The organism is Nocardioides sp. InS609-2, from assembly GCF_023208195.1.
Classification (GTDB): domain Bacteria; phylum Actinomycetota; class Actinomycetes; order Propionibacteriales; family Nocardioidaceae; genus Nocardioides.
The window spans coordinates 170190-282875 of the sequence record NZ_CP060034.1 but is presented as its reverse complement, the minus strand read 5'-3'; the positions used below and the strand labels follow the sequence as shown (position 1 = coordinate 282875).

At 67.6% G+C, this 112686-nt stretch carries 111 protein-coding genes, 11 tRNA genes and 2 pseudogenes (2 of these 124 running past the window's edge); 55 read left to right on the top strand and 69 right to left on the bottom strand.

The genetic code is table 11. The annotated features are described in order from the left end of the window. The 3 genes from H4Q84_RS01550 to H4Q84_RS01540 form a co-directional block, all read left to right on the top strand. Positions 1-314: the final stretch of an NAD(P)/FAD-dependent oxidoreductase gene (locus H4Q84_RS01550; RefSeq protein ID WP_248581662.1), read on the top strand. 616 nt of this gene lie to the left of the window's left edge; 314 of the gene's 930 nt are visible here — the last part of the coding sequence; its start codon lies beyond the left edge, outside the window; the stop codon is at positions 312-314. Positions 315-526: 212 nt separating this feature from the next. Then, positions 527-1192, top strand: a complete 666-nt coding sequence (locus H4Q84_RS01545; RefSeq protein WP_248581661.1) for a Crp/Fnr family transcriptional regulator — start codon at positions 527-529, stop codon at positions 1190-1192. Next, positions 1189-1386 carry a hypothetical protein gene (locus H4Q84_RS01540; protein ID WP_248581660.1) on the top strand — a complete coding sequence of 66 codons (198 nt, stop codon included), beginning with the start codon at positions 1189-1191 and terminating at the stop codon, positions 1384-1386. The genes H4Q84_RS01545 and H4Q84_RS01540 overlap by 4 nt, the downstream gene beginning before the upstream one ends. A gap of 112 nt (positions 1387-1498) precedes the next feature. Here the strand turns inward: H4Q84_RS01540 and H4Q84_RS01535 are convergent, their stop codons facing one another. Next, positions 1499-2908, bottom strand: a complete 1410-nt coding sequence (locus tag H4Q84_RS01535; protein ID WP_248579429.1) for an IS1380 family transposase — start codon at positions 2906-2908, stop codon at positions 1499-1501. A gap of 215 nt (positions 2909-3123) precedes the next feature. Here H4Q84_RS01535 and H4Q84_RS01530 point away from each other — a divergent pair, with 215 nt between their 5' ends. The 6 genes from H4Q84_RS01530 to H4Q84_RS01505 all read left to right on the top strand — a co-directional run bounded on the left by H4Q84_RS01530 (position 3124) and on the right by H4Q84_RS01505 (position 7904). Then, positions 3124-3405, top strand: coding sequence for a hypothetical protein (locus tag H4Q84_RS01530; RefSeq protein WP_248581659.1), 282 nt, complete (start codon positions 3124-3126; stop codon positions 3403-3405). 104 nt (positions 3406-3509) lie between these two features. After that, positions 3510-4799, top strand: a complete 1290-nt coding sequence (locus H4Q84_RS01525; RefSeq protein ID WP_248581658.1) for a bifunctional alpha/beta hydrolase/OsmC family protein — start codon at positions 3510-3512, stop codon at positions 4797-4799. A 351-nt stretch (positions 4800-5150) separates the two neighbouring features. Then, positions 5151-6095: a hypothetical protein gene (locus H4Q84_RS01520; protein WP_248581657.1), complete on the top strand. Its 945-nt coding sequence runs from the start codon at positions 5151-5153 to the stop codon at positions 6093-6095. Further along, the gene (locus H4Q84_RS01515; protein ID WP_248581656.1) at positions 6092-6403 is read left to right on the top strand and encodes a hypothetical protein; all 312 of its coding nucleotides are present in this window, start codon (positions 6092-6094) and stop codon (positions 6401-6403) included. Before H4Q84_RS01520 ends, H4Q84_RS01515 begins: the two co-directional genes overlap by 4 nt. Next, entirely contained in the window at positions 6400-6759 is a 360-nt protein-coding gene (locus H4Q84_RS01510) for a DsrE family protein (RefSeq protein ID WP_248581655.1), read from the top strand. The genes H4Q84_RS01515 and H4Q84_RS01510 overlap by 4 nt, the downstream gene beginning before the upstream one ends. 11 nt (positions 6760-6770) lie before the next feature. Beyond that, positions 6771-7904: a radical SAM protein gene (locus tag H4Q84_RS01505; RefSeq protein ID WP_248581654.1), complete on the top strand. Its 1134-nt coding sequence runs from the start codon at positions 6771-6773 to the stop codon at positions 7902-7904. A gap of 245 nt (positions 7905-8149) precedes the next feature. Here the strand turns inward: H4Q84_RS01505 and H4Q84_RS01500 are convergent, their stop codons facing one another. From H4Q84_RS01500 to H4Q84_RS01485, 4 genes are read right to left on the bottom strand one after another with little or no spacing between them, the layout of a single operon-like run. Beyond that, positions 8150-9316, bottom strand: a complete 1167-nt coding sequence (locus tag H4Q84_RS01500) for an ABC transporter ATP-binding protein (RefSeq protein ID WP_248581653.1) — start codon at positions 9314-9316, stop codon at positions 8150-8152. Further along, positions 9313-10131: an ABC transporter permease subunit gene (locus H4Q84_RS01495; RefSeq protein WP_248581652.1), complete on the bottom strand. Its 819-nt coding sequence runs from the start codon at positions 10129-10131 to the stop codon at positions 9313-9315. The genes H4Q84_RS01500 and H4Q84_RS01495 overlap by 4 nt, the downstream gene beginning before the upstream one ends. Next, on the bottom strand, positions 10128-11003 hold the full coding sequence (locus H4Q84_RS01490) for an ABC transporter permease subunit (RefSeq protein WP_248581651.1): 876 nt from the start codon (positions 11001-11003) through the stop codon (positions 10128-10130). Before H4Q84_RS01490 ends, H4Q84_RS01495 begins: the two co-directional genes overlap by 4 nt. Then, positions 11000-12238 carry an ABC transporter substrate-binding protein gene (locus H4Q84_RS01485; protein ID WP_248581650.1) on the bottom strand — a complete coding sequence of 413 codons (1239 nt, stop codon included), beginning with the start codon at positions 12236-12238 and terminating at the stop codon, positions 11000-11002. Before H4Q84_RS01485 ends, H4Q84_RS01490 begins: the two co-directional genes overlap by 4 nt. Positions 12239-12340: 102 nt before the next feature. Here H4Q84_RS01485 and H4Q84_RS01480 point away from each other — a divergent pair, with 102 nt between their 5' ends. After that, positions 12341-13006, top strand: a complete 666-nt coding sequence (locus H4Q84_RS01480; protein ID WP_248581649.1) for a TVP38/TMEM64 family protein — start codon at positions 12341-12343, stop codon at positions 13004-13006. A gap of 31 nt (positions 13007-13037) precedes the next feature. Continuing rightward, positions 13038-13640: a CDP-alcohol phosphatidyltransferase family protein gene (locus tag H4Q84_RS01475; protein WP_248581648.1), complete on the top strand. Its 603-nt coding sequence runs from the start codon at positions 13038-13040 to the stop codon at positions 13638-13640. 55 nt (positions 13641-13695) lie between these two features. Here the strand turns inward: H4Q84_RS01475 and H4Q84_RS01470 are convergent, their stop codons facing one another. The 3 genes from H4Q84_RS01470 to H4Q84_RS01460 are packed head-to-tail and all read right to left on the bottom strand — an operon-like array spanning position 13696 to position 15952. After that, positions 13696-15174, bottom strand: a complete 1479-nt coding sequence (locus tag H4Q84_RS01470) for an FAD-dependent oxidoreductase (RefSeq protein WP_248581647.1) — start codon at positions 15172-15174, stop codon at positions 13696-13698. Next, a complete protein-coding gene (locus H4Q84_RS01465; protein ID WP_248581646.1) occupies positions 15171-15449 on the bottom strand; it encodes a zf-HC2 domain-containing protein in 279 nt (92 codons plus the stop codon). Before H4Q84_RS01465 ends, H4Q84_RS01470 begins: the two co-directional genes overlap by 4 nt. Further along, positions 15446-15952, bottom strand: a complete 507-nt coding sequence (locus H4Q84_RS01460; protein ID WP_248581645.1) for a sigma-70 family RNA polymerase sigma factor — start codon at positions 15950-15952, stop codon at positions 15446-15448. Before H4Q84_RS01460 ends, H4Q84_RS01465 begins: the two co-directional genes overlap by 4 nt. A gap of 200 nt (positions 15953-16152) precedes the next feature. On the opposite strand from H4Q84_RS01460, the gene H4Q84_RS01455 reads away from it, so the two are divergent. The 4 genes from H4Q84_RS01455 (at position 16153) to H4Q84_RS01440 (ending at position 19442) form a co-directional block, all read left to right on the top strand. Next, positions 16153-16773 (top strand): methyltransferase domain-containing protein, encoded by a 621-nt coding sequence (locus H4Q84_RS01455; protein WP_248581644.1) that lies wholly within the window; start codon positions 16153-16155, stop codon positions 16771-16773. A 124-nt stretch (positions 16774-16897) separates the two neighbouring features. Next, entirely contained in the window at positions 16898-17209 is a 312-nt protein-coding gene (locus H4Q84_RS01450; RefSeq protein WP_248581643.1) for a hypothetical protein, read from the top strand. 86 nt (positions 17210-17295) lie between these two features. Then, entirely contained in the window at positions 17296-18285 is a 990-nt protein-coding gene (locus tag H4Q84_RS01445; protein ID WP_248581642.1) for a DUF427 domain-containing protein, read from the top strand. A gap of 179 nt (positions 18286-18464) precedes the next feature. Then, a complete protein-coding gene (locus H4Q84_RS01440) occupies positions 18465-19442 on the top strand; it encodes a YeeE/YedE thiosulfate transporter family protein (RefSeq protein WP_248581641.1) in 978 nt (325 codons plus the stop codon). Positions 19443-19474: 32 nt separating this feature from the next. Here H4Q84_RS01440 and H4Q84_RS01435 read toward each other — a convergent pair whose 3' ends face one another. Continuing rightward, a complete protein-coding gene (locus tag H4Q84_RS01435; protein ID WP_248581640.1) occupies positions 19475-20551 on the bottom strand; it encodes an FAD-dependent oxidoreductase in 1077 nt (358 codons plus the stop codon). 469 nt (positions 20552-21020) lie between these two features. Between H4Q84_RS01435 and H4Q84_RS01430 the strand changes: the two genes are divergently transcribed. From H4Q84_RS01430 to H4Q84_RS01415, 4 genes are all read left to right on the top strand, one after another. Beyond that, positions 21021-21203: a hypothetical protein gene (locus tag H4Q84_RS01430; RefSeq protein ID WP_248581639.1), complete on the top strand. Its 183-nt coding sequence runs from the start codon at positions 21021-21023 to the stop codon at positions 21201-21203. Between the two features lie 100 nt (positions 21204-21303). Then, entirely contained in the window at positions 21304-21756 is a 453-nt protein-coding gene (locus H4Q84_RS01425; RefSeq protein ID WP_248581638.1) for a lactococcin 972 family bacteriocin, read from the top strand. A 67-nt stretch (positions 21757-21823) separates the two neighbouring features. Next, the gene (locus H4Q84_RS01420; protein ID WP_248581637.1) at positions 21824-22435 is read left to right on the top strand and encodes a hypothetical protein; all 612 of its coding nucleotides are present in this window, start codon (positions 21824-21826) and stop codon (positions 22433-22435) included. Between the two features lie 342 nt (positions 22436-22777). Beyond that, complete coding sequence (locus tag H4Q84_RS01415; protein WP_248581636.1) at positions 22778-23035, top strand: hypothetical protein; 258 nt, start codon at positions 22778-22780, stop codon at positions 23033-23035. Between the two features lie 106 nt (positions 23036-23141). Here the strand turns inward: H4Q84_RS01415 and H4Q84_RS01410 are convergent, their stop codons facing one another. After that, complete coding sequence (locus H4Q84_RS01410) at positions 23142-23489, bottom strand: hypothetical protein (RefSeq protein WP_248581635.1); 348 nt, start codon at positions 23487-23489, stop codon at positions 23142-23144. A gap of 8 nt (positions 23490-23497) precedes the next feature. Here H4Q84_RS01410 and H4Q84_RS01405 point away from each other — a divergent pair, with 8 nt between their 5' ends. The 5 genes and pseudogenes from H4Q84_RS01405 (at position 23498) to H4Q84_RS01385 (ending at position 28278) form a co-directional block, all read left to right on the top strand. Beyond that, the gene (locus H4Q84_RS01405) at positions 23498-23785 is read left to right on the top strand and encodes an ATP-binding protein (RefSeq protein WP_248581634.1); all 288 of its coding nucleotides are present in this window, start codon (positions 23498-23500) and stop codon (positions 23783-23785) included. 75 nt (positions 23786-23860) lie between these two features. Further along, positions 23861-24515 (top strand): annotated as a pseudogene (locus tag H4Q84_RS01400) (response regulator transcription factor). Positions 24516-24923: 408 nt separating this feature from the next. Next, on the top strand, positions 24924-26333 hold the full coding sequence (locus H4Q84_RS01395; RefSeq protein ID WP_248579429.1) for an IS1380 family transposase: 1410 nt from the start codon (positions 24924-24926) through the stop codon (positions 26331-26333). Positions 26334-26566: 233 nt separating this feature from the next. Beyond that, a complete protein-coding gene (locus H4Q84_RS01390; RefSeq protein ID WP_248581633.1) occupies positions 26567-27466 on the top strand; it encodes an ATP-binding cassette domain-containing protein in 900 nt (299 codons plus the stop codon). After that, positions 27463-28278 (top strand): ABC transporter permease subunit, encoded by an 816-nt coding sequence (locus tag H4Q84_RS01385; RefSeq protein WP_248581632.1) that lies wholly within the window; start codon positions 27463-27465, stop codon positions 28276-28278. The genes H4Q84_RS01390 and H4Q84_RS01385 overlap by 4 nt, the downstream gene beginning before the upstream one ends. A gap of 559 nt (positions 28279-28837) precedes the next feature. On the opposite strand, the gene H4Q84_RS01380 is transcribed toward H4Q84_RS01385, so the two are convergent. Next, positions 28838-29494, bottom strand: a complete 657-nt coding sequence (locus tag H4Q84_RS01380; protein WP_248581631.1) for a response regulator transcription factor — start codon at positions 29492-29494, stop codon at positions 28838-28840. Next, the gene (locus H4Q84_RS01375; RefSeq protein ID WP_248581630.1) at positions 29491-30636 is read right to left on the bottom strand and encodes a histidine kinase; all 1146 of its coding nucleotides are present in this window, start codon (positions 30634-30636) and stop codon (positions 29491-29493) included. Before H4Q84_RS01375 ends, H4Q84_RS01380 begins: the two co-directional genes overlap by 4 nt. A gap of 173 nt (positions 30637-30809) precedes the next feature. Between H4Q84_RS01375 and H4Q84_RS01370 the strand changes: the two genes are divergently transcribed. From H4Q84_RS01370 to H4Q84_RS01340, 5 genes are all read left to right on the top strand, one after another. Beyond that, on the top strand, positions 30810-31472 hold the full coding sequence (locus H4Q84_RS01370) for a hypothetical protein (RefSeq protein ID WP_248581629.1): 663 nt from the start codon (positions 30810-30812) through the stop codon (positions 31470-31472). A gap of 33 nt (positions 31473-31505) precedes the next feature. Then, positions 31506-33005, top strand: a complete 1500-nt coding sequence (locus tag H4Q84_RS01365; RefSeq protein ID WP_248581628.1) for a DUF4389 domain-containing protein — start codon at positions 31506-31508, stop codon at positions 33003-33005. A 2-nt stretch (positions 33006-33007) separates the two neighbouring features. Then, the gene (locus H4Q84_RS01360; protein ID WP_248581627.1) at positions 33008-33178 is read left to right on the top strand and encodes a hypothetical protein; all 171 of its coding nucleotides are present in this window, start codon (positions 33008-33010) and stop codon (positions 33176-33178) included. 1403 nt (positions 33179-34581) lie between these two features. Continuing rightward, complete coding sequence (locus H4Q84_RS01345; protein ID WP_282580336.1) at positions 34582-34899, top strand: HNH endonuclease; 318 nt, start codon at positions 34582-34584, stop codon at positions 34897-34899. A gap of 259 nt (positions 34900-35158) precedes the next feature. Then, entirely contained in the window at positions 35159-35383 is a 225-nt protein-coding gene (locus H4Q84_RS01340) for a hypothetical protein (protein ID WP_248581625.1), read from the top strand. A 309-nt stretch (positions 35384-35692) separates the two neighbouring features. Here the strand turns inward: H4Q84_RS01340 and H4Q84_RS01335 are convergent, their stop codons facing one another. Next, the gene (locus tag H4Q84_RS01335; protein ID WP_248583585.1) at positions 35693-37111 is read right to left on the bottom strand and encodes an IS1380 family transposase; all 1419 of its coding nucleotides are present in this window, start codon (positions 37109-37111) and stop codon (positions 35693-35695) included. Between the two features lie 290 nt (positions 37112-37401). Between H4Q84_RS01335 and H4Q84_RS01330 the strand changes: the two genes are divergently transcribed. Together H4Q84_RS01330 and H4Q84_RS01325 are read left to right on the top strand one after the other, a co-directional pair. After that, entirely contained in the window at positions 37402-37695 is a 294-nt protein-coding gene (locus H4Q84_RS01330) for a helix-turn-helix domain-containing protein (RefSeq protein WP_248581624.1), read from the top strand. Between the two features lie 115 nt (positions 37696-37810). After that, positions 37811-38908, top strand: coding sequence for a site-specific integrase (locus H4Q84_RS01325; RefSeq protein WP_248581623.1), 1098 nt, complete (start codon positions 37811-37813; stop codon positions 38906-38908). A gap of 263 nt (positions 38909-39171) precedes the next feature. Here H4Q84_RS01325 and H4Q84_RS01320 read toward each other — a convergent pair whose 3' ends face one another. The 9 genes from H4Q84_RS01320 to H4Q84_RS01280 all read right to left on the bottom strand — a co-directional run bounded on the left by H4Q84_RS01320 (position 39172) and on the right by H4Q84_RS01280 (position 51640). Further along, positions 39172-42909 (bottom strand): ATP-dependent RecD-like DNA helicase, encoded by a 3738-nt coding sequence (locus H4Q84_RS01320; RefSeq protein ID WP_248581622.1) that lies wholly within the window; start codon positions 42907-42909, stop codon positions 39172-39174. A gap of 70 nt (positions 42910-42979) precedes the next feature. Further along, on the bottom strand, positions 42980-43738 hold the full coding sequence (locus H4Q84_RS01315) for a hypothetical protein (RefSeq protein ID WP_248581621.1): 759 nt from the start codon (positions 43736-43738) through the stop codon (positions 42980-42982). Next, entirely contained in the window at positions 43738-44694 is a 957-nt protein-coding gene (locus H4Q84_RS01310) for a hypothetical protein (protein WP_248581620.1), read from the bottom strand. Before H4Q84_RS01310 ends, H4Q84_RS01315 begins: the two co-directional genes overlap by 1 nt. After that, positions 44658-46469 carry a site-specific DNA-methyltransferase gene (locus H4Q84_RS01305; protein ID WP_248581619.1) on the bottom strand — a complete coding sequence of 604 codons (1812 nt, stop codon included), beginning with the start codon at positions 46467-46469 and terminating at the stop codon, positions 44658-44660. Before H4Q84_RS01305 ends, H4Q84_RS01310 begins: the two co-directional genes overlap by 37 nt. Continuing rightward, the gene (locus H4Q84_RS01300; RefSeq protein ID WP_248581618.1) at positions 46469-49597 is read right to left on the bottom strand and encodes a DEAD/DEAH box helicase family protein; all 3129 of its coding nucleotides are present in this window, start codon (positions 49595-49597) and stop codon (positions 46469-46471) included. The genes H4Q84_RS01305 and H4Q84_RS01300 overlap by 1 nt, the downstream gene beginning before the upstream one ends. 101 nt (positions 49598-49698) lie before the next feature. Continuing rightward, positions 49699-49929 carry a hypothetical protein gene (locus H4Q84_RS01295; protein ID WP_248581617.1) on the bottom strand — a complete coding sequence of 77 codons (231 nt, stop codon included), beginning with the start codon at positions 49927-49929 and terminating at the stop codon, positions 49699-49701. Positions 49930-50003: 74 nt separating this feature from the next. Continuing rightward, positions 50004-50183 (bottom strand): helix-turn-helix domain-containing protein, encoded by a 180-nt coding sequence (locus tag H4Q84_RS01290; protein ID WP_248581616.1) that lies wholly within the window; start codon positions 50181-50183, stop codon positions 50004-50006. A gap of 820 nt (positions 50184-51003) precedes the next feature. Further along, positions 51004-51345, bottom strand: a complete 342-nt coding sequence (locus H4Q84_RS01285) for a DUF86 domain-containing protein (protein ID WP_248581615.1) — start codon at positions 51343-51345, stop codon at positions 51004-51006. Further along, positions 51335-51640 carry a nucleotidyltransferase domain-containing protein gene (locus tag H4Q84_RS01280; protein ID WP_248581614.1) on the bottom strand — a complete coding sequence of 102 codons (306 nt, stop codon included), beginning with the start codon at positions 51638-51640 and terminating at the stop codon, positions 51335-51337. Before H4Q84_RS01280 ends, H4Q84_RS01285 begins: the two co-directional genes overlap by 11 nt. Positions 51641-51772: 132 nt before the next feature. On the opposite strand from H4Q84_RS01280, the gene H4Q84_RS01275 reads away from it, so the two are divergent. Then, on the top strand, positions 51773-52921 hold the full coding sequence (locus tag H4Q84_RS01275; RefSeq protein WP_248581613.1) for a site-specific integrase: 1149 nt from the start codon (positions 51773-51775) through the stop codon (positions 52919-52921). Positions 52922-53091: 170 nt separating this feature from the next. After that, positions 53092-54462, top strand: a pseudogene (locus tag H4Q84_RS01270) (IS1380 family transposase); the annotation flags it as partial. Positions 54463-54798: 336 nt separating this feature from the next. Here the strand turns inward: H4Q84_RS01270 and H4Q84_RS01265 are convergent. Continuing rightward, entirely contained in the window at positions 54799-55329 is a 531-nt protein-coding gene (locus H4Q84_RS01265) for a hypothetical protein (protein ID WP_248581612.1), read from the bottom strand. Positions 55330-55579: 250 nt separating this feature from the next. On the opposite strand from H4Q84_RS01265, the gene H4Q84_RS01260 reads away from it, so the two are divergent. Then, entirely contained in the window at positions 55580-56677 is a 1098-nt protein-coding gene (locus H4Q84_RS01260; RefSeq protein ID WP_248579407.1) for an IS630 family transposase, read from the top strand. Here the strand turns inward: H4Q84_RS01260 and H4Q84_RS01255 are convergent. From H4Q84_RS01255 to H4Q84_RS01240, 4 genes are all read right to left on the bottom strand, one after another. Further along, a complete protein-coding gene (locus H4Q84_RS01255; protein ID WP_248581611.1) occupies positions 56674-58452 on the bottom strand; it encodes an ATP-dependent helicase in 1779 nt (592 codons plus the stop codon). The two genes, H4Q84_RS01260 and H4Q84_RS01255, sit on opposite strands and share 4 nt — an antisense overlap. Before the next feature lie 153 nt (positions 58453-58605). After that, positions 58606-58854 carry a hypothetical protein gene (locus tag H4Q84_RS01250; RefSeq protein ID WP_248581610.1) on the bottom strand — a complete coding sequence of 83 codons (249 nt, stop codon included), beginning with the start codon at positions 58852-58854 and terminating at the stop codon, positions 58606-58608. 178 nt (positions 58855-59032) lie between these two features. Further along, positions 59033-60451 (bottom strand): IS1380 family transposase, encoded by a 1419-nt coding sequence (locus H4Q84_RS01245; RefSeq protein WP_248583584.1) that lies wholly within the window; start codon positions 60449-60451, stop codon positions 59033-59035. A gap of 72 nt (positions 60452-60523) precedes the next feature. After that, positions 60524-61174 (bottom strand): AAA family ATPase, encoded by a 651-nt coding sequence (locus H4Q84_RS01240; protein ID WP_248581609.1) that lies wholly within the window; start codon positions 61172-61174, stop codon positions 60524-60526. A 110-nt stretch (positions 61175-61284) separates the two neighbouring features. On the opposite strand from H4Q84_RS01240, the gene H4Q84_RS01235 reads away from it, so the two are divergent. Beyond that, positions 61285-62703: an IS1380 family transposase gene (locus tag H4Q84_RS01235; RefSeq protein ID WP_248583584.1), complete on the top strand. Its 1419-nt coding sequence runs from the start codon at positions 61285-61287 to the stop codon at positions 62701-62703. Between the two features lie 151 nt (positions 62704-62854). Here H4Q84_RS01235 and H4Q84_RS01230 read toward each other — a convergent pair whose 3' ends face one another. Both H4Q84_RS01230 and H4Q84_RS01225 read right to left on the bottom strand, forming a co-directional pair. Next, complete coding sequence (locus tag H4Q84_RS01230; protein WP_248581608.1) at positions 62855-63952, bottom strand: IS630 family transposase; 1098 nt, start codon at positions 63950-63952, stop codon at positions 62855-62857. Continuing rightward, positions 63915-64628: an AAA family ATPase gene (locus H4Q84_RS01225; protein WP_248581607.1), complete on the bottom strand. Its 714-nt coding sequence runs from the start codon at positions 64626-64628 to the stop codon at positions 63915-63917. The genes H4Q84_RS01230 and H4Q84_RS01225 overlap by 38 nt, the downstream gene beginning before the upstream one ends. A gap of 812 nt (positions 64629-65440) precedes the next feature. Here H4Q84_RS01225 and H4Q84_RS01220 point away from each other — a divergent pair. The 5 genes from H4Q84_RS01220 to H4Q84_RS01200 all read left to right on the top strand — a co-directional run bounded on the left by H4Q84_RS01220 (position 65441) and on the right by H4Q84_RS01200 (position 70354). Next, entirely contained in the window at positions 65441-67219 is a 1779-nt protein-coding gene (locus tag H4Q84_RS01220; RefSeq protein WP_248581606.1) for an FtsK/SpoIIIE domain-containing protein, read from the top strand. Positions 67220-67421: 202 nt separating this feature from the next. Then, positions 67422-68384 (top strand): DNA methyltransferase, encoded by a 963-nt coding sequence (locus H4Q84_RS01215; protein WP_248581605.1) that lies wholly within the window; start codon positions 67422-67424, stop codon positions 68382-68384. Next, positions 68381-69229, top strand: coding sequence for a hypothetical protein (locus H4Q84_RS01210; RefSeq protein WP_248581604.1), 849 nt, complete (start codon positions 68381-68383; stop codon positions 69227-69229). Before H4Q84_RS01215 ends, H4Q84_RS01210 begins: the two co-directional genes overlap by 4 nt. 269 nt (positions 69230-69498) lie before the next feature. Continuing rightward, positions 69499-69720 (top strand): hypothetical protein, encoded by a 222-nt coding sequence (locus H4Q84_RS01205; protein WP_248581603.1) that lies wholly within the window; start codon positions 69499-69501, stop codon positions 69718-69720. Positions 69721-69742: 22 nt separating this feature from the next. Continuing rightward, positions 69743-70354, top strand: a complete 612-nt coding sequence (locus H4Q84_RS01200) for a hypothetical protein (protein ID WP_248581602.1) — start codon at positions 69743-69745, stop codon at positions 70352-70354. A gap of 58 nt (positions 70355-70412) precedes the next feature. On the opposite strand, the gene H4Q84_RS01195 is transcribed toward H4Q84_RS01200, so the two are convergent. The 13 genes from H4Q84_RS01195 to H4Q84_RS01135 all read right to left on the bottom strand — a co-directional run bounded on the left by H4Q84_RS01195 (position 70413) and on the right by H4Q84_RS01135 (position 82030). Next, positions 70413-70817: a hypothetical protein gene (locus H4Q84_RS01195; protein ID WP_248581601.1), complete on the bottom strand. Its 405-nt coding sequence runs from the start codon at positions 70815-70817 to the stop codon at positions 70413-70415. An 84-nt stretch (positions 70818-70901) separates the two neighbouring features. Next, positions 70902-71234, bottom strand: coding sequence for a hypothetical protein (locus H4Q84_RS01190; RefSeq protein ID WP_248581600.1), 333 nt, complete (start codon positions 71232-71234; stop codon positions 70902-70904). Positions 71235-71237: 3 nt separating this feature from the next. Continuing rightward, positions 71238-71474: a peptide chain release factor-like protein gene (locus tag H4Q84_RS01185; protein ID WP_248581599.1), complete on the bottom strand. Its 237-nt coding sequence runs from the start codon at positions 71472-71474 to the stop codon at positions 71238-71240. Between the two features lie 89 nt (positions 71475-71563). Further along, positions 71564-72127 (bottom strand): C39 family peptidase, encoded by a 564-nt coding sequence (locus tag H4Q84_RS01180; protein ID WP_248581598.1) that lies wholly within the window; start codon positions 72125-72127, stop codon positions 71564-71566. Positions 72128-72223: 96 nt separating this feature from the next. Then, the gene (locus H4Q84_RS01175; RefSeq protein WP_248581597.1) at positions 72224-73279 is read right to left on the bottom strand and encodes a GNAT family N-acetyltransferase; all 1056 of its coding nucleotides are present in this window, start codon (positions 73277-73279) and stop codon (positions 72224-72226) included. Between the two features lie 45 nt (positions 73280-73324). Beyond that, on the bottom strand, positions 73325-74524 hold the full coding sequence (locus tag H4Q84_RS01170) for an MFS transporter (RefSeq protein WP_248581596.1): 1200 nt from the start codon (positions 74522-74524) through the stop codon (positions 73325-73327). A gap of 82 nt (positions 74525-74606) precedes the next feature. Beyond that, positions 74607-75815: an ATP-grasp domain-containing protein gene (locus H4Q84_RS01165; RefSeq protein ID WP_248581595.1), complete on the bottom strand. Its 1209-nt coding sequence runs from the start codon at positions 75813-75815 to the stop codon at positions 74607-74609. 53 nt (positions 75816-75868) lie between these two features. Continuing rightward, positions 75869-76750 carry a PhzF family phenazine biosynthesis protein gene (locus H4Q84_RS01160; RefSeq protein WP_248581594.1) on the bottom strand — a complete coding sequence of 294 codons (882 nt, stop codon included), beginning with the start codon at positions 76748-76750 and terminating at the stop codon, positions 75869-75871. Beyond that, positions 76747-79413 (bottom strand): AMP-binding protein, encoded by a 2667-nt coding sequence (locus H4Q84_RS01155; protein WP_248581593.1) that lies wholly within the window; start codon positions 79411-79413, stop codon positions 76747-76749. The genes H4Q84_RS01160 and H4Q84_RS01155 overlap by 4 nt, the downstream gene beginning before the upstream one ends. Positions 79414-79575: 162 nt before the next feature. After that, complete coding sequence (locus tag H4Q84_RS01150; protein WP_248581592.1) at positions 79576-80535, bottom strand: phytanoyl-CoA dioxygenase family protein; 960 nt, start codon at positions 80533-80535, stop codon at positions 79576-79578. A 333-nt stretch (positions 80536-80868) separates the two neighbouring features. Continuing rightward, positions 80869-81102, bottom strand: a complete 234-nt coding sequence (locus H4Q84_RS01145; protein ID WP_248581591.1) for a hypothetical protein — start codon at positions 81100-81102, stop codon at positions 80869-80871. Next, positions 81099-81653 (bottom strand): hypothetical protein, encoded by a 555-nt coding sequence (locus H4Q84_RS01140; RefSeq protein ID WP_248581590.1) that lies wholly within the window; start codon positions 81651-81653, stop codon positions 81099-81101. Before H4Q84_RS01140 ends, H4Q84_RS01145 begins: the two co-directional genes overlap by 4 nt. 8 nt (positions 81654-81661) lie before the next feature. Then, a complete protein-coding gene (locus H4Q84_RS01135; protein ID WP_248581589.1) occupies positions 81662-82030 on the bottom strand; it encodes a hypothetical protein in 369 nt (122 codons plus the stop codon). 70 nt (positions 82031-82100) lie between these two features. On the opposite strand from H4Q84_RS01135, the gene H4Q84_RS01130 reads away from it, so the two are divergent. Next, positions 82101-82370: a hypothetical protein gene (locus H4Q84_RS01130; RefSeq protein WP_248581588.1), complete on the top strand. Its 270-nt coding sequence runs from the start codon at positions 82101-82103 to the stop codon at positions 82368-82370. 205 nt (positions 82371-82575) lie between these two features. Here the strand turns inward: H4Q84_RS01130 and H4Q84_RS01125 are convergent, their stop codons facing one another. From H4Q84_RS01125 to H4Q84_RS01055, 15 genes are all read right to left on the bottom strand, one after another. Continuing rightward, positions 82576-83742, bottom strand: a complete 1167-nt coding sequence (locus tag H4Q84_RS01125) for an RtcB family protein (protein ID WP_349238415.1) — start codon at positions 83740-83742, stop codon at positions 82576-82578. A gap of 193 nt (positions 83743-83935) precedes the next feature. Then, positions 83936-84008: transfer RNA gene (locus H4Q84_RS01120), tRNA-Thr, on the bottom strand. A 26-nt stretch (positions 84009-84034) separates the two neighbouring features. Then, positions 84035-84110 (bottom strand) — tRNA-His (locus tag H4Q84_RS01115). A gap of 31 nt (positions 84111-84141) precedes the next feature. After that, positions 84142-84214 (bottom strand) — tRNA-Arg (locus H4Q84_RS01110). A 63-nt stretch (positions 84215-84277) separates the two neighbouring features. Further along, the gene (locus H4Q84_RS01105) at positions 84278-84781 is read right to left on the bottom strand and encodes an NADAR family protein (RefSeq protein ID WP_248581586.1); all 504 of its coding nucleotides are present in this window, start codon (positions 84779-84781) and stop codon (positions 84278-84280) included. Positions 84782-84821: 40 nt separating this feature from the next. After that, positions 84822-84894, bottom strand: a tRNA-Lys gene (locus H4Q84_RS01100). Positions 84895-84987: 93 nt separating this feature from the next. After that, on the bottom strand, positions 84988-85410 hold the full coding sequence (locus tag H4Q84_RS01095) for an HNH endonuclease (RefSeq protein ID WP_248581585.1): 423 nt from the start codon (positions 85408-85410) through the stop codon (positions 84988-84990). Positions 85411-85681: 271 nt separating this feature from the next. Next, positions 85682-85754: transfer RNA gene (locus tag H4Q84_RS01090), tRNA-Gln, on the bottom strand. A 19-nt stretch (positions 85755-85773) separates the two neighbouring features. Then, positions 85774-85846 (bottom strand) — tRNA-Asn (locus H4Q84_RS01085). A 225-nt stretch (positions 85847-86071) separates the two neighbouring features. Further along, positions 86072-86144, bottom strand: a tRNA-Pro gene (locus tag H4Q84_RS01080). A gap of 15 nt (positions 86145-86159) precedes the next feature. Beyond that, positions 86160-86241: transfer RNA gene (locus tag H4Q84_RS01075), tRNA-Leu, on the bottom strand. 16 nt (positions 86242-86257) lie between these two features. Beyond that, positions 86258-86330: transfer RNA gene (locus H4Q84_RS01070), tRNA-Ala, on the bottom strand. 90 nt (positions 86331-86420) lie between these two features. Then, on the bottom strand, positions 86421-87035 hold the full coding sequence (locus H4Q84_RS01065; protein WP_248581584.1) for a 3'-5' exonuclease: 615 nt from the start codon (positions 87033-87035) through the stop codon (positions 86421-86423). Between the two features lie 105 nt (positions 87036-87140). Next, positions 87141-87215 (bottom strand) — tRNA-Asp (locus H4Q84_RS01060). Between the two features lie 301 nt (positions 87216-87516). Beyond that, positions 87517-87589: transfer RNA gene (locus H4Q84_RS01055), tRNA-Trp, on the bottom strand. A gap of 679 nt (positions 87590-88268) precedes the next feature. Between H4Q84_RS01055 and H4Q84_RS01050 the strand changes: the two genes are divergently transcribed. Beyond that, positions 88269-89153 carry a patatin-like phospholipase family protein gene (locus H4Q84_RS01050; protein ID WP_248581583.1) on the top strand — a complete coding sequence of 295 codons (885 nt, stop codon included), beginning with the start codon at positions 88269-88271 and terminating at the stop codon, positions 89151-89153. On the opposite strand, the gene H4Q84_RS01045 is transcribed toward H4Q84_RS01050, so the two are convergent. Continuing rightward, positions 89096-89818, bottom strand: coding sequence for a hypothetical protein (locus tag H4Q84_RS01045; RefSeq protein ID WP_248581582.1), 723 nt, complete (start codon positions 89816-89818; stop codon positions 89096-89098). The genes H4Q84_RS01050 and H4Q84_RS01045 overlap by 58 nt on opposite strands. 68 nt (positions 89819-89886) lie before the next feature. Here H4Q84_RS01045 and H4Q84_RS01040 point away from each other — a divergent pair, with 68 nt between their 5' ends. The 4 genes from H4Q84_RS01040 to H4Q84_RS01025 all read left to right on the top strand — a co-directional run bounded on the left by H4Q84_RS01040 (position 89887) and on the right by H4Q84_RS01025 (position 95270). Then, on the top strand, positions 89887-90630 hold the full coding sequence (locus tag H4Q84_RS01040; RefSeq protein ID WP_248581581.1) for a hypothetical protein: 744 nt from the start codon (positions 89887-89889) through the stop codon (positions 90628-90630). Positions 90631-90635: 5 nt separating this feature from the next. Continuing rightward, entirely contained in the window at positions 90636-91361 is a 726-nt protein-coding gene (locus H4Q84_RS01035; RefSeq protein ID WP_248581580.1) for a hypothetical protein, read from the top strand. An 89-nt stretch (positions 91362-91450) separates the two neighbouring features. Next, positions 91451-93634: a hypothetical protein gene (locus H4Q84_RS01030; protein ID WP_248581579.1), complete on the top strand. Its 2184-nt coding sequence runs from the start codon at positions 91451-91453 to the stop codon at positions 93632-93634. A gap of 79 nt (positions 93635-93713) precedes the next feature. Beyond that, the gene (locus H4Q84_RS01025; protein ID WP_248581578.1) at positions 93714-95270 is read left to right on the top strand and encodes a hypothetical protein; all 1557 of its coding nucleotides are present in this window, start codon (positions 93714-93716) and stop codon (positions 95268-95270) included. On the opposite strand, the gene H4Q84_RS01020 is transcribed toward H4Q84_RS01025, so the two are convergent. From H4Q84_RS01020 to H4Q84_RS00975, 10 genes are all read right to left on the bottom strand, one after another. After that, on the bottom strand, positions 95253-95456 hold the full coding sequence (locus H4Q84_RS01020) for a hypothetical protein (RefSeq protein ID WP_248581577.1): 204 nt from the start codon (positions 95454-95456) through the stop codon (positions 95253-95255). The two genes, H4Q84_RS01025 and H4Q84_RS01020, sit on opposite strands and share 18 nt — an antisense overlap. A 70-nt stretch (positions 95457-95526) precedes the next feature. Next, complete coding sequence (locus tag H4Q84_RS01015; protein ID WP_248581576.1) at positions 95527-96048, bottom strand: hypothetical protein; 522 nt, start codon at positions 96046-96048, stop codon at positions 95527-95529. Positions 96049-96130: 82 nt separating this feature from the next. Further along, positions 96131-96868: a hypothetical protein gene (locus tag H4Q84_RS01010; protein WP_248581575.1), complete on the bottom strand. Its 738-nt coding sequence runs from the start codon at positions 96866-96868 to the stop codon at positions 96131-96133. 23 nt (positions 96869-96891) lie between these two features. Continuing rightward, positions 96892-97440 (bottom strand): hypothetical protein, encoded by a 549-nt coding sequence (locus tag H4Q84_RS01005; protein ID WP_248581574.1) that lies wholly within the window; start codon positions 97438-97440, stop codon positions 96892-96894. A 50-nt stretch (positions 97441-97490) separates the two neighbouring features. Continuing rightward, entirely contained in the window at positions 97491-97808 is a 318-nt protein-coding gene (locus H4Q84_RS01000; RefSeq protein WP_248581573.1) for a hypothetical protein, read from the bottom strand. Further along, a complete protein-coding gene (locus tag H4Q84_RS00995; protein WP_248581572.1) occupies positions 97805-98812 on the bottom strand; it encodes a ParB/RepB/Spo0J family partition protein in 1008 nt (335 codons plus the stop codon). Before H4Q84_RS00995 ends, H4Q84_RS01000 begins: the two co-directional genes overlap by 4 nt. A gap of 59 nt (positions 98813-98871) precedes the next feature. Then, positions 98872-99309 (bottom strand): hypothetical protein, encoded by a 438-nt coding sequence (locus H4Q84_RS23310; protein WP_349238414.1) that lies wholly within the window; start codon positions 99307-99309, stop codon positions 98872-98874. A gap of 392 nt (positions 99310-99701) precedes the next feature. Next, positions 99702-100262, bottom strand: a complete 561-nt coding sequence (locus tag H4Q84_RS00985; protein ID WP_248581571.1) for a hypothetical protein — start codon at positions 100260-100262, stop codon at positions 99702-99704. Beyond that, positions 100259-100507: a hypothetical protein gene (locus H4Q84_RS00980; RefSeq protein ID WP_248581570.1), complete on the bottom strand. Its 249-nt coding sequence runs from the start codon at positions 100505-100507 to the stop codon at positions 100259-100261. Before H4Q84_RS00980 ends, H4Q84_RS00985 begins: the two co-directional genes overlap by 4 nt. Positions 100508-100595: 88 nt before the next feature. After that, positions 100596-101579, bottom strand: coding sequence for a DNA cytosine methyltransferase (locus tag H4Q84_RS00975; RefSeq protein ID WP_282580298.1), 984 nt, complete (start codon positions 101577-101579; stop codon positions 100596-100598). Positions 101580-101730: 151 nt separating this feature from the next. On the opposite strand from H4Q84_RS00975, the gene H4Q84_RS00970 reads away from it, so the two are divergent. From H4Q84_RS00970 to H4Q84_RS00960, 3 genes are all read left to right on the top strand, one after another. Continuing rightward, on the top strand, positions 101731-102135 hold the full coding sequence (locus H4Q84_RS00970; protein WP_248581568.1) for a hypothetical protein: 405 nt from the start codon (positions 101731-101733) through the stop codon (positions 102133-102135). Positions 102136-102313: 178 nt separating this feature from the next. After that, a complete protein-coding gene (locus tag H4Q84_RS00965; protein WP_248581567.1) occupies positions 102314-103669 on the top strand; it encodes a hypothetical protein in 1356 nt (451 codons plus the stop codon). A 121-nt stretch (positions 103670-103790) separates the two neighbouring features. Continuing rightward, positions 103791-104096 (top strand): hypothetical protein, encoded by a 306-nt coding sequence (locus H4Q84_RS00960; protein ID WP_248581566.1) that lies wholly within the window; start codon positions 103791-103793, stop codon positions 104094-104096. On the opposite strand, the gene H4Q84_RS00955 is transcribed toward H4Q84_RS00960, so the two are convergent. After that, positions 104093-105421 (bottom strand): Fic family protein, encoded by a 1329-nt coding sequence (locus tag H4Q84_RS00955; RefSeq protein WP_248581565.1) that lies wholly within the window; start codon positions 105419-105421, stop codon positions 104093-104095. The two genes, H4Q84_RS00960 and H4Q84_RS00955, sit on opposite strands and share 4 nt — an antisense overlap. A gap of 156 nt (positions 105422-105577) precedes the next feature. Here H4Q84_RS00955 and H4Q84_RS00950 point away from each other — a divergent pair, with 156 nt between their 5' ends. The 6 genes from H4Q84_RS00950 to H4Q84_RS00925 form a co-directional block, all read left to right on the top strand. Further along, positions 105578-105772, top strand: coding sequence for a hypothetical protein (locus H4Q84_RS00950; RefSeq protein WP_248581564.1), 195 nt, complete (start codon positions 105578-105580; stop codon positions 105770-105772). After that, positions 105772-106461 (top strand): nuclease-related domain-containing protein, encoded by a 690-nt coding sequence (locus H4Q84_RS00945; protein WP_248581563.1) that lies wholly within the window; start codon positions 105772-105774, stop codon positions 106459-106461. Before H4Q84_RS00950 ends, H4Q84_RS00945 begins: the two co-directional genes overlap by 1 nt. A gap of 61 nt (positions 106462-106522) precedes the next feature. Next, positions 106523-111028 (top strand): FtsK/SpoIIIE domain-containing protein, encoded by a 4506-nt coding sequence (locus H4Q84_RS00940; protein WP_248581562.1) that lies wholly within the window; start codon positions 106523-106525, stop codon positions 111026-111028. A 17-nt stretch (positions 111029-111045) separates the two neighbouring features. Continuing rightward, positions 111046-111768: a hypothetical protein gene (locus tag H4Q84_RS00935; protein ID WP_248581561.1), complete on the top strand. Its 723-nt coding sequence runs from the start codon at positions 111046-111048 to the stop codon at positions 111766-111768. Positions 111769-111778: 10 nt separating this feature from the next. After that, a complete protein-coding gene (locus H4Q84_RS00930) occupies positions 111779-112336 on the top strand; it encodes a sigma-70 family RNA polymerase sigma factor (protein WP_248581560.1) in 558 nt (185 codons plus the stop codon). Positions 112337-112410: 74 nt separating this feature from the next. Next, on the top strand, positions 112411-112686 hold the 5' portion of the coding sequence (locus H4Q84_RS00925) for a hypothetical protein (RefSeq protein WP_248581559.1). It continues 180 nt past the right edge of the window; 276 of the gene's 456 nt are visible here — the first part of the coding sequence; its start codon is at positions 112411-112413; its stop codon lies beyond the right edge, outside the window.

Genomic DNA, 112686 nt, shown 5'->3' with positions numbered 1-112686 from the left:
AGGCTCGCGAACGCGGACTAGCGGTCCGAACCGGCCTGGCACAGGTGCCGTCCTCGGCACGAGGCTGGATCCACAAGGCAGGCAACGACGGCCTGATCAAGCTCGTCGTCGACGCCGACACCGGCCTGCTGGTCGGCGCCACCTCGGCCGGGCCCACCGGCGGCGAGGTCCTCGGCGCCCTTGCGGTGGCCGTTCACGGCCGAGTCCCTGTCGAGCGGCTGCGGCACATGATCTACGCCTATCCCACCTTTCACCGCGGCATCGAGGACGCCCTACGCGACCTCGACGAGCACGCCGGATCGGAATCGGGATGACGACGCGTGGTGCCGGCCACACTGGCGAATCTCCAGCGGCGGCCGATGCCGTCGCCGGCCAGCCGGACTCGGACCCGGACCCCTCGACGTACTGTCTGGTGGGACGACTTGACGATCTTGAACCCTTCGGCGCTCGGCCGTGGGCACCCGGACGTCGTGAGGAGCTGGCCGACGTGGAACGTCGCGCACACGGGTCCGAGGACCCCTGGTGTATGTCCGAGGTCGACATCTTCGCCGACCTCAACGACCGGGAGATGGCGACCATCGCCGCGGCCGCACCGATGCGACAGTTCACCCCTGGCGAGCTGCTCTACTCCCCACCCCAGCCCATGGAGACGCTGTTCATCCTCAAGCAGGGGAGAGTCCGCATCTTCCGCGTTTCCCCCGACGGGCGCGCCCTCACCACGGCGATCCTCACGCCCGGGACCATCTTCGGCGAGATGCTCCTACTCGGGCAGCAGATGCACGACAACTTCGCCGAGGCTCTCGACAAGGTCACGGTCTGCGTCATGACCAGGTCCGACGTACAACGCTTCCTGCTCTCCGACGCACGGATCGCCGCACGCATTTCCGAGATCCTCGGCAACCGGGTCTCCCAACTCGAACGCAGGCTCTCCGACACCGTCTTCAAGAGCGTCCCACAGCGCGTCGCCACCACGCTGTGCCTGCTCGCCGACCAAGAGCCTCGCCGCCTCTTGGGACGGGGGATCCAGATCCACCTCACCCACGAACAGGTAGCCGCACTGGCTGGCACCTCGCGCGAGACCACCACGAAGATCCTCAACGAGTACGCCGTTCAGGGACTGATCCAGCTGGGCCGTGGGCGGGTCACCGTCCTGGACCTGCTCCGGCTGACGAAGGAGACGGGCGAGTCGTGACGTTCCTTTCTTCACTCCCGGACAACGCGAAGCTTCTCGACGTGTTCCGGGCCTACCCCGACACCGCCTTTCCGCTTCTGGACTACCACGAGGCGCTGATGCGTGGGCCGTCACCGTTGAGCATCGCCGAGCGCGAGCTGATCGCGGCCTACGTGTCGGGACTTAACCTCGATCCACCGATGGGCAGGGGCTGAGCGTCCGCGGTCGCTGAGGCGGGGTCTTCGAGTGTGTGGGCGTGGCCGACCGTCTGGCCTCGCTGCCAGGTTGTTCCGGGTTGGTCGTTGTGCCGGTGTCGGCTGGGGGTGGTCAGGTCGTCGGTGCCGGTGTTGGTCCGCAGGCCCGGTTGAACAGTTCGCTCCAGGCTGTCTCACAGGGCCATCCGGTCGGGAGGTGCAGCGTCACTCTTCGTGCCGAGGACGCGACCCGGGCGGGCACGGCGATCAGCTTGCGGCGGATGGTCGCGGTGGTGGCTTTGGCGAGTCCCGGGCCGGTGATGGTCGCGGCTGCTCTGGTCAGGTTGAACGCTATGACGGCCAGCACGAGCCAGGCGGCGTTCGCTGCGAACTTTCCCGATGGCAGATGCGCGAGGGCGGAGCCCTTGAGGTCGGAGTGGACCTGTTCGATGATCGCGTGGCCGCGGTGGGTCTTGTCCGCGGCCACCGTGCCGGCCACGGCCGGGTCTGTGGTGGTGAAGAAGGCGTGGAAGCGCCAGGTGTCGAACAACGTCTCCTGACCATTCTTGGCGGACGTGTTGAGGTCGGGGATCCGGCGGACCACGAGCCGTCCGGTGACTTGGTCGGCTTTCTTCTTGGAAGTGAACGCGGTGAACGGAATCTCGGCGACCTCGGCGCGGGAGACCCACGTGTTGGTGGGTTCATCGAAGACGGCGTCGGTGTACTCGATGGTGGTCCAGGCATCGTCACCGATGGTGGCGATCGCCGCCTTGACCTTGGGATCCATTCGCACGGTGACCGAGATGTCGGCGCCACCGCGCAACGCCGCGTTGACCACCTCGGCGCCGTAGAACGCGGAGTCGGCTCGCAGCATCGGGCGCAGATCGGACTTGGCGGGCAGTTTGCTGGTGGTCTTCAACGCGTCGGCGACCAGGCGTTTCGCGCCCCGCGGTGAACCACATGATCCCTTCCGGAGCCGGTGGGCCACGATCACCGGCGCGGACTGGCTCGTGGACACGACAGCGAGCAGCGCGTTGAGCCCACGCACGCCGGAGTAGCCGTAGCCAGAGCCCTGCTTGGCGTGCCCGTGGACCTCGACGATGGTGTCGTCGATGTCGATCATCACCCGCTCGCTGGTGTCAGGTGAGGTCACGATCAGCGGTGCCTGCTCGGCCAGCCCGGCCAAGAACCTCGAGGCGACAGCGTCGAGCTGGCGGACGTGGCCGAAGCTGAACGTGCGCAGGAACGAACCCAGCGTCGAGGGCGCGTAGGCGTTCGTGAACACCCGGCCCATCCCGCCGTGACGGAGCAGCGCCATGTCATCGATGCTGTCCGCGCCGGCGACCATCCCGGCGACCAGCGAGGACACCTTCAACCCCGCGTTCGCGCCCTTGTCGGTCGGCACAGTGAGGTGGGCTTGGGCCAGTTCCTGGAGTCCCGCGGATCGGGCCAGCGCGAGGACCGGGACCAGCCCGGCCGACGACACGAGATTGGGATCATCGAACACTGCCGACGTGGCACGGGGCGTGTGGCAAAGTTGCATCTACGAGATGCCCTTCGTCTTGGTGAGAATTGGGACCCTGAAGAAGTCCGATTTTCCCAGCACGTAAGGGCATTCTCACTTCACGACGCGCTCACAACCTCAAGCTCATCGGTGGATCGAGGCTTAATGCCTGCGACTACTGCTACGGGGTTCATCAGGTCACCGCTGAGCGATTTGGCATCGACGAAGCGACCCTGGCCGGCCTGCTGGCGGACGTGTCGACCGCTGAGGTCGACGACCGCATGCAGCCACTGCTCGGCTACATCGGCAAGCTCACATGCGACCCGAGCAAGGTCTCCCCTGCCGACGCATGCGCGGTCCTGACCGCCGGCTGGGACGAGCGCGCCCTGCACGACGCGGTGTCGGTCTGCGCCCTGTTCAACTTCATGAACCGATTCGTCAACGGCCTCGGCATCACCGCGGACGACGACTACTCGGACACGTCTGGAACCCGGCTCGCCGACCACGGGTACGCCGGCCTGAAGAAGCTGATGTAGCACCCTCGGCGCGCCCCTCCAGCGGCGCTGGAATCCGCCGCCGCATTCACCGGGTTCCCCTCTCAGCCGCAGGATTCTCCCGTGGCTGAGAGGAAGATCGACGTATGCGCAGTGAGAAGGTCACCTTTCCGGGCTCAGGCGGCACCCAACTGGCGGGGCGGCTGGACCTGCCGGATGCTCGACCGCAGGCGTTCGCGCTCTTTGCGCACTGCTTCACGTGCAGCAAGGACGTGCTTGCCGCGTCGAGGATCGCGCAAGCGCTGACCGGGCACGGCATCGCGGTGCTCCGCTTCGACTTCACCGGTCTCGGCGGGTCCGACGGCGACTTCGCCAACACCAACTTCACGTCCAACGTCGCCGACCTGGTCAACGCGGCGGACTACCTGCGCAACACCCACACGCCCCCCACGATCCTGGTCGGGCACTCCCTCGGCGGCGCCGCCGTCCTCGCAGCCGCCGAAGACATTCCCGAGGCCCGCGCCGTCGCCACCATCGGTGCACCCGCCGGCACCGAGCACCTGATGCACCTACTCGGTGAGAGTCGCCACGAGATCGAGGAATCCGGCGAGGCCGAGATCTGCCTGGCCGCTCGCCCCTTCCGGATCCGCAAGCAGTTCCTCGAGGACATCTCCAACCAACCCCAGGTGGATCGGATCCGCCGGCTGGGCGCCGCGCTGCTGGTGATGCACTCGCCCTCCGACGAGACGGTGGGCATCGACAACGCCCGCATCATCTTCGACACGGCCCGCCACCCCAAGTCGTTCGTCTCCCTCGACGGCGCCGACCACCTGCTCATGCGGGTCGCCGACGCCCGCTTCGCTGCCTCGATGCTGGCGTCCTGGGCGAGCAGATATCTCGACGAGGGCGCCGTGCCGTCCCCCGAGTCAACGGACTCCTCCGCCAAGGCCGAGATCGAGCAGGGGGTGGTCGTCGTGTCCGAGAACGGTCGCGGCCCGTACGGCCAACGCATCACGGCCGGCCGACACCAGCTGAGCGCCGACGAACCAACTCCGGTCGGCCACGACACCGGCCCCACGCCGTACGACCTGCTGCTCGCCGGACTCGGCGCCTGCACCTCGATGACCCTGCGCATGTACGCGACCCGCAAGCAGTGGCCCCTGGAGAGCGTCACCGTCACATTGCGCCACGCCCGGATCCACGCCAAAGACTGCGAGGACTGCGCGACCGACTCCGGCCAGCTCGACCGCATCGATCGGGTGATCCAGCTGAGTGGGGCCCTGGACGCCGAACAGCGCCGGCGACTTCTCGAGATCGCGGACCGATGCCCCGTGCACCGGACCCTGCACTCCGAGGTCAACGTGCGCACCACCCTGGCGTCGGACGACACGCTCCCGGTCGTAGCCGAAGTCCCGACGCCTGGGGCGTCGGCATGACCTCGCTCCCGATCGGCGCGCACGCCCTGCTGTCGGATCGGCACTCCGCCGCCCTGGTCACCGCCGCAGCGAGTTACGTCAACGACGTCGGTCTGCTGGCCGAGAAGGTCGATTCGACCACCGGCGAGCTGCTGGCAACTGCGCCCAGGCCTTCAGCCACATCGGCCTGGTCAACGCGACTTGGGCACTCGACCAGGCCTCCCGCTCCGATGCGATCCGGGGGTGTGAGCCGTGGACTGGACCGTCTACTGGTTCATGCTTGACTGTAAGCCAGGCCACAGACTGCAGCACCTCCATCGCGGTGTGGTGGAAGTCCAGGTCCGCGCACCGCGCGAAAGACGTTGAGACAGGATGATGGTGAAGCAGGCGGCGCAAGCGGGGCTCCGGTGGCTCGTGGGCCCTGCGGTCGACAAGGTTCCCCACGGGCACGCGCGTGCGGCTGCTGCTCTGCGGATGCTGCTCGGCTTGATGTGGCTGTACAACGTTTCATGGAAGCGAGCTCCCGACTTCGGCCAGGACGCGGGCAACGGGCTGTTCAAGGTCACCAGCTACGCCGTCAGCCACCCCGTGCTGCCGCCGTACAGCTGGATCGTCGAGCACCTCGTCCTTCCCCACTTCCAGATCTTCGGATGGGTCGTGCTCGCCGCTGAGACCGCCCTGGCGGTCCTGCTCCTGACCGGCACTTGGGTGCGGGCGGCCGCGACCCTCGGGATCGCCCAGTCCGTTGCCATCGCGCTCTCGGTCGCCTACGCACCCGCCGAGTGGCCGTGGTCCTACTGGTTGATGATCGGCGCCCACGTCGTGATCCTGTTCAGCTCCGCCGGCCGGGTGCTCTCCGTGGATGCCCTGCGCGCAGGCCTGTCCCGAGGCACCACGCTGCTGCGGGTGTGGGGCGCGCTCACGGTGCTCGTCGGTCTGGTCACGGTCGTGGGGTCCTTCGACGACCCGTTGGCGTCCCGTGGGTATGTCGTCGGCTCCAGCGACCCGTCGGTGAGCCTGGGCTCCTACAACGTGCTGGGCGGCCTGGTCCTCCTGCTCACCGGCACCCTCCTGCTCGCCGGGCAGCGGATGGACGCCGTCGCCGGCCGTCGGCTGACGTTGACCGCTGCGGTCCTCGCGTCGCTCGCGGCCCTGTCGCTCTACGTCCAGCTGGGCTTCAGCGACCCGGTGCTCGGCGGGTCCGCGACCTCGGCGGCCTACCTGCTCTGCCTCGCTGCCGTGGCGCTCGCGGCCGCCGCACCGACGACCACAGTGCCCGGCGCCCGGCGTGCCTCGACGCCATCGGAGGCAACGTGAGCATCGAGGTGGTCGACGGCGGCGATCGCGGTTGCGGAGAGCTGTTGCTGGTGCTCGCCGCCCGGAGCCGCACCCTGGCTCCCGCCAGCACGGTCCGCCTCCTGGCCACCGACCCGGCGGCGCCCATCGACCTCCCGGCCTGGTGCCACCTGACCGGCCACACCTACCTCGGACAGGGCCTCGACACCGAGGGTCGTCCCTACTACGACCTCCGGCTCTCGGACGTCGCGCGCAGCACCGAGCACGCACAACCGTGGCGCCTCGATCCCGAGCCGCGCGGGAACCACCACCGAGAGGAACACCCATGAACGGGCTTGTCATCAACCTCACCCACTCCGTCGACGACGTCGACCGCACCAGCGTCGCGATCGTCGTCGCGGGCGCCTCCGTCGCGTCCTCCCAGAAGACGACGGTCTTCCTGTCGTCCGAGGGCACCCGGCTGGCAGCCAAGGGGGTGGCCGAGACACTGCACGAGGAAGGCTTCGCGCCCATGTCGGAGCTGGTCGACAGCTACATCGAGGCCGGCGGGACCTTCCTGGTCTGCAGCCCGTGTGCCAAGAAGCGCGGAATCGGCGAGGACGACCTCATCGAGGGCGCCTCCATCGTGGGCGGAGCCACCCTCGTGGCGTTGCTGGCCGACGGCGCCTCGTCGCTCTCCTTCTGAGACGACCGCCGATGCCGGAGCTCACCGCATCCCCGTCCCCGGGCGCTCCCACCGTGCCGGTCGCGCTGGAGTACGACGGCGGCGACATGGACTGCGGGAGCGGTCTGCTGCTCGCCATCACCTCGCGCATGCGACGCATCGACCAGGGCGAGGTGCTGCTCCTGCACACCCGGGAGCGCTCCGTGCTCGCCGACCTGCCCGCGTGGGCCCGCCTGGCTGGCCACGACCTGATCGCGGTCGTCGACGACGCAGCCGACACGGCACCTGGTCCCTGGCGGCTCTGGATCAAGCGAGGCCGCACGGTCACCGGAGCGCCCGACCGCTCCGCCGCCGCAGACGTCGAGTACTCCTCCGGAGCGCCCGCACCCGTGGGCACCCGCCTGTGGCTGTACTCCAACTTCCACTGCAACCTGGCCTGCACCTACTGCTGCGCAGCGTCCTCACCGCGTGCCGAGCCTCGCCTGATGTCGGTCGAGACCGCGGCGAGCGCTGCTGAGCAGTTCGCCCAGCAGGGCGGCCGGGAGCTGCTCGTCACCGGCGGTGAACCCTTCCTCCATCCCGACCTGGGCGAGCTCGTGGCCCGGACCGCGGAGCACGTGCCGGTCACCCTGCTGACCAATGCGATGGTCTACGCACGGGGTCGGCGCCGCGAGGCCCTAGAGTCCTTCGACCGCGACCGGGTGACGCTCCAGATCAGCCTGGACTCCGCAGGCCCGGAGCTGCACGACCGGCAGCGTGGCGCCGGGTCGCACCGCCGCGCCCTGGAGGGCATCCAGCTGGCCAGGGAGCTCGGCTTCCGGGTCCGGGTGGCGACGACTTACCTGCCCGAGGACGCCCCCGCTGCCGGAGATCTCCACGGCACCTTGGCCGACCTCGGGATCGCGGAGGAGGACCGCCTGATCCGACCGGTCGCCCAAGAGGGCTACGCCGAGGCCGGTGTCGAGATCACCCTGGACTCTGTCGAACCCGAGCCCACCCTGACCGCGGACGGCGCCTGGTGGCACCCCGTCGGTGTCACCAACCGGCACCTGCGGGTGGCCGACGCACCCCTGCCGCTCGCGCACGTCCTCGACGTCGTCCGAGACGTCGTGGCCGTCCAGGCCGCCGCCGGCTCTCAGGGACGTTCGGTCTTCCGCTGCACCTGACTCGTCCCTGAGCCCGTCCAAACGAGTTCTAGCAACTCCCCATCAGCACGACATCGACGCGACCACGATTGTGGGGGTGGTGGGCGCGGCCGGCCTTGGCCGACTGCTCGCGGACGGCCTGGTCTCCTTCAACTTAGCTGTGGTCAGTGCCGGCCTCCTGGCTTCAGTGACCATCAGCCTTGGTTCCGAGTTCCTCGGGCGAGCCATCAAGGCGGGTACACGCACCTGACACCTGCCCACTCGGTTCACCCCTTCGTCGAACGCGTGGCCACGCTCGCATCAGTCACGGTCGAATGGTCGCGTGGAGCTGGATCGCCGACCAGCGCCAGCGGCGGAGGTGTGGCGCTCACGCCAGGTTCAGGGATGACCCACAGCTCGCCCGATCCCGGGAGGAGCACGCCGGTACGGTCGCCCGGCCGTAGCGTGGTGCCGAGGCGGGCTTCGACCTCCACCCTCGCGCGGCCATCGCCACGGGCCTGGTCGAGCTCTACGACCACGTCCCGGTGCGGCCCGGACTGGAGTACCTGCACGACCCGGCCCGTCAGCGCAGCAGTCGTCTCGGGAGGGACGAGGGCAAGGCGTTCCTTGCGAGCCAGGAGGATGGCACCTCCCGCTACCTGCGCCGCGGGCGGAACTGCGAACGCGCCCAGGCGTGAGTGGTGGACACCGGACTCGACGGTTCCGGGCAGCTCGTTGAACCCGCCCACGAGCCGGGCGACCGCCAACGTCTTCGGAGCCGTGTAGAGCGCCTGGATGGTGTCGAACTGCTCGATGTGTCCTTCGACCAGGACCGCGACCCGGTCGGCCAGCCCTGCCTCGTCGAGGTCGTGCGTCACCATCACGATCGTGGGATCGAGCGCAGCGCGAACCTCACCCAACAACTGGTGCATCGAGGTCCGCAAGCCAGTGTCGAGGGCGCTGAACGGCTCGTCGAGGAGCATCACCCGGCGGCTGGCGGCAAGAGCCCGGGCCAGGGCAACGCGCTGCTCCTGGCCACCGGAGAGCTGCCGTGGCCTGCGCTTGGCGAGGTCCCCCAGGTGGACCAGGTCGAGGTACCGCTGCGCGGCAGCACGGCTCTGCGAGCGGCTCTGGCCGCGCAACCGGTCCGCGAAGGCGACGTTGTCCAGCACGCTCAGGTGCGGGAAGAGGTGAGGTTTCTGAAACATGACCGTCAGGTCGCGCCGCTCCGGTGGAACGCCCATGACGCTCATCCCGTCGAGCAGCACGTCGCCCGCCTCCGCCGGCTCCAAGCCGGCCGCGACCCTGAGCAGGGTGGTCTTGCCTGATCCGGAGGGCCCGAGCACGGCGACCATCTCGCCGTCTTGGATCTCGAGGTCGACCTCGGCAAGCGTCGGTTGCTCGGCACCGGGGTGGCGGTGGGTGATCGCAAGCAGTTTCAGAGCCGCGGTCATGAGTGCGCCGCCGTCCTTCGGCGCGAGGCCGCGTAGGTGAAGACCGCCAGGGCCACCAGAGGCGGCAGGCTGGCGGAGATGGCCAGGGTCGAGGTGAGGGAGTCGTTGCCGGACCCGGCTGCGGAGGAGCCGATCAGCATGGGTGCGGTGACGATCTGGCCGCCACCGATGAGCAGGGTGACGGCGTAGTCGCTCCACCCGACCAGGAAGGCCAGGCCTGTGGCGGTGACCAGCCCGGTGGTGGCGGCCGGGAGCGTCACCCGACGACGAGCCTGACGCGAACTGGCCCCCAGGACCCGGGCCTGCTCCTCCAGGGCAGGGTCCAGTGCGAGGTACGTGGCCCGCATGGTGAAGGTGGTGTAGGGCAGCGCGAACACGCTCAGGACGAGGACCACAGCCAGTTCCCCCGGAATTCCCAGTCGCAGGATGACGACATCGAGACCCATCGCGACAGCGAACGGTGCCAGCACGACCGGCCCGAGCAGCACGACGGACGGCAGGGCGGGTCTGCGCAGCAGCCTCCACCCCAGTGCCCGGCCCGCCATCACACCCAGCGGCGTCGCGATCAGCGCGACTGCGACTCCCAGGAGACCGGACCGGGCCAACGCCGCGATCATCCCCGCGTCGAGCGCCTCTTGCCATGCGCGAAGCCCGAGGTCCTGCGGCAGCCCCGCCGTGCCCGACCAACGTGAGGCGCCCGCCCACAGAACCAACGGGGTCAACGGAACGACCAGCCACAGCAACAGCAGCGCCGGGGTCACGGTGCGCAGCGGCTGGCGCCTGGTACGCGCGCGCAGCGCTGCCCGCCTCCTCATCGGTCCGCCCCGAGCCGCCGCACGAGCGGAAGGACTGCGACGGCCGCGAGCAGGGCCAGCCCTGTGGCGACCACGGCGGTGGCGGCGGCCTGCGGTCGAGCGACAGTGTCGATGTCGGTGAAGAGCCGGTAGGCCATGACCGGGAGAGGCTCGGGGTAGGCGCGCCCGAGCAGGCGGGCGACCTCGTAGGTGCCGAGGGAGTAGACGAACACGATGAGCGAGGACGACGCGAGAGCGGGCGCGGACAGGGGCAGCAGGACTCGTCGCCACTGCGCTCGCGGAGCTGCGCCGAGCACCGCCGCGACCTCTCGCAGGTCCGCGTAGTGCCGCCCGATGGAAGCGACGACAACCAGCGCCACGAAGGCCGATTCCTTCCAGGCGAGCTCGAGCACGGTTGCCCAGGGCCAGCGTCCGCCCATCAGCTCTGGCCACGAGGCTGCTGGGATCCCCGACCAGCGCTGGGCCAGACCGACATCGGAGAGCAGCAGCACGGTCGCGGCCGCACCCACCAGGTGCGGCACCGTCAGCACCGCGACGGCCAGACCGATGACGGGTCGAACGCCGCGGCCTGCACGCACAACGACGGTGGCGATGATGAGCCCGATGGCCGCGGCCAGCAGGGTCGCGGTGGCGGCAGTGATCAGGGACTCTTGCGTCGCGGCGCGCAGATCACCAGCGAGTGTGGTGTATCCGTCGGTGCTCAGGCGGGGCTGTCCCACGAGGGGCAGCAGTCCGAGACTGGTGGCAACGACGGCGACGAGCGCCGTGCCGGTCACCGCCACGATGAGGAGCACCGCGGGGGCGACGAGCCGTGCACCGCCGAACTGCCTGATGGCTCGGAGGTCATGGGTGCTGGTGGGGTGTGGGGTCACGATCCTGAACCCAGCGCTGCCTTGCGCCAGCCTTCGTCCAGTCGCGGCACCCAGGACGAGGCGAGCTCGGGGTCGGCGTTGCGTGAGAGCACGTCGTAGGGCGGCACGACGGCCGAGGTCGGAAGGTCGTCGAACCGTGCCCGATCGGATGGGCTCAGCAGGTCGGTGTCGAGCACCGTGAACTGTCCCCACGTGTCCGGGTCGGCCTTGATCGCCTGCTGCTCGGGCGACAGAGCCAGGTTGGCCACCACCATCGCGCCCTCGGGGTCGCCGGCCGAGGAGGGAATGGCAAGGAAGCTGGCGTTGCCGATGGTCCCCTCCTCAAGAGGGAGGACACGTGTGGTCGCCGGGAAGGTGCCGTCAGAGACGAGCTTGGTGAGCGTGGCCGGCCCGTAGGTCATGGTCATGTCTACCTCCCCGTCGGCGTAGAGCCGGTCCAGGGCCACCGAGTCTCGGGGGTAGGTCCGCCCTTGGCGCCACAACGAGGGCGCCACGCCCTTCAGAACATCCCAGAGCTGGGGGGTCAGCTTGTCGTAGGCGCCTTGGTCGAACTGCGAGGGGATCTTCGCGTAGCCGCCCGAGGTGCTGTAGAGCACCTCGCGGAGGAAGACCGAGCCGGTGAAGTCGGGCGGGGCCGGGTAGGTGAACCGGCCAGGATGGTCCTGCGCCCACTGCAGGACACCGGCCATCGACGTCGGTGGCGTATCGACTCGCGCCGAGTCGTAGACCATCGTGAACTGTGCCTTGTGCCACGGCGCCTCGCAGCCTGCGACATCGGTCCCGAAGTCCTGGATGACCAGGGCGTCGTCGGGCGCCACGAACGTCATGTTCGGCAGCTTCGAGGACCAGCCACAACGCCAGGCATCGGCCTGCTTGCCGGTCGCGAAGTTGTCGCCGTTGACCCACACCAGGTCCACCGTGCCGTCCTCCTTGCCGGCTTGCCGTTCAGCCAGGATGCGGGTCATGGCGTCCTTGGTGTCCGCCACCGGGACCCGCCTCAAGGTCACCCCGAGCTTCGCCGCGGCCGGTGTGAGCACGTCGTCGACGTAGGCATTGCCCTGCTGGTCGCCGCCGTACATCCACAGGTCGACGGTCTGCCCCTTGGCCTGGTCGGTGATCTGCGACCAGGAGCGGTTCTCGGTCGTGGAGCCCGCCGGCGCTCCCGGGGCGGCACAGGCGGAGGCGGCCAGTCCGAGTAACGCGGCAGGGAGCAGTCGGGCAAGGCGCGGGCGCATCAGACCTCCGGAGCAGGGAACATGTCACATCGGGAACACTTCGAGATACTCAGGGACTTCCCGACGTAGGAAGTCCAGTGCATCGAGACGTCAGGATCACCCATGGATAGAGCCGCCCTCGTCAAGGCAGGTGCGCTCGCTCTGGTTCTTCTTGGTGCGATCGGCCTTGCCCTCATCCTCGGGACCCCCGACATCGCAGCATTGAGGTCGCGCGTCGACGCAGCGGGCGTGTGGGGTCCTGCCCTGTTCTTCGCTCTCTACGTCGGCCTGGCCCTCATCCCCTGCCCCAAGGCGGTGCTCACCGCCGCAGGCGGGGCGCTGTTCGGGTTGTGGGCCGGTGCCGCGCTCTCCCTGGCCGCAGCCCTGGTCGGCGCGGTCATCTCCTTCGGTGTCGGAAGACTGCTCGGACGTGACGCCGTCGACCGTCTCATCCGTGGCCGCCTGGCGCGCGTCGACGCGCTACTGGCTGACCACGGTCTCTCCGCGGTCCTCATCGTTCGCCTGGTCCCGCTCGTGCCCTTCATCGCCATCAACTACGCCTCCGGGCTCTCAGGCGTGAAGTTCCGCCACTATGTGCTGGGCAGTGCGCTCGGAATGGTGCCCGGCAGTCTTGCCTATGCAGCGTTGGGGGCCTACGGCACCAATCCGTGGGGCCTGGCCGCCGCCGGCTCCGCCCTGATCATTCTCGTCGTCGGCGGGTCCTGGTGGGCGCGACGACTGGACGCTCGCCGCGGGGACCACACCGCTGCGCACCGAACCCATGCTTGACGCACCGGCTCGCCGATTCTTGGATCGGCCCTTGTCCAGGCTGGCCCGGCTCCTCGACCGGCCGTTCGTGAGCCCCAACCGACTGACTCTGCTCGGCCTGGCCACCGGGCTGGCCAGCGCCGCAGCCGCCGCAGCACAGCTGTGGTGGTGGGCGCTGGGACTGTGGCTGTTCTCCCGTGCGATGGACGGACTTGACGGCCCCCTTGCTCGCCGGCGCCGCACCGCCGCTCACGGCAACCCCGAGACATCACACGGTTCCGAGGCCGGCGGCTTCCTGGACATCACCGCCGACTTCGCCGTGTACGGCGCGACCGTGGTCGGGGTAGCCATCGGCGCTACACGTCAGTACGACGCCGAATGGTTGCCCTTCCTGCTGGTGCTCCTGGCCTACTACCTGAACGGCACGGCGTTCCTGGCTTTCTCCTCCATCGCCGAGCGCACCGGGCGACAGCGTGAGGATGGTCGCTCACTCAGCTTTCTCGGAGGGCTCGCAGAGGGGACCGAGACCATTGCCGTGCACTCGTTGTGGCTGCTCATCCCCACTCACGCAGGGGTCATCGCCACGGTGTGGGCGGCCGTCGTGGGTGTCAGCGCCGCCCAGCGCATCGTGGCGGGCTTCCGGGACCTCTCCTGACGGAGATGCGTCGGCCTCGTTTGATGTCGATGGTTCGCGCGCCCGGCCAGCCTGGTCAGTGGTCTCGGCTGACCCACCATGTACGCGCCCGCGCCAGGGCCCCCAGGGCGCGCTGGGTGGCGGGGCGTTCGAGCTGGTCCTGGACGTCGGAGATCGCGGCATTCCACGGTCCGTCGTTGTAGGTGGGGTAGGCGTGGGTCACGCCGGCGAGATCGCGGGTCGTGAGTCCCCGGGTGACCGCCAGGGTCAGCTCACCGAGGGTCTCCCCTGCCCGTGGCCCGACCACCGTGGCACCGAGGACACGGCCACGCTTGTCGATGACCAGACGGGCGAAGCCGCCGAGCGCGCCCTGCGCGACCGCCCGGTCGACGTGGGAGTGGGACCAGTCGATGGTGCGCAGCCCGGGAGGGACCCGATCGGTCTCGAGGCCGACCGCCGCCACCTCCGGGTCGGTGAAGGTGACCCGCGGCTCCGCGGTCAGGTCGACCTTGCGGCGTACGCCCAGGATGGCGTTGGACGCGGCCAGGCTCGCGTGCACGCCCGCGGTGTGGGTGAATTGCGGGTGACCGGTGAGGTCACCGGCAGCCCAGATGCGTGGATTGGTGGTTCGCAAGAGGTCGTCGACCACGACGAACCCGCGGTCATCGACCTCCACACCCGCGGCAGCCAGCCCGGCGTCGCCGCTGCGAGGCGCTCGTCCGACGGCCACCAGGAGGCAGGAGAACGGCACCTGCTGGCCGCTGTCGAGGTGGAGCACCCCGGACCGCGGGCCGGTGGGCTCGACTCTGGCGACTCCTGAGCCGGTATGGAGGTCGACGCCGTCCTCTAGCAGGGCGCGCGCGAGCTCCGCTGCCGCGAGAGGGTCTTCGCGAGGCAGGATCCGGGGTGCGCCCTCGACCACTGAGACCCTGCTGCCGAGGCGGGCGAAGGCCTGGCCCAGCTCGCAGCCGATGCTCCCGCCACCGAGGACCACCAGCTCAGCGGGGAGCTCACTCAGCCCCCACACGGTGTCGCTGGTCAGGTGGTTGACCTCGCTCAGGCCGGGGATGCGAGGAACCGCCGGTGAGGCACCGGTGGCCACGAGTGCCTGTCGAAACCTCACCGGCACCCCGTCGATCTCGGCCGAGTCCGGCCCGGTGAAACGGGCGGTCGCCGTGCGCACGGAGACCGACGCCTTCTCGAGCGCTTCGACGGAATCGACGGGTGCGATGTGCTGGATCGACGCTCGCACGTGATCCATGACCTTCGCGAAGTCGACGGAGACCTCCGCGACCCCGATGCCGAATTTATGGCCCGTGCGCGCACTGGCAGCGACGCCCGCGGCAGCCAGGAGCGCCTTGGACGGGACGCAGCCGGTCCACAGACAGTCTCCCCCGGTGCGCTCCCGTTCCACCAGGAGGACCCGGGCACCGAGCCGCGCGGCGGTCTTCGCACCGACGATCCCGGCCGTCCCGCCCCCGACGACCAGAAGGTCCCACGGCTCGTCCTGCGAGGCGGCTGAAGATGGGGTAGAGGTCGGCTGGCCGATGGTCACGCGGTGTCCTCGTCGTTGATAGTGGACAGGAAGTCTCGGACCCGATCGACCGACTCAGGGTCGACGCCCGTTCCGCCTGACCACAGCGACAGCGCCCGGTGCAGGGCACGGTGTTCGGTGGCGACCTGAGTGCACTTCTCGCACGTCGCCAGGTGCCCCTCGAGTCGCGAGATCTCTCCGGGCGTGAGCCGGGCTACCGGGTCAGCGTCGAGATAGCGCTGGATGCGGCGCGCGGACCAGTGGCAGGTCAGCATCTGACGCAGAGTCCCAGTCATGACAGGTCTCCTCGGGTGAGTGGGCTGAATCGGAGCGACTTGCGGACGCGGCCACGTGCGCGACTGAGCCGCGACATCACCGTGCCGACGGGGACCCCCATGACCGCGGCTGCCTCGGCGTAGCTCAGGTCGTGAACGTCGACGAGGATGAGAGCTGCCCGGAAACGGGGGTCGAGGGCGCGGACGGCTGCGTCGAGATCCGCGTGCAGCTCGTGGTCCACGAAGCTGTCCTCGGCGCTTGGCAGCTCTGCCCTGCCGAAGGCCGGCCTGGCGGTCCGGATGAGTTCCCAGTCGCCGATCGTGCCCGGCCGCTGGCGGCGGTGCATGTTGGCGTTCGTGTTGCGCAGGATGGTCAGCAGCCAGGCCCGCGGATGCCGGCCGTCAAAGCGATCCATCGCCCGGTAGGCGCGCAGCAGGGTCTCCTGCACGAGGTCTTCGGCATCGGCCTGGTTCGAGGTGATGGTGAGTGCCACCCTGAGCAGGACCTCGATCTCGGGCTCCACCAAGTCTTGGAAGGAGGACTTCCGGGTAGCGTCATCCGGGGGTCGGGGAGCCGTCACGACTGGGAAACCCGCTGAGCACGGGTAATGCTTCCCGCGTCGCTTTGCGGTGCTGAGACCTTTGGCTCTGACACCGTGCTGGCACTCCTACTGGCCCGGCGCTCAGTACCGGCCCCATCGTCTATCCGAAACGCAAGGGTCCCATGTCGCGCTACACGCACTCCGCCTCGTGGTACGACACGGTGTCGGCGGAGCCGATCTACCGGGTCGGTCGCGAGCGCGTCATTCCTGCCCTGCACCTGCGGGAGGGATCCCGGGTGCTGGACATCGGCTGCGGGACCGGGCTCAACTTCCCGCTCCTCCTTGCGGCCGTCGGTGGGAGCGGACAGGTTGTCGGCGTGGACCGCAGCCGCGAGATGCTCGAGGTGGCACGACGCAAGACGATCCAGGCACCACCGGGAAACGTTGCCCTGGTCGAGGCGGACGCCGAGCAGCTTGACCATGTCGCCGTCGGGCTGGATGGCTCCGGTGCGACCTTTGACGCGGTGCTCTTCACCTACTCGCTGTCGTTGATGGGCAATTGGGAGGCTGCGTGGCGGCAGGCCACTTGCTTGGTCCGCCCCGGTGGTCGCGCGGGAATCGTCGACATGGAGCCGCCCCACGGCTGGGCCCGGCTGCTCGATCCGGCTGCCCGGCTGGCCTGTCTACTCGGTGGGGCGGATATCAACGCACGTCCCTGGACTCTGCTCGAGGGAACAGCACACGAAGTGCAGTCCTGGAGTTTGCGCGGCGGGCACGTCCAGGTGCGGGCCGGGACGCTCTGACCCACCGCGGCACCGCCGGGTGGCCGGCTCGAAGGCAGATGTGGGCTGCCGGGATGCTCACGGGGAGGTCACCGGGTTCCGATGGCAGTTCGACCCATTCGCCTCGACTTCACCGGAGGACACCATGAGCACCGCCACCAGCACTCCCACCATGGGTGGCTCGAACTTCGAGTTCTTCGCCGGCCACGCCCTCCTGGGAGCACTGATCCACATGATGGTCGGCGCGATGTACGGCGTGGGCTTCGGCGTGCTGGCCAGCCTGACCCGGATCCGCGGGATGGCGCTCGTCGCCGGCGCTGTCGTCTGGGGCGGCCTGGTCTTCGTGATCAGCTCCTTCGTGGGACTCCCCTGGCGACCGCGATCTTCAACAGCGGGGACCAGATCACCAACACGGCCGAGCTCGTGGGCTACGGCACCTTCCTCGTCGAGCACCTGATCTTCGGGCTCTTCCTGGGCCTCATCCTGTTCATGGGCGCCAAGCGCGCGCACTGAACACCCACCTCCCGCACTCGAGGACGAGCAATGACTGAGACCAACCCGACCGCCACCAGTATCGAGGTGATGTGGCGGCCCGGCTGCCCCTTCTGCGGGTCCCTGCGTCGTGGCCTGAGCCGCGCGGGCGTGGCGACGATCGAGCACGACATCTGGTCTTCGGCAGACGCCGCGGCTCGGGTGCGGGAGGCCACCGGTGGCGACGAGACGGTGCCCACCGTCTTCGTGGGCGACCGGGCGCTGGTGAACCCCTCGGTGCGTCAGGTGGTCGAGGCGATCAGGGCCACCGATCCCGGCTACCGGCCCGTCTCGGCATCCGCGACTGTTCGAGCCCGGGGCGCCGGCAGCAGGAAGAATGTCAGCGCGGGACTCATCTGGACGATCGTGGTCGCGGTGGCGTGGTCCGTGCTCGTCGCGTGGCAGCCCACGACCACCTGGCACCTCGCGCCGCTGATCCTGGCAGCGGCCTGGCCCTGGGTCGTTGGCCAGGACACCTCACCTCGTGATCCTTCGTCTCGACGACGCATCCTGCTCGCTGGCGGCGGCGGCCTCGGCGCAGCCCTGGCGCTCACGGGGGTCCTGTCTTCGGCCGGTCGCCTGGAGGGACCTACGTGGACAGGATCGGGGAACCCCGTGGTCGAGGCACTCCTCCTTTCGGCCGGTGGTGCCGCCATCGCCACGACCATGGGACTGCTGCGCACCGTGCGACGCACGACCAGCGCCGCGGCACGGCTCGGGACCAGCCATGTCGCCACGTCAGACGACATCGTGACGGTCGAGGGCAACGCGTACTTCCCCCTGCCCAGCGTCCCCGAAGGAGTGCTGCAACCCAGCAGCACCACCAGCGTCTGCCCCTGGAAAGGAGTCGCGAGCTACTACGACGTCCACGTCGACGGACAGGTCGTCCCCGACGGAGCGTTCACCTACCGCCACCCCTCACCGCTGGCCCGTCGCATCAAAGGCCGGGTCGCCTTCTGGAAGGGGATCGAGGTCGACACCTCCGGGCCAGGGACAGAATGACCTGAACCCGCAGGACCCGCCGACCAGACCAGGAGACCCACCGTGCTGCCCGATCACGTCCAGGCGTTCCTCGATGCCGAGATCGCCGCGAACCGAACTGACTTCAGCGACCTCCGCGCACCCCAATCCGGAGTACCGATGAATGCCACGACCGAAGTCGGATCCTCTCGGGGCCGCGGGTGATCACGTCCGCTGTCACCGGGGCCCTCGCCGGCCTGCTCATGGGCTACGTGTTGCAGCGGGGACAGTTGTGCTTCCACTCGGCCATCCGCAACTCACTTGACGGCCGGTTCCTCCTGGCCCGCGGGTGGGCCCTCGGCGTGGCCATGGCCTCGGTGGGGCTCGCACTGCTGTTCCTCCTCCCTGGCGCCAGCGGGCTAAACCAGGGCCTGGCCTTCCGGCCGGTCGCCAACGTGGCGGGTGGACTCGTCATCGGTATCGGCATGGTCGTCGCCAAGTCGTGCGTGTCCGGACTCTTCTACAGGCTGGGCTCAGGCATGCTCGGCGCGTTGGTGGGGCTGATCGGCTGGGCGGGAGGCGAACTGCTCGCCCGTCAGCTCACCCTCCCCGGGCCCACGGTGCTTTCGGGTGGCGAAGGCGCAACGATCCCCGGCCTGCTCGGCATGCCGCAACTCGTGGTCGCCGTTATTCTCCTGATCGCCGTAGCCGTCGCGCTCTGGCTGCGACCTGGTCGCGAGTCCCCGGCCCACGACTGGCAATGGGGATGGCCGCAGATCGGGTTCGGTCTCGGGGTGGCGATCACGGCCGGATGGGCCCTGGCTGCGATCGGGGGCGCCACCTTCGGTCCCAGCTCCGTCGGTGCCGTCGCGAGCGTCGCCAGCGGTTCCCCCAACTACTGGCTGATCACGTTCCTGCTAGGCATCGTGGCGGGCGGGACCCTGTCTGCGCGTACGGCCGGCGGTTTTTGGCTCCGTGGCGAGGAACCCGTCCGCTACGTCCAACTCGCGGCCGGTGGCCTGCTCCTGGGCGCAGGAGGCTGGATCGCTGGGGGCTGCAACCTCGGGCACGGGCTCTCCGGCGTCGCACAGCTCAACGTCTCGTCGTTCGTCGTCGTGGCAGCGACGGTGGCCGGGGTATGGGTCGCGCGTCGCGGCGCGGGCCGAGTCGCTCGGCAGTCATCTGCGGCCCGCATCTAGCGAGATCTCCGGCTAAGCCGAGACGGGGAGCCTCACTCCCGATAGGTCCTCAGCCACCGTCGATCGATGTACCGCTTGAGTCGCAGCGGTCCGGCGCCGTACCACCACCTGGGTCCCCAGACAGCCAGACCGGCCCCGTCCCCGAGGTCGAGGATCGACAGTGCCCGGCGCTGGGGCTCGTACACCGGCAGCGGCTCTCCCCGGACCCGCATGAGCAGGCTGCGGAGCAGGACCGGTCCTTGCCGTACCCCGTGCACTCCGATGCGGGGCAGCGGACCCGGGAGGAACCGCGCGCAGTCGCCGACCGCGTAGATGTCGTCGCGGTCCACGTGCTGGAGGGTTGCCCGCACCGGCACCCCGCGCCCGTCACCGAGTCCGAGCTCGACGAGCAGGGGCGGCGCCGTCAGCCCGACGGCGAGCAAGGCGACATCGTGGGAGATCTCAGTATCGTCGTCGCAGACCAGCTGTCGCTCGCCGAGGTCCCGCACCACGCACCCGGTGTGAACGGCCACGCCGCGCGCTGCGAGGAGCCGCACGATCCGCTTGCGTGCGCCTTCGGGCAGGTCCGCACCGATGAGGGTCCCGGCCTCCACCAACCGGACCTGTACGACGTCCGATCGCACCGACAGGTGGGCCGCCAGCTCCAAGCCAGAGGCACCGCCACCCACGACTGTGACCGTGGCACCTTGTTGCCCTGAAGCTCGCAGCCGGGCATCCAGATCAGCGAGACCGCTCAACGGCTTCACCCTCAGGACGACCGGATCAACGTGCATGCCGGCCGGCGCCACCACACTGCCGATGTTGATCGAGAGCACGTCGTACGACAGATGGTCACCGTCCGACGTGACCGCGATCCGCGCCTCAGGATCCAGAGACTCCAGTGTGCCCTCGTGAAACTCCACGCCGGAGACGCCCGCCAGCGCCCGCACATCGATCTGCCCGGCGTCGCTAGCCAGCGCACCAGCGGCCGTGGCCGACGCGACACCGCTGTAGTCGAAGAATCGCGGGGCCAGCAGGTACACCCGATACCCGGCGGCAGCCAGCTCCCCGGCGCGCTTCACGACGTAGAGGTGGGCGTGGCCAGCCCCGACCAAGAGCAGGACCGGCACTCGAGACCTCGAAAGCTAGAGCGAGAAGGTGGCAGCCCAGGGTGAACCGCGGTCGGCAGACTTGAGAGTACCCGGGGCACGATCAGGCTCTGCACTCCACTTCTGCACTCCAGCGGCCGAGGGTCCGGTGCCGTAGGGCAGCAGGACGCGTGGATGCGCGCGCGTCCGGTGATCTGGTCGTTCAACTCATTATTGCTGCGCTCGATCGCGTTGATCCCGGCAATCCAAGGCGCCGCCGAGCGCTGGCCACGTGGACGCCGGGGCCACACCACCTCCATGGAACCCGGGGCGAATCACTCCTGGACTGGTTCCGGAACGAGTACAACCAGCACCGCCCGCACCGCTCACTGCCGCACCTAGCCACGCCAGCAGCGCTCTACAACCAGCTACCCAAGGCCCTACCCGGGCCCAGCCGTGATGCCGACAGCCACGACCGGATCCGCCACGACCGCGTCGACAATCCGGCACCGTGACCCTGCGCGTCGCCGGCCAGCTCCGCCACCTCGGCATCGGCCGAACCCACAGCCGAACCCACGTCATCCTGCTCGTCCAGGACCTCGACGTCAGAGTCGTCAACGCGATCACCGGCGAACTCCTCCGCGAACTCACCATCGACACCACACGCGACTACCAACCACGAACCCCCAAATGAAGAACACCCGAACCCACGTTTCCGCGTGCGCGTTGGGCGCGATGCTACGGAGGGATCTCGGATGAAGTTTGGTGTCAAGAAGCGCGCACTTGGGGTTTGTGTGTCAGCCGTCGCAGCGAGTGTCTTGCTGCTGGCGTCTCCTGCCGGGGCCAGCCCCAGCCAGGACCTCGACACGAAGTCGGTCACCGTCAAGGTCAAGGCGACCTCGTCGATCAAGATCATCGACCAGGGCATCACTGCTAGCGGCGGCTGGGTCGCCTACACCGGCGTCGGCAAGATCGTCGTCGACGGCACTGACGGCGTCGTCGCGAACGGCATCAGCGCCCGTGGGGTGCAGGAAGTCGGAGGCGGCATCTGGTCCTACGGTTCCTCCTTCAACTGGGTTGGTCAGAAGAACTGCTACTCCCAGTACCAGCACGAGACCGTGTCTCACGGCTCGAGCGTCCTGATGGACAGCATCGGAGACAGCGACTGGAGGCTGAAAGGCACCGTCGCCGCATCGAAGGTCACGGCATTCACCACAGCCACCTGCTACGCGTACTGGCGCAAGTAGCCTCTAGCCTTGGAGGCGGAGGTCCGGATCTCGGGCCTCCGCCTCTTTGTCTGCCAAAGGAGATCGCTTGCCCAAGTCTCGAGGCCCGTCTCAGCAACTCATCTTCCGCATCGTCCTAGGGTGCGCTTTCGGAGCGCTGACCGCCGCGGTCAACCACGGCCTCGGTCCTGGGTCTGAGTACACCTCAAAAGTGATGGGCAGGGACTGGTGCTGGCAGGCCGCTGGACTGCTGAGTGGAGTCGCGGCCAGTCACTGGCTGCGCGCCGGTCGTCTGGTGATCAGCTTCCTACTTCCCGCGGTGTGGTCGTACTACGTCTGGGACGCTCGAGCGGGCGTCTACGCGGGGCTCGGTACGCCTGTCGACGTGCTAGGTATCGTGACGGACGTCATTGCCTACTCCGTGTTTGGCGCGCTGAGTGGTTTGGCGCTGGGCCTCGTGATCGCTCTAATCCGGCGAAGGGGTGTCATCGGGCTCCTGGCCGGCGCTATGCCGTTCGCCTACACGGCCAGCACCAGTTCAGGGGTCTATCAACACACCCCGCAGGACCCTGTGGCGCAGCAGGTCGGCTGGGTGACGATGTGGGTCGCCCTGTTCGGCATGGTCGTGTGGACTTCCTGGTGCCTGCGAGAGATGTGGACCGAACGAAACGCTGCGGTTCCGCTCCGATCTTCCCTGTGACCCAAGTCCACACCGGTCATCGCCCCCGCAGGGGGCCTGCCCGTCTGGGGCGTCCGATGGTCGCGGCAGCCACGGTCCATCTCGCGACGTGACCCCAGCGGCCCGCAAGGGGGAACCCTCAGCGACGACGCCGGGGTCTGCTCGGTGCCATCGGTCTTCTGGCTAGATCTTCCTGGCCTTTGGTATGGGTCATTTTTCCTATTCTTTCGGCTGATCCGCGACCGGCACGGCACGGCGGCTCTAAGATTGGCTGATGGTGGCGAACAGCCTCCGGGCGCTCTTGAGCGAACCTCGTCCTGCACAGCCACCCGTACGGGGTGGCGGGACTGGGCACTGCTCGGCGTGGCCGTCGCGGCGTCGCTCATCGAGGCAGCGCTACGTCCGGACCGAACCTGGCTGCTGACCGCCCTGGCCGTCAGCATCGTGGTCGCCCTTTGCGTGCTGTGGCGGCGGACCCATCCGCTGGCTGCGGTCGCGGTCGCATTAGGCACGCTGATCGTCTTCGACGTGGCACGGATCGTCGCGAGCGATGCGACCGGACTGTCGGGCATCGCGGTCGCCCTCGTGCTGCCCGTTGTTCCGTTGGGCGTCGGGCCGTGAGGCCGCTATCGGGCTCGGGATCATCCTGGTGTGGCTGGGTGTCACCCATGTCGCAGATCCGACCACGGTGGGCGAGGTGGTGGCCGGGTATGGGTTCTTCCTGTTCTCAGCCGCGCTGGGGGCCTCCATCCGCTTCCACGCCACCACCCGCATGCGGGACATCGAGCGGGCCGAACTCCGGCAGCGCCACGAGCTTGCTCGCGACCTGCACGACACCATCGGTCACCACATGTCGGGCATCGTCATCCAGGCCCAGGCGGGGCAGGCCTTGGCGGCCCCCCACCCCGATCGTGCGCTGGCCGTGCTCGAAACCATCGAGCAAGCAGCCACGAGGGCGCTGGCGGAGATGCGCACCATCGTCGGTGTCCTGCGCGTGGAGGCCGAGCCGGACCTCGCCCCCCAGCCCGGCCTTGCTGACATTGAGCGGTTCGCCCGCACACCGCCGGGACGCCACGCATCGATGTGCACCTGTCGGGCGCCCTGCACGACCTCCCTGCGGCGGTCAGCGTCGCGCTATACCGGATCGCGCAGGAAGCCCTCACCAACACGATGCGCCACGCCCGCAACGTCACCCGCGTGCACATCGACCTGGCAGGTGATGTCGACCGCGTGCGGCTTGTCGTCTTCGACGACGGAGATCCAGTGGCAGCGAACCGCCCTGCGACCGGTTTCGGTTTGGTCGGCATGCGTGAGCGCACCTCGCTGCTCGGCGGCACCTTCCTCGCCGGCCCGAACCTTGACCGTGGCTAGGTCGTGGAGGCGACGCTGCCCAGGCGGAGTGCGACCAAGGACCGATTACCGGTCTCGGAACGGTCGGTGTAGGACGTGGCCATCCGTGTGCTCATCGCTGACGACCAGGAGATCGTCCGGGCCGGTCTTGCCATGATCCTCGACGCTCAGCCCGACATCGAGGTCGTCGGGCAGGCCGCCGACGGCCTCCACGCCGTCGCGCTCGCCCGTGAGTTGCCGCCGGTCGTGTGCCTGTTCGACATCCGCATGCCCCACCTCGACGGGATCGAGGCCACCCGGCAGCTCGCCGGCCCCGGCGTCCACGACCCGCTCGCGGTCGTCGTGATCACGACCTTCGATGACTACGAATACGTCCACGGCACGCTCAAGGCCGGCGCCCACGGGTTCCTCCTCAAAGACGCCGGACCCGCCCTGACACAAGCCATCCACGCCGCCGCCCAAGGTGACGCCCTGATCGCTCCCAACATCACCGTTCGGCTACTCGCGACCTTCGCTGACTCCCATGCGAGGCCCCCCACCAGCGCAGCCCGTGGAACCCCTCACCGTCCGAGAGGAGGAGATCCTGCTGCCGATCGACCGTGGTCGGACCAACAGCGAGATCGCCGATGAGCTGCATGTCAGCATCAGCACCGTCAAGACCCATCTCGCTGCCCTGATGCGCAAGCTCGACGCACGCAACCGCGTCGAGATCGCCATCTGGGCCCACGAGACCGGCCGCGTCAGGACCTGACGGAAGGAGCGAGCCCGCGACGTCGCAGCAAGCTCACCCTGCAGGCCAATCGGCGCCGACACCATCTCGTTGGCACGGCTCGGCGCAGATGTGGTGGGGCTGGACTTCTCCCCGAGCACGATTGCGGTCAACCGACCGACATAGCCACAACCGCAAATCAGGCACCGTCACCCCGCGCGTGCACGGCCAACTGCGCCACATCGGCGTCGGACGAACCCACAGCCGAACCCACGTCATCCGTGGCCTGACGAGCCCTTGGGTAGGTTCTAGATGTTGGGCTACTAAGCCTCGATCCACCGATGAGCTTGAGGTTGTGAGCGCGTCGTGAAGTGAGAATGCCCTTACGTGCTGGGAAAATCGGACTTCTTCAGGGTCCCAATTCTCACCAAGACGAAGGGCATCTCGTAGATGCAACTTTGCCACACGCCCCGTGCCACGTCGGCAGTGTTCGATGATCCCAATCTCGTGTCGTCGGCCGGGCTGGTCCCGGTCCTCGCGCTGGCCCGATCCGCGGGACTCCAGGAACTGGCCCAAGCCCACCTCACTGTGCCGACCGACAAGGGCGCGAACGCGGGGTTGAAGGTGTCCTCGCTGGTCGCCGGGATGGTCGCCGGCGCGGACAGCATCGATGACATGGCGCTGCTCCGTCACGGCGGGATGGGCCGGGTGTTCACGAACGCCTACGCGCCCTCGACGCTGGGTTCGTTCCTGCGCACGTTCAGCTTCGGCCACGTCCGCCAGCTCGACGCTGTCGCCTCGAGGTTCTTGGCCGGGCTGGCCGAGCAGGCACCGCTGATCGTGACCTCACCTGACACCAGCGAGCGGGTGATGATCGACATCGACGACACCATCGTCGAGGTCCACGGGCACGCCAAGCAGGGCTCTGGCTACGGCTACTCCGGCGTGCGTGGGCTCAACGCGCTGCTCGCTGTCGTGTCCACGAGCCAGTCCGCGCCGGTGATCGTGGCCCACCGGCTCCGGAAGGGATCATGTGGTTCACCGCGGGGCGCGAAACGCCTGGTCGCCGACGCGTTGAAGACCACCAGCAAACTGCCCGCCAAGTCCGATCTGCGCCCGATGCTGCGAGCCGACTCCGCGTTCTACGGCGCCGAGGTGGTCAACGCGGCGTTGCGCGGTGGCGCCGACATCTCGGTCACCGTGCGAATGGATCCCAAGGTCAAGGCGGCGATCGCCACCATCGGTGACGATGCCTGGACCACCATCGAGTACACCGACGCCGTCTTCGATGAACCCACCAACACGTGGGTCTCCCGCGCCGAGGTCGCCGAGATTCCGTTCACCGCGTTCACTTCCAAGAAGAAAGCCGACCAAGTCACCGGACGGCTCGTGGTCCGCCGGATCCCCGACCTCAACACGTCCGCCAAGAATGGTCAGGAGACGTTGTTCGACACCTGGCGCTTCCACGCCTTCTTCACCACCACAGACCCGGCCGTGGCCGGCACGGTGGCCGCGGACAAGACCCACCGCGGCCACGCGATCATCGAACAGGTCCACTCCGACCTCAAGGGCTCCGCCCTCGCGCATCTGCCATCGGGAAAGTTCGCAGCGAACGCCGCCTGGCTCGTGCTGGCCGTCATAGCGTTCAACCTGACCAGAGCAGCCGCGACCATCACCGGCCCGGGACTCGCCAAGGCCACCACCGCGACCATCCGCCGCAAGCTGATCGCCGTGCCCGCCCGGGTCGCGTCCTCGGCACGAAGAGTGACGCTGCACCTCCCGACCGGATGGCCCTGTGAGACAGCCTGGAGCGAACTGTTCAACCGGGCCTGCGGACCAACACCGGCACCGACGACCTGACCACCCCCAGCCGACACCGGCACAACGACCAACCCGGAACAACCTGGCAGCGAGGCCAGACGGTCGGCCACGCCCACACACTCGAAGACCCCGCCTCAGCGACCGCTGACGCTCAGCCCCTGCCCATCGGTGGATCGAGGCTAAGGCATGGTCCCTGCCCCGTACTTTCGGTTAGGACACGACTGGCCATTGAACCGATGCGCGCACGACGCGATGTCGCGAGGGTTGAGCCCATGATCACAGTTGAGTCCCTGACCCGGAGGTACGCCGGTTTCACCGCCGTCGACAACGTCTCCTTCACCGCCAAGCCCGGCCGCGTGACCGGTTTCCTCGGCCCTAACGGCGCCGGCAAGTCCACCACGATGCGCGTCATGGTGGGTCTGACCGCTCCGACGTCCGGCTCGGCCACCATCGACGGCGTCCGGTTCGCCGACCTCCCCAACCCCGGCCTCGAGGTCGGCGTCCTCCTCGACGCCTCGGCCCAGCACGCCGGCCGCACCGGACGCGAGATCCTGACCATTGCCTCCGACACCATGGGCCTGCCCCGCACTCGGGTCGACGAGATGATCGAGCTGGTGAGCCTGACCCCCACCGAGGCCAAGCGCCGCGTGCGCAACTACTCCCTCGGCATGCGCCAGCGGCTCGGTATCGCCACTGCACTCCTCGGAGACCCCAAGGTCCTGATCCTCGACGAGCCCGCCAACGGGCTCGACCCCGCGGGGATCCGGTGGATGCGCGACCTGCTGACGGGCTTCGCCAGCCAGGGCGGCACGGTGCTGCTGTCCTCACACCTGCTCCACGAGATCGAGGTCATCGCCGATGACCTGGTCGTGATCGGCAACGGCAAGATCGTCGCGTCCGGCAGCAAGGAAGAGCTCCTCGCCGCGGCCGGGACGCTCGCCCGCTCGACGTCACCGCGCGACCTCGCCCACGCGCTCGAGCAGGCCGGGATCCCCAGCACGCTCGCAGGGGACGGCTCGGTCCGCACCGACGCCGACCCCGCTCGGGTCGGGGCCGTGGCTCTGACCGCCGGCATCGCCCTCACCGAGCTCCGGTCCGCCGAGGGCGCCGGGCTCGAAGACATGTTCCTGTCGCTCACTGCCGACACCCAACGCGAAGGAGTTGCGGCATGACCGCCACGATCGTCCCGCCGGCCTCCACCACGGAGGCCGCGCCGGTCCGCCGGACCGCCCGTCCCATCCCGACCACTCGGCTCGTCAAGGTCGAGCTGCGCAAGATGTTCAACACCCGCTCGGGATTCTGGATGCTCGTCAGCATCGGCGTCCTGTCGGTCATCGCGACCGGGGCGGTAATCATCTTCGCTCCCGAGAGCGAGATCACCTACGAGACTTTCGCGACGGCGATCGGGTTGCCGATGTCGGTGATCTTGCCGATGATCGCGATCCTGGCCGTCACGGGTGAGTGGAGCCAGCGCAGTGGGCTCACGACGTTCACGCTGGTGCCGAGCCGCGGACGCGTGATCGGCGCAAAGGCGATCGCGACCCTCCTGGTGGGCCTCGGCTCCATGGCCGTCGCCTTCGCGGTGGGCGCCCTCGGCAACGTGGCCGGTTCCGCACTCGCCGGCGTCGACACCGTGTGGGACATTTCGTTGTCCATGGCGCCCCAGATGGTGCTCGGCAACCTGGTCGGCATGGCCATCGGCTTCACCCTCGGTGCCGTGCTGCGCAACTCCGCGGCCGCGATCGTGGGCTACTTCGTCGTCTCACTGGTCATGCCGGGCATCCTCGTGCTCCTGGCCCAGGTGCGCTCGTGGTTCGAGGACCTGCAGCCGTGGATCGACTGGAACGAAACGCAGGTGGAACTCTTCGAGGGCGCCACAAACACCGGTAAGGAGTGGGCGATGCTCGGCTCGACCACGATGATCTGGATCGTCATTCCCCTCGTCGTCGGGCTGCTGCTCATGCGCCGCTCCGAGGTCAAGTAGTCACACACACGGGCGGCGGTATCTGGAACTCATCTGTGCGTTCCGGATACCGCCGTTTCGTGGTGGATCGGGCTCAGCGTGCGAACAGGTCACCCTGCTAGTGCGAAGATCCCCAGCGCGGGTACGTCTGAGCGACATCACCGCTGCACGCCGTACAGGTTCGCTGAATCACTCCCGTAGCAGGACCAGACGCACATCTGCGCAGCTCGAGCGAGGATCTCCGTGCTACCGAAGAGTAAGGACGACGCCTGAGCAGAGCCAACGCACACTTTCCCTCCGGAAGGCGAAGGACCAACTGCCGAGACTCCCAGCACCCCCGCGTGTCGTGCTGACACCGGATCTCCAGACAGCCTCGTTACTGGCTGGAAGTAGGCCAGTTCGCCCACTGCGAGGCACTCAGAGTCAAGCGATGGCACTGCCGTAGACCTGAAATGGGGTCGGCGGTTCGACCCCGCCCCTGCCCACAAGCCGCAGGTCCCGACCTGTGAGGGCGCCCCCGCCGGACTCGGCGGGGGCGTTCGCCGCCTCCAGCCTTCCTGCCGGCGGAGCGAGCCGGCCTCTACTCCCGGACCCTGCCGGTCTCGTACCCCCACATCGCGACCTCCACCCGGTTACGGGCGCCGAGCTTGGCCATGAGGCTGCCGATGTGGGCCTTCACCGTGCTGAGGCTGATGTGCAGCTCGGCGGCGATCTCTGCGTTGGTGCGACCCCGCGCGATGGTGAGCAGCACCTGCTCCTCGCGTTCGGTGAGCCGGTCGAGGGGCTGGGCGGGAGGGGCTGCCCGACCCGTGCCCGCGAACGTCGACAGCAGCCGCCGGGTGATGCTGGGCGAGATGAGCGAGTCACCTCGGGTGGCCGCCCGGATCGCCTCGCCGAGCAGCCCGGGTCCGGCGTCCTTCAGCAGGAAGCCGGTGGCGCCGGCCAACAGCGCACCGTGCACGTACTCGTCGAGGTCGAAGGTGGTGATCACGACGACCGCGACCGGGTCCTCGACGCCCGGCCCGGCCAGCAGACGGGTCGCTTCGACCCCGTCGAGGACGGGCATCCGGATGTCCATCAGGCACACGTCGGGACGGAGCTCGCGGGCCAGCCGCACCGCCTCCTGCCCGTCGCGCGCCTCCCCCACGACCTCGATGCCGTCCAGGGTGCCGAGGATCAGCCGCAGTCCGGTCCGCACGAGATCCTGGTCGTCGGCGACCAGCACCCGGATGCTCACGCCGACACCTGCCGCGGCAGTGTCGCGCTGACGGCCCAGCCGCGACCGGGGCAGGGACCTGCCCGGCACGCGCCACCCAGGAGCAGGGCGCGTTCCACCATCCCGGTGAGCCCGAACCCCGCTTCGGGGGCGGGGTCAGCCGCGCCCGGATCACCGTCGTCGCGGACGACGAGGCTGACCGTCGACTGGTCGCCGGCGACGCGCACGTCGATCAGGGTGGCGTTCCGGGCATGCCTCAGGGCATTGGTGACCGCCTCCTGAGCGATCCGGAAGACAGCGGCGTCGATCGCCGCCGGGAGGGCGGCAAGGTCACCCGAGACCCTGACCTCCACCCGCGGCCCGGCAGGCGATGCCCCGGACAGCCGCTCGAGGTCGGCAACACCGGGCTGCGGGGCGTAGTCGACGGGTGCCTCGTTGCGCAATACGCGGACCATCGCCCGCATCTCCGCGAGCGTGCGCGATGCCTCCACCTCGATCACCTCCAGTGCCTCGAGCGGCGAACTCGGGCTGGTCGCCGCGAGAGCGCGCCCTGCCTGTGCGTGGACGGCGATGGCAGAGACGTGGTGGGCCACCGTGTCGTGCAGCTCGCGCGCCAACAGGACCCGCTCCTCCGACTTCACCTGCTCCAGCCTTCGCTCCCGGGCGTCGTGCTGAGAACGCACGGCCCAGCCCAGGGCAAAGGCGGACATCAGGACACCGACCCCGCCGATTGCGTCGGCCACGCCGGTCCAGCTGACGAAGAACCCCAGGGTCGCCGGGACCAGGATGACGGCCAGGCCCGCCGCCGCCTCGCGCCCGGAGCCCCACCGGAAGAGGGCGTAGGGGAACACGAGGAAGGAGACCATCGAGTACATGTCGAGCGCCGGGGCGTCAGCCACGATCAGCCCGATGTCGACGACGGCGGTCACGCCGAAGGCGGTGGCGACCACTGCGAGCGGGTGGGTACGCCGCCACAGCACGAGCGATGCGAGCCCCACCGTCAACACCAGTGACAGCCCCGGCAGCGGCAGGTCCTCCCGCAGGAGCACCTCCAGCACCGCGGCGACGGTCACGACCGCGAGCAGCGCCCAGTCCCGCCACACCCGGGCCGGGGGCGCCGAGGGTCGGGGTTCGGCCAGCACGGACCGCAGTGGCTTGCTCACCCCCTCAGCGTAGTGATGCAGCGCCGCCAGGGGACTGGCCGAAAGTCTGACCCGGCCCCCAGCCGAAGGCACGACCGGCTCGGAGCCTCACGGCCGATGCCTGGCGACCACGAGCGCCGTCACGATGGAGCCTGGTCCTGCTCACCCGGTGCAGGCCGGCACAGGAGGCCACCATGTCCAGCGCACTCGAACGCCTCGGCCGCTTCGCCGCTCGACGCCCGTGGATCGTCATCGGGAGCTGGGTGGCGATCGGCTTCCTGGTGATCACCTCCGCAGCAGCCTTCCGACGCGACCTCGAGGACCCGTTCGAGGCACCGGGACTGGACTCGCACCGGGCCACCGAGCTGCTCGCGCAGGCGGGCTCGGCCGAGGTGGGGCTCGGTGCGGACGTCGTCCTTACCCCTCGGGACCCCGAGACGAGCTTCTTCGACTCCCCGGTCGCGCGGGCCGACGTTGCGCGGATCCAGGAGGCCGTGGCGGCACTGCCGAAGGTCCTGGGCACGACCGATCCGGCCAGCGCCCTCCGGGTCGGCCGGCAGGCTGCGGTCGAGTTCGAAGTCGTCTCGCCCGACGGCGAGGTCGCCCTGATCCGCATCCAGTACCCCGAGCGCCAGCACCTGGAGCCCGACGACCTGGCGAACGTGCAGGGCGCGCACGAGGCGCCGGGGAGGGCCGAGCTCTTCGACGGCTGGTACCCGCGCATCGACGCTCCCATCAAGGGCCGCACCGTCCTCGACACCTCTGGGCACCGCCCGCTCTTCGAGCAGCCGGACGACTTCCTGGACTACCTCACCGACGTGATCGTGCCCAGCACGGCCCAGCTCCCGCGGTCATGACGTCGCCTGGCGACGAGAAAGGAGACCACAACCATGACCACCTACACCCCACCACCTGAACCAGGCCGCACCGCTTCACGCAGGAGCCGCCCGGTCCCCCTCGTCATCGGCATCCTGCTCGCGCTCGTGGGCTTCCCGCTGCTGCTCGGAGGCCTCGGCCTCGGCTGGGCGATGGCCACCCAGCGCGACGACGACGGGTTCTTCAGCACCCCGACCGAGCAGCTCACCACCGAGACGGTGGCCCTCTCCAGCGAGGTCGTGAACTTCGGCGAGGCCGGCCCCGACGACTGGTGGGCCGACCGTGACCTCGCCACCGTGCGGCTGAGCGCCCGGTCCGCGGACGCATCGGCCGTCTTCATCGGGATCGCACCGAGCGCCGACGTCGCGGGCTACCTGGGCAGCGCGTCGTACGACGAGATCAGCGACCTGCGCACCGACCCGTTCGACTACTCGCTGACCCGGCGTGGCACCGGCGGTGACCTGAGCGCGGCTCCCACGGTCCAGGGGTTCTGGACCGCGCAGAGCAGCGGCCCCGGCACCCAGGCGCTGGCCTGGGACCTCGAGCCCGGCACCTACACCGCCGTGGTCATGAACGTCGAAGGCTCCCCGGGGGTCGCGGTCGACCTGTCCGCGGGCGGACGCCTCGGCTGGCTCACACCTCTGGCATGGAGCCTCGGCCTGCTGGGCGGCGCCCTGATCCTCGGCGGCGCACTGCTCGTCGTGTACGGCGCCCTGCCGCTGGGACCGCGGGTCCCCCGCCAGGTCGCGCCCGGTCAGCCTCCGGAAGCCGTCCGGCCCGACACCCCCGTGACCCTGGTCGGCGCGAAGGACCCGCAGCTGAACCGTGGGCTCTGGCTGGTCAAGTGGTTCCTGGCGATCCCGCACTTCATCGTGCTCGCGCTGCTGTGGCTGGTCTTCGTGGTGCTCACCGTGGTGGCGTTCTTCGCGATCCTGGTCACCGGCCGCTACCCGCGTGGCCTCTTCGACCTCAACGTCGGCATCCTGCGGTGGACCTGGCGGGTGCAGTTCTATGCGACGGCTGCGATCGGCACCGACCGCTACCCGCCGTTCACCCTCGACCACACCGACTACCCGGCCGACCTCGACATCGCCTACCCCGAGCGGCTCTCGCGCGGGCTGGTGCTGGTCAAGTCGTGGCTGCTGGCGCTGCCGCACCTGATCGTGCTGGGAGTGCTCGCGGGCACGTGGCAGTTCGGTGACGCGGACGGCTTCGAGTTCGCCGTCGGCGGTCTGATCGGCGCGCTGACGTTGGCTGCCGGACTGCTGTTGCTGTTCACCGGCCGCTACCCGGCGCCGTTGTTCGACCTGCTGGTCGGCCTGAACCGGTGGGTCTACCGGGTGACCGCGTACGTCGCCCTGATGACCGACACCTACCCGCCGTTCCGGCTGGACCAGGGCCCAGCGGACCCCGGTGGCGTCGCGCCCACGCCGAGCACCCCCGACGCGCCGGCCACGACCGGTCTCGGCTGGCCGGCCGAGGAGCGTCGTCCTGACCGTGAGGTGGAGGTGTGACGATGCCTGCCGTCTCCGCGCTCCCCGCGAGCACCCGGCCGAGCGGTGCCGGGTCGACGGAGTCGTCGCGGCCCTCGGCAGGGCTGGCGATCCTGCTGGCCCTGCTGGGGCTCGGCGCGATGGCCACCAACCCATGGCCGCCTGGATCACGTCGTGCAGCTGGGCCAGGGTGAGGTCGCCGGGGAGCTCGAGCCGGCGCCAGACGGGCAGCTTGGCGCCCTGCAGGTCGAGGCGTACCCGGTAGCCATGGACTTCGGTCGGTGGGGGTCCCAGCGTCGGCTCCTCGTCGGGCTAATGGGGTTGCATCGCTCGGGCTTCAGTCAGAGTGGTGTCCGAGTCCGCCGGTGGGTGAGCACTGCGACAGCCTGACCTGTGAGGTCTAGCTCTAGATCGTGCCCCTGCCGGTGAACGAGGAAGCGTGATAGCTCCTGGGATGCCGTGTTTGGAGCACTGAACCATTAGGTCGCTGCAGTCTTCCTCTGGACGAAGATTCCGAGAGAGGAGAGATCGCGATGCTGTTTTTGGGCAACGACTGGGCTGAGGCCCATCACGACATCGAGCTGCAGGACGAACACGGCCGGGTCTTGGCCCGGCGACGTCTGCCAGAAGGAGTTCAAGGTCTGGCGCTATTGCTTGACGAACGGCGGGCTCGTCGAGAAGCGCCGCTCGAAGGTGCGCAGGACGGGCGTACTGGGACGAATCAACGCGCATCAAGAAAGCGGGCACGACGGTTGGGGGTGCTGCACGAATTGAGACACCTGCCCGTGGTGGTGACCAGTGTGCGCCGGGGCTTCTGCCCCCGGGGTCGCGCCACGCCGAGTTGTCCCGCCGGACAGATTGAGGATCTGCATGGGGGTTACGACATCGGTCTCCACTGGGTCACCCTGCCCCCACCGTCCGACAGACGTGATCGTTGGGCCGAAGCCCGGTGGGTCTCCTCATCGCCCTGACCTTCCTCGTTTGGGTCGCCCCGTCAGTGCCCAGGTGTCGCATGCCGCCCGTCCTACCCGTCCGCTGAGCGAGAATTGGTTCTACACGTCTTGTAGAACGAGGTGGGTCTTACGGCTACACCTCGTTCTGCAAACGGTGTATGTCGAGATGGGGTTAGGACGGGCAGGAGGGTCTGCGACACCTACGAAGTGCGTGGAGACTGAGTTCCGATTCGCGAGCATGACAGCGGTGCAGTGCTTCAACTCGACGGTCGTCGCCGTCATGGACAGGCGGTGGTTCGGGTCCGTCGGCGCGCGGTCGCACCTCATGGAGGTGAACTTCTGGACGTCGAGCGTCGGGTCCGGGCGCTGACGACCGGCGAACCCATGCTGTTCAAGACCCACGCCTCCCCACAGCCCTCTATCCAGCGGTACAAGCGGTATGACCTCGCCGAGCCGGACAACGACCACATCGCCTCGGCTTTACGGCAGCTCAGCACGACTGCTCGACCCGACCTCATGTGGCCCGACGACCCACAGCTCGCAGTCGCATGACCAGTCCTCAGGACTGCCTGATGACCACACCGCGGGTAGGCCAGTAAGCGTTCAAGGCCCTCGTTCTTGGCGCCTACCAGCGCCACTGCGCGATCACCGGTTCGCGGATCGAGCCTGTGCTGGAGGCGGCCCACATCAGGCCTGTCAAGGATGGCGGCATTCATCAAGTCGACAACGGCATGCTGCTGCGCAGTGACGTGAACAAGTTGTTCGACGACGGGTCCCTCGGCGTCGACGACCGCTTCCGCCTGCGCGTGAGCCCTCGCCTCAAGTCGGAGTTCGGCAACGGGGTCGAATTCCATGAGCGGAAACGCGTCGGGCACACAATCTCGATGCCCGAGCACCGCAAGCTACGACCCGAGCGCGAGGCCCTGACCTGGCACATGGACACAGTGTTCAAGTCGGCCTGAACGAAAGTCATCGAACTTTCGGAGGGGCGCTCCGCCGACCTGCGCGAGCGCCGTGAGTCCTCCGCGCCCGTCCTGGGACGGGCGAACTACGGACGGGCGCGAAATGGTGCTCCCCCTCGTGCACAGTGGCGACATGAACGACCGTCGCTTGGACTCCCCGCTGGGATCGACATGTACTCGGGCCGGTAGCAGGTTCAAATGACCAAAACCGCAGGTCAGGCTGGTGATGCTGAATCAGCAGGACCGTGGGATGGGATAGATGGCTGGCGAGCCGCTACTGAGTGCGGCGACGCGGGCCATGGCTACGGGTGGCGTTCACTTGCGGGGGCAGGGGTTTGTCGGGATCAGTGGTCGCCTGGGCTCCCTCAACCGCTCGCGCTTCTTCATCGAGGAGTTCCACGAGGTCGATCTCCTTGATCCACGTGTTCGCGGCTACCACGGCCTGACCGAGACTCAACTCCAGACGGCCGGACGCAGCGGCTAGGGCGAAGTCGCCAGTCCAGTGTGACCCATTATCGCCAGCGGGCGAGGGTCGCGGCGTCCTCCTGAGTTGTATTGCTTCGGCGTAACGGCTCAAAGACGGCTAGCGCGGCAGTTCCGATCCTGGGCAGGGTCAGGCTGCCCGTCGCAGGCGCAAGCTAACCCCGGTCTTTCATGGAGGTAGTCGGACGGCTGCGCGTCGAGGTTGACGACGTGTGCGTTGCCTGGGCTGGTTCCGGGGTTGACCTGTAGGCCGACTGTCGCTGTCGGGTGCGGTTCTCCGGGTCCTCGGGTTGTGGGTGGGCGGGGATGTTCAGGCTGGTGGTGGGATCGCTGCGATGTTGGCGAATGTCGCGACGATCGCTGCCGCCCAGGGCCAGGTGTCGGGGATCCGGAGTTGTCGCCGTCTTCCGGTGTGGACCAGGCGTGCTGGTGCGTGCAGGAGTCGGTAGCGCAACGCTTTCGGCTCACAGCCGGCGAGCACAGCAGCCTCGCCGGTGAAGGCCAGAAGTCTGGTCCAGGCGGTGAGGTCGGCAGCGATCATGGTCGCTGTCAGCCAGGCCTGGTTGATCGCGAACTCACGTGAGGGGAATCTGCCCAGGCCGGTGTCCTTGGCGATCCGGATCCGGTCCTCGACGCGGGCGTGAGCACGGTGACGGGCTTCGAGGAACGCCAGCTGTCCGGTGGTGGTGTTGGTCGCGATCACTTGGTAGCGCCACCCGTCGGCTTCTTCGAACAGCGACAGCTGCGCACCGGGGTGGGGTCGTTCGCGGCGCACGATGAGCCGCATCCCGGGCGGCCATGCCGTCAGGTCAAGGAGGTCGGTGAGCTCGGCGACGTCACCACCTTCGCGGACCCCACCATCAGCATCGGACGCGGGTGTCCACACGTGCTTGGGGACGACCTTGATGGCTTCGCGGATCTTCTCGGTGACTGCGTAGCCGACGCTGTACTCCAAGCGACGTCCCCGCACGCGGCCTTGTTCGGTGAGCCAGGCCAGGAGCTTGTGGGAGGCACCCGCGCCATCGCTGCGGATCAGCAGGTTCTTGCGTTGTGCGGCGGGGACCTGGGCGATTGCCGCGGTGAGGACTTCGATGTGATCGGTCGCGGTGTTCGACCCCGCCTTCCCGGTCCGCAACGTGGCGGCGAGGAACTCGCCTGTGTTGTCGCACCACACCCCGATCGGGTGGTACCCGAACGTCCGCTTGAACGTCGCCGATGCCAACTCTTTCTCGGAGTGGGTGATCACGACCGTGGCATCGACATCGAGCACGACCACCTCGCCGAGGTCGGTGCCGGCGACCTTCGAGGCAGGGAACCCTTCGGGTGAGGCGTTCATGAGTGCCCAGACGTGGCGCCGTGTCCTGGCTCTGGCCACGGCGATTTTCTTGACCTGCCCGGGGTTGATCTCATCCAAAGCCCGCCAGACCGTGGCCTGCGAGGCCACCGCACCGAGCACGGGTTCCTGGTGGCGCAGGACCTCGATGTCAGCGATCGCTTCACCGCCGTCGGCGATCATCACCGCGACATCGACCAGGACCCGGCCGCGGTCATGGGCAGGGGTGAACGAACGTCGTGCCAGGGCCTTCGAGAGCTGTCCAGTCAGCCCGGTCCGATCACCTACGAGACGCAGCCCGACGCTTCCCGCGTGGGCCACCACGCCGACACCGCCCCCAGTTACTGACAGACCCCTCGACCACGAACTACGCTTCACCTGCAGAGTGCCTTCCAGTTGGAGAACTTGTTCCGTCGCAAGACCAAGTTTCCCCTGCTGGGCAGGCACTTCTGTGTTTCTACGCGCCGATCAAGCCGCCGACCCGTGAATGATCCGGGCTAACGGAGCAGAAGCAGGTCGACAACGTCGCGCTCTGTCGCTGATCGAGGCCGACGGCTCGTCCGGGTCCGTGACGGCGAGCACCTTCTGGCATCACCTTGGTAGGGATTGTCCACAGGAGGGCCGGGTTGCCAGTGCACACCTTCAGTCACGAGGGCAAACCTGTCCTCGTCACGACGAAGGAGCACATGATGATCACGACGATCGATACCACCGTGGACGGCGGCATCCTCACGATTGACCAAGCCGCGGCATACCTCTCGATCCCCAAGGCGACTCTCTACACATGGCGCACCCGCCGGCCCGGGTTCGGTCCCCGCGCGCTCAAGCTCGGTGGCTGCCTGCGCTACCGGAGAGCCGACCTCGACGCCTGGGTGGCAGAGCACGTCGAGACTCTCGACGACTTCGGCGTTATCCCGGCGCAGCGGGTAGACGATGGCATCTCGCTGTCCCGGGCCAGCCGACCGCGTGAGGCAGGGTGACGACATGGGACGGGGACGACCTCTGACCGCGCTCGGAACCTGGGGCACGACTCGCACAACGAGGGTTCGGGACGGGGCCTATCGTTCGCGCACCCGGATCAGGGACAAGGACGGGGTGACGCGTGAAGTCACGGCAACCGGAACCACCAGCGCGGCTGCGGAGCGTGCCCTGCGTCAGAAGCTTGTGGACCGCCAGGCGCCGACGCAACAGGGCATCACGGCCGACACCACGATCGCGAGGCTCGCCACACTGTGGCTCACCTTTCTCCGCGACGAGGATCGCATCGAGGCCACCACGATCAACGAGTATGAGCGGGTCCTCACGAAGGTGGTGATCCCCGAGCTGGGCGGCTTGCGACTACGGGAGGTGACCACCGGCCGCCTCGACCTCTTCCTCGTCCGACTGCGGGCGATCAGTACAAGCCGCCAGCGCAAGACCAAGGTGGTCTTGGGCGCCATGCTTGGCCTTGCTGTACGTCATGATGCCCTTCCAGTGAATCCGGTGCAGCAGACCTCGCGGATCCACCGGGAGAAGTCGGAGCCGCGGTCACTGACCCTCGAGGAGTTGGACACGGTCCGCGAGGCCGTCTGCGCGTGGGCTACCGCGCAGCGCTCGGGCCCCAAGGCCACGACCGACATGGCCGACATCATCGAGCTCATGCTGGCCACCGGAGCGCGGATCGGCGAGATCCTCGCCCTGCGTTGGGTCGACGTCGCGCCCGAGGCCACCCGTCCGAACCTGACCATCAACGGCACCATCAAGACCGAGCCGGGCAGGGGGACCTACCGCAAGGCCAGCCCGAAGTCGGACGCCAGCGTGAGGACGGTCGTCCTTCCGGACTTCGCCGTCGCAATGCTCAAGCGCCGTCAGGCGGCAGCGCGCGAGAACCCGAACGAAGCCGTGTTTCCGACACGCAACGGCACTTGGCAACAGGTCAACAATGTCGAACGTCGCTGGCGGCAGATTCGCCAGGGAACCGGACTGGACTGGGTCACGCCTCACACGTTCCGCAAGACCGTCGCGACGCTGATCTCCGAGCGGGTCGATGCCGAGACTGCCTCCCAGCAGCTCGGGCACTCCTCCCCCGCCATTACCCGCGAGTTCTACATCTCCAAGCCGGCGATCGCCGCCGACGTCGCGCACATTCTGGGCGAATTCGCACAGGCAGAACCGGAGGCCGGCCCGAATACTTTGGGAATAAGTGGTGAATAGCGCCTCCGGGTTCAAATGACGAACCGGCCCTGAGCCAGCGTTTCCGCTGGTCAGGGCCGGTTTTTTTGTCGGGCTGACAGGATTTGAACCTGCGACCCCTTGACCCCCAGGCGTCGGCCGCGGGTTTGTGGGGGTCCTTGATTGTCCGTTTCACGCTCAACGGCGGGGTTCTGGACGAGCCTGCATGAGGGCGCACGAGAGCAAATGGTGTGCGAAAATGGTGTGCAAGATCGGCGGGAACGTTTGGCGCGGTCCAGGAGGAGTCACAGTCGCTTCCCGGAAGCCTTCTTGGCTGCGCGCCTGGGAGTGGAGGTACCGATGACATCGCGTGCCAGCTGCGCCCAGGCAGGCTGATCAACTCCCCCGCGGTCATCTGTCCAGACCAAGACACCGCGAGAACCCTCGGTGCTCGGCTCGTCGTAGGGTCGGAAGCCGTGCGCGGTGTACCACTGCTTCTTGGCCGCCCAGTCGTTCGCGTATTTGGGGTTACCCATCATGCCGAGGTGCTCCCAGATGATCTGGTCACCTGATGGCGTCTCGATCGTGAAGTCCGGATACTTGGTGACTCCGTCGATCGTCAGGGATGACTCGTAGGTCCAGCGACCTGATGCGACGTCTTCCAGGATGGAGGCGACAATCACTTCGTTCTTGCTGCGGACCAGAACGCTGCCAGGAGCGACATGGATCAGGTTCCCGTCGAAGCGACGCATGCCGTCACCAACGGGGAGCTCTCGGGGTGCTGGCGGACGGAACAAGTCTGTCATGCGTCGAGCAGTCTCCGACAGCGCCGGCGAGGACAGGGCGAACAGCTCATCGACGGAGCCCTCGTGGAGGATCACGACCTTCTTTGTCTGTCGGGTCAATGCGGTGTAGAGCAACTCTCGGCTCACCACGACTCGCGACGGGAGCACCAGGAAGGTGACACCGAACTCGGAGCCCTGCGACTTGTGGACCGTGACCGCCCACGCAAGCTCGAGCGGAGGTTCGTCCGAAGGCGACGGCTTGTAGCCGTAGGTGGCACCGATCTGTGAGGAGAACTCAACATTCGCGTAGGTCGGGGCCTTGCTCGCACGACCGACGACCACCCCGATCTCACCGTTGGCGACGTAGTCCATTCCGGACTTCGCGGGGTAGGACTTGGCCCGTCCGTCGTTTCTTGTCTGCATGACCTTGTCGCCGAGCACGATCTGCTCGGGGCCGAGTGGCTTGGGAGGCCGGTGGCCCCACCTGTTCTGTGCCCAGGCGAGATCGCCCGCCCGATACTTCTGCTTGATGAAGCGGTTGAGCTCCACGGTGCCGAACACGCGTGACCTGGTGGGCGACAACACCTGCCAGTCCTCGCAGCGGTCTCCCGCGCCGGCATCACCCACCGGCCAGTTGACCCACTTCCCGTCGGGCGACAGCTGCCCGCCGTAAGTGAGTTTGAATGCCTTCTCGACTTCGGCGGCAGCGGCAAGGCCGAACTCTGCTTCCAAGGCGTTGACGAGCGTCGCGACCACGCCGTCGTCTCGCCATGGAAAGTAGTCGAGCGTGTCCGACGTCGCGCCACGGCGTAGCTTCTGCCAGATGTCGTCCGCAGCACCGGGCATGTCCTCTCCCCCGAACCAACGGGCGAGCGCCAGGTCGTCACGTTCGCCTTCCTCGCCCTTCTGCCTCCGGTAGACGGTGAGCTCAACATAGCCGTGGGCCACGCGAATTGTGTCGGTGAAGGCGGCTGGCTTAAGCCACTCCACGAGGTCGACGAACGGGCGGCCCGGGCCGATGGGCGGCAGCTGCCGATGATCGCCGACCAGGATTAACCGCTTCACACCCTCAAGAGCACTGAGCGTCGCAGCGAGCATCTCCTCGGTGAGCATCGAGGCCTCGTCGATGACGACGAGTCCGTAGCGGTCTCGTCGCGACTTGTCGACGCCGAGATAGCGACCGGTGTTCGGGTCGAAGCCGCCCTTCTTCACCAGGAAGCTGGCGAGCGTCTGTGCCGGATGCTTGACCTTTGACTGGAGCTGCACACGGGCCTTGCCGGTCGGGGCGAGCAGCAGGACGCCGTCCTGGGCTATGTCGGGCAATGCGACGAGGGTGCTGAGCAGTGAGGTCTTGCCTGTACCCGCGGGGCCGACGAGTACCGAGAGGCGGGAGGCGAAGAGTTCGTGGAGGCCGGCTGCCTTCTCGGTGCGGGCGAGCTCCTCCTCGGTGTCGTTAGGATCTGCAACTCCGAAGCCGGCGTCGATGGCCGCTCGTGGGTCGAAGTCGGCGTCGAAACGGCGGGCTGAGCGTCGCTCGCGCAGGTGCTCGGAGATATCGAGCCCGGCCGCATGCGGGTGCTCGAGCTTGTATGCGGGCAGTCCCCCGTCGAGCTCGGCCCCGACCAGGGGAGTCCAGTGCGCGTAGCCCGACAAGTTCGGGGCGTCCAACGAGTAGGTGGCGAGCAGTGACCGCGAGACGGGACACGGTCGGGTCAGGGGGATCGCCGCTGCGGCGGTCAATACCTGCGGCTCGCCCACGATCGTGTCGCCTTCTTCAGCCAGTCGTTCGAGGACGTCGACCATGAGCGCTTCGACCCGACGTGCATCGCCCGGGTCGTCGAGCCCGATCAGGTCGGAGATGAGGTTTACCCACTGAACATGGCCGGCTGGGAAGCACGCCTGATCGGCGGTGGCCAAGGCGATCGGTTGCGGTGACCGGTATGTGCACGTGGCTGCGAAGTATGGGTTCTCGACGAGCTCGGCCGGAGTGACTTGCCAGGTGGACTTGCCGCCCAGCAGGTCGGCGACCTGCTCACGGCCGATGTCCATCGCCGAGAGAATCTTGAGCGCATTCTGCTCGTCCGTGTCCGTGCCCCGCCAGGTGTTGCCGATCGACGCCGGCAGCTGCGCAGCGAGCTCTTGCCCGAGTGGGTCCTTCCGATCCAAAGCACGCTCCACTACACCCCAGGGATCGCGACTCCATTCGGGCTCGTCGGTCAGTCGGCGCACGACTCGATGCGCGGACTCGGCGCCGAGGTATCCCAGAGCTGCCGACATGCCGGGGGCCGGTCCTCTGAGATGCCAGAGCCGTTCAATTTGTTTGTCGACCCATGAGGTGGCCGACGCAGGCACCGCGATGCCGAGAGCGGTCATACCATCGGCGGCGGACCGTATGGCGTTAAGAGCGGCGATCGTGGTGTCATTGGACACGTGTTCAGTCACATAGGAGAACTCGACGTTGGCGTCTTCGGGCGCCCACGCGAGCGCACCCCCAACGTCTTGACCGGCATCAAGCAGCGGCACGAGTTCCTGGTAAGGCAACAGCAGTCCGTGCTTCTGGTCGGGACGTAGGCTGTGGCTGACGATCGTCTCCCACATCGACGAATCGAACGGCTGACCCCCTGACTGATTCCACACGGGTGGCGACTTCACCCGAGTCACATCGGCCGCTCCCACGAGCAGTCGTCGAGTCGACTCCTCCTGCAGCGGCGAGTGCTTGAGGTAGATCAGGACAAGGCTCTGACCGGCGACCACATCCTCGAAGAAGCGACCGATCAAGGCGCGCTGGTTTCGCCCGTCCATCAGCCAGCCGGGCGTGAATCCCAGTATCTGGTTCGCGAAGTCCTCACGATCGGGACGGTAGTCATCGGCGTCCTGCCATAACTCAGCGTCGACGGTTTCCCGGCTCAGCCAACGGAACGGGACCGCCTCAAAAGAGTACGGCGCCACCGAGACCGTCGTGGGTTTAAGGTGACTCTTGAGGGCCTTGTTGAACCGGTACGGATGCTCCTTCTCGAGTGCGTAACCGTGTGAGGACATGAAGGTCCCGCGTTCCGATAGGCAGGCCAGTCGTTCGTACTGCTGCAGTTCCGCGAAGGACTTGCCGGCTACCGATTCTTCCCAGTCGTCGAGCCGCTTGTCGCCGATGTTCTTGAGAAGCAAGCAAGAACTGTTGTCCAAGGGGTGCGCGCACACTTTGTCGTCCCACGGCTGATCGCGCCACGGGACCCGCATCGAGATATGTTGCACGGTGCTCATGCAGGACTCTCCCTAAGTAGGCTTGCGTCGTGGGCTGCCTGCACAGAACAGCCCCGCCATTCGTGGCTCCTCAAGGCTGTGTCACCTTCTGGATTGCCTCGACCACCGACGTGAGCTTTTCAAGGTCAGCAAGAACTTCGGATGACGTGAGCGCCGCACGGCCGCGGCCGACCCGGTCGCCCTCGTGCGCGATCTTGTTGCGCCGTTGCGTGAGCTGCTCCAGGAACGCCTTGGTCTCGCCCTTCGACACGCCGCGGGCGTTGTCCAACTTGTTCATCGGTGACTCGACCCCGAGCAAGCTCAGGATGAACCCGACCTTGGTTGGATCGGTACTGGCCTCCTGCCGAATGTACGGCTCGATCACCAAGCCGCGCAGACCCCACTTCTTGCGTTCGTAACGCGCGTCGATCTCCAGCCAACAACCGAGATTCATAGGTATCCCGCGAAGACGGGCCGTCGACTGTTGCGCGCTCAACAGCGGGCCGACACGTTCCATCGCACGGTCGGCCAAAAACGTCTCACCTGCGGCGCAAGCGGCGACTAACGCTTGCCTGAGGAGTGGCCGAGCATCATCGAAGTCAGATCGGCTCAACCCCGCGCCAGGCATGAACGTCACGAAGAGGTGGTCGCTTTGCAGGCAGTCAAGGGAGTCGCGCTGCTTGACAGGAACGCCCAGCGCTTCTCCCACCTTGTCGCGCAGCTCGCGTCTCATTCGCCGTGCACGGGTATTGGTCATTGCCTGGGCGATACCGACCAGGTGCCGCGCGTCCGCAACGTTCGTTTCGAACGCCTGTAGCGCGGTGGGTTTGGCTCGGCCGGCTGGTGACATCACTCCACCTCAAAGACCTTCATCACTTCATCGCCGTAGTCGTTGATGACCTTGACGGCGATCTTGCCGCTGACGGGCTTGGGGAAGGGGCGGGAGTCGGTGGAGTACAGACTGGCCCAGGCGTCGGCGTCGATCTCGGCCTTGAGGGCGGTCTTGAGCCGCTTGTAAGGGTCGTTGCCACCAGTGAAGTAGCAGTGCCGGACGAAGAAGCTGTCGCCGTTGTAGTCGGTGTCGATCATCCACAGCGCGATCTGGTCAGGGTCGTTGCTGCGGACCTGGCCGGTGGTGGGGTCGTAGACGTCAACGCCGTTGAGATGCACGACGACCTCGTCGTCAGTGGTCTCGATTCGAAGATCGGGCTCGCCGAAGACAGTAAAGAGATTGCCGGCACCGGTCTTCTTGAGGTCCTCCCCCATGAGTAGGTCGACGTTCATCCGCACCATCAGCACCTTGATCCGGCCGAGGTTGCGCTCGCCGGCGACGCTGGCGAAGCCATCGCGGCTGGTGTCGACGGTGACATTGTCGTCGCCGGTTACTTCGCCGGCGGTCGCGTCGAAAGCGAAGCCCAATAGACAGAGCAGATCGATGCTGCCCTCAGCGATCGCCTCGCGCGCCGCCTCCTTGACGAAGCGCTGGCTCACTGTGCCGTACTGCGGCCCGATGGCGACCCCGATCCTCGTCCCGTCTTTTGCCTCCCCCAACGCCTGGATGAAGGTGCCGGCATACGGCTCGGTGGACGCGAACTCGATGCGCTCGTCGCGGCGTCCGTTCTGCACTCCGGCGCGGGCGAGGTTGTCGAGGATGGACTGCTCAAAGTTGGCTGCGTCTGGCTGCTGGGCGCCGTTCTGCTCGCTGATCGTCTCGCGGTGCGCGACATCTGCGTAGGAGCCACCAGCAAACGCGAGGGAGCGGTGCGGGCTTAGAGACTCGACGGTGAAGGGACCGGTGACGCGCACTGCGTTCTTGTCCTCGTAGGGCCGGTCATAGAGCGTCTCGAAGTCTGCATGTCGCTTGATGGCAAGTCGATCTCCTCGCGACTCATCCCCTCCTGTATGTCAGGGTTATTGGCAATCGACTTCAGTGTGATGTGCTGGACTCGCTCATAAACGAAGCCGTGCCGGATGTCGTTCGTCAGCGGCGCGGGTGGCAGCGGCCTACCAGCCAGCTCGCCCTCCTTCGTCCGGCCCTTGTCGGAGTCGGCGAGCAAGTAGTAAGGGAACTTCGCCCCCATCAATCGCTGGCGAGCGAGCGCGAGTGCGACGCGCGAGGTGTCCACGGTGATCCAGCGGCGTCCCCACTGCTCGGCCACGTACGCCGTGGTGCCGCTACCGCAAGTGGGGTCAAGCACCAGGTCGCCCGGATCAGTACACATCAGCAGGCAGCGCTCGATGACCTTGCTGTTGGTCTGAACGACGTACAACTTGTCTGCGGCGAACCCAGCCGTCGAGGTGTCGTCCCAGAAATTGTTGATCGGGAAAGCCGGAAAGTCATCGATATAGCGGACGTAAGACAGGGTGTTGCCGGCTACGCCCAAACGCCTAGCACGCAGAAGTCGCTCCATCCCGGGAGCGTTTGTCTTCCAGCGACTCTGCGCGGTTGGTCGAAACACCCGTTCGTCGAATGCGACCGGAAACCATGATGCTGCGCCCTCGCCCTTCTCCCTGCCTGCGCTTTGGCTGGTGAGATTGTCGAGCCGAAAGACGCGCCCTGCGGCCATCGCGGCATCCGGTTTGCGCTTCTCCTCCTTGGTAAGCCGCCGGCGACCATCAGGCGCATCTACGTACCCGTATGCGCCGCTTCCCAGTCCGCCGACTGCCTTGGCCCGAAACAGCGGCCTGTACTTCGTGTTCTCTCGGTCCTTGGCAAACCACAGCACGAAGTCGACCGTGCCAGCCAGAAAGTCGGCGGTCGCACCGGTGGTTGTCCGGAACGAGACCTGACTGACAAAGTTCTCGGACCCGAACACCTCGTCCATCAGACTCCGGACAAGATGCAGGTTGGTGTCGCCGATTTGCACGAAACAGGAGCCCGACTCGGTGAGCAGTTCACGGGCGACCAAGAGTCGGTCGCGGAGGTAGGAGAGGTAGGAGTGAATGCCCAGCTCCCAGGTGTCACGGAACGCCTTAATCTGCTCAGCCTCGCGGGCTGCGTCCTCGACCTTTCCGTCCTTCACGTCGCGTTTTCGCGCCGAGGCCTGCCAATTCGAGCCAAACTTGATGCCATAGGGCGGGTCCAGGTAGATCATCTGCATCTGACCGCGCAGTTCTTCGCGGTCGGCGAGTGATCCCATGACCTGGAGCGAGTCGCCGAGGATCATCCGGTTCGACCAGTTCGACTGGTGTTGATAAAAGTCGACCAAGTCGAGCTCGTCGAGCCCGTCGAAGGTGTCGAAGAGGGTGAGCTCTGGCTCGTCCTCCGGCCTGGCTGCGGTCCGTCGCAGATTCTCTACCAGGACCTGAGGGTCGATCTTCTCCTGGATGTAGATCGGTGGTGCGTCCGCTTGGAGAGCGGAGGCGTTTTCGATGGAGGCAGGCAACTCGTCCCCGTACTTGCCGCGCCATACCAGCTGCGGATCGAGGCTCGGGTTGCGTTGCACCAAGATCTGGCGGGCCTCCTCGACCTGGGGCGTCACGAACTCTTGTGCGTCGGCCGTGGGCAAGTTGGCCCGCTTGTCACCATGCTTGATCGAGTCGATCGGCGTAGGGCCGCTCGCCCTCTTGCGGGGTGGCATCAGCCGGTCCCTTCGTCATCGTTGCTGAACTCGAAGCCGTCGACGTCCCCGGTGATCGGGCCATCGTCGTAGAGCGTCTGGATGGCAGTGTCGAGGGTCCGCTTGAGCGTGGGCATCTCGGTGACCTCCAGATAGCCCCACCGTCCGAAGCCGCCGTGGTTGTTGACGGCCACGCACCAGGCATCGCGTGCGACTGCGACCTTGGCGTCCGACGACAGAGGCGAGTGCACGCGCTTCTGCGCGCCGGAGACCTCCACCACCAGAGTGCGGTCAAATGCTTCATCGCCTGCGCGTCGCAGACGCAGGAGGAAGTCGGGCACGTAGTCGTGGCTGCGCCCCTGATGCACGTACGGGATCGAGAAGCCGAGGTGGTCATTCTTCACGTACGCAGCCACCCGAGGGTGTGCCTCGGCGTAGGCCATCATCAGCTGCTCCCATGTGTTGCCCCCATCGGCGCCCGATCCGTCGAGCACTACGTGGCTGATCTCGCAGCGGTCGGGATCGGTGACGATCGCGACCTTGCGACTGTGGAACGCTACCGCTGCCGTTGAGCCCTCCGGGTCGAACGGGCGCAGCATCGGGCGCAGCCGGGCCGTCCGATTGTTCTCCTGGCGAATCACGGCCTGGTAGACCGCGTCCGCGGCGCGTGCCTGCCAGGAGACGAAGCGCGTCAGATAGCTGAGCTCGAAGCCCGCCTCGACGATGACCGCACGGTCGATCCACTCACGGCAGATCCGCACCAGCTCCGGAAAGAGCCACGGACGAGGATCGTCCTCGTCGGCCGTGAAGTGCGTCCTGACCAGTCGGGCGGCCAGACGGAATGCCACCTCGGCTGCTCGCTGCACCTCGGGTGCGTCCTCGACACGTTCGCTCTCGCCCACAACCGGAGCGGCCTCGGTCCAGGTCGGCACGGTGCCCGGCCCGATCACGAATCGCGAAACGTCGTCGGAGAGCCACATCGGGTCATCGAGGAGCTCGAGCCGGTAGCCCGTGAGGTTTGGCCACGTGATGCGCAGTGCCTCGCGCCCCTCAATGGTGCGGACCAGGGTGGAGGGACGGGGTGGCTTCGGTTCAATCGCTGGGCGGTCGGTCGGGATGAACGCGAACGGCACTCCATAGACCGCGGCGTACTCCGGTTCGAAGAACCCGTCTTCGTTCACGTCGTAGGAGCGGCGCCGCAGCCCACGTCCCACGACCTGCTCGCACAGGAGCTGGCTCTTGAAGGCACGGATTCCGAGAATGTGAGTGACGGTGTTGGCGTCCCACCCCTCGGTGAGCATCGCGACCGAGACCACGCACCGCACCTGCTCACCGAGCCGATCAGCCTTGCCGACGGTGTTCATGACCTCACGCAGCAGGTCCTCATCAGTGATGTCATCTACGTCTGCGCCGGGATTGCGCACGCGCAGCTCGGTCTTGAACGCCTCGATCTCGGCGGCCGCAGCCTCCTTGAAGTCCCTCTTCATGCTCTCGCCGGACTCGAGCTGGGCCGAGTCAACCAAGATCGTTCGCGGCCGAGCCAGGGCGATGCCGTCGCGATAGTTGTCGAAGAGCGGCAGATTACCGGGCGAGGTGACGACGCTGCCGTCGTCCCGTGCGAGGTCGGTGCCGGCGACCCAGTCGTAGACCAGCTTCGAGACGGCAGTGTTGGGGCAGACCACGATGAAGACCGGTGGGGTGTGCCCCAGCGGGCGTAGCTCCCGGTCCCAATGCGCGAACTCGCGCTCGTAGGAGCGGTACAGGCTGCGCAGGGCCCCGATTAGCTCGTCGGGTGGCACCCAGCTGGCGACGTCGAGATCCTTGCGGTTTCGCCTTGGCAGGACGCCGGGCTTCCCTACGGACTCCCACAGGTTCAGGTAAGTGACCGCCTCGTGGGCCGCGTCGTCATCGACCGGAATCCGCGGCACCTTGACGATGCCGGACTCGATCGCGTCCATCAGTGAGAAGTCACTGACCGCCCAAGGAAAGATGAACCCTTCCTTGTAGCCCGATCCGGCGAGGTAGAAGGGCGTGGCGCTCATGTCGTAGACCTGCTTGACCCCCACGACCCGGGAGATCGCCTGGATCCCGGTGAACCACTTGCGAGCATCGAGGTTGCGCGACTCGTCCTCCTTGTCACCCTCCTCCACCTCGTCATCGAGACTGATCGGCTTGTTGACGTAGCAGTGATGGGCTTCGTCGTTGAGGACCAGGATGTCGCTCTGTCGACGTCCGCTACCGACTCCCCAGCCCCGGAGGACTCGAGCCACCATTGCCGGCTCGGTCTCCCTGAAAGGGTCGTTCCTGCCCTGCGTGAGGATTCTGCGCGTCGTGATGGAGACTCCCTTGATCTCACGGGAGTCCTTCGGCAGGAAGGCGTGGTAGTTGGTGATCAGGATCTGCGCCTTGCCGAGCTGGCCGCGCAGGTCGGGCGGGATGAGGTCGCGCAGGTCGTAGTAGTTGCCCGGGTCGCTCGGCTGCAGCACCCGAAGTCGGTCCCGGATCGTGATGCCAGGAGTGATCACGAGGAAACGACGGACGAAGCGGGCGTCGCGCGGGCTGGTCACCTTGTTGAGTGTGTGCCAGGCGATCAGCATGGCCATCACGACCGTCTTGCCCGATCCGGTCGCCATCTTGAGCGCCACGCGCGGCAGGCCGGCGTTGTGCTCGTCGTTGATCTCGCCCAGCTCGGTGCGCCAGTCGCGGATCACACCGTACGACGTCTTGCGGCCGCTCACCTCGGCCAGGAAGATCGCTGTCTCGGCGGCCTCGCGCTGGGCAAAGAGGACCCGGTTGTCCCGATCGGGGTCGGCCCAGTGCTCCAGCAGCTTGCGGGAGATCGGTGTGACCCCGTCGTACCGCCGGTTGCGCCAGACCGCGACCTCACCGCGCAGCTCGTCGATCAGGGTGTTCTTGACGACCTGCTCGTGGGTGAGCGGCAGTGTCTCTTGCACGGTGCGGTCTGCGCCACGGGTGCGGCCCTTACGGACGGGGGCGACCGGAATGTAGGACTCGCTCGGCCGACGCGACTCGATAATCGCTTTCGGTCCGGTGGGGCCGATCTCGAAGTGACGACTCGGGACGGCGTAGGGCGTGTTGATGATGGGGCTGGCAAGCGGCTCGACGGACACGGCATCCGGTTCCGTCATGAGCACCTCTCCCGAGCCGAAAGTCTTCGGCCAGAGCATAACCACGAGATCAGGTCATTGCGCCCGTTTGCAGTGGGCGAGGCGGCGGGTGCTCGGCTCGATCATGAAGTGGCCGAGCGCTCGGACCCACGACGCAGACGCAGTCCGTCCGCGCGGCTGACCGCACCGCCAGCCAACTCGAGCGCGCGCTCCATCGAAAGGCCGTAGTCGCGGGTCAGCCTGGACAGCAGCTCACCAGCGCGACGCTCGGTGCGCTGGATGGTGGCGTCGCGGGTGCGGACCGCGATCTCGACCTGCTCACCGAGGTCGCTGAGCTCGCGGTTCCGTCGCATGACCTCGTGGGTGCGATTCTCGTTGAGTGCTCGACGCACCAGCTGTCGCCGAACCGATTCACTGGTCGTCGCTCTCACCCGGCCATCGGCAGCGACTCGACGTACGCGACCAGGTCCTCATGCCGGACCAGCCGGGTGCGGTCGATGTGGACCGAGGGCAGGGTGCCGGAGCTCAGCAACTCGTAGACCTTCGAGCGGCTGACGTTCAGGATCGCGACGACCTCCGGGATGCGGTAGAGCAGCTTGTCGTTCATGGGTCCTCCATAGGGGTTCTTTGTTCACCTAGGGAGGCCACGGAGGTCCCGGCGGTCACAGCGACGAAACTTTCGGGGGGACGCTGCGTCGGAAAATCTGCGTCCCCCCTTCCCCCGCGTCCCCCTCTCCGACCTGCGACGTCTGTGCACTCCAAGAACACCTCCTCAGCGCCGAAGCCCCTCGCGCGCAACGGGCGGGATCGGAGCCAGGTTGAACGCCGAGCACTCCTACCCATTGCTCTACTGCATCGATCCACCCACGCACCGTCGTGCACCGAGTCACCATCACAGTCGCGCATGCCGACGTCCTCAACTGCCACCACCGAGAACGACGACGAGCCTGTGCCTTGACCATGACCTACACACCTCTTGCATTCTCGGAGCATTTCCGTCCGTACGTAATGACCGTAAGGTCGTCGGCATGGTCGTCGAACAAACGTGCCGGCGCTGCGGACAGCCGTTCTTCGTGTCCTCCACTCCGCGGCGTGGGCGGCCCCAGCGTTGGTGCTCCCAGGCCTGCCGGCGGGCGAGCTACGAGGAGCGGCGGGCGGCCAGGAACGGTGCTATCGCAATTGAATACGTCGATAAGTCAGCGCCTCCGGCGAGCCTCGAGGACCACGTCGCCGCCGTTCTGGACTCCCCCGCTGCTTGTCGCAACGTGCTCCGCCAGCTCCGCGCACGCCACGAGAACGGAGAGCTCAGGGACGCCAAATGGAGCAGCGTGAGCGATGAGCTCGAGCGTTTGAGAGCCTCGTCGGGTCGGCGACCCGACGGCTGGTTCGGAGGCTCGCGCTAGCCGGCGCTCCGCTCGAGGGAGCGTCTACGGGTCATCCAAGAGTCCGGCCAGCACATCCGACAGGGCCGGGACCCGCGTCGACGCGACTTCCCAGACGAGCGCGTCGTCGATCTGCGCGTAGCCGTGCACCAGCACGTTGCGGAAGGCGACGATCCTGGCGAGCTCCGGGACCCTACCCGCGGTGTCTGGATCGACCTTGCGGAGCCGGTTGAGCGCCTCGCCGATGATCTGAAACTGGCGCTCGACTGCCGAACGGAGCATGACATCTTGCTGGTAGTCGTCCCAGTTCCGGTCTGCCACGAACTCGAGGACGCGACCTGCCGCTCGGCGGGCGTCCCAGATCAGCGCCGGCGACTCAGGCTGCATACAGCTCTCGACTGGTGCTGGCGAGGGACTTCGCGAAGTACGGGTTCTCCAGGGCAGCCGCCGAGACGAGGTCGACCGGGCGCCCGAAGAGCGCCTCAAGGCCCTCCTTGAGGCCGAAGTAGGCATCGAAGCGGCTCCCGAGTGCGTCCTCGAACTCGACAAGGAAGTCGACGTCGCTGGTCGCCTCGTCGAAACGGTTCGTACTGGCGGAGCCGAACAGCAGGAGGCGACGCACGGCGTACTTCCGACAGAGCGCCTCGATCGCGGGGCGATCGAGCGCGAGCGGTCCTGCCATTGCTGCCTCCTGACGCATCGTCGAGCCTTCGCCAACAGTCTCCCACCGATGGGCCGCGAAGGAAGGGACTCCTTGTCCACAGCCCCCTCGGCGTCTGCCATCGCAGCGGTCAAGGGGTCATACCCTAGGTCCATGACTACACCGACTCGACGCGCGAACGGCGAGGGATCCCGACCTGTGCAGCGCAAGGACGGTCGATGGCAGATCCTGATCCGCCACACCGACGTTTACGGCGTCCGCAAGCGCGTGACGGTCACCGGACCAACGGCCAAGGAGACCCGAGTGAAGGCAGAGGAGGTCCGAGCCAGGCTGAAGAAGGAGCTGCCGGCCAGCGACACTCGCCAGCTCGTCGATCAGTACGCCCAGACCTGGATCGAGACGACCCTGGCGAACTCGGACCGCAAGACGAGCACCAAGTCGATGTACGCCGCGGTCGCCCGCCACCACATCATCGGCAGCCCGCTCGGCGCAACGCCGATGCACCGGGTGCGGCCAAGCGCGGTCGACGGCTGGCTGGCGGAACTACGCCGCAAGGGCCTCAGCGACTCCACCCGGCGCAACGCCTACACAATCCTGCGCGCTGTCTTCGACGCTGCCGTCAAGGACCGCGAGCTTGCCGACAACCCCGTGGCTGCGGTCCCGCGTCCCCGAGTCGAGGTGAAGGAGGCGGAGTACCTCACTCCTGAGCAGGTGAAGAGCCTGCTCGAAGCGGCCAGCGGTACCCGCTACGGCCTGCTCTTCGAGTTCCTGGTCAACACTGGCCTCCGCCGCGGTGAGGCGCTCGCGCTCAAGTGGCGCAGTCACGTCAAGGAGGACGACGGCTGGCTCAAGATCCGCGGCACCCTGACGCGCGAGGACGGCGAGCTCGTGATCACAAGCACCAAGACCGCGAAGTCCCGCCGCGAGGTGCCGATTACCGACCGCACGGCCGCCATCCTCCAGGAGCTGCGTGCGCGTCAGGTCGCCGAACGTGACCGGGCCAGCTCGCAATGGAACGAGAAGGGCTACGTCTTCACCACCGCGTTCGGCGAGCCCTGCGACCCTCGCAACGCGCTCCGGGCGCTCAAGGTGGCGGCCGACCAGGCGGGCCTTGGCAGCATCGGCCTTCACACCCTCCGCCACTCCGCCGCCAGCACCATGCTCGCCAACGGCGTCCCGCTCAAGGTGGTCTCGGAGATCCTGGGCCACTCCTCGATCAGCATCACCGGCGACATCTACGGACACGTCTCCCCCGACATCAGCGTGGCCGCGATGCAGGTGCTGAGCGATGCCCTTCGGTGAGCCCGGCGCAATCTCCGAGTCCGCCGTCGGTGGTGGCCAATATCTAAGCCTCGATCCACCGATGAGCTTGAGGTTGTGAGCGCGTCGTGAAGTGAGAATGCCCTTACGTGCTGGGAAAATCGGACTTCTTCAGGGTCCCAATTCTCACCAAGACGAAGGGCATCTCGTAGATGCAACTTTGCCACACGCCCCGTGCCACGTCGGCAGTGTTCGATGATCCCAATCTCGTGTCGTCGGCCGGGCTGGTCCCGGTCCTCGCGCTGGCCCGATCCGCGGGACTCCAGGAACTGGCCCAAGCCCACCTCACTGTGCCGACCGACAAGGGCGCGAACGCGGGGTTGAAGGTGTCCTCGCTGGTCGCCGGGATGGTCGCCGGCGCGGACAGCATCGATGACATGGCGCTGCTCCGTCACGGCGGGATGGGCCGGGTGTTCACGAACGCCTACGCGCCCTCGACGCTGGGTTCGTTCCTGCGCACGTTCAGCTTCGGCCACGTCCGCCAGCTCGACGCTGTCGCCTCGAGGTTCTTGGCCGGGCTGGCCGAGCAGGCACCGCTGATCGTGACCTCACCTGACACCAGCGAGCGGGTGATGATCGACATCGACGACACCATCGTCGAGGTCCACGGGCACGCCAAGCAGGGCTCTGGCTACGGCTACTCCGGCGTGCGTGGGCTCAACGCGCTGCTCGCTGTCGTGTCCACGAGCCAGTCCGCGCCGGTGATCGTGGCCCACCGGCTCCGGAAGGGATCATGTGGTTCACCGCGGGGCGCGAAACGCCTGGTCGCCGACGCGTTGAAGACCACCAGCAAACTGCCCGCCAAGTCCGATCTGCGCCCGATGCTGCGAGCCGACTCCGCGTTCTACGGCGCCGAGGTGGTCAACGCGGCGTTGCGCGGTGGCGCCGACATCTCGGTCACCGTGCGAATGGATCCCAAGGTCAAGGCGGCGATCGCCACCATCGGTGACGATGCCTGGACCACCATCGAGTACACCGACGCCGTCTTCGATGAACCCACCAACACGTGGGTCTCCCGCGCCGAGGTCGCCGAGATTCCGTTCACCGCGTTCACTTCCAAGAAGAAAGCCGACCAAGTCACCGGACGGCTCGTGGTCCGCCGGATCCCCGACCTCAACACGTCCGCCAAGAATGGTCAGGAGACGTTGTTCGACACCTGGCGCTTCCACGCCTTCTTCACCACCACAGACCCGGCCGTGGCCGGCACGGTGGCCGCGGACAAGACCCACCGCGGCCACGCGATCATCGAACAGGTCCACTCCGACCTCAAGGGCTCCGCCCTCGCGCATCTGCCATCGGGAAAGTTCGCAGCGAACGCCGCCTGGCTCGTGCTGGCCGTCATAGCGTTCAACCTGACCAGAGCAGCCGCGACCATCACCGGCCCGGGACTCGCCAAGGCCACCACCGCGACCATCCGCCGCAAGCTGATCGCCGTGCCCGCCCGGGTCGCGTCCTCGGCACGAAGAGTGACGCTGCACCTCCCGACCGGATGGCCCTGTGAGACAGCCTGGAGCGAACTGTTCAACCGGGCCTGCGGACCAACACCGGCACCGGCACCGACGACCAGACCACCCCCAGCCGACACCGGCACAACGACCAACCCGGAACAACCTGGCAGCGAGGCCAGACGGTCGGCCACGCCCACACACTCGAAGACCCCGCCTCAGCGACCGCGGACGCTCAGCCCCTGCCCATCGGTGGATCGAGGCTAAGCAGGCGGGCTGCCCTCTGCGCTCCGGGCCCTCGCCCGCTGCCCACCCGCGTCTATGGCGGCCGATGTGACGCAGGTCCGTGATCGCGGATCGCCGGCTGGACGTGCCCGGGGTGAACCACGACCAACCGGCCACCGACCCCGAAGGTCACACGACGTGGAGCCCGCCAGCCTCCGGCATGTTGAGGCTGGCTCGCATGGCGTCCAGGCACGGCCCGTAAGCATCTTTGAAGATCTTCTCTCCGCTCGCGGCGCGCTCCCTGACCTGTTCGCGACTCGGTTGTGGAGCGGATGGAGCGAACATGATCAACGGCGCTGCCATTGCTGTCATCAGCAGGCTCGTCGCTGCCCGAATGACGTGTGTGTCACCAAGGAGATGGATTTCGGCCATGATCTCTTGAGCTTCTCGGAGCCATTCGCCCTCGTCCGGGCCAGCATCGCGAACGGCCGGGAAATACGGCGTGTCCCAGTAGGTGCTCAGGTCGCTGGCATGCTTACGCCGAACGCTTAGATGCGCTAGGAACCGTGCGTAGACCGCGCGTCGATCGGAATGAAAACGGGCGGACTCGTCCCTCTCATAGCGCCGAGACTCCGCAAGGCCGTGCCCCACCAGAGTCAGGGCAACTCCGGCGAGCGTGCCTCCAACGCCCACAATCGCGACAGCCAGCGCGGTGTCCATGAAGGCCAGCGTGGGAGGTAAGACCTCGCCGTGCGCGGCGAAATGCCGGTGTTGAAGTATGCCGCCTCGGGGCGACTGCGCAACTGGCGGCGATCAGTCACCGCCACTCCGCCCGCCTCACGACTCGGCGAGGACTGACCCTATCCACCCGGGCCAGTTGTGGATGGAGCTCTTCCATCGTTGAGGTCGGAGATCACTAGTGGTTCGTGTCGTAACTGTCTAGATGGTTGTGGTCTGAAATCATGGGGGTATGGCGAATCGTCCTGCTCCGGCCCTTGTTCTGCGTGCTGGCGATCGCGAAGAGCTCGAACGTTGGACCCGGGCATCGACAGTGACGGCGTCTGCTGCGAAGCGTGCCCGGATCGTGTTGCTCGCGGACGACGGGGTGGCCAACACCCGGATCGCGGAGCTGGTCGACGCGACGGTGACCACGGTGTTGTTGTGGCGGCAGCGGTACCAGGCCAAGGGGTTGGTTGGTCTGGCTGATCAGCCGCGGTCTGGTCGTCCGCGGACGCTGGACCATCGTGCGATCGTGGCCGAGACCTTGAAGCCGCCGCCGAAGAAGCTGGGTGTCACGCACTGGTCCTCGCGACTGCTTGCCGAGCGTCTGAAGATCAGCAACACCTCGGTCGCCCGCGCGTGGCGGGCCTACGGGGTCAAGCCGTGGAAGGCCGAATCGTTCCGGTTCTCCACCGACCCCGAGCTGGCCGGGAAGGTCACCGACATCTGCGGTCTCTACCTCGCGCCACCACAGAACGCGATCGTGCTGTGCGTGGATGAGAAGTCCCAGATCCAGGCGCTGGACCGCACCGTCCCGATCCTGCCCATGCAGGAGGGGCGGATCGAGCGCCGATCCCACGACTACTACCGACACGGTACCTCGACCCTTTTCGCCGCCCTCGACATCGCCACCGGGCAAGTCACCGCCGCCCTCAAGCAACGGCACCGACATCAGGAGTTCCTGGCGTTCCTCAAGCAGATCGAACGGGCCTACCGACACGTCCTCGACAGCGACGGCGAGCCCGTCGAGCTGCACCTGGTGATGGACAACTACGCCGCACACAAACACACGAACGTCCGCGCGTGGCTCGAGAAGAACCCGCGGTTCAAGGTCCACTTCACCCCGACCCACGCCTCCTGGATGAACCTGGTCGAGGTCTGGTTCGGCATCGTCGAGCGACAAGCCATCCGCCGCGGAGTGTTCAAGTCCGTCAAAGACCTCAACACCAAGATCCGCACCTTCATCGACGGCTGGAACGACCGCTCCCACCCCTTCGTGTGGACAAAGACCGCCGAGGAAATCCTCAAGAAGGCCAACCGTCCAACAACTTCAAATCCGCGCCACTAGCCGACATACTCAAGAAAGCGTGATGCTGGACGCGCCCACGGCCCGTTTCGGGTTTGAATCCTTTCCGGTCTCGTGAGTAGCAGCGCACGACTGGGCCGTGTGACAGCTACGTAGAACGCCCGCAACTCAGCCTCGAGGTCCTTCGCGGTCCGGGCCCTGAAGTCCGGGAACTGTCCGTCATTCAGGCCGATCACCGCGACGGCCTTGTACTCGCGCCCTTGCGCCTTATGAACTGTGTGCAGCCGAACACCAACACCTTGGCCATCTCCGCGCTGCCACCTGGCGACGAACAGTTCGAACTGAGGCCAGGATCGGTCGGTCTGTGGAGCGCGATCGCAGAAGTTCTTCCAGACGGACAAGATCTCTGCCTGGTCCCTCGCCCAGAACTCATCATCATGGACGTCGAGTGTCTCGATCTGGATTACAAACTCTTGTGGGCTGAGTGGAGCGGCGAACTCACGCAACTCCTCAGCGTGAGATCCCGACAGTGAGTCGCGGGCTGAGTCTCTACTGCCCGCATCTACTGACAACTCGCGCTGAATCCGGCGACGCGACACGGCGGAATCTGGCCTGAAAGTGGCCAAGAGCCACGCGGACCGGGCGACGTCAGAACCTAGCCAGTCGTCCGCGTGGGTGGCTACCGCGACGGTATGGCCGGCGCTTTCTAGAGCAGCCTGGGAAGCTCGAAGGCTCGAGGCTGTCCGTCCGAGCACGGCGATGTCTTCGGCTCGAATCGTAGGGTCCTCGCCAGGGGCGAGCGCCGCGGAAGGGAGACCGTCGGCCAGTAGGTGACTCACCCACTCGGAGATGCCAATAGCCTCGGCTCGCTCATCTGTGTAGTTCATCCTCCCCACGCTGCCCCGGGCGGCATAATTCTCCGACGTAGACGGTGGGTCACCGAGCGCAGCCGCGATCCGGTCGCCGAGAGTGACGATGTCAGCTGCCGACCGAAAGTTCTGGGTTAGCCGGAAGACCGTTGCGCTAAAGTCGCGCTCGAACTCATGCAAGTATTGGGGACTAGCGCCCGCGAAGCCTACGATCGACTGTTTATCGTCACCCACCAGCATCACGTGTGACACGTCGCGTCCTGCGAGGAATAGTTGCTTAAGGAATTCGTACTGCGATGCCGTGAGGTTCTGGGCCTCATCCACGATCACGTGGCGGAACACGCGAGCGACCAACCTGGCCACCGCTGGGACGTCTAGTAACTCCTTCGCTCGAGCGAGCATCGCTTCATAGTCCAGTGCGCCAGCCTCGGTTAGCGCAGTATCCCAGTCCTCCGCGATTGGGTCGTCCTCCCCTCTGGCCCTCGCGAGGTCCAATCGCGCCAACTGTTCTTTCGGGTCGTCCAGGAGGGGCATTCCCATCGACGACCGCCACTCCTGGAGCAGCTCGACGCGGTCGGCGTCGTCGACCACGATGATCGGTTCTGCCGGGAGGTCTATCCAAGTGCCGTACTGCAGGAGCAGGCCCTGAGCGAATCCGTGGAGCGTGTCGGTCTCGACGCGCCGATGTTCCTCGTCGAGTCTCGATGCGAATCGATCGCGTAACTCAGCGGCCGCCCTGCGCGTGTACGACAGTGCGATGACTCGGAACCCGGTGCCGCCGGTCAAGATCCGCTCCACCCGCTGGGCTACCACCTCGGTCTTGCCGCTTCCGGCGCTGGCCAAGACAACGACGTATTGGTCGTCGCAGTCTCGCGCGGCGCGTTGCTCGTCGCTGAGGTTGACGTCTGCACCGTCAGGCACCTTCGCCACCTTCGCCACCTTCGTCATCTGCGTCAGCGCGCGACGGTGTCAGCGCCTTGACGAGATCCTGCAGGCCTACGGGCCATGCAGTCTGATCTGGGAAGGCTTCGACGAACGCTCTACCCAGCGGTGAGCCGTAGGTTCCTTTCAACTGTTTCAGTCGTTCAAGCGCTGACCCCTCTACGACGGCAAATGCTCTGAGCAGCGCGCAACGACCCAGTCGTCGTCATGATCGACGAGCACCTCTTCGAGCGCGCCCTCCTTTACCGGATCACCGGTTGCCCAGACGCGGATCGCCGAACTGCGGATCTTCTTTTCATCCTCGCGGCCTTGGTCGTCGCAGTCTAGGAAGACCACACAGGTGATGCCGGCCGCCTCGGCGTACTTGATCAGTGGGCCGCATTGCGTCATCCCACCCGGATCGACCACGCAGATTTCAGCAGCACGCGACCCTAGCCCCGGTCTTTCATGGAGGTAGTCGGACGGCTGCGCGTCGAGGTTGACGACGTGTGCGTTGCCTGGGCTGGTTCCGGGGTTGACCTGTAGGCCGACTGTCGCTGTCGGGTGCGGTTCTCCGGGTCCTCGGGTTGTGGGTGGGCGGGGATGTTCAGGCTGGTGGTGGGATCGCTGCGATGTTGGCGAATGTCGCGACGATCGCTGCCGCCCAGGGCCAGGTGTCGGGGATCCGGAGTTGTCGCCGGCGCCCGGTGTGGACCAGGCGTGCTGGTGCGTGCAGGAGTCGGTAGCGCAACGCTTTCGGCTCACAGCCGGCGAGCACAGCAGCCTCGCCGGTGAAGGCCAGAAGTCTGGTCCAGGCGGTGAGGTCGGCAGCGATCATGGTCGCTGTCAGCCAGGCCTGGTTGATCGCGAACTCACGTGAGGGGAATCTGCCCAGGCCGGTGTCCTTGGCGATCCGGATCCGGTCCTCGACGCGGGCGTGAGCACGGTGACGGGCTTCGAGGAACGCCAGCTGTCCGGTGGTGGTGTTGGTCGCGATCACTTGGTAGCGCCACCCGTCGGCTTCTTCGAACAGCGACAGCTGCGCACCGGGGTGGGGTCGTTCGCGGCGCACGATGAGCCGCATCCCGGGCGGCCATGCCGTCAGGTCAAGGAGGTCGGTGAGCTCGGCGACGTCACCACCTTCGCGGACCCCACCATCAGCATCGGACGCGGGTGTCCACACGTGCTTGGGGACGACCTTGATGGCTTCGCGGATCTTCTCGGTGACTGCGTAGCCGACGCTGTACTCCAAGCGACGTCCCCGCACGCGGCCTTGTTCGGTGAGCCAGGCCAGGAGCTTGTGGGAGGCACCCGCGCCATCGCTGCGGATCAGCAGGTTCTTGCGTTGTGCGGCGGGGACCTGGGCGATTGCCGCGGTGAGGACTTCGATGTGATCGGTCGCGGTGTTCGACCCCGCCTTCCCGGTCCGCAACGTGGCGGCGAGGAACTCGCCTGTGTTGTCGCACCACACCCCGATCGGGTGGTACCCGAACGTCCGCTTGAACGTCGCCGATGCCAACTCTTTCTCGGAGTGGGTGATCACGACCGTGGCATCGACATCGAGCACGACCACCTCACCGAGGTCGGTGCCGGCGACCTTCGAGGCAGGGAACCCTTCGGGTGAGGCGTTCATGAGTGCCCAGACGTGGCGCCGTGTCCTGGCTCTGGCCACGGCGATTTTCTTGACCTGCCCGGGGCTGATCTCATCCAAAGCCCGCCAGACCGTGGCCTGCGAGGCCACCGCACCGAGCACGGGTTCCTGGTGGCGCAGGACCTCGATGTCAGCGATCGCTTCACCGCCGTCGGCGATCATCACCGCGACATCGACCAGGACCCGGCCGCGGTCATGGGCAGGGGTGAACGAACGTCGTGCCAGGGCCTTCGAGAGCTGTCCAGTCAGCCCGGTCCGATCACCTACGAGACGCAGCCCGACGCTTCCCGCGTGGGCCACCACGCCGACACCGCCCCCAGTTACTGACAGACCCCTCGACCACGAACTACGCTTCACCTGCAGAGTGCCTTCCAGTTGGAGAACTTGTTCCGTCGCAAGACCAAGTTTCCCCTGCTGGGCAGGCACTTCTGTGTTTCTACGCGCCGATCAAGCCGCCGACCCGTGAATGATCCGGGCTAGCGCCCCTTTCAGTATGTGGGGAAGGAATCCTCGTTCAGATGCTCCGTCGCCAATGACGAGCGCACTGGCGAACAGGAGCTCTCCGAAGGGCCGTTCTACGTAGCGTTTGATCTTCTCCCATTCCGCCTGAGCGACATCCAGCCGGAGGGCTGGCGGCTTTGTCGCCTCGGTATCGGAGGGTGTCATGTCGTGAACCTGACATCCATCGGCGTTGCTTCGAACAAGTCGGAGCGAGCCGATCTCAGCGACAGTCACAAGGTGCGATGAGTGGGTGCTCACGACCACCTGGCCCGGCACCGCCAATAACAGTTCGGCGAGGTCGAAGCAGGCCTGAGGGTGGAGGTGCGCCTCGGGCTCTTCAATCATTGTCACGGGGTGGATTGGGAAATCCGACCCGTCCCGTCCAAGCCTCCGCTCGTACAGAACACTCTGAACCTGGAGCGACGCCAGGCTGCGAGCGCCCGCGCCGTGCAGGCGCATGGGCATCGCACCACCACCGGTGTCGAGGGCAATTTCGATCAGTCGAACGAGTTCCTCAAGACGGCCCGGCAGTGCACTCACATGCGGAATCCCGATCCCGTTGACGGCGTCCGCTAACACGCCGAGTCTGTCGCGCACGGCACCTAGCCCGGATCATTCACGGGTCGGCGGCTTGATCGGCGCGTAGAAACACAGAAGTGCCTGCCCAGCAGGGGAAACTTGGTCTTGCGACGGAACAAGTTCTCCAACTGGAAGGCACTCTGCAGGTGAAGCGTAGTTCGTGGTCGAGGGGTCTGTCAGTAACTGGGGGCGGTGTCGGCGTGGTGGCCCACGCGGGAAGCGTCGGGCTGCGTCTCGTAGGTGATCGGACCGGGCTGACTGGACAGCTCTCGAAGGCCCTGGCACGACGTTCGTTCACCCCTGCCCATGACCGCGGCCGGGTCCTGGTCGATGTCGCGGTGATGATCGCCGACGGCGGTGAAGCGATCGCTGACATCGAGGTCCTGCGCCACCAGGAACCCGTGCTCGGTGCGGTGGCCTCGCAGGCCACGGTCTGGCGGGCTTTGGATGAGATCAGCCCCGGGCAGGTCAAGAAAATCGCCGTGGCCAGAGCCAGGACACGGCGCCACGTCTGGGCACTCATGAACGCCTCACCCGAAGGGTTCCCTGCCTCGAAGGTCGCCGGCACCGACCTCGGTGAGGTGGTCGTGCTCGATGTCGATGCCACGGTCGTGATCACCCACTCCGAGAAAGAGTTGGCATCGGCGACGTTCAAGCGGACGTTCGGGTACCACCCGATCGGGGTGTGGTGCGACAACACAGGCGAGTTCCTCGCCGCCACGTTGCGGACCGGGAAGGCGGGGTCGAACACCGCGACCGATCACATCGAAGTCCTCACCGCGGCAATCGCCCAGGTCCCCGCCGCACAACGCAAGAACCTGCTGATCCGCAGCGATGGCGCGGGTGCCTCCCACAAGCTCCTGGCCTGGCTCACCGAACAAGGCCGCGTGCGGGGACGTCGCTTGGAGTACAGCGTCGGCTACGCAGTCACCGAGAAGATCCGCGAAGCCATCAAGGTCGTCCCCAAGCACGTGTGGACACCCGCGTCCGATGCTGATGGTGGGGTCCGCGAAGGTGGTGACGTCGCCGAGCTCACCGACCTCCTTGACCTGACGGCATGGCCGCCCGGGATGCGGCTCATCGTGCGCCGCGAACGACCCCACCCCGGTGCGCAGCTGTCGCTGTTCGAAGAAGCCGACGGGTGGCGCTACCAAGTGATCGCGACCAACACCACCACCGGACAGCTGGCGTTCCTCGAAGCCCGTCACCGTGCTCACGCCCGCGTCGAGGACCGGATCCGGATCGCCAAGGACACCGGCCTGGGCAGATTCCCCTCACGTGAGTTCGCGATCAACCAGGCCTGGCTGACAGCGACCATGATCGCTGCCGACCTCACCGCCTGGACCAGACTTCTGGCCTTCACCGGCGAGGCTGCTGTGCTCGCCGGCTGTGAGCCGAAAGCGTTGCGCTACCGACTCCTGCACGCACCAGCACGCCTGGTCCACACCGGGCGCCGGCGACAACTCCGGATCCCCGACACCTGGCCCTGGGCGGCAGCGATCGTCGCGACATTCGCCAACATCGCAGCGATCCCACCACCAGCCTGAACATCCCCGCCCACCCACAACCCGAGGACCCGGAGAACCGCACCCGACAGCGACAGTCGGCCTACAGGTCAACCCCGGAACCAGCCCAGGCAACGCACACGTCGTCAACCTCGACGCGCAGCCGTCCGACTACCTCCATGAAAGACCGGGGCTAGTGGTCCGGATTTGAAGTCTTCATCCGGTTGGCTTTGGTGAGGATCTCGTCGGCGGTCCTGGTCCAGACGAAGGGGTGGGAGCGTTCGTTCCAGCAGTCGATGTAGGTGCGGATCTTGGTGTTGAGGTCCTTGACCGAGGTGAACACGCCGCGGCGGATGGCTTGGCGTTCGATGAGGGAGAACCAGACCTCGACGAGGTTCATCCAGGAGGCGTGGGTCGGGGTGAAGTGGATCTTGAAGCGCGGGTTCTCGATGAGCCAGTTCTTCACGTTGGCGTGTTTGTGGGCGGCGTAGTTGTCCATCACCAGATGCAGCTCGACTGGCGCGCCGGCTTCGTCGAGGACGTGGCGGTAGGCCCGTTCGACCTGCTTGAGGAACGCCAGGAACTCCTGGTGGCGGTGCCGGGGCTTGAGTGCTGCGGTGACCTGGCCGGTGGCGATGTCGAGCGCGGCGAACAGGGTCGTGGTGCCGTGGCGGACGTAGTCGTGAGAGCGGCGTTCGACGAGCCCGGGTTGCATCGGAAGGACCGGCATGGTGCGGTCCAGTGCCTGGATCTGGGACTTCTCGTCCACGCACAGCACGATCGCGTTCTCTGGCGGGTTCAGGTACAGCCCGACGATGTCGATGACCTTGGCCTCGAGTTCGGGATCGGTGGAGAACCGGAACGACTCCGAGCGCCACGGCTTGACCCCGTAGGAACGCCAAGCCTCCGCGACGGTGTAGGCGCTGACCTTCAACCGAGCCGCCAACAGCCGCGTGGACCAGTGCGTCACGCCGAGCTTCTTCGGCGGGGGCTTCAGTGTCTCGGCCACGATTTTGCGATGGTCGATCGTGCGCGGACGGCCCGGACGCTGCCGGTCGAGGAGCCCGGCCATGCCCTTGCCCTGGTAGCGGCCCCGCCACTGCAGCACCTTCTGACGGCCGCACCCGACGAGCTCGCAGATCTGGTCGTTCGGCACCCCGTCGGCTGCCAGCAACACGATCCGAGCCCGTTGAGCCGCACCAACCGAGACCGTCGAGGAGCGAGTCAGTCGCTCGAGCTTGTCCCGGTCACCATCACGCAGCACCAGGGCCGGAGCAGGTCGATTCGCCATGCGCCCATGATTTCACTTCATCAACCCGATGACTATTTCCCACGCGGACCACTAGGGCCGAACTTTCATCAACGATGCGTCCGCCTAACGCCTGAAGATCGGCCTCAAGAGTTCCGCGGGCAGCCTCCGGGACCTCCAAATCGTCGAGCACACGCCGGATCGACGTTCCGGGACGGCTGAGCTCACCGGCTAAGTCGCGACCGGTGCCTGCGATGTCCGCGGCAAGCACGCCGCGCTGCCTTCGCGATACCTCCGATGCACCAGTCGCCGGTTTCCATTCGTCGACTCCTGCGTCGTACATCAAGAATCGGCTCGTCGCTCGAGCACCCCACCCCTCAGCCGAGCGCGTGATTGATGTCCGCCAGGCGACCCGCTCGTCCCCGCTCGCTGATACCAGCTGCAGGTGGGTCCCGAAGATTTCTCGTACTCGGTCGTCAAAGGAATCGGCGGAGTCTGCTGGTGCCAGGATGAGATCGACCGTTGGCTCTTCCTCGGAACCCAGAGTGAAGTCGTCGCGCTCGGCGCTCACCCCGCCGCAAGCGAGAGCAATGGCGCGCAAGATTCTCGACTTCCCAGAGTTGTTCCTTCCGACGAGAAGCGTGAGTCTTGGGCGAAGAGTCACGACGCAGTCGTCGATGCCGCGAAACGACCTCAGGTGCACGACCTCGATCCGCATCAGCGAAGCTGGCGATACAGCGGGGACCGTCGGCACATCGCCACGATAGTCGGGGAGAGGGAAACGCGCCGTCGTTCTGGTGTCTGTCGGCGTGGTAGCCGGGATTGAATCCTGGATCTCTGCGCCAAGTGGTGTGGTACCGGGCTGGAGGCTCGCACTCTCCGCGAAACTGTCGTCGATGACTAGGAGAGCGGCAGGGACATTCTCGGAGCCGGTTGGACTCATCGCCGAACTGGCAGGTCTGGCCGCTAGTCGAGGGCCCCCGGACGGACGCGGGAGCTCTTCCCTGGTCGCGACCGGACTTCGCTCGTCACGTCCTCGCTCACGAGACCACGACCCGTCGAGCGCTTCAAAATGGTGTGCGAAATAGGTGTGCAAGCGTGGCCTGACAAGGCGAGAGGCCGCCTCCCTGAACGGAAAACGGCCTCTGACCTGCCGCTTCTTCGGTCGGGCTGACAGGATTTGAACCTGCGACCCCTTGACCCTCGGCGATGACCGGGGCGTTTTGCGTTGCTTTGCTGACTGTTGCCCTGACCTGCAAGAACTCCTGCGAACCCGGTTCACGGCTTGCCTCTCTTTGACCTGCTTTGCGGGCTTGCGCTGGGGTTTTCGATGCATATTCGGTGCACGTTCAAATCTGCGTCCTCGTCGACATTCGGGATCCGGTCAGCCTCGCGGACTCGCCAACAGGGCCGTTGCGACGCTCCGACGGCATCGCATCTGCGCATGTTTCCAGGTGAGCCCACCAGCCCATCTGACCGCCCACCGGACCCGATCAAGGGGTGTCGCGGAGACGAGGAGAAGCACCCGCCGTGACCGCCTCCAGCATCGAGCGAGTCAGCATCACCCTGCCCCCAGGGTTCGAGCCGGCCAAGCACCAGAAGAAGTTGCTGACGCTCATCGCTGAGGCCCACGGCGAGGGCTTCGAGATCGACTCGATCGACCCCGTCGCCGGCACCGCGTCCGCCTCGCGCCAGGTCGCGATCACCGAGGTCACCCAGGTTAAGAAGTCCGACTCCTTCGAGGTCCGGCTGGCCCGCGGGACGAAGCCGGCCGACGGCGACAAGACCGAGGCGAAGTTGATGAACCAGTACGTCGGCTACTTCATGACGCGCTTCGAGCCGTTCCTCGGCAAGGCCACCCTGACCAAGCTCACCGACGATGAGGCCCGGTGCCGCGGCGCGGTCGCGGTCGCCCTGTCGGTCAAGCCCTGGGAGGTCCAGGTAAAGGCCGCGGCCGACGGCGGGTTCATCCTCGAGCTTCCCCGGACGTACGTCGGGTCCAAACACGACGCGAAGCTGGAGGAGGTCGCGACCACCGTCGTCGGCCACGAGGGCTGGTACGTCACGGTCAACGCCCAGAGGCTCACCGGGCGCATCACCCCATCCGACCCGCCGACCTTCCCCGGGACGATCGCCTACCCGGTCTCCTCGGTGAAGAAGGCACCCCGCGACAAGGTCGCCCTGGGCGAGAAGCTCGGCGCACCCGGCCAGGAGAAGAACGACATCCTGTGGCTCGACTTCGAGGCCGCCCCGCACACCCAGATCTCCGGCACGTCCGGCTCCGGCAAGAGCGTCACCCTCAACGCCCTCATCACCGGCGCGCTGGCCGGCGGGTGCGAGCTCTCGATCATCGACCTCCCTCACAAGGCCGTCGACTTCTTCTGGGTCAAGGAGTACTGCCGCGACGGCGGATGGGGTTGCGACTCGCTCCAGGCCGCGGTCGCATCGGTCACCCTCACCTACAAGGAAGGCGAGCGCCGGGCGAAGTACCTGGCCCAGCAGGGCGTCACTAAGTGGACCGAGCTGCCGCCGGCCGAGCAGTTCAAGCCGATCCTGCTTCTCATCGACGAGGTCACCGGCCTCATCCAGCTTGACGACGTACCCAAGGGCATCAGCAAGGACCACCCACTGGTGATGGAGGCCATGGAGGCCAACCTGCTGCGCCAGACGCTGCTCGGCTACCTGAAGAAGATCGCCGCCGAGATGCGCTTCGTCGGCATCCGCATGGTGCTCTCCAGCCAGGTCAGCTCCGTCAACACCGGCATCCCGACCGCACTGCGGATGAACCTCGCCAACAAGTTCCTCCTCGGGTCCAACCCGACCGACGGCAACCGCAAGCTCGCGCTGTCCGACCCCACCAGCGTACCCAAGGTCCCCGACAACGTACGACGCGACCAGCGGGCCGCCCGGGGAGTTGGCGTGGCCGAGCTCGAGGGCAAGACCCCGGCGGTGTTCAAGTCCTTCTACGCCTCCACCGACGACCTCGCCCGAGCACTGAGCGGGATGGGTCTGGCACGCACCAGCCGCCCCTCCCCCACCGCCTCCGAGATCGCCCGCCTCACCCCGTCCCTGGAGGACGACGGCGGGTCGTACAGCAGTCGCGACGCCGAGCGCCTCGGCGACGTCGAACGGGCACCCTCGGGTCGTCCGGCCGCCGAGGTTGCACGCGAGATGGGCGACGACCTCTCCCACCTGTACGGCGAGGACGGCCAGCGGCTGCGCGGCTTCGAGAAGGCCAACGCAGCACGGGCCGCGGTGGTCGCCGGCGCGAAGACCTCCCCGGCCGCACCCGACGGAGACGAATGGTGACCATCTCACCCATCGCGTCCGACACAGCCGCACGCGGGGACGAGGAGACCGAGTCGGCGTGGTTGTCGCGGCAGTCGGGGACCTTCACTCTGTCCGAGCTGTACGAGGCCCTGGCCGGTTCCGACCTGACGATCCGTGACGACGGCGACGAGGTGATACATGCGTCAACGACACACGCTGGAAGCGACGTCTGCGCGGAGCGTTGCAGACGCTGCGTCGCCAGGGCCGGGCCCGCCGGGTCGAGGCAGGCGTGTGGGTCGTCGAGGGCACCCCGGGGCGTGCGCGCCGTGTCGCCCTGGTTGCCGGCGGCCGGTCGGACCGCTTCGAGCTGCGGCTCGCTTCGGCGGTCGAGCTCCTCGACTCGATGGATGAGCCAGCGGACCTCATCCTCACCGACCCGCCGTACGGACTCGGCGTCGGCAGCGGTGCTCGCCACGACACCGGTCAACGTGTCTACGGGCGAGACCACGCCCGCGTGGTAGCCGGATACGCCGACGTCCCCACCACCGAGTACCGCGACTTCACGAGCAGCTGGGTGGCCGCCGCGGCCTCCGCATTGCGGCCCGGTGGACACCTGGTCGTGATCACCGGACCCCAGCAGGCGGCCTGGGTGCAGATCGCGGCGGAGGACGTCGGCCTGACCTACGTCAACTCGCTCGCGGTGGGACGTGTCTTCCCGCTCTACACCAAGCGGCGCTTCGCGCACTCCCACTGGCGGGTGACCGTCATGGCGGCCGGAATGCTGTACTCATCCGCGCGCGTCTTCAACCCTCCCAGCGATCTGCCAAAGGCCCGCTCCGGGCGCGACTACCCGTTGGACCTGTGGCCGACCGGGGACGTCGGCCGCGCGGACGCGCAGCCGGGACAGGTGAGGTACCCCAACTCGCTACCAATCCGGTTCGCGGCTCGGCTCGTCGAAGCCTTCACGCGCCCGGGCGAGTCCGCAGATCGGCCTGGTGCCGAACCGGACCTGGTGGTCGACCCGTTCGTGGGCGGAGGGACCGTTGCCCTCGCTGCCTGGCTCCGCGGAGTCCGGTTCCTGGGCGGTGACGTCAATCCCAACGCCCTGGCCTTCACGTGCGCCCGCGTCACCCGTCGGCTTCTCGACCCGGTCGCTCTCCCTGGCCCGCTGGGCACGCCGGCGCTCGGGGGACTTTCCGCGTGACGACCCAGTCCCTGCACGCGCTGCACCCAGGACCCCGACTGCGGCCGACCGCGACACCGCATGGCGTGTGCACGGCCCACTTCGGCGAGCTCCACGGGCCGCTGCTCGACTTCATCGCCGGCTCCGAGGTGATCGTGGGCTGCGTCGCCTGGATCACCTCCGGTCGCATCCTCGACGCCCTGGCGACCCGGCCGGTCGCGCTGGTGGTGCAGAAGGAGAACTGGTGGAAGAAGACCGACACCCGTGGGCAGACCCTCGCCGGCCGCTACGCCGGGCTCACCGGCGGGCTGGCCGCCTCAGCGTTCCCTCCACCGCTCGCCACCAAGACCTTCCGAGGTAAGCCGGTCCCCAACGACCTGGTCCTCGCCCCCATCTCCTGCATCGGCTACTCCCGCGCGCAGTCGAGGTTCGCCCCGCTCATGCACCACAAGTTCATCGTCCGCTGCCGCATCGAGAAGACAGGTGCCGTCGAGGTGCTCGTGCCTCTTGCAGCGTGGACCGGCTCGTTCAACTTCTCCGGCAACGCCAACGATTCCTTCGAGAACGCGCTCGAGATCCACGACCCCGTGATCGCCGCGGCCTACCTAGCCGAGTTCGCCCTCATGGCATCGCTCTCGGAGTCGATGAACTGGCGCACCGCCGCCCCTCGGCCAGGGCCCGGCAAGGTGTTCGTGCCGATGCCGGCCAAGCCGAAGTCCACCACGACTCGGACCGTGCGCAAGAGCAGCGCCCGCAAGAGGCCAACCCGCAAGGCCAGCGCGGCACCAGCAAAGGTCACGCCGGTCCGCCCGTCGCGTCGTATCCCGACGAAGAGGGCCCGGGCCGTTCGGGGCAGGGCGGCCTGAGGCTCTCCAAGCCACCCCATTGGACAGAGCTCGATGGGTACCTTCCGCCAGCACGCCGCACACCTCTTGGGTATGACCGCAACGATCCTCGAATTTCCTGGCCGCTCTACGCTGTCCGCAACAGCCAGCCAGCCGGCCGAGCCCGGTCCCACGCCGCTGGAGACCTACTTCAACGACATGCTCGGCACCGTGCCCAGCACCATCGCGGACGAGCAGATGCGCGTCACCGCCAGCCGGATGCTGCGCTACATCCCTGGCACGAGGTCGAGGTGCTCACCGACCCGCGCCATCGGCCCGGCGACCGCCGATCCACCTCGCTGTGGGACGAGATCGACGCAGCCTCCCGACGTTCCGCCCCGGCGTCGAGCCGGATGGTCGCCCGTGCCGTCCGCACGCACCTGGTCGCCCATGAGTCGTCCCTGCTCAGCATCTTCACCGGCATCGAGCTGCTTCCTACGACGCCCGACCCGTCCGAGCCCACCCCGGCCTGAGCCGGCCACACCAGGAGCCTCCATGTCGAACCCTGTCCACGCGACCACCGCCGGGGCCACGGGCGCACGTGAAGCCGCCCGCCGGGACAACGGTCAGTTCGGCACTCAACCCAAGTCCGAGGCCAGCGGTGTCGACCTATTCACACCTCCGCCGGTCGAGATCCCCGACGGTGACGGAGTGGGCTACTTGGTCACCCCGGGGGTCATCGACGGCGGCTCCGAGTCCGTCTACTGCTCCGGTGCCCAGTCACTCGCGCTGGCACGCCTGCTCAGCGAGCGAACCGGCTGGCCCGTCATCGTCACGACCCGCACCGGACCCGACCCGCTCCTCGACGAGGAGGACTGGGACGACGCCGAGAAGTACGACGTCCTCTACGAGGCGCACGTCGAGCACCCGGACGGCTACCTGATCTGCATCAACGGCCGCCAGGAGAAGTACGCCGCCTCCGGGTCCGAGTTCGTCGACGCGTGGGAGTACCGCCGCGAACGGATCACCAGTGCACAGATCCTCGACGAGCTCGACGACCTGTGCGAGCAAGACCCGGACGAGTCGATGGCCGCAACCTTCGTGACTCCCGTCCTCGCGGCCAACAACCACCACAGCGCACCCGAAGCGCATCGCGGGGACCGATAGCTCAGCCGGACGGGGCGTCGGAGAACAGTGAACAGCACCCGGCGCATGTTGCCTCGGATCACAGGGCCGCGACGGCTTCGACCACCACCTTGCGGAGGTTCACCGTGGCGAGCGAAAGCAGTACGTCAGCGATCTCGTCTCGCAGGATCTGCTCGAGCTCTTCATCCTGCTCCCCGCTCCTGGCCGACGGCGAGTACCAGTAGCGGCCGGTGCTGGTGTCGGTCAGTGGGGGTCGGCCGCCATCAAGGGGCATCTCGACCTCCGACCACTCGAACTGGTCGACGAGGATGCTTGCGTGCAGCGAGCCGTCAGCGCCGCGGTAGCGCTTGACCTCGACGCCTCGCAGAAGCGCCGGCAGGACAAGTCCGCGGGAGATGGAGATCTCCACGGCGGCGCGTACGTCGTCGACGAGCTTGTCGGTGAACGAGTCGGCCTTCGAGGCGAAGGTGGTCTTGCGGGCCATGACGGGTGGCTCCTCTGGTCGTGGTCTGGTGCCCTCTCCGTGTGCGGCGCCCCGGTCGTTTCTCCCCGGGCAGCACAGATCCGCTCATAGCGTCCGGCGAACCCACTCCAGGCGCAGCGAGCCGTCAGCGATCGCGTCGAGCAGGTCGCTCAGCGTGCCGATGTAGACCGCCTGGTGGTAGGTCCAACGGCCGCGATCGTCGCTCTCGGAGCCAGGTGAGATCAGGATCGCTGGACCGACGTCACCGCATTCGCGGCAGGAGCGGCCCTCTCCTGCTTGGCGGTCCTCGTCCAGGTCGTTGATCTGGCCGGCCGGCGGACCCGCCGCCACCTGGATCGCCGCGTACACCTGGGTCTTCCAATCGGCGGTGATGGTCATGTCCTGCCCGTGGGCGGCGAGCCCGAGCTCGCTCCCCACGGCTCAGATCACCAGGCCGAGTCGACCGGCTAGAACCTTGCGCATCGAGGCCTTGACTCCGGTCGGAGTCTTCACCTCGTCGCGCCATCCGCACCACGTCCAGGTGCGGAACTCGGCGTGGGCGTCCTGTCGGATGGTGTTCAGCTCGTCGTGATCCCGCCTTGCTGCTCGCCCGTCGAGCTGCTCGGCCAGGCGTCCCCAGGCGACTTCGCGGTTCTGGTGCTGCGAGCGCGGGTCCACGGACTGCTGAGGTCCTGGGTCCGAGATGACCAGGGATCTGCGTCCAGCACGCGTGAGCGGCGCCGCTCCGTGTTGATGGCGGGTGGGTCTCACACGCCGCGAAGGACAACGCCGCGGTTCGCGAAGAAGGTCTCGAAGACGGGCAACACGAGTGAGGCACGGGCCGCACGGGCCGTGTGGCCTGCGGGGTCCATGAAGCCGATCGTCTGACGTGCCGGGGTGTAGCTCGTGACCAGGACGAGGTGACCGCCCTTGCCGGGGGGAGGTCGGTGGGGACGACGGATCTCCGGGTGCACCGACGCAATGACCATGTGTCCGCTGCCCACCTCGCTCACGAGGCGAGCGGGCTCCAGGTGGGGCACGACCTCGACCTCCAGCGAGTGCACCGCTCCGGCGTAGTCCGCGAACGGGCCGTAGATGAGCCCCTGAGGCTGGCCGGGCTCGTTGGAATACGCCCCGTAGCGCAGGCCGCCCATGGTCAGGTCGTAGAGGGTAGGAGCGTGGCCGTCGCGGGCCAGTAGCACCATCCGCAGGCACGCCATCCCGCACCACCGCACGGACCAGGTGGCGTACGCGTCCAGGTCAGGCGCACCCGACTCCGGCCACCGCGGGTCGTCCACGCGGGAACGGCCGCCGTAGCTGATCGCGGACATGAGTGACGCGGACGCGTATTGCGTGATCAACGGAACGTCTCGGGGCACTCGTCGCAGCCTACGTCGCTCGACGGCGTGGACAGACAGGCTCGCACCTCAGGACAGGAGACCGTGCAGTGCGTCGCCGTAGACGTGCCACGTGCCCACTCCCGTCACGTCGCATCCTCTTAACGACTTCGCCTGCGTCGATCCGATTCCGTAGTCGATCCTGGAGATGCCCGATGGGTAGCACCACTCGATGGGCGCGTAGAAGAGGCATTCGAAGTAGGGCGTGACTGGGTCGTCGGTGTCCTCGAACCCGGCACACAGGGAATGAAGCTTCTCGTCCATCCTGAAGAACATGGCGAAGCCGGTGCAATGCTCGCCGCGAAGGCTTCGGACGACGACTGCGTCGTCGCCGAAGGCGGACAGCAGACACTGGAACCTCTGACTGACGACGTCGGCGTCGAAAGGCTGGCCGTACTTCTCCTTGTTGAGGCCCTGGAGGGTGACTAGGTCGTCCCCGTAGGCGCCGGGCCCTGTCGAGACCACGACTTCCTGCCCGGTCTCGACGAAATCCCTCCTGTCACGACGAATCATGTACCGACGACCCTTGGAGGGGATCGAAGCGAGGTAGTCGTCGAACCCGCCTCCGGAAAGGACCAGGTTCGACTCCTCATACGCCACGACCCTTGTCCAGCCGAGGTCGTGCAACTCGTCCGGCTCGGCCAGACCGAGGCCGTCGCGGCGTACGAAGTCGACCCCACAGATCGACGGTGGGACGTTCTCGCTCTCGACGGCTGTCCGAAGGTGTCTCGTGAACGTCTCCGTGGACAGCGGGTCGCCCGAACGAGTCAAGACCGGGCTCGCCGGGCCGACCCCGACACAGTTGAGAGTCCACTGCCCCTCCAGGCCGGCAGGCAGGCTCTCGAAGCGACTGAGCAAGGCAGCAATGTTGTAGTAGGGCGAGGGGTCGTCGAATCGAGTCTTCTGCCAAACGACGGCGGACTCGATCCCGGCGCCTGTCGATTCCATGGTGATGACGGTGTCGCCGGCAAGTGTCGACTCGTTGGCAGTGAGCCACCGGTGGCTCTTGTAGAGCTCTCCACCCTCGAGCCCGGCCCACTTCTCGGCGCTGATCTCGTGAATGCTTTCGACGCTGCTGAACGGCATGGCGAGCACCCTTTCTGACCTGCTTACTACGGCAGGCCGGCAAGACTATTCATTCATGACACTTCGACGTAGTTTCCAACAGAGCACGCCCGCCATCGCGCTGCAGATGGCACAGACGACCCACAACGACACCGGCCACGGTGAGTTGACCAGCAGGACGCCGAGCGGTGGGGCGCTGAAGTTCATCACGCCCCACAGCGACGAAGCGGCTCCGCTGTACTGCCCCACGCGATCTGGGGGTGCAACCTCCATGAGCAGGGTCTGGAAGCTCGGCCCGTAGAAGCACTCGCCGATCGTGAAGGTGAGGCAGAAGGCGATGATGGCCACCTGGCCTGCGGCACCTCCGAAGGACCCGCCGATCCCGAGGCAGAACGCAACAGCCCACACGACGCCGACGGCTGCGAGCAGCGAGGCGGTGGACCACGTGCGCCCGAGTATCACGATGAGCGGTTGGAAGATCACGATGCCTGCACAGTTCAGGACGAGGATCGTGTTGACGAGCGTCGGAGATCCCTGCATCCCCTCGGTGATATAGAGAGGCACGACTGACTGCATCTGGGAGAAGCCAGCCGCGACGAGGAGGGCTTGCACCATGAGCAGGAGCCGAAGATTCCGATCGTGCAGCAGGTCGCGAAACTTGGCGCGCTCGCTGCCCGGGTCGGTCATTCCCGGCTCCGAGTGCGGAACGGGAGACCATCCAGGAAGGACTGCGAGCAGAACGACTCCGAGCACCAGGTAGGACGTGCCGTTCAGGAGGTAGAGCAGCTGGAATGTCGCCACGTCCAGCTGCGTGATCAGGGCGATCCCGCACAGGGCGCCGACTCCGATTCCGAGGTTGTTCACCTGGTAGCGCCGCGCGAAGGCAGTCCGATGGAGCTCGGGTCCGCAGAGCGCGCTGATTGCGGGTGCCAGCGAGGCGAAGAAGAGTCCGCCACCGAAGCCGGTGAGGGCGCAGGCCGCGTACGCCGCGCTGGCGAGGCCCGCCAGTCCGATGGCGCTGTAGCCGACCGCCTGAGCAAGCAGTCCGGCGAACGCAACCGCTCGAACTCCACTTCGGTCCAGCCGTGCGGCGGCAGCCAGGCTGCCTACCAAGCTCGCTACGGCCATGACGACCAGAGCGACGGCGGCACCAGCGCCGCCGAAGCCGCGCACCTGGTCCATGTAGATCGCGATGTAGGGAAATGTGAGTCCCGAACCGACCGCCGACAGGAAGTAGCCCACCAGGAAGACATTGAGCCTGCGCATGCCGCGCGCGCTCGTTGAGTGATCTGCGGCCGTCCGGAAATCCACGTCCGCTCCGGGACTGTCATGGGGGGGCGCCGCGCCACTAGGCATGTGAGGTCTTCACCAGCCCAGCACTTCCTGCTCCTGTCGACCGTGTACCCGTGTCCTCGATCCTTTGGCGCAGAGCCTCGTAGGAGTCGGCCGAGACGATGGTCGGGCGGTTCCGGTCGAGTGACCCCCGGCCGTCGGAGGACTGCCCTCCCGCATCGAACACAGCCGCGCACACCTCCCCCGTCGGTTCAGGAGCCCGCATGGTCCGGCCGGCACAGACGCGGGCCAGGGAGTCGCCGACGTTGACGCCGGTTGTCATGGCGATCAATCGCGAGATCTCGCCTCCCGGGTATCGCGCGGCGCACTCGACCAGGTGCAGCCCCCCGTCGGTGAGGATCCACTCCGAGTGGGTGAGCCCGTCCTCGAACCCGATGGAGCTCAGCATGGCGCTCTCAGCCTCGTGGAGTCGCCGGCGATCGTGCTCGCCGAGCTGTGCCGGGACCACGTGACCGGCGGGCACGAAACCGCCATTGGGCGGCATGAGCTTGTGTGTCGCGCTGGTGAAGGTGGCTCTACCTCCACGAACCAACGATTCGAGGGACACCTCGATCCGGCCCGCAACCAGGTCTTCGACGATGTAGTCCCATCCGTGACCGGGCGCGAGGCCTTCGTGCGAACGGGACTGCATCGCGACGCGCCAGGCGCGATCCACGTCGTCGGGAGAGTCGATTCGCACGACGCCGATTGACGCGTGCTGTCTCGCAGGCTTCAAGATGACTGGCGATCTCCCGATGAACCGACGGACGTCTTCAGGCGAACGCGCCGCTGCGAACCTGCCCTGCGTGATCTCCAGCCCGGCCACCGCCCGGCGAAACGCCAGCTTGTCCGTGCACAGCCGCGCAGCCTTGTCCCCCGGCCCCTTGAGCCCGAGAGCCGAAGCGACGCTCTGGACTGGTCTCACGGCGTACTCCCGGCCAGCGAGAGCAGCCTGGAAGGGTCGATCAGCGTGCCAGGCAACGCCTACGTCGACTGCTTGCGTGCTGTGCCTGTAGTCGCCGACGCGTATCTCCACGCGTGGGTGGTCCGCCCAGCGGTCGGCCACTCGGTCGACGCGGTCGTGCTCCTCGAGGAGAAGGACATTCGTCGAAGGAGAACCTACGAGGAGATCGGTCAGCAGGTCGTCGTAGGCGCCTATCACCAGGATTGTGAGCGCGTCTGCCACTTCCTGATCCACTTCGTCGGCGACCGGTTCGGGTGTCATCGCGGCCCGACTCCCTTCTTCAGAAGATGCATGGACGTTGCGTGGCTCGGGATCTAGGGGGCGTGAGAAGTCTCGGCGGGAGTGTTTGCCGGCTGGTCCACGCGCACGCACGACGCTGTGATAGTCAATGTCCCCTCGTGGGATCCGGCCAGCTCGAGGACACCACCTCTGGGCGAGGCCTGCCAGGCTCGGAGGACCTTCTGCTGCAGCCGCTGGGACCAGTAGGGGTAAAGCGCGCAGTGCGCGGAGACACACACCTCGTCCTCGGGCAGCGCCATGCTCGGAGCGAAGAAGCGAGACACGATGTCGAAGCGGTCGCGTCTCTCGGGCGGGGCGTCCTCCCCCGTGCACGGCGCGGAGATGATGAGGCCCCTGCACCCGAGGGCCTCGACCTGTCGGGAGTCGGGACTGAACTTGAGCACGTCAGCCGGCGAGTCGAAGATCGCCATGTGGTCGTCGCCTGCGACGAAGCATTCTGCGGGATCGCGACCGGCCAGGGCACGGATCCGCTGTACGGAGTCGTCGTCCAGCGGCTGCAGTTCCGTCTGGGGAAACTCGACCTGCACCCTGTTCGCGAGCCGACCGGCCTTCAGCACGCCGATGCCGGAGTGCCACTCGACGAGAGGACTGCGGGTACTTGTGGTCACCCACTCGGTGGCGGCGAGCGTGGCGTGCCCGCAGATCCTGGACTCACTTCGCCGGTTGAACCACCGGATGGCGTATGCACGCGCATCTGGGTCGCTGTCCGGCAGCTCGGTGATGAACGCTGTGGTCGGGGCGTCCAGTTCCTGGGCCAGGCGCAACAGGTCTGCGCTCGGCGGGAACTCGTCGAGCTCCACTACTGCGGCGGCGTTGCCCGCAGCCGCGTCGCCCACTCCGGCGTCGACGACAACGTACGACTCTCCGTATCTCAGCTCACCTCGAGAAATAGTCAACGCAGCTCGACCTCCTTCGGTCTCGTGTCTTGCAGCAACGACAACCTCTGTGCGCGCTCGCGCACGCTCGGTCCTATCAGCGCATACGGGTCCCGCTGTAGGGCCCGCTCGACCGCCTCCTCGATCGTTCGCGAGTCGACGGTCGATGCGTCACACAGGCCGAGCGTGCGAGTGCGGATCGCGGAGCGCGCAACGTCGAAGATCAGGTCCACGTCCGCGCCCGCTACCTGGTGGTGCTCTGTTCCCGGCAGGTCCCGCGTGTAGATCGAGGTCGTGATGTCTCGTGTCCCGCTGGAGTCGGTCAGGGTGCCTTCCAGGTCAGTGAACGACATGTACGGCGCACCCGCGACGTACTCACAGCGATGGATGTGGGCCAGCGCGCGAGTAGCCAGCAGCACGTGGTGTGCATTCACATGCGAGAACCAGCCGAAGATCGAGTCGTCCCCGAACGGCCCGCGGGTCCACCAGTCAACGGCAGCCAACTCCGGCGCCCGAGGGCCGACCAGAGCGAACGAGTACATCGGATGCCGGGTGCGGTAAGCCCCCAGGGCCTTGATCGCGTGTTGCGCCAGTGCACCCGATTCCGAGCGGTCGTGCTGGAGGTCGGATGCCAGACGTGTGGCGAAGGACAGGGTGTATGCGGGCAGCGCCACGGTCAGTTCCGCGCGTCGCCTGTCCACCTCAGCGAGCAACGTCGCCACGACCTCGTGGATGTTCGTCGTCTTGAAGTCAGGAAGGGAGCTCTGCAGGACCACGACCTCGCACCCATCCGACTGGGCTTCGTCGAGGAGTAGCGAGAGCTGGCGTCGGAACGACTCCAGGTCGGACCGCTGAGCTTGGTCGTCGCCGGTGCATGCGACGACCTGGAGAGGCTCCAGCCGCCGGGCTGCCGACGCGATGGTGAGGTCACCGCTTCTCACGGAGTCGTCCGGGAGGCTGTATCCACGCTCCGCGATCGCCACTTGCAGCTCGATGGCCACCAGCGAGTCCTCGATCGACGATCGAAGCGTCTCCTCCGGGTGCGGAAGCCGCCCGGCGACTGCCAGCACGGCCTCTTGCAGCGCGCGCTCGGGACGTGACTCCGCTCTGTCGCTCAATCGCTGCGAGTCCGAGTTGCTGCCGCTGCGGTCCGTCGTGGCCGGTTGTGTCCGGTCGGCGATTCGGATGAGCGCGAGGTCGTCGGTCTTTCCGTTCGCCGTTGCCGGGAAGAACCCGACGGCATGGAAGTCACTGGGCCACCGGTCAGCAGGTAGCCGCACCTCCAGCTGTTCCCGGAGTGAGCCGACGTCGACCGTGTCGGGTGTGACGAAGCAGGCGAGCGTCTGTGCGGTGCCCGGCTCGGAGTCACCGAGAGGCACCACACGCACGTCGTGGCAGAGGTGTGTCTCGCCGACCGCCGACTCGATCTCGCCCAGTTCGATGCGGACTCCCCTCAGCTGGACCTGGCGATCGCCGCGGCCGACGAACTCAAGGACTCCATCTTCGGTGACTCGGACCAAGTCACCGGTGCGGTACACATGGTCGGTCTCGGGGGAGTCAGGCCGCCCAAGCAGCCTGACGAATGCGCGGTCGGTGTCTCCCGACCCCAAGTACCCCTGAGCCACCTGGACCCCACCAATGAAGAGCTCCCCAAGCTCGCCCTGCTCGACCGGTCGGAGCCCCTCGTCCAGGACGTAGAGGTCGACGTTGGGGGAGGGGCCACCGATGAGATTCGGCAGAGGGGACTGCGTGCGTGAGCATGTGTGCCACGTGACCGCCACACATGCCTCGGTGGGACCGTAGGAGTTGATCAGCTGGGTGTGGGGCAGGGTCCTGGTGACGTCTCGTCGGAGTGGGTCCGGCAGGCTTTCCCCGTTGCAGATGACGGCCCGGAGGCCGCTGAGTCCTTCGGCCAGCGCGGGAAGTGACTGAAGAAGGCTCGTGAGCCCGCGCAAGACTGTGGGGACGAGCTGAAGTGCTGTGACCTCCATCTCGATCAGGTGTTCCACCACGGACAGCAGGCTGGTCGCTATCGGCCGTTCGGGGACGACGATGGCCCCGCCGTGGAGCAGCGGGAGGAACACCTCGGGGATGGAGAAGTCGAAGGACGGGCGTGAGAGATGGGCGAGCCGGAGGTCCGTACCCGCGTCCAGCTCGTCGCCGTACCAGTCGAGCAGGCTGGCCAGTGCGGCCACCGGGACGACCGTGCCCTTGGGCAGGCCGGTGCTCCCCGACGTGTGCATGATGTAGGCGACGCCCGGCCGCGTCACCTCCCCGGCGTGAATGGTGCGCGTGACCGCGAGCCGCCGGCGACTGTCGTAGTGGATTCGTCCGGCGGCATCACTGCCGACCAGTACGTGCTCGACCCGCGAGATCGGTTCTTCCTCGGCCACCGGCACGAAGTGGCAGTCATGAGCCAGGATTGCCAGGTTCGCGGCGATCGCGTCGGCACCCCGCGGCAGCTGGACCACGATCGCGGTGCCGGGTGGAATCCCGGCTCCCACCAGCTGCTCACGAATCGCGGTGACGCGAGCCACCAGGTGGGAGTAGGTGATGACCAGATCACCGGCGATGACTGCTGGGCGGTCGCTGTGTCGCGCCGCCGTCTGTGCGAACTGGTCGAACGGATTCGAAATGGACCGGACACGGCGTTCCCCGGACAGGGTCGGCCGAAGCTCCTTCATCAATGGATTCTCCTCGCGAGCAGGTGGGAGATTTTCGGTGTGCGGAGCCGGGGTTCGACGGCAGGTGGCAGTCATATACTGGCCACGCCCTCGGCGAGATCCTCGTTCGGCCCGGATCCGGGCAGGAGCAGCTAGGCAGCTGGCAACCGAGGGCGGCTAGGTCTAGCGAACGGGGTGGAGACGGGCCGGTCCAGCGGACACGGGCTCGAAGTCACGGCTGGCCAAGAACTCCGGTCGGGGACTCTCCATGCTCTCCAGTGCGTTCGCGACCGCGTTGTAGCTCACCAGGAGCACGCGCCGGGGATCGGGTGACATGTTAGGGGCTGACCCGTGCAGGATGTTGCTGTGGAAGACGATGGCGGTGCCTGCAGGGCCCTTGGGGGCCACGATCTCCTTGTCCTTCAGCGCCTCCCTCAAGGCATCCTCGCCGATCTGGTGCTTCAGGTCGGCGGACAAGGTGCTGCTCCAGTCGTCGTCGTCTTCTTCTGAGGTCACGGGGATCAAGCGACCTGCATGACTGCCCGGCACGAGCATGAGGGGCCCGTTGAATTCGTGGACCTCGTCCAGGAAGACTGCGATGGTGAGGGCATTCGGCGAGGGCATTCCGTCCTCGTCACGCCAGAACCGGTAGTCCTGGTGCCACGCCCAGAGGTCACCCACCAGCCCGAGCTTGGCGTTGATCTTGAACTGATGCACGTAGACCCGGCCCCCGAGCAGCTCTTCAGCTATGTCAAGGAGACGCGGGAGTCTGACGAGGTGCTCGAAGAAGGCACTCGACCGGTGGTTGCCATGAGTCGCCCGGACGACCTGGGTCCCGGCCTCCACGGTCCGAGTCTCGGCATTCTCATGGAGAACGCGGTCGGACTGGTCCTGGATCATGCGCAGTTCTTCATCGACGAAGAAGGCGTCCAGGACGACGAACCCGTCGCGGTGAAAATCTGTGACGTCGAACATAAGAAACAGTTCCCCCTCAACCATGGGCGCAACACGTGGGGGAGCGTGCGTGCGCGACACCCGATCACGAGTGCCACGTCCTCCCACCACTGCATCGGACGCATAGAGTTTGTGGAGCCCGAGATGTCTGCTGATTTCGTGTCTCGAGGAGATCATCGTTTCCCTCATCCGTCAAGGTTGACTCAACGGGATCGTCGGCGACAGAGGCGCAGAGGCAAGCAGCACGCTCAGGTTCTGCCAACATGAGTGCCCAAGTAGGCTCTCAGCGTCGAGCGCGCTCAGGTTCCCGGCGAAACAGTCAGAAATCGTCGGAACTTCTAACCTCCGGCCCGGTATGTGTCGACGCGTACGTCGCGGCGATCCATGGTCGAGCTCGAGCGTGCGCGAGCTGCGTGGTTGAGGATGACGACGGTGATCAGGGAGGAGTGTCGTCGGCCGCGCTTCTCTGTCTCGGGGACGCGCTGGATGCGGTGCGAGCCGGCCAGCGAGCTCAGCGCTGGGTCAAAGACGGTGGAGGGCCCAGGCGCCGCCGGCGAATACCGGGGTCGCGCCGGTGTGCTTCGAGACGGCCGCAGCCAACTCACCTGCGAACGCCGCGGCGTCCGCCCCACCCTCGCCGGGGTGGATCTCCATCGAGACGTCGTTGACGCCCATGATCCCGCTCCGTTCCTTCGTGACCGGGGCACTCCCGGTCACCTCCACTATGCCGGGGATCGGGTTGAGGCCGTGCCTCACCAGCCGACTCGGCTCGTGGTCTGAGCTACCGGGTCCAGCATCAGCATCGGTTTGCCAGCCTGCGCGGTCTTCTTGACCGCCGAGAACGTGCCGCCCTTGGTGGCGTCGGAGCGCAGCAGCGCCACGACCAGGTCAGCGTCTTGGATCATCGCGTCGTTGCGGGCGTGCAGCATCCGCACTTCGTACTCGATTCCCCCGACGAGCACTTCGCGTGCGGCGCGAGCGCGCAGATGGTGCCACAGCTGGCGGTCGGCCTCGGGCCAGACGTCGGGCTGGGCCTCGAAGGGTATGTAGGCGTGCAGATCCATGCCGCAGGCGAGCGCGGAGACGGCGAAGATCGTGTCGGCGCCAAGTGCCATCCCGCTGATCGCGCACTGGGCGCCGTACGTGCTCCGCAACCGCCAGGTGGCGCGCGCAATCGCGACGTGGGCCCATCCGAGCTGGGCGGGCGTCATCGCCTTGGGTCGGTGGCCGGTGATAGCCACCTTCGGGAAGGCCTCGTGCGCCGGCGGGAGTATGCCGCGCGGCTCGGCCCAGGGGTTGTCGGTCATACCTCGACCTATGCCGCTGAGACCTCTGGAGCTGCGGGGGCGTGACCGCGAAGCCATGCGTAGACACGGTCCATAGTGGCGCCGTCGATGACCCAGTCGGGTACGCCACCGTGCAGCGTGAGGCCCTGGCCTGGAGCGGGCGGGACGGACCAGAGCCGGTGGTTGCCCAGCAGCGTGTCGAGCTCGTACCGGGACACGAACTGGCCGTGTTCGGTGTGGGGGTAGCGGCGGTCGTAGAACTCGACGAGGGCCCGGTCCGCCTCGAACAAGCGGAACAAGCCGTACGTCGCGCCCGCTTCGACGACGCGGACACCGAAGTCGATCCCAGAGCTGGCGGTCACGACCAGGACGTCGTCGGGCGTGGTGATCTCGGTCATGCCAGGAAGGTGTGCGGTGGCTGCAATGTCGCTCCCCGCGGCGACGCTGCGGTCCGGATACGCTCGAACCATGGTTGCCCTCAGCCCCGACGAAGTCACCGCGCTCGACGAACGCGCTCGAGCGGTAGGCCAGATGATCGGCCACGACCTGCGCTTCCGCGTGGCACCCAACCCGGAGTACGTGGGACTCAAGGTCGACAACATCTTCGTCAGCGGCCCGAGCAAGATGGAGGACATGGCGGCGCACGAGGTCGACCTGACCCTCGACGCACTGGAGCGTGGCGACGCGGTCATCGTTCCCGACGAGGACGGCGACCCACGGCTGGGGTACACCGCCTAGTGGAAGTGCGGGCCGCCCCCGGCAGGACGACCCGCTGTGGTCCCGCTCTCCTCGGAAACCAGCACGCCCCTTCGCGACGCGTCCCGTTCTCAGGGCCGTCCACCCGGATGAGGAGCCGGACCACCCGAACTACCGGGTTCGGGTGGCAGTCAACCCGTATGCGGACCATCCGGGTCGCTCACCACCGGCTCAGCGGCCGTCGACGTCAGCCCTTCACGCACAGCAGGGTCGTGAGCCTGGCCTCCACCTCGACGAGGTCCATCTGCGCCTTGATGACCTCGTTGAGGTCCTTGTACGCCCCTGGGATCTCATCGACGACGCCTTGGTCCTTGCGGCACTCGACGCCTGCGGTCTGGGCCGCGAGGTCCTCGACGGAGAACAGCTTCTTCGCCTTCGCCCGGCTCATCTTCCGGCCGGCGCCGTGTGACGCCGAACAGTAGGAGGCCGGGTTGCCGAGGCCCTTGACGACAAACGAGCCGGTGCCCATCGACCCCGGGATGAGGCCGTACTGGCCGGACTGCGCGCTGATCGCTCCCTTTCGGGTGATGACAAGTTCCTCGCGGTCCGCGCCCTGACCGTGTGACTCGATGGAGACGTAGTTGTGGTGGCAGTTGATCTCTCGCTGCCACGTCACGGCGTCGAAGAAGCTGGCGAAGGCACGCTTCACTGTCGCCATCATGATGCGGCGGTTCAGCATCGCGAAGTCCTGCGCCCAGTAGAGATCGTGGACGTAGTCGTCCATCTCCGGCGTGCCGCCTAGGAACACAGCGAGGTCGGCGTCGGGCAGGTCAGCCTCGATGTTGTGACTCAGGGCCTTGGCCGTGGCGATGTGTCGGTCGGCGATCTCCTTACCGATGTTGCGCGACCCCGAGTGCAGCATGAGCCACACGATGTCGTCGCCGTCGACGGTGACCTCGATGAAGTGGTTGCCGGATCCGAGCGATCCGCACTGGGACAAGGCACGCCCCTCCAGTCCGGACAGGTTTGATGCCCGTAGGTCGCGGAAGCCGGAGAAGAGGGTGTCGAAGTCTGACTGGATCTTCTGCTCGTTCTTGATCACCGGGGCGGTGCCGTCGTTGCCGGCGCGACCGACCGGGACGGTCCCTTCGATCGCGGCGCGCATCGGACCGAGGTCGTCCGGCAGGTCCGTCAGGGTGATGTTGGTCTTGACAGCCATCATTCCGCAGCCGATGTCGACGCCGACCGCGGATGGGCTAACGGCCTGCCGCATGGCGACGACGCTGCCGACCGGCACGCCGTACCCGGTGTGGATGTCGGGCATGGCCCGGACGCCGGCGACCCACGGCAGGGCCGCCGCGTTGCGCAGCTGCGTCTGGGCGTCGTGCTCGACCTCATGCGGATGTGCCCACATCAGAGTCTCGGCCTTGGTGCCAAGCAGGGCGATGGGAAAGTTCGGGTGATTGGGCGTCGTGCTCATTGGCTGTTCGCCTCCTTCATGGGCGCTGGGTGCTTCTGCTGAGTGCTGCCGGACACGGCGAGCATGGTGCTGTCACCGTGTGCGGTGCCGGACCGGTCGCTCTCCCTCCTGGCGATCTGTGGACCAGAGCCCCGGGTCGGAGTCGAACCGACGACCCTCCGCTTACGAGGCGGACGCTCTGGCCACTGAGCTACCAAGGCAGTGCCCGTGTGAAGGTCGGGCGACCTGGGGTGAACGACGGGCTTCGATCCCGCGGCCTCCGGAGTCACGTTCCGGCGCTCTGCCAACTGAGCTACGTCCACCATGTTCTGCCGACCGAAGCCGACAACTGAGCACCCTCGGGAGGACTCGAACCTCCGACCCCCGCATCCGTAGTGCGGCGCTCTGTCCACTGAGCTACAAGGGCTTGCTGGCCGCCTGGGACTGGGCCCTGTGCAACCGGTCATGCGGTTTCGCAACCTGCGGCGGATCAGGCCGCGGCCTTCTTGGCACGCAGCGCCATCAGCAGTTCGCCGAGCATGTTGACTCCCGGGTGAGCGCAGGCCGGCCGGCACCGTGCAGTACCGCCGAAGCAGGAGCCCCAGAAGTTGTCGTGCCAGTAGTTGGTCTCGACCAGGTGCAGCGTGCCGGTCGCGAGGAGTCTGTCCGTCATCTCAGGCACCGCGAACTTCCCCAGCAGCGTGTCCTGCATCGCCCGGACCCGACCGCCGTGGTCCCATCCTGGGCGCAGGGTGAACGCGCCGCGTTTGGTGCCAAGCGCCTTGGCAGCGCCCGGGCTCGGCGCACTGAGGATGGCCGTGGCGGCCTCGAGCTCGACTGGTTTGCGGGCGTTGAAGTCGTGTTCGCCGGAGTCGACCATCTGGCCCCAGTACGGGGAGAAGTAGGGCTCGGTGTTGAAGTTCGACGCCCAGAACATGTCGTTGCTGAACATCGGGGTCTGTCCGTTGACGGTGCGCTGTCCGGCCTGGCTCATGACTGGACCTATGCCACGGAGTCCTGGCGATGACGGTCGGTACCCCTACCTGGACTTGAACCAGGGACACTTCGCTTAAGAGGCGAGCGCTCTACCAACTGAGCTACAGGGGCGAAGGCCGCGAGGGCCAGTAGGGGGCGTCCGACTCGAACGGCGTCTCGGGATCCCAGTGGCGAGCCGTGGTGTCGAACCACGGGTCATGGGGCTTATGAGACCCCAGCCGCACCCGCGCCCGCCTTGTTCTTTGCTGCCGGCCGATGCTTCGTGATGGACCGGATCGTCAGGAAGCCGTTGTCGAACTCCCAGTGGTGGTTCTTGCAGAGCGCGATCAGATTCTCCGGTGCGTTCACCTCGCCGATGGTCGCGTAGAGCGCGAAGGTGCTGACGTCGCGGACATGGCAGATGTCGACGTGCAGGGAGTACCCGCACTCGAGGCACCTGCGCGGCCCGTCGTAGACGGAGCGCGACCAGCCGCGGATCTTCGCGTGGTACTGGTTCAGCGACAGGCCCCCCCGCAGCTCGGCGAGTGTCGTGTCCGCGATGAGAGACAGGCGCTGCCTCTGCGCACAGTGCGTGCAGTGGGGCCAGCGACCGCCGTCGCTCTTGGGTCCTCCGCAGATTCGACACACGTTGCATCGCGTCGCGCCTGTGGCCTGCTCGCTTCTCCAGAGCGAGGAGCACAGACGGCCGCAGAACTTCATCTTGTCCGCGCCGCTGGGGCGCCGCGAGAAGGACTCGTTGCATCTCAGGCAGTCCGCTGGAACGAGCAGTCTCAAGATCTCGCCTCCCTCCGGTGACACTGGGTTGCTTCGTACGCCACCTGGTCCTATGCCGCGGATGCCCCGCGTGGTTCCACTCCACTACGCCCCCTGCGGTCGCGTGGGACCGGGTGGTGTTGCGCTGGGCATCGAGGACTCGAACCTCGGTCTTCCGGTCCAGAGCCGGACGTCCGTGCCAACTGGACCAATCCCCACAGGCCCTCGTGGGCCGGGCTCCCCAACCAGGACTCGAACCTGGGACCGTCTCCTTAACAGGGAGCTGCTCTGCCGTCTGAGCTACCGGGGAATGGCGCCCGAGTCGCGGTGGCTGTGCCCACACGTGGTGGGCCCGCTCACGGGCAGGACAGTGGCCGGATGGGCTTCGCGCTGTCGTACCGCGGCCGGTGCGCTCATCACGCTCTTCCCCCGACTCGGGATGTCCTCCGTACGTCGCCCGGAGTGGCGCCATGCGTGACCCGGCATGGTGGGGTTCCCCGGGGCCACCGGGGACGTGCGTGTCGCCTTGGCTGGGTCCGGACGGAGGGACTCGAACCCCCGCTCCCCTGCTCCCAAAGCAGGTGGCCTAGCCGCTGGCCTACGTCCGGTCTGGTGTTGCTGAGTGCCCGCCGGGAGAGTCGAACTCCCGTGCCTTGCGGCACACGGACCTGAGCCGTGCGTGTCTACCTGTTCCACCAGGCGGGCGTTGTTGTTGGTCGAGTGGAGAGGACGGGAGTCGAACCCGCCTGGGTCTGCTTGCAAAGCAGGTGCATCGCCACGTCTGCCACCTCCCCATTTGCCCTTGCGGGCGAGCGGACAGGGGTCCGCGTCGTTCTGTCGCGCCCTCGAGTTGTCGGCATGCCGCCGGGCGGTCAGTTCTGGTATTAGTCAAGGCCGAGCTGGCGAAGGGCCAGGAGCCTGGTGCCGCGGGCGTCGGAGAGGCAGTAGGCCTTGCGCTCGAGGTCGGTGTAGTCGTGCAGGTTGGCGCGGTCGAGCTCAACCATCTCGATGCCGAGCGAGCGAGCGACGGGCTTCAAGGACCACGAGATGTTGTGCTCCTGGGCGTAGCGGCGGTAGCCGCCCATGACGTCGAGATGGGCGTGCAGCAGGGTGCCGTCGGCGTTGGCCCAGTGGGCGGAGTAGCCGGTGGTGTGGCCGGGCAGGTAGTCGTACTTGGGCGTCAGCTGCGGTGCGAGAGCGAGGCGGAGACCGAAGTCCAGGTGCATGGGGATGGCGGCTCGGCGGGAGGCGATGAAGGGCCAGTCGAAGAACGTGCCGTTCCAGGTGGTGAGCAGGCCGGGCTGGAGGTCGTCGATGAAGGCTTGAAGGTCGTGGAGGATCTGGTGCTCGGGTCCGGTGAAGACCTCGCCGTCGCCGATGCTGGCGTCCACGTCGACGGCGATCTCGGTGATGCGGCTCTTGGTCGGGTCCAGGCCGTCGGAGCCCGGGGAGTTGTCGGTCTCGATGTCCAGGCCGAACACGTCGCGGGGGTCGTACATGACGAGCTCCTTGTCTGACCGGGCTGGCGCCATGCTGCGCTCTGCCGTACTGCACGTGTGCGGCGTGGCCACGATGCCTCATCGCACCGACATTGGTCTCGCCGGTGGCGGCCTCGACCGGGGTTGAACCGGCGACCTTCCGCTCGACAGGCGGCTGCGCTACCACTGCGCCACGAGGCCAGGTCACCTCCGGATGCCCGAGTCGCGACCGTGTTGGCTCGCGGCTCGGGCGCCCGGAGAGTGCTGCCGCAGAGTTGGCTTCCCTCGCCGTCTCCGGCCAAGGCGCTGCGGCGACGAGCGGCCGCTCCCCACTGGGGGTCCGGCTGTTCGTCGTGCTGTTCACTGTTGAGTTTGCCCTCGTCGGCCGGAGCCGGCGAGTCGGGAAGGCTGCCCCACGGCCCTTTGACCGTTAGCCCGGTGCCACTGGAGCTGGTTCGTGACCAGCCCCGGGTCCGGTGCCCGCGGGACCTTCCTCGATGCGCAGAGACGCCAGGACTCGAACCTGGAACCTTCGGTTTTGGAGACCGGCGCTCTACCGGTTGAGCTACGTCCCTCTGTGCGGTGTTCAGTTGTTGTCGATCCGACGCCATCTCGCTGCTCGGCAGCCCCAGGCAGCACAAAGGCCGCTCCTCGGAGGCGGTGCGCCTCTGTGGAACGGCCCTGGTTCCCTCGGTGCGAGGGTCTGGGTGATGTCAGCACCTAGAGCAAGGGCGTTCCGCGTGGGCGGGCAGCCAGCGGCGATTGCGCATGGGCTGCTGTGCCGGCTTGTGGGCGCGCTTCAGCGCATCGCGACGGCCCGCGAGGCGGGTGTCGAGGTTGCTGGGTGCGGTGTTCACGGGCCGGGTCCTTGTCTGTGTGGTGCTGATTGTCGTGCTGGGCTGAACGGTAGAGCGGACCACCGACATTCCGCGACGGGTTATCCGTCCGGAGGTGCTGATGAGCGTGTCGACGGGGCAGACGGTAAGGGGTCGAGGCTGACCGTCTGCCCCGTCGCGTAGACCTATGCCACGCGCCGTCATGCGGCGATCGGTCGTCCTTCGAGACACCCGGCCCGGTTCGGCCGGGTGGGGCGAAGACATCGGGCTCTCCTCGCTCGGGTGGGTGTCGAGCAGAGTGTGTGCGGCGTCGGGGCAGTGGCTCACCGCTTGCGGGCATGGGAGCGAGGGAGGGGCGGCCGCACACCTCTTGGGTATGACGATCTTGCGGTTGCCACGTCGTCGCGGCCTCTCTCCGGTGCACGAGAGCCCCCAGGTGCCAGCCGGTCGCTCCATCTTCGTGTGCTCCGGTGGTGGATCTCGAGGCGCCGTCCAGGTGGGGATGTTGCGCGGCCTCTTCGCTGCCGGCGTACGGCCCGACATCCTGATCGGCGGTTCCGTCGGCGCCATCAACGCCGCTTTTCTCGCGGCCGACCCGACGCCTGGTCGTGTCGACGAGCTGGCCGATCGCTGGGCAGCCATGACAAGCAGGACGCTGCTGGGCGTCCGTCGCACCGCGATGGCGAACCTCGCTCGTCGTCGCCCCTACCTCTTTGACTCCGCTCCCCTCCGCCGTCTCGTCGAGGACTGGATCGGTGTCTCGATGCTCGAGGACCTGTCCGTGCGCACACTCATCGCGACCACCGACCTCGGCACTGGGCGTCCCGTGCATCACGAGCGTGGGCGGCTCGCCGAGATCGTGGCCGCGTCCGCAGCACTGCCCGGCGTCTTCCCTCCGACGATCCTGCCTGGGGCCGACAGCGCGCCCACGCGTCACGTCGACGCCGGCATCGCCGAGAACGTGCCGCTCACGGCAGCCAACGCGATCGCTCGGCCGGGAGACCGGGTGTTCGTGCTCGACGCCACCAAGACCGGCTTGCACCGTGACCTGCGTACGCCCATCGACGTCCTCGTCGCGGCCCTGATGGCCACCGTCGCCAACCAGCCTGCCGTGGTCTTCGAGCCGGGCGTGGAGGTCATCCGGCTGCGCATCGACGACTCCTTCTCCTCAGGGCACGTCCTCGACTTCACCCATGTCCGCACGCTGATCCAGCTCGGCGAACGGTGCGCGCTCAACGCGATGACCTACACCTCGCGGCCAGACGGCCTCAGCATGTCGGCTGAGCGGATGTGCGCCTCGTAGTAGGCGATGATCTCCTCCCCCACGTGGACGTACTCCGCAAGGTCGAAGTGGTAGTCGGCCATCGAGGGGTAGAGCCTGGTTGCGCGTCTCACGCCGACCGTCCGCATTCGGGTGCCCCGCTCCTTCTGGATCAGCGTCACCAGTTCGTTCGGCAGACCGCTGAGCACAGGTGTGATGCGCCCCAGGAGCAGGTCAGCTCGGTCGAACTCGTCCTGGAGGAACTCGCGGACGAGGGCCGGGCCGGCGTCGCCGTCTGCACGGAACTTCCAGACGCCGACCAAGGGCGTGTCGAAGTCCAGCTCCCCGCAGACCCTGAGCCAGTCATCGGCCGTGGGGACCGTCTCGTAGTCCGGCTGGCCGTCGACGGTCTCGGTGAACGCCGCCCAGATGTCGAGCGAGACCGTGCCCAGCGCGAGCACCGACTCACCCATCACCCCGTAGATCCGGGCCAGGTCTCGTCTGCGAGGTCGTTCGACGACGAGCCAGTTGAAGAAGCAGGCGGTCACGATGGCGATCGCCACATCGTTGACGACCTCGCCGACCTCGAAGCCCCAGGGCCACACCTCGGTCTGGGCGCGGAGGATCAGACGCGCCAACACGACGTCACCCGCGACGATGCCGATCCAGTCGACCGGACTGATGCTGCGCAGTCCCCGAGGCTTCACCGGCCGAACCCTAGCGTTGCGCCTCCCCGTCACGGTCGTCGGCCGGATGCCCCCGCACACCTTCGGGCATGAGCAACCAGTACCCCGACCGGATCGCCGCTGGAGTCCCCACGGGCGGCCAGTTCGCGACCAGCCCACGGGGCGAGGCCTCCGGTGTCGCCCTGGCCGAGAGGCCCCTCATGAACGCCGAGGAGGCCCGCCTCATCGCCCTCGCCGAAGGACGGCCGGTGCGGGTCAGCCCACGGCCCGACGGCTACTACGACGAGACCGTCCAGGCCGCCGGTGACGCGTCCCTGGGTATCGAGCCGTCGGTCTTCTCCACCTGGGCGATGCCCAGCCACGACGAGCCTTTCGTGAGCGCGGAAGTCCGCACTTTCGTCACCGCCCATCTCGACGGCCAGTTGGGCACGCCGCGCCTGGACTACTCCGATTGGGAGGAGATCGTCGACCGGCTTGATGCTGCCCGCGCGGCCGAGGAGAAGGCCAGCGCGCTGGAGACCCTCGGTGGCGTCGTCCACCCCGATCACCACCAGGACGTCCGCGACGAGATCCAGCAGCTGCGCCGCTACGCCGACGGAATCCGCGGGGAGGTCGGCGGCACCCGACTTGTCTACGCCGTCGAACAGGTCACGAGCTGGACCGCCCACACCGATCCCGACGACCCCGGCTCCAGCGAGGTGCGCGCCGACGTCGAATACGCCGAAGAGCCCCTCGCCGAAGGCATCGACGCCCTCGACCGCGCCGAGTCGGCCGCCCGCTCCCGGGCCGTCAGCACGACCTGGTCCCGCTACCACCCCGAGAACTGGAAGTGACCACGATGACCACCTCGAACCACGCCAGCCGTGTCGCCGCCGGTGTCCCCACCGGCGGCCAGTTCGCCGCCTCCGTCAAGTCCGAGGCTGACGTCCGTCTCGACGAGCCGGCCCAGCCCCGCACCCTCTCCGACCTCGGCGCCCAGCCCGGCGCCCGGGAGGACCAGGAGGTCGAGGCCCTGGAGATGGCGATCGAGATGTCCACCCAGTGGCGCGACGAGCTGGAGCGGTTCGGCCGCGGCATGAGCGAGGCGAAGCACGACGAAGCCATCGCGGCGCACGAGACCCGGCACCAGAAGCTGGTCAACCGCCTCGCCTACCTCAACGGCCACCATGGAGCGCCGGTCCACGACCGACTCGACGCGCTGTCCAAGGAACACCGGGACCTCGAGAAGCGGGTGCAGCTAACCGCTGTCCAGGCGCTGCGCGACCTCGCCAAGGACGCGCACCCCGACGCCGCCTACTTCACCATGGAGGACTCCGACCAGGGGGATTACATGGCCGGGGCCGCAGTCTTCGACGCCCAGGGCAACCAGCTCGAGGTCGGCGAGTGGGGGTTCGACGACGAGGGCGTCGGGTCCTGGCTCAGCGAGGGCGGCCACTGGCAGTCCGAGCGACTCACCACTCCCATGCTCAAGGAGCGTGGGATCGACAACCCGGGCCAGATGACCCAGACCGGGTGCGGGCCCTTCGGCGTCGTCTTCGCGGTTGACCCCACGCCCAAGCCTTGACCCTGCGGTTGAGGCCGGCAGCGCCCCACCAGGTGTCCCCGTCGCTGCGACGTCCCCGAATCCCCCAGAGCCCGGCCGAGACCTCGAGATTGCTGGCCACCGCGCTGCCGCACGGCTGCTGGGTGGCGGTCACGGTGCGCCGGCCGAGCAAGAAGGAGCGCACCCGCAACCACACCTGGCTGGCCCACCGACTCTCCACCGCGGTGCCGACCCACCACTCGATGAGCCCCGACGCCTTGGTCGTCTCGATCTACGCCGGTGGTGTCGACCCGCACGCGACCCGGGCCCTGCTCGACGCCACCCGCTCGGCGATGCCCGGCTTCGACATCTCCGCGACCGCCGAGGTGCCGACCCGATCGGCCGCGGTCCGCGGCCCCGTGCTGTCCACGCTCGTCGGCACCGGCCTCGCGGTGGCCACCGGGCTCAAAGCCGACCTGGTGCCCGCCTTCGTCGACGCACCTGGCCACGGCCTGGTGCTGCCCGGCGCTGCGCTCGCGGCCGTGTCGGTGCTAGCTGCGGCCGGCCGGTTCACCGGTCTCATCGCCTCGGCGTGGAGCCGAGCTCGTCGAGCAGCTGCTGACCTCGACTTCGGGGCGCCGACGCACCGCCGCGGAAAGCCGAAGCCGCCACGCAAGGAGACCGTGGTCGGCGACAAGCCGATGCCTGCCTTCGACGGTGACTACCCGTTGGACGACTCCGCGTTCCTCGTCGGACCGCAGACGGTCGTCGGCGTGATCGCACCCCAGGCCGGCGCAGCCTCGGGTGAGACCTCGACCAAGCACCGCGAGGTACCACCGGTCCTGCTCGCTCGGGTCGGTCCGCTCATCGGAGACACGGCGGCCGGCCCCGCCTACCTCCCAGCGACCGACGCATTCGGTGGCATCGGGATCGTCGGCAAGGCCGGATCCGGCAAGTCGGCGCTGACCCGCTCGCTGTGGGGCTGGGCATGCCTGGAGCGCCAACACCCGTCCGGGCTTCCCGGCTTCCCGGGTGCACGCAACGCCCTGATCGCCTTCGAGTCCAAGGGCGACGGCGTCGCTGACTACCAACGCTGGGTCGACGCGACCGGAGACGTCATGGTGGTCATCGACGTGGCCGACCCCGCCTCGGTCGGCATCGACCTGTTCGCGGTGCCGGGCACCGTGACCGACCGAGCCGCGTTCTTCGTCAACGCCTGCATCTACGCCTTCGGCGAGCAGGCCATCGGCAACCGATCCTTCGAGACGCTCATGGGTGTCCTGCCCGCCGCGCTGCTGGTCACCCGCGAGATGGCTGCCGAGGTGGAGAACATCAACCCCGACGGCTCGCCCCTGTACTTCGCGCACGTCCTGCTCGGCGGCCGCAGTGAGGACGCCGGCAGGATGCTGGCCGCCGAGATCGCCGGGGCCTCGGTGCTCGACGACGCCGACCCGCAACTGACCGAGACGGTCGTGGGGCTCAGCCCGCTGTACGGCGCGAACGTGTCCCCGGCTCAGCGCCGCGCGCTCCAGGAGGCGCCCCGAAACAAGATCCGCCAGCTCATGGAGCTCGAGCAGTGGTGGGCCCCAGCCCGGCGCAAGGTCACCTGGGACCAGATCCTCACCAACCACCGCGCGGTCGTGGTCAACACCGGCACGTCTCGCACCGGCCGGATCGTCGAGGACGAGCTGAGCCGGCAGATGTCGGCGATCCTGATGTTCTCGCTCCGCCACGCCATCCAGCGCAACTGCTCGGGCTGGGAGACCCAGGGCCGGTCGGTCTCCATCTACGCCGACGAGCTCGCACTGCTGGCCGGCTCGTCGGAGGCGGTCATCGCCTGGCTCAAGGACCAGGGCCGCTCGTTCGGGGTCCGCCCGACGCTCGCCACACAGCGCCCCGAGCAGCTGCCCGACAAGGTCCGCACCGCGCTGATGAACTTCTCCACGCTGGTCTCCTACACCCAGGAGGACATGAAGACCGCGCGCGAGCTCGCCGAGGGTGTCTCCGGTGATGAGGGCGACTGGCAGGCGTCCGACATCCTGCAACTCTCGACGTACACCGCGGTCGTGCGCTCGCACGTGGTCAAGAAGCGACAGCCGGCGTTCACCGTGCACGTGCGGGACTTCGAGGCCGACCGGGCCGGGTTCGCCGAAGTGCAGGGCTATCCCGCCACGGGCTCGCTCGCACGGTCGATCACGCCGACCGAGCCGGCCGTGTCTCCGGTGATGGCGGACCCCACCCCGATGGCCGTCGTCGTGGACGAGGAGCCCGAGGACGACCGGCCCGCCGACTTCCCCAACCTGTTGACGTGGTGACCCGGTGAGCACCGTTCCGACAGCCGCGCGAGTGGTCGCCCGCCGGCGACCACAGGCCACCCCCACCCCGGCTCAGCCCGTGACAGAACAGGCCACGCCCACGGCCGCCAGCGACCTCGAGCCCGTACCGGCAGAGCAGCCCACCCCGGCCGAGCCATGGGGCCTGGCGACACGATTCAAGACCCCGACGTCGACGCTCGGCGACCCGCACCAGGTCGCGTCCGGTCGGCACACCCCGCCGGAGCGCTTCGACCCCGACAACTCCTGGCACTTCTCCGACCTCGCCTCGGCGTGCACCGTCGAGGGTGCGGACGCGGCCTCACGCCACGACCCCTGGTGGGACGACCTGTGGGGTGCAGGCGGCGGCGCGTCGTGGACGTCGGCGACCACGGCCGCCCGCCACATGGCTGCCGGTGTCGGCGAGCTGCCCACCCAGCTGGCGATGCCGGAGGCCGAGGCGATCGAGTCATTCTGCTCGCCTAGCTCGAAGCGGGCCGCGTGGGGAAGTCGCCTGGCGTTGGCCGGGTCGCTGTTCTCCTGGCGCACCATGTCTGCGCAGCAGGCCGCCGCTCTCACCGGCGACGCCGGGCTGACCAGCCCGCTGCACCCAGCCGTGTCGGCAGGCTTCGCCAGCCACCTCCTCGACTTGGGCGTGTTCGTCTCCGGGCTCAACCGCGCGTCGTTCCTGACCGGGGAGACGCTGCTGCGTCCGTCCCGCTCAACCGTCTACGACGAGGAGATCGCGCCGCGGCTGACCATGCCGGAGCGGGTCGCGGTCACCGGCGGACTCGACTGGGTGCACACCGCGCAGTGGGACCAGCACAACGTGCTCGCCACCGAGCTGGGCCTGCGGGCCGCGGAGTACGCCGAGGTGGGCACCGTGCTGGGTGAGCGGTTCTGCACCGTCGACCTGCTGGCCGGATCCGGGTTGGGCCGCACGCCCATCGTCGGCGACCAGCGCTCCGCCGACCTGTGCATCGTGCGACCCGACGGGATGCGGGTGGCCATCGAGATCACCCGCACGATCTCCAAGACGTTCACCAACAAGGTCCGCAAGTGGGCGCAACTGCTCGCCGAACGGCCGATGGCCATCTCCGGTCTCACCGTGGTGTTCGTGGTGATGACCCCGACCGCGCGGGCCGCGACCTATCAGGCGATCGCGGCCGCCTGCAAGGAGTTCCCCGGCGCGAAGGCCGACCGGGTGGCAGCCCGGATGGGCGTGGCGTCGTGGCGCGAGTGGTTCCCGTCGCGACACCGCATCTGCGACGCGTTCTTCACCCTGCGTGCGGACCGGCCCATCGGCCGCGGCGCTGAGCTGTGGCAGCCGGCCGACTTCCTCGACTCGGGCTCGAGCAACCTGGCCGTGCCGTTCACGGCCCGTGACCGCGCGGCGATGACGGCGGTGATCTCGAACGCCGCACTGCTCGGCCAGACGCCGTACTGGCTGCGCCAGCGCGGCCAGGAGTCCGGCGACGTCCCGGCCATGTGGCCCCTGCTGCTGCGCGACGCCGGCGTGACGTCGGTGCCCGTCCCGACACCGGCGCGCCCGAACCGCACGAAGGGTCGCGCGCTCGGCGAGGCCGTCGGTGCTGCCGGGCCGACGGGTGTGCCTGTCCGGCTACGCGGTCTGGCCTGAGGCACTCACCACGCCGGCGGTTGGCACCTTCGCCGGCAGGTCCGCCTGCTCGAGCTGGGCGAGTTCGTCGACGATGTCGTGCAGTCCCGAGGCGAGCGGGAACAGTGTCAGTTCCCACAGCACCCAGTGCGCCTGGTGCTCGGTCAGCTCGGGGAACCGCAGCCAGACCAGCTCGTAGGACTTCACGCCAATGTCGAGGTAGGCCTGGCGTCCTCGTCGGCGAGCACGTGACCGGTCGCCGCGGTGGGGACCGTGGTCACGCTGTGGCTCCGGCGTCGTCGCGGTTGCCGCCGTTCGGCTGGTTGCGCAGCGTCTCGCGCGAGACGAGTGGCCAGTCGTCGTCGAGGAGGTGGTTGTGGGAGTTGCCGAGCAGGTCGTAGCGGTGGGTGCTGACGCTGATCTTGAAGAACGACCACATGCCGCCAGGGGCGGGCACCTCGGGTGTGGCGTGTACGACGTACGGGTCGAGGCGCAGCAGCTCGTTGTCGGGGAAGGTCGCGATCGAGAGCCCGAAGAGGTCGGCGATCTCGCCTTGCGCGAACGAGGCGTAGGCCTCCATCGCGGCCATCGACTCCTTGTCGTCGGCGGGGATGTCCAGGGGGTCTCGGCTGAGCAGGAAGCGGGTCGGGTAGGCGTCGGTCCAGATGTAGTTGAGGTCGGTGCCACCGAAGTCGTCGCAGTTGCCGGACCACATCGCCTTGCCGTTGCGGCGGACCATGAACACCTCGTCGGGCGTTCGCAAACACCAGACGTCACCGACGTACGCCACGCGCTTCACGTCCCTCTTCTCGATCTTGACGTCCCGGGACGCACCACAATGGGCTGGACTCAGGGGTGGCCGGTGTTGTCGCCGCGAGCGGTCACTGGGTCTCCTTCTCGTGGCACAGAGACTCGATGACGTGCCCTTCGCTGATGAGCCAGTCGATGAGGTCGAGGTGATCGGGGCATTGTGGTGCGGACTCGTCGGGCGCTACAGGCGACGACGCCAGTCCGAACAGGCTGTCGCGTCGGTTGACTGCTCGGGTGTATCTAGCGACCGCGTCTGCCAGTGAGCCGAGGTTCGTGCCGAGGGCTGCTCCATCGTCTTGTGCGTTCCAGAGGATGTCGCGGACCGCGTGTGCGGCCTGGTCGGCGATTCCCACCCACGTCGCGACATCTAGCAGACGGCGGATCTCAACGACGTCGACATCGGCGAGGAACCGAATAGCCTCATCTCGCGGCTTCGTCCGCCACAGGGCGACAGCGGATGCCGCGAAGCCCACTCCTAGACCGTGTACAGACTCGGTGATCAGAGCGCCTGAAATGCCCGTGAACATCCCAAGAGTCAGAGCATTGAAGATGCGCACCGTCATACGCGTGCCGCTCAACATTATTGTTTCTGCACCGAAACGACCCGCGTTGCGGGCGCGGTTCACTTCTCGTTGGCCTTCCCTCTTGGTGAAGCCAGGGTCCACGGCGAGGACTCCTAGCAGGCCGCCTTCGGGCGTCCACAGGATCGTTGCGTACGGGGCGTCCTCGCGGATCGCGGGATCGCCAGGCGCCCCCTGCCCTTGGACGAGGGCTCGCTGAACGCTTCTCGACCACTCTCGGGCGGTCATGAACGACCCTGAAGGCGGCCCGATCAGCACGTGTCCTCCCTCGGCTGGTCACCCTTGCGCCCATCTGCCCTCAGTCGATCGAGGTCCTTGCGGGCCCAGTCGACGGCCGCTTGGGCGGAGGTCAGCTTGCTCTGGGCGTCGCGGAACCGATCCTCGGCCTTGGCGACCATGGTGCCGTGGTCGGGCTGTGCGCCCGGCCGGATCCAGTAGGTGGCCTGGAGGCCGTGCTGGGAAGGGAGGTGGCGGCGGTCCTCTGGCGCGAAGTCGCTCCACGTCTCGACGCGTGCGTCTGCGGGTCGGAAGTCGTTGATGTTCCACTCGACGGTCGCGGTGGCGATCTCGGCCGGCGTCAGGACGTGGTTGCCGTTGCCGCTGCCCCAGAAGGTGTCCACGGCGTACAGCGAGCCGTCCTCGCGACCGTGCACGACGGCTGCGCCCTCGTAGGTGTGGCGGCTCTCGGGGATCCAGCGCAGGACGTCGTCCTCCTGGAGGTCGTCGACGGTCAGCGGAGCGGGATCGGTGGTGGTCGCGGTCATGCCCTTGACGTGTGCGGCGCCGACCGTGTCAGTCATCAGCGGCCCAGCCTGCTCGCTCGAGGCCGAGCGTGGCGCCTGATCGCTCTTCATCGGTCGCAGTCCCCGTCGTGGCCGGCGCGGTCCGAGCACGGTCCGCGGCCGCAGTGCTTCCACTCCTGCGCCTCCTGGTCGTCGATCAGCGGCAGGCGCCGTCCGGCGATCTCGTCAAGGCGGGCGATGCGCGCACGGATCTCGTTGCGAGAGCCGGCGTCGTGCCAGATCGAGGTGCAGTCGCGGTAGAAGGAGACGCGGCCGGGACCCAGGAGCGTGAGGATCTCGCGCAACTGGTCGGCGGCGTACGCCGCCTGCTCGGGGGTCGGGTCGATGGCCGCCACAATCTCGGCAGTGGCCTCGGTGGCGGTCACGCGACGGACGCGCTCTCGAGGGCGACGTAGTAGCGGCTGGGCCTCCACCCGGTTAGCGCGGCCAGCTTGTTCAGCGACTTGCCGGCCGCGTGCCAGCGACGACACACCTCGGCCTTGTCCGAGGGACTGCACTTCGCCTTCCAGTCGCCTCCGAGGATGCGCTCGACGGCGCTGTCGTCGGCCACCGCGCGCACCGGCGGCGCTGCGATGGCCGTCTTGCCTATGTCGTCACGGATCGCCTGCTCCCAGCACGGGCCGCACGCGACAGCACCCACCTTGGGACTGCCGCGGTGACCGCACAGGGCGCGGGCCTGGCTGGCCAGCGGGTGCGTGTCGCCGAACCACGGCTTCGTCTTGGCGCCCTTGGGCCGCCCCACGGGCCGCTTCTCGGCGACGGTGCGCTCCGCCTGCTTCTGAGCCCGGATCTTCTGGATGGAGCTGGTCACCGGTCGGACACCCCGGCGGACCTCCTCGCGCTCTTCTTCGTCGAGCATGAGCAGGTTTAGGTAGGTGGAGACCGTCGCCTGCTTGGTCCCGGTGCGGCGCGCGATCTCGGCGCTGCTGAGGCCCGAGTGGAGCAGGGCGCCGTAGGCCTCGGCGCGCTCCATCGGGTTCAGGTTCAGTCGCTGGGTGTTCTCGACCAACATGAGCACGATGTGGTCGCTGAGCTCGGTCACTTCGTGCCGGATGATGACGGGCACGGTCTTCATGCCGGCCAGGAGGGACGCGGCGAGGCGGCGGTGCCCGGCGAGCAGGATGAGCTGCCCGGTCCCGGGGAGCTCGGTGGCGGTGAGCGGCTGGAGGATCCCGTGCTCGCGGATGCTCTGGGCCATCTCAGTGAGGTCGCCCAGGTCGTCGCGGACGTTCGCGGGGTGGTTCACCAGTTGCTCGACCGGGACGTGCCTGATCGACTGCCGGGGCACCTTCGAGGTGCTCTTGGCCGCCTTCTGGTCCTCGTGGCGGCGAGGGCGCGCAACGCCGCTGGTCGCGGCAACGCTCAGCATGGGAGTGCTCATACCCCAGAGGTGTGCGGCAGAGACCGTCTCGCTCCCCAGCGCGTTGGTCAGCCGGCCCAGCCGCGCTCGAGGAGGAGATCCCTCAGCGCCTGAGTCGGGGGCTGCCATCCTTCCGGCTTCTGGACCTTTCCGTCGTCGCGGCGGATGGGCTCGCCGTCGGGACCGAGCTTGGCCATGTTCGTACGGTGCACGATCCGGAACGCATCGTCGACGGGAATGCCCAAGGTGAGCGCCGAGCCCTTCCCCACGACGTTCAGGTCTGCGAGCGCGTCGGTGGCCTCGACCAGGTCGGTCTCGACGTCCCGGTTGATCTCGACCGTGACGGAGTCCTTGGTCACGTCCACGTCGTCGACCGTCGCGTCGCAGCCCATCGCCTCGACGAACTCCAGCGCCTCCTCCAGCACCAGACGGGCGCGCAGGGCACGCTCGTCGGGAGTGATGTCGGTGGTCGGGGTGGACCGCACCTCCTGGCCGAAGGCGTGCATGAACTCAGCGACCGCCGCGGTGTCGTCGAGCGGGCCGCCTGAGGTCTGCGGGAACGCCATCATCGGCTCGTCCCAGGACTTCTCGGGGACCACGAACTCGTAGGCGCCTCCGCGCCGCGAGGACTCCCACCAGCCGAACCAGAACCACGTCCGCTTCAGGTCGCCGATGGCGTCCTCGCAGCCGGACCATCCGCCGGTGGCCAGGCGGACGCGACGCGCGGGTTGGTCGTAGTCGTCGGTCACGCGGGTGACGGTCAGGCTGCCGTAGCCCTCGAAGATGGGGCCCAGGAGGTCGTCGACCAGGACCCGTGGGCTTCCGGTCCAGCTGCGGATCAGGTCGGTGGCCTCGTCGGTCGGGTAGCCGTCGCCGTCGACGAGTTCGATGGTGTCGGTCATGGGGTGTCCTCGGTGGTGGTCATGCGGTGGATGTAGCGGAACGGGTCGGGCTCGCGGCGGTCGGTGTAGTGCCAGCGCGGGTCATCGGGGCCGGTCGGGCCGTCGTAGTCGTCGCGCCACCAGCGCGGTGTGCGGCGGGGGATGCCGTCGGGGTAGGCGGACGACGGGTCTTCGCGGGCCTGGAGCCACTCGGTGGCGTCGACCATGTCGGCCCACAGCTCCTTCTGCTCCGTCGTCAGCTGCTTGATCTGGTACTTGCCGACGTGAAGGTCCATGTAGCCGACGAGCTCGCCGATCACCCGCAGCTGCTGATCCCGGAGCACGGCGTTGCGGTCGAACCGGGGGACCGAGCCCGCGTGCCGGCCGGCGACACCGCCGCCGCCGGGGCAGTCGAACGTGCCGACCGGTGGGTTGCCTCGCTCGTAGGGAATCCACCACGAGCCGGTGTCCTCGCTGAAAGTGACGGTCTTGCCGCAGCCCAGGCACGGCTGGGTCTCGTCGTGGACGGGCTGGTAGCCGTAGCGGTCCGGCTCGGTGACGGGGCGCGGGCTGTTCACCCTCGCTCCTCTCGGCCACGCTGGATCGCGGCCCTCACCTCGTCGGGGTCGGGTTGGCCGGGCTCGGTCTCCCACTGGCCGTTGCTGACGTACGACTCGATGGCAAACACGGCGCCCTCCAGGTCGCGGGACTCGCCCGACGACCCGAAGCCGATCTCGACGAAGTCGTCGTCGCCCGGGCCTTGGCGCTGGATCTGGTACTCGATGCGGTAGGTCGTGCCGTCGTCGCTCAGTCCTTGTCGCATCGACATGACTCCTTCTGGGCGGGCGACGTGGCGGCCACCGGTCCGTGTGCGGCTGCGAGGGTCTCGCTCCTCACTGACACCTCGTTGCTCACGCCGCGATCGCTTCCGCGGTCACACCGACGACCGCCTTGGCGACCGGCGGGCAGACGGCGTTGCCGAGCCCGCGGGTGACCTGGGCGATGGTGGCGGTCTCCGGCCACCCGAAGGAGTCCGGGAAACCCATGCCACGTGCGAGCTCGCGGCCGCTGAGCTGGCGGTAGCGGTCGCCGTCGACAAGGTTCCAGTGCGCGGCACCGGTGGTGATGGTGCGGATCGGTTCGTGGAGCGGGACGCCGTGGTGGTCGGTGGTGTGCTGGGTGAGGAACCGGTCGCCGTGTCGAGCTCGCGAACGCTCGATCCGCATCTGGACCGACGAAGGGGCTGTGTGCACGGGCGTCCATGCCTCCTCGGGTGCCGGCATGAGCAGCGGACCGAACGCCGGCTCGACAGGGTTCTCGGTCAGGGGCCGGACCTTCACGCCGGGACGGGTGGCGAGCAGGAAAAATCGACGACGACGCTGTGCCACGCCATGCCTCGACGCCGTGACGAACCGCTCTTCGAGGACGTACCCGAGCTTCTCGAACATCGCCCGGTATTCCGGGTAGAGACGCCAACGCACGAAGGCGGGCACGTTCTCGATCACGATGGCCTTGGGCTCGGTAGCGTCGGCGCAGTCGATCACCGAGAACGCGGTCGCGCGCAGCGCGTCGTGGTACGCCCGGCGGCGGGCCTGCGAGGCCGGCGAGTGACCCTGACAAGCCGGTGCGGCCAGGAGAACGTCGTACTCGGGCAGGGCGGTCCAGTCCGCCTGGCGGAGGTCCTGGCACTCGTGCAGCGTCTCGGGATGGTTGAGCGCGTGCGTCTCGACCGCCAGCGGCCAGTGGTTTCCGCTCCAGAGGACATTGACGCCGGCCTGCTTGGCGCCAAGGGTCATCCCACCCCAGCCAGCGAACAAGTCGATAGCTCGAACGCCGGTCTGCGGCGTGGGCAGCGATGGTGGTGAAACCAACGTGAGGGCTGGGCTGTCGAGCACGGGCGCTCCTGGGTCTTTGCGGAAGGTGAGGGCGTCGCAGACGTGTGCGGGACCGGGCCTCTCGCTCCTCGAGTTCTTTGACAGAACCAATGCCGGAAGGACAGATCGGGCACCGGTGAGCTAGATGGCTTCGGCCGCACACGGACCATGCATGACCTCCTTGACCCGCGGGCTCTGGCACGAGCACGACCCGCACGAGATCGAGCTCCGCGACCTGCTCGACGTGCCCGGATCGCCATCGCGTACCCAGATCGCGTTGGCGCTCTGGATGATCACGGCCACCTTCGTCGGCGACCACGAGCCCCTCGACGTCCCCGACGGCACCTCGATCGCCGAAGCTGCCGAGGCCTTCGTCCGCGAACACGCCGACGACGCGTTGGGCAGCCAACTCACCCAGGACGCGCTCGGCGCCTACGCGGGAGCCCTGGTCATCCCGGTCCTCCATGGACTCGCCCTGACCGATGACTTCTCCCGGGCGCAGCGGCACGAGCAGCACATGGCCTTCGAGCCCGCACACCTTCCGGGTGTGGACATCACCGAATCGGTGGTGCGCTGATGCCGGCGCCGCTGTGGTTTGAGCACTGCGGCTCCGGCACGGTGCGCGGCTTCGTCGGCCGCCGTCTCTTGGCCCGTCGCAGCGCGCGCATCCGCGCGAAGCTGGCCGAGACCCGACACGACGTCGCCGAGCTGAGACGCGCCGCGGCTCTGGCGCACGCGAACCGGAGAACCCGATCATGACCGAGCGCGCTGACCTGGCTGCGATGAGCGGGCCGGAGGCCGTCGAGTGGCTGATGGCCACCTTCAGTGTCGACCCAACCATCGCCGGCGGACGCCCAGACGCCCGCGCAGTACTTCCGTTCATCCGGCATGGCATCACCGACACGGCGTTCATCACCGCGCAGCTGTCACACGCCGGTGTGCTGGCCACCCTCCCCGACGGCGTGCTGATCGACACGACCGAGTTCGAGACGTTCGTGCTCGTCGGCGCCAAGGCCTGGCTCGAGGATCCCGACAACCGCAGCGAATGGCGAGCGATCGGCAACGCCGCCCACCAGCACGACGCGATGATGAGCGAGCATCAGCGGCACAACCGGCGAGCACCATCCGGCGATGCACGCCGGCACCTGAGGTCCCACGAGGTGGTCACCGCCTTCCTCGACGCCGGCCGCGGACCGTCCTACGCGTGGAGCGTCATCACCACGGCCAGCCGCCACCGCATCGAGATCGACGCGTTCGGCTTCGGTGCAGAGATCACCCCGGCCTCCTACGAAGACCTGGCCTCTGCCGGCGTCGCCCGGGCCGCGGACCTCGACGCCTACCTGCGGGCCGGCCTGACCCTGCCGGAGGCGATCGCGTTCCGCCACGACGGCATCCCTCCTGCCGCCGTCCTGATGGCCAAGGCCGAAGGTCACCCGCCCGAGCGGTGCCACGAGATCCTGGTCGGGCTGCCGGAGGACTGGTTCCGCCCGCTGGGCGACCGGCACTACGGCACGGATGAGGGCGGCGAGCTCACCCACCACCTGCGAACTGGCGGCAACGACCGCTACACGCTGGCCGACCTGCGCTACCTCGTCGAGCACGGCTGGACCGAGAAGGATGATCTCGGCCCGCGGGGCGTCGCCGAGATCCCCATGTACGGCGGAGGAGACACTCGGCGCGGCGCCACGGCGGCCATGGCCCGCAGACTCGCCGACCACGGTCTGACCTGGACGAGCACGGAGCGCTGGGCCGATGCCCTGACGACCGGGAAGGCAGGGGCGAGGACCAAGTACGACGCCACGACGCCTCCGCTGGTCGGCTTCGGCCATCGAAGAGGGCTTGCGGCCATCCCCGAGCGCCATCTCGACGGTCTCATCGCGCTGCACGAGGCGGGCCTGCGGCCCTCACACCTGAACGCCTACCGCAAGGCGGGGTGTCGCTCGATCGACGACGTGCTCACTGCGCACCGGCGGGGCATCACGGCCGCACTCGCTGATCAGCTGTGCCAGGAGTACGGCCGTCAGCCGGACCGGCATCGGAAGACGCGCCTGATCGACTCCCTGGACGCGCTGTTGCGCCACCACGCCAAGCACGCGTCGGCCGCGTCGTGAGGACCTCGCCGTGCAACCACGCCCGCTGCAACGCCTTCGGCACCTGCCAGTTCTCCCGACCGGTCCTTGCCGCCACCGGCGAGCTGCGGCCCAGTATTCCGTCCATCCCGAGGGGACCGCGATGACCGACATCCACACCCAGATCGACCAACAGGCCTCCGACCGTGGGATCTCCCACGAGGATGCGCAGGCCGTCCATGCGTTCGCGGAGTTCCTGCGCGACCCGCTCAGCCGGTGTCCGATCTGCATGGATCCACTGGGTCCGCACCAGCCCGCCGATCATCCCGACCAGGTGGCGTACGCGCGGAGCCTGTTCGGCTGGGTGCTCACGGACGAGGAGGTTGCCCGCCGTGTGAACCGCGCCACCCGCAACCACGTACGTCGAATGGCCGAGCGGAGCGCGCGTCGAGCTCGAGGAGACGCCTAGGTCCCGAAGCTGCGTCGACCGGCCCGTGCAGCGAACTCGTCGAGAGCCGAGGTCACCTCGGGTGCGGCCCAGACGCGTGAGCGCTGCGGGTTGCCGACGGACTCCAGGACGCCGGCCTCGATCATCTGGTTGACCGCGCGCAGCGCGGCGGGCTGGCTGATGGCGAGGTTGTCCATCAGGTAGTTGACGGTGACGGCGGGCTGCGAGACCACCAGGGGCAGTGCTCGCCAGACCGCGGCGTCGCTGCGTGCCTTGACCCGGTCGAGCCAGCTGGCGTGGGTGCGCACCAGGTCGTCAACGAGGATCCGGCCGTTGTCGATGGACCGGAAGGCGGCACGAGTGAACTCCTGGACGATGGGGTTGAGGTCGCCCTCGCGGTACTCCCCCAGCGCCTCGTAGTAGTCCTCGACGTTGGTCAGGAGGCCGGAGGAGACCGGGACGGTGATGCGCTGGGTCACTCCGCTGTTGCGCAGCATGGCGTGCACGAGCGCGCGGCCGGTGCGGCCGTTGCCGTCGGGGAAGGGGTGGATGGTCTCGAACTGGGCGTGCGCGATCGCCGCCTGCACGAGGTGCTGCACGTCGACGCGGCGGGTGAAGTCGACCAGGTCGTCGATGAGCTCGGGGACGCGGTGGTAGGTGGGTGGCACGAAGGTGGCCGAGTGTGGGGTCGACCCGCGGCCGCCGATCCATACCTGCGACTCGCGCCACTTGCCGGCGTGCTCGGGTGCGCTGTCGGCGAGCAGGGCGTTCTGCACCGCCAGGATTGTTTTTGGGCTGATGTCCTCCGACAGCGCGATGGCGGTGCGCATGGCGTCGGTGTTGGTGGCGACGAGCTGGGCGTTCTCGCCGGTCTTCTCCCCGATGCTGGCCAGGGCGAGGTTGCGGGCGTTGGCGGTGATCTGCTCGATCTGGCTCGAGGAGGCTGACTCGGTGCGCAGCAGCACCGCGGCCATCGGCGACATCTCGTGCTCGCCGGGCCCGAAGGTGGCGAGCCGCTCAGTCATCTCGGCGTCGAAGCGAGCCAGCTCCATGGTTGCCTCGGCTGCGTCGACGGACACGGTCTCGTCGAGCTCGATCGGCAGGTCGTTGATGAAGGGCGGGATGGAGGCCTGGTACGGGCCTCGGGCAGCTGCCCGCTCCCGGCGCGGCATCGGGACGGTCTCGTCGAGGTCCCAGTGCAGCGGCTCGTAGTCGACGCGCCACCGGTCTTCCTGGAGTGGCTGGGACTCGAAGACCATCGGGATGTCGACCTCGGCGCGTCGCTGTGCGCGCCAGCGCCCGCCGGCCGGAGTGCCGCGGTCCTGGCGTGGCTGATCCTTGTCCATGACCACATCTTACATAACGATAGAGATGTAACGTTATATAACGGGCAGCGCACCCCTACTTTAAGCGCAGGCGCCGGGTAAAATGCGCCCGGAAACTAGCGCGTAAGAACTAACGCTGGAGCGCTAACGACTGGCCATCTACGCATGTTGCCAGACATGGAGAACTTCCCGGGCCAGCAGCCCGACCAGCAGGGCCACAGCCGACTCCTCCGCTCCCTGGCGGCGCCGCGCGACGAGTCCGACGACGTACGCGACTACCTGCGCGGCAACGGCGCCCTGGTCATGGGCGCGATCGTCATCGGCCTGGTCCTGTACTTCTTCGCCGACGTCTTCGCGGCGGTGATCTCCTGATGTCGGACTGCCCCCGGATCATCGGTCGCGCCGGCGCCGGACTTGAGAACGCAGCCTGGGCTGTGAATGCCGATGTCGCCCGCATCGGCAAGGCAGGCGAACTCCGCTCCGCCGCGGTGCTCGACCAGCACGCCCTCCCGCACGACGGGGTCACGGTGCTGCACGACCTGCGCATCCCGATCCCGGGCTTCACCGCCAACATCGACCACGTCGTCGTCGTCGGCTCGACAGTCCACCTCCTCGACTCCAAGGTCTGGGCGCCCGGGACGTACTGGACCCTGGCCGGGGTGACCCGCCGGGGATGGAAGCGCGTTAAGCACGCCGACAAGAAGACCATGGAGATGGCCCGCGAGGCGCTCGAGCGCTACCTGGCCGGCCGCAACGTACGCGCCAAGTTCGCCACGCCCCTGCTCGTCGTCTGGCCGAGCTCGACCCGCGGCAGCCTCTCCACTCGCTGGATGGCACCGGTCGGCGCCAAGGCGATCGCCGGCGACCAGCTCGCTTCGCTCGCCGCCCGGCGGTTCAAGGCCCGCGGTCTGTGGGGCGCCAAGCCGGCCGAGCCCAACCTGGTCCATGCCCTCGCTCAGCTCGTCACCGCTCTCCCGGTGCACCGCCCAGCAGCGACCCCCGGCATAGGAGTTCCGGAACCGACCCACCTGAGGGCCACCGGCACCGACTCCTGGTGGTGAGCGACAGCCGCACATCACGAGCAGCCCACACACCAGTCACCGTCACGAAGGGACCCGCCCGATGGCCGCAACCCGGCGCCCCGCCCGCGGCAACGCGCAGCCGCAGTCGGTGTCCGCGGCGACCGCGACGGCCTTCTCCCTGCTCGGCGTCGCTCTGGCCCCGGTGGCATGGTGGTTCGGTGGCCCGGGCGCCCTGCTCATCTGGCTGTGTACGGCCGCCTCCGCCTGGACGGTCACCCCGGTGCAGTTCACCGGCGGCGTCCGCATCGACGCTCTGAAGCAGGTGCGTCGAGCGCCCCGGCGCACCATCGCTGTCGCGGTGCTCGGTGCCGCCACAGCGAGCGTCGCGGTCGGCTGGACCGTGGGCCTCTTCCTTCCGCCACCTCCGCTGCCGAGCATCGCTGAGAAGGCCTGGTACGTCATCGGAGGCCTCGCAGGCGCGGCCTCCGTCGTCGCCAGGTGGTGGGTCAAGGCGTCCCTGGGCGACTGGCGCACGGTGGTCGCTGCGCGCCTCGAGTGGGCGCCACGCTGGCAGATGCTCAAGCACGACCCTGCACCGACGCTGATCGCTCGCGACCGGATCGGCAACGCCACCGTCGACACCTTCATCGCACCCGGGCACGCCGGCGCGATGACCTTCTGGCTGCTCGGCGCCAAGATCCTTCCGACCATCGGTGCTGGTCAACGCTTGGCAGTTCTCTCCGTGCCGAACATCGACTCGCAGGGACAGCCCCAGCCCGGCACCCGGCACCCGTTGAACTTCCAGGTTGTCCGCTGGGACGCCGACGCCACCCCCGACCTGGCGTCTCTGGACGTGGATCGCGCCGAGGCGAAGCTGTTCATCCAGTGCGCGATGGTGTGGGCCACAGACGCCGGCAGCTACGCGCGCCCGATCCTCGACGAAGCCATCCAGCTCGCCTCCAGTCCGTCAGGCCCCACCGACAATGTCACGCCCGACGAGGACGCCGTCCCGGCCGTCCCGGCGACCAGCACCCGGCAGGCCTGGCTGACGACCTGGCACCTGCCGGACGGCCCGCCGATCCGGTACCTGCGTCGCCCCTTGCGTGAGGACATCGCCGCGCAGGCCGGCCAGCCCGTCATCGTCGACCATCGGCTCAACGGCCGCGGCGCTGTGTTCATCGGGGCCCTGCTCGACGGCTCGTGCGTCTTCGACCCGGGCACCGGGGTCACCGAGGAGTCGTTGCGACAGCTGGACACCGAGGACGTCTGGGTCGACCGCTGGCAGGGCGTGCTGAAGCAGGACGTGAACCCACCGACGATCGAGCACTCGACGTACGCCGAGGCGCAGTTGGTCGACGGAACGGTCGTGCACCGCCAGGCCTTCGTCACCCTCAACGGCGTAGACCCCATGGACTTCTTCGGTCAGGAAGCCAAGATCGCTAACACGCTCGGGGCCGCGCCGTACGTCGCCGTGGCGGGCTGGCCCTCCCAGGCAAGTCGTTCGGGTGAGCGGCACCCGCAGGCCTTCACCGTCTACTGGTCGACGAGCCCGGTTCCCTCGAACCCCGACCGCCTCGCACCTCCTGCCGGGTTCGGTGGAGAGGGCCGCCCGGGCCGTGCCACGTCCGTGAACCTGGACGCCCAGCGCTGGGCGCTCATCGGTCGCACCAGTCAGGCGTTCAAGGCGGCCCGGCTGGCCCAGCCCGAGGTCTACGACGTCGCGCCGCTGACCACGGGTCGTGGCAAGCACATCTGGAAGATCTCGCTGCGCCTCTACGGCGGCGTCACGTTGGCCGACGTCCGCGGAGCCTCGCAGCGGCTGCGCCAGGCCATCGGGTCGGAGTGGCTGCGCGTCGAGGCCGCGCCCGACGGCTGCATCCTGGTCGTTGGCACCTCCCCCGCCCATGTCACGCTCGCTGACCCTGACCGGGACACCCGCTACGTCGCGTCCCTGGACTGGGAGCAGGCGTTCATCGACGCCAAGGTGGTCGGTGTCGGCGGCCTGACCCCGCGGCTACTCCAGGTCGGACACCTTCCCGCCAACCAGCAGGTGCAGGTCCTCGACTTCGAGCTCCCGTCCGGGCTGACCATGGGCGACCTGCGTGCCGCTACCAAGAAGCTCGAGACGACGACCGCCAACGCCTTCGTCGAGGTTCGCCTCGATCCCGACGGCCGCGCCGATCGGTGCCGTGTCCTGGCGTGCGAGGTCAACCCGCTGCCAGAGCGGACTGGCTTCAACTTCGACGCCGTCGACGAGCTCGACGCCATCCCCTTCGCGACCGGTGTCGAGGGCGAGCCGGTCGTCTTCGACCCGAAGTCTTCACCGCACGCCCTGCTGGCCGGTGTGACCGGTGCCGGCAAGTCAGTGCTCGCCCAGGCCTACCTCTACGGCTTTGCAGTCAAGGGCGCCGACGTCTACGTCATCGACCCGGTCAAGGGCGGCGCGGACTTCCAGTTCGTCAAGCCGTACGCACGCGCCTTCGCCGACGACGCCTTCGGTGCGGCCGGCGTCATGAAGACGGTGTACGCCGAGGTCGCTCGACGCAAGGCCCTCAACGCCCAGCACGGCGTCGGCTCCTACCTCGAGCTGCCCGAACCGCCTCCACCGATCGTGGTCCTCATCGACGAGTTCACCTCGCTCATGGGCCAGTCACCGGTCCCCAAGCCCTCTGACGACCCGCAACTGGAGTTCGAGCGCGCCGTCATCATCGCCGAGAACCAGGCCCGCGCCGAGATCGGCATCTACGCCGGCAAGATGGCACGCGAAGCCCGGTCCGCCGGCGTCACGCTACTTCTGGGCACCCAGAAGCTCGCCGCGAAGATGCTCGACACCATCCCCGGCGCCTCCGACCTCAAGGACCTGACCCTCGACACTCGCCTCCCAGTGCCCGTCTCGGAACGGTTCTCGGACGGCTGGGCGGCGGCCGGCGAGCTGGTGGAGGGCGACCTGCTCTACGCCCCAGACGGATCGACTACGAGCATCCTCGGGTTCACCGAGGTCTTCACCAACAACGACATCTACGAGGTCACCTTCGACGACGGACACGTCGTGAAGGCCGGCGCCGACCACGGATGGCTGGTCTCCAGTGAGCGCACGCGCCACGAGCACTCCCGCAAGACGTACGGCCGCAAGGACGACGGGCGACCGCGTGCCGAGCGTATCGCGGAGCACGAGCGAATCCGGGACACCGCCTCGATCATCCCGACCGACCTGTACGGCACGGCCGAGCACTTGTCGCGCCTCTTCGAATGGCGCGACGAAGCCGCCGTCGTGAGGTTCGCGGCCGAGCGTGGTTTGAGCCCTTTCCAGCACAGCCCGCTGACCGGCGCAATCGAGCCACAGAAGGCGTCCGCCCGCCGCGGGTCTCCGGCCCGCATATGGCTCGTCGACGACGCGATCGACGCACTGTCGGTGACCCGCGACGTCACCACCCTTGGCGCGCACCGAGGCCAATGGCTCGCCGCCCGCGACATCGCTGAGACGATCCTCGGCCACGCCGTGACGCCGACGCGCGCCGGAAACTTCGCCACGCAGTTGAAGGCCGCCGGCTGCGCGTCCAAGCAGCCGGAGAACGAGCCGACCCTCTACAACGCGACCGAGCTCGCCGTAGCGGTCCTCGACCACCTGAAGCACCGGCTCGGCACCGACCCGCGCACCGGAGAGATTCTCGGCTTGGAGTTCGTCACCACCACCGCGGAGATGGCGAAGCAGGTCAAGGTCTGCCGCGGAACGCAGAGCAACTGGGCTGTACGCACCACCGCGCCTGTCGCGGCACCCGACACGGACGTCAACGTGGACCCGTACGTTCTGGGCGCCTGGCTCTGCGACGGGTCGCGGTCGTCGGCGATCTTCACCTCGGCAGGAGTCGCGTCATGCACAGACCGGGACGGCCTCACCGACCAGGCTCACCTCATCGGTCAGATCCAGGCAGCCGGCTACGGCGCCCACCCGCTGAAGTGCGGCGACCAGATGGTCGGAACGACGGGCCTCCTCGTCGACCTGCGTGCCGCTGGCGTCCTGAACGACAAGCACATCCCGGCCGACTACCTTCGCGGATCCCTCCAGCAGCGCCTCGCCCTGCTCCAGGGCTTCATGGACACCGACGGCTCCGTGATGGTCTCGGGCACATGCTCGCTTCCCCAGGTCAACGAGCGGCTCGCGATGCAGGCGCGCGAGCTCATCGAATCCCTCGGCATCAAGGTTGGCTACTCGACCTGGAACGCGTGCTACCTCCCCGAAGGCGCAGCCGAGAAGAAGACCACAGGGACGGTCCACCACCTGTCCTTCTCCACCGACCTGCCCGTCTTCCGCCTGCCGCGCAAGCTCGCCAAGCAGGGCGCGCCGAAGGCTGACGGCCGGACCACCCGCCGCACATCACCAGCATCGAGAAGATCGAGTCGGAGCCGACCCGCTGCATCGCGGTCGACCACCCGAGCCACCTGTTCCTCGTGGAGGGCTTCATCCCGACCCACAACACAAACCTGGCGCGCACGCTGCTCGGCAAGACGTCCTCGGGCGACCGAGCCTCCGCGCTGCGCGCATTCGACGCCGCCCCGCCACTGGAGGGAGACATCCCGCAGGGTCGCGGGCTGTGGGAGCCGCTGACATCCTAGGCGATCATCGTGCAGACCTGGTACGCCCCGCAGGCCGAGCTCGCGCAGGCCCTGGCCGAGCGGATCACGCCGCTGCCCGAGCAGGCCAAGGTCGACATGGGCCAGTTCGGGCCGCCCGAGCCCGAGGTGACCGGCGCGGTGATCGACGGCCCGACCCTTGCACGACCGCAGGCCGAGCAGGGGCCTGTGGTGATGGACCTGGGCGAGATGACCTTTAGCCTCGACGATTTCGACGACGAGGAGGAAGTGGAACAGGATGTAGACGAGGAGGCCCGTGACGCGGTGGCGTCAGCGCCCCTGGACTCGGGGCACGCCGCACCGGCCGACCCGGACAGCGTCGCGGTCGAGCACCACGTTGTGTGGGACGAGATCGACCCCGGCCCCTGGCAGCCCGCCACGTCGGTGCACGACTGGGTGGAGATCGACGCGCTGCTCGGATTCCTCGACGAGTTCCCGCATGTCACCGAGGTCACCTGGACCGAGGCTCACCTGCTGGCGGAGGACGAGATGGGGGTCCGTCACCTTGACGTGGTCGTCGACCTGCTGGACAGCCGTGGGCTGACCCTGCACGGACCCCAGGACCACCCGCACGCCGTCGTCACCGCCGAGCCAGTCGCACTGCAACGGCCGCTCGCGCTCGTCCCCGATCTGGGCCATGTTCCGGACGACGAGTTCGGACCGCTGCCCACGGTGCCCGCACACCTTCTTCCCACAGACGACCCGTTCTCATGATGAGGCACCCATGACCGCCGATGCGCTCCCCGCAGGCGACCTCGATGATGCGGCCGAGCTGCTCGACGCGCTGTGGCGCGAGCACCACGTGGGCATCCGGGCCATGGTGACCCGGATGTGCTCGGACCACCACCTGGTCGAAGACATGGTCTCGGAGACGTTTCTGCGAGCCCTTGCGGCTCAGCGCCTGGCTTCGGTCAATGGCAAGGGCCCGCACCCGAACGCCGCGGCGTGGCTCCGCGCGATCGCGCGCAACCTGGTCATCGACCACTACCGCAAGGACGCGACCAGGCAGCGGATCGCGCCTGTGACGACCGACCTCTACCCGGAGCTCCTCGCTGCCGAGGACGCCGGGATGCTCGCCGTCGACGCGCGCGACGAAGCTCGGCAGGCACTCCACTCCTTGACCGGCGACCAGCGCGAGGCTCTCGTGTGGGTCACCGTCCACGGCTACTCGTGCACCGAGGTCGGCGAGCGGCTGGGTCGCACCTCCCAGGCGGTTCGATCCCTGCGGCACAAGGCCCTGCGCAACGTGCGCACCACCATCGACCGAGGGGACGCAGCATGAGCGCCCAGCCGATCGAACCATCCCCGTCGCGTCAGGAGAGGTACCTCACCTACCTGTCGCGGCATAGGGACAGCGTGACCACCACCATCGCGCCGACCCGCCCCGTGAGTCTCCCCGTGAGCCTCGTGGTGACGCACGTCGCCGAGCGCACCCACGGCGGTCGCCGGCGCTCGGACGCCGACGAGACCGCGCTCGAGCTCGACCGTGAGGACGCAGCCGGCCGCCGCGCCGACCGGGACTCGGTCGAGACGGTGCTCGTCAACGCCGCGGACGCCGCCGAGCTTCTCGCACGCCTCTCCGACTTCTGGGATGCCGCCCCGCTGCTCGCGCACGCCGAATTCGCGCGCCTG

Coding starts and splice junctions, on each gene's coding strand:
- H4Q84_RS01455 (WP_248581644.1), top strand. CDS start 16,153: ATGTCGCGCTACACGCACTCCGCCTCGTGGTACGACACGGTGTCGGCG.
- H4Q84_RS01005 (WP_248581574.1), bottom strand. CDS start 97,440: ATGACTGACACGGTCGGCGCCGCACACGTCAAGGGCATGACCGCGACC.
- H4Q84_RS01520 (WP_248581657.1), top strand. CDS start 5,151: ATGATGGTGAAGCAGGCGGCGCAAGCGGGGCTCCGGTGGCTCGTGGGC.
- H4Q84_RS01135 (WP_248581589.1), bottom strand. CDS start 82,030: ATGACCGAGATCACCACGCCCGACGACGTCCTGGTCGTGACCGCCAGC.
- H4Q84_RS01225 (WP_248581607.1), bottom strand. CDS start 64,628: ATGCGGATCGAGGTCGTGCACCTGAGGTCGTTTCGCGGCATCGACGAC.
- H4Q84_RS01200 (WP_248581602.1), top strand. CDS start 69,743: ATGTCGAACCCTGTCCACGCGACCACCGCCGGGGCCACGGGCGCACGT.
- H4Q84_RS01295 (WP_248581617.1), bottom strand. CDS start 49,929: ATGCGACGGAACCGCGAGCTCAGCGACCTCGGTGAGCAGGTCGAGATC.
- H4Q84_RS01385 (WP_248581632.1), top strand. CDS start 27,463: ATGACCGCCACGATCGTCCCGCCGGCCTCCACCACGGAGGCCGCGCCG.
- H4Q84_RS00980 (WP_248581570.1), bottom strand. CDS start 100,507: ATGCGACAAGGACTGAGCGACGACGGCACGACCTACCGCATCGAGTAC.
- H4Q84_RS01255 (WP_248581611.1), bottom strand. CDS start 58,452: ATGACGAAGGTGGCGAAGGTGGCGAAGGTGCCTGACGGTGCAGACGTC.
- H4Q84_RS01040 (WP_248581581.1), top strand. CDS start 89,887: ATGAGCAACCAGTACCCCGACCGGATCGCCGCTGGAGTCCCCACGGGC.
- H4Q84_RS01360 (WP_248581627.1), top strand. CDS start 33,008: ATGCCTGCCGTCTCCGCGCTCCCCGCGAGCACCCGGCCGAGCGGTGCC.
- H4Q84_RS01445 (WP_248581642.1), top strand. CDS start 17,296: ATGACTGAGACCAACCCGACCGCCACCAGTATCGAGGTGATGTGGCGG.
- H4Q84_RS01150 (WP_248581592.1), bottom strand. CDS start 80,535: ATGAGGGAAACGATGATCTCCTCGAGACACGAAATCAGCAGACATCTC.
- H4Q84_RS01495 (WP_248581652.1), bottom strand. CDS start 10,131: ATGAGGAGGCGGGCAGCGCTGCGCGCGCGTACCAGGCGCCAGCCGCTG.
- H4Q84_RS01175 (WP_248581597.1), bottom strand. CDS start 73,279: ATGCCGTTCAGCAGCGTCGAAAGCATTCACGAGATCAGCGCCGAGAAG.
- H4Q84_RS01140 (WP_248581590.1), bottom strand. CDS start 81,653: ATGACCGACAACCCCTGGGCCGAGCCGCGCGGCATACTCCCGCCGGCG.
- H4Q84_RS01280 (WP_248581614.1), bottom strand. CDS start 51,640: ATGGCAGGACCGCTCGCGCTCGATCGCCCCGCGATCGAGGCGCTCTGT.
- H4Q84_RS00965 (WP_248581567.1), top strand. CDS start 102,314: ATGACCGAGCGCGCTGACCTGGCTGCGATGAGCGGGCCGGAGGCCGTC.
- H4Q84_RS01230 (WP_248581608.1), bottom strand. CDS start 63,952: ATGGCGAATCGACCTGCTCCGGCCCTGGTGCTGCGTGATGGTGACCGG.
- H4Q84_RS01165 (WP_248581595.1), bottom strand. CDS start 75,815: ATGACACCCGAACCGGTCGCCGACGAAGTGGATCAGGAAGTGGCAGAC.
- H4Q84_RS01545 (WP_248581661.1), top strand. CDS start 527: ATGTCCGAGGTCGACATCTTCGCCGACCTCAACGACCGGGAGATGGCG.
- H4Q84_RS01065 (WP_248581584.1), bottom strand. CDS start 87,035: ATGTACGACCCCCGCGACGTGTTCGGCCTGGACATCGAGACCGACAAC.
- H4Q84_RS00970 (WP_248581568.1), top strand. CDS start 101,731: ATGACCTCCTTGACCCGCGGGCTCTGGCACGAGCACGACCCGCACGAG.
- H4Q84_RS01155 (WP_248581593.1), bottom strand. CDS start 79,413: ATGAAGGAGCTTCGGCCGACCCTGTCCGGGGAACGCCGTGTCCGGTCC.
- H4Q84_RS01450 (WP_248581643.1), top strand. CDS start 16,898: ATGAGCACCGCCACCAGCACTCCCACCATGGGTGGCTCGAACTTCGAG.
- H4Q84_RS01340 (WP_248581625.1), top strand. CDS start 35,159: ATGGCTGGCGAGCCGCTACTGAGTGCGGCGACGCGGGCCATGGCTACG.
- H4Q84_RS23310 (WP_349238414.1), bottom strand. CDS start 99,309: ATGCACGCCTTCGGCCAGGAGGTGCGGTCCACCCCGACCACCGACATC.
- H4Q84_RS01125 (WP_349238415.1), bottom strand. CDS start 83,742: ATGTGGGCACATCCGCATGAGGTCGAGCACGACGCCCAGACGCAGCTG.
- H4Q84_RS00945 (WP_248581563.1), top strand. CDS start 105,772: ATGTCGGACTGCCCCCGGATCATCGGTCGCGCCGGCGCCGGACTTGAG.
- H4Q84_RS01130 (WP_248581588.1), top strand. CDS start 82,101: ATGGTTGCCCTCAGCCCCGACGAAGTCACCGCGCTCGACGAACGCGCT.
- H4Q84_RS01525 (WP_248581658.1), top strand. CDS start 3,510: ATGCGCAGTGAGAAGGTCACCTTTCCGGGCTCAGGCGGCACCCAACTG.
- H4Q84_RS00995 (WP_248581572.1), bottom strand. CDS start 98,812: ATGCTGAGCGTTGCCGCGACCAGCGGCGTTGCGCGCCCTCGCCGCCAC.
- H4Q84_RS01170 (WP_248581596.1), bottom strand. CDS start 74,524: ATGCGCAGGCTCAATGTCTTCCTGGTGGGCTACTTCCTGTCGGCGGTC.
- H4Q84_RS01480 (WP_248581649.1), top strand. CDS start 12,341: ATGGATAGAGCCGCCCTCGTCAAGGCAGGTGCGCTCGCTCTGGTTCTT.
- H4Q84_RS01105 (WP_248581586.1), bottom strand. CDS start 84,781: ATGAGCCAGGCCGGACAGCGCACCGTCAACGGACAGACCCCGATGTTC.
- H4Q84_RS01315 (WP_248581621.1), bottom strand. CDS start 43,738: ATGTCACCAGCCGGCCGAGCCAAACCCACCGCGCTACAGGCGTTCGAA.
- H4Q84_RS01465 (WP_248581646.1), bottom strand. CDS start 15,449: ATGACTGGGACTCTGCGTCAGATGCTGACCTGCCACTGGTCCGCGCGC.
- H4Q84_RS01010 (WP_248581575.1), bottom strand. CDS start 96,868: ATGACCGCCCGAGAGTGGTCGAGAAGCGTTCAGCGAGCCCTCGTCCAA.
- H4Q84_RS01275 (WP_248581613.1), top strand. CDS start 51,773: ATGACTACACCGACTCGACGCGCGAACGGCGAGGGATCCCGACCTGTG.
- H4Q84_RS01300 (WP_248581618.1), bottom strand. CDS start 49,597: ATGACGGAACCGGATGCCGTGTCCGTCGAGCCGCTTGCCAGCCCCATC.
- H4Q84_RS01285 (WP_248581615.1), bottom strand. CDS start 51,345: ATGCAGCCTGAGTCGCCGGCGCTGATCTGGGACGCCCGCCGAGCGGCA.
- H4Q84_RS01330 (WP_248581624.1), top strand. CDS start 37,402: ATGATGATCACGACGATCGATACCACCGTGGACGGCGGCATCCTCACG.
- H4Q84_RS01035 (WP_248581580.1), top strand. CDS start 90,636: ATGACCACCTCGAACCACGCCAGCCGTGTCGCCGCCGGTGTCCCCACC.
- H4Q84_RS01260 (WP_248579407.1), top strand. CDS start 55,580: ATGGCGAATCGTCCTGCTCCGGCCCTTGTTCTGCGTGCTGGCGATCGC.
- H4Q84_RS01500 (WP_248581653.1), bottom strand. CDS start 9,316: ATGACCGCGGCTCTGAAACTGCTTGCGATCACCCACCGCCACCCCGGT.
- H4Q84_RS01535 (WP_248579429.1), bottom strand. CDS start 2,908: ATGCAACTTTGCCACACGCCCCGTGCCACGTCGGCAGTGTTCGATGAT.
- H4Q84_RS01395 (WP_248579429.1), top strand. CDS start 24,924: ATGCAACTTTGCCACACGCCCCGTGCCACGTCGGCAGTGTTCGATGAT.
- H4Q84_RS01365 (WP_248581628.1), top strand. CDS start 31,506: ATGACCACCTACACCCCACCACCTGAACCAGGCCGCACCGCTTCACGC.
- H4Q84_RS01290 (WP_248581616.1), bottom strand. CDS start 50,183: ATGAACGACAAGCTGCTCTACCGCATCCCGGAGGTCGTCGCGATCCTG.
- H4Q84_RS01265 (WP_248581612.1), bottom strand. CDS start 55,329: ATGGACACCGCGCTGGCTGTCGCGATTGTGGGCGTTGGAGGCACGCTC.
- H4Q84_RS01510 (WP_248581655.1), top strand. CDS start 6,400: ATGAACGGGCTTGTCATCAACCTCACCCACTCCGTCGACGACGTCGAC.
- H4Q84_RS01390 (WP_248581633.1), top strand. CDS start 26,567: ATGATCACAGTTGAGTCCCTGACCCGGAGGTACGCCGGTTTCACCGCC.
- H4Q84_RS00950 (WP_248581564.1), top strand. CDS start 105,578: ATGGAGAACTTCCCGGGCCAGCAGCCCGACCAGCAGGGCCACAGCCGA.
- H4Q84_RS00940 (WP_248581562.1), top strand. CDS start 106,523: ATGGCCGCAACCCGGCGCCCCGCCCGCGGCAACGCGCAGCCGCAGTCG.
- H4Q84_RS01370 (WP_248581629.1), top strand. CDS start 30,810: ATGTCCAGCGCACTCGAACGCCTCGGCCGCTTCGCCGCTCGACGCCCG.
- H4Q84_RS01505 (WP_248581654.1), top strand. CDS start 6,771: ATGCCGGAGCTCACCGCATCCCCGTCCCCGGGCGCTCCCACCGTGCCG.
- H4Q84_RS01320 (WP_248581622.1), bottom strand. CDS start 42,909: ATGAGCACCGTGCAACATATCTCGATGCGGGTCCCGTGGCGCGATCAG.
- H4Q84_RS01305 (WP_248581619.1), bottom strand. CDS start 46,469: ATGCCACCCCGCAAGAGGGCGAGCGGCCCTACGCCGATCGACTCGATC.
- H4Q84_RS01180 (WP_248581598.1), bottom strand. CDS start 72,127: ATGTCCGCGATCAGCTACGGCGGCCGTTCCCGCGTGGACGACCCGCGG.
- H4Q84_RS01485 (WP_248581650.1), bottom strand. CDS start 12,238: ATGCGCCCGCGCCTTGCCCGACTGCTCCCTGCCGCGTTACTCGGACTG.
- H4Q84_RS00955 (WP_248581565.1), bottom strand. CDS start 105,421: ATGGACAAGGATCAGCCACGCCAGGACCGCGGCACTCCGGCCGGCGGG.
- H4Q84_RS00930 (WP_248581560.1), top strand. CDS start 111,779: ATGACCGCCGATGCGCTCCCCGCAGGCGACCTCGATGATGCGGCCGAG.
- H4Q84_RS00960 (WP_248581566.1), top strand. CDS start 103,791: ATGACCGACATCCACACCCAGATCGACCAACAGGCCTCCGACCGTGGG.
- H4Q84_RS01195 (WP_248581601.1), bottom strand. CDS start 70,817: ATGGCCCGCAAGACCACCTTCGCCTCGAAGGCCGACTCGTTCACCGAC.